This window comes from Bacillus yunxiaonensis (assembly GCF_037104695.1).
Lineage (GTDB): Bacteria > Bacillota > Bacilli > Bacillales > Bacillaceae_G > Bacillus_A > Bacillus_A yunxiaonensis.
In genome coordinates this window covers 57,672-173,014 of sequence record NZ_JBAWSV010000005.1, presented here as the reverse complement: position 1 = coordinate 173,014, position 115,343 = coordinate 57,672, and the positions used below count along the sequence as shown (strand labels likewise).

The window sequence follows — 115,343 nt, the reverse complement described above, 5'->3', positions numbered from 1 at the left end:
AGGTGCGATCTTTACAGCGGCCTTTTTAGAAAAGCTTGGTATGAATACATCGCCAACTTGGAATGCACCGCGAACAGATTTAATACAATCTGTTCAATTTGATGATAAAGAACGCATGATTGCATTTTGCCAAGCGATTCAATATGCATCACCAATTAATTCGCATTTTACGCCGTATCCGAATTATATGCCAGGATATGAGGATGATGTGATTATGGCTGCAGGTACATTTATTCAAGGTGCGAGTATTGAATTATCAGCAGATGGTCCGATTCGTCCGCCTTATGTTGCGTATGTGCAGGGTGGTTTAACATATTCGCATGTGAAGATTGCGATTTGTTCTGCTATTGATGCGCTTATTGAAAAAAATCTATTAGTAATTTCTTAAATGAAAGCTGCCAGTTTTGGTAGCTTTTTTTGTATATAAGTAGGTAATTGAGACATTTTAATTAAGAGTAAAAAAATTTTTAAAAAAATCATGTAAGAAAAGCTAACATGTGTTGACATGATACATAACATGATATAAAATGAGAATCAAGTTAAGGCGAAGGAGGAACTGAAATGACACAACATGATCGACGTTCTGCCCCGCTGTTTCCAATAAGTATAGTTATGGATTTAACTCAATTATCTGCGCGTCAAATTCGTTACTATGAAGAACATAAATTGATTTCCCCAACCCGTACAAAAGGAAATCGTAGATTATTTTCATTTAACGATGTAGATAAATTGTTAGAGATTAAAGATTTGTTAGATCAAGGTTTAAACATGGCTGGTATTAAGCAAGTACTACAAATGAAGGAAAATCAATCAGAAGTAATACAAGTAAGAGAAGAAGTGAAAGAAATTTCGAAATCTGAGCTTCGTAAAATTCTTCGAGATGAACTGCAACATACAGGCAGATTTAATCGAACGTCTTTACGACAAGGTGATATTTCAAGGTTTTTTCATTAATGATTGATAATTTTGAACATGTTTAGAGGGACTAAGGAGGAATTTAAAATGGCAAAGTACACAAAAGAAGATATTTTCCGCTTGGCGAAAGAAGAGAATGTAAAGTATATCCGTCTACAATTTACGGATCTTTTAGGAAGTATTAAAAACGTAGAAATTCCAGTTAGTCAGTTAACAAAAGCTCTAGATAACAAAATGATGTTTGACGGATCTTCTATTGAAGGATTTGTTCGTATTGAAGAATCTGACATGTACTTATTTCCAGACCTAGATACATGGGTAGTATTCCCATGGACTGCTGAAAAAGGAAAAGTAGCGCGACTAATTTGTGACATTTACAATGCAGATGGTACACCGTTTGATGGTGATCCACGTAATAATTTAAAACGTATGTTAAAAGAAATGGAAGCACTAGGCTTCACTGATTTCAATCTTGGACCAGAGCCAGAGTTCTTCTTATTTAAAGTTGATGAAAAAGGAAATCCAACATTAGAATTAAATGATAACGGTGGATACTTCGATCTTGCGCCAATGGACTTAGGTGAAAACTGCCGTCGTGATATCGTTCTTGAACTTGAAGAAATGGGATTTGAAATCGAAGCATCTCACCATGAAGTTGCACCAGGACAACACGAAATTGACTTCAAATATGCAAGTGCAATTAAAGCGTGTGACGATATCCAAACATTTAAACTTGTTGTAAAAACAATTGCGCGTAAACACGGTCTGCACGCAACATTCATGCCAAAACCGCTATTTGGTGTAAACGGCTCTGGTATGCACTGTAACTTATCACTATTCAAAGGTAATGAGAACGTATTCTATGATCAAAACGGTGATTTACAATTAAGTGACGATGCTCGTCACTTCATCGCAGGTATTTTGAAACATGCATCAAGCTTTACAGCGGTAACAAACCCAACTGTAAACTCTTATAAACGTTTAGTACCTGGATATGAAGCGCCTTGTTACGTAGCATGGTCTGCGCAAAACCGTAGCCCATTAATCCGTATCCCTGCATCTCGCGGCGTAAGTACACGTGTAGAAGTACGTAGCGTTGATCCAGCTGCAAACCCATACTTAGCAATGGCTGTATTATTAGCAGCAGGTCTTGATGGAATTAAAAATAAACTAGCGGTACCACCTGCAGTAGATCGCAATATTTATGTGATGACACCAGAAGAACGTGAACAAGCAGGTATCATTGACTTACCAGCTACATTAGCACAAGCATTAAATGAATTAAAATCAAATGAAATTATTTGCGGTGCATTAGGTGATCATTTACTTGAGCATTTCATCGAAGCAAAAGAAATTGAGTGGGATATGTTCCGCACACAAGTTCACCAATGGGAACGCGATCAATATATGACTCTTTATTAAGAGCTTCAAACCCTTGACACATAACGTGTTGAGGGTTTTTGTTTTATAATTGGCCTAGTCAAAAGTAAAAAGATTACTTGGGGCATCTTCATCGTAAATTGTCTATTATAAACCCTACGTCGTAGTACAATTTAAACCGTAATTAAAGACCTTGAATTTATATCTAAGTTAGAAAATATTTATTTAATAGAAAGAGTAAATTTTATTAGCTCCATAATGGATAAGTTTTGATGATTAATCATATTTATCCTGTAAGATCACGCCTCAAAATTCTGAGAAAACAAAACAGATAGGTAGTGGATAATTACCTGTAAGAGCCTGAATGATGAGAACTTTTCCTGAGTCGGGATGAAAACAATCTCCTACTGACGGAAGTTTTACTTTATATTTGCTAATTTAATGTTTTTAAAAACTTTACAAAAAATCCATATTTGTAGAAGATAAATACAGAGGATTATTAGAAGAATTAGGTAGAAAATAAAGTTTCTCAACTTTTTGTAAAAAACAGAGGGATAACGAAAGCGAAAATGATATATTATGAGGAGAAAAGAAAGAATTTGCAGAATAATTTATATTGACTTGTTCTGTATAAAGAACTAAAATCTATTTTAAATAGAACATATTGTGTTTCATTCGATGAAGTGATGTTCTTGTGTAAGAAAAGTTTTTCAACATTTTTCTAAAATATCTGAATAAAATCGATTTTACAGAGTATATTAGATTGGATATTCTAAAATCTATAAGTAGTGCTTAGTATATTTATAAAAAAATTTGTGGGGGGAAACTATGGAGAAGGAAATAAATCTTAAAAATTTATTTGCTGTTATAAGAAGACGACTATGGATCATGGTTGTACTTACACTCACCATTACATTGGTAGGAGCAGCTTATAGTATTTTCTTAAAAACCCCATTATACGCATCTTCTGCAAAAATACTCATTCCAGCAAATAATGACGCTATGAATACGCTTAAAGTAATGATAAATGAACAGGTTGTGATGGAGAAAGTAGCTGCGGAATTGAATGCGGAATTGAACATTAACAGATCAGCAAGCGCGTTGAGTGGACAAATAAGTACTGAAAGTGTCCAAAGTTCGCAAATAGTGAAAATTACTGTGGTGGATACGGACCCCAAACTTGCAGCTAAAATCGCGAATACTACAGCAGCTGTTTATAAGCAAGAGGTTGCAAGTATATTAAACTTTAATGATGTTAGAATTTTATCGAAAGCGACAGCAACGAAATACCCTGTACCAATAAACATTAATCATACTAAAACGATAATGATTGCCTTCTTTGTTGGTTTGGTATTAAGTATCGGATTCATCTTTTTACTAGATTCTTTGGATGATAGGATTAAATCGGAGCGAGCTATCGAAAAATTATTAGATAGCCCTACTTTAGGAAGTATTTCTAAAATGAATAAGAAAAACATAGTAGACAAATATAGCAAAAAAGGATCTGTATCCTTATTAAGGGGGGGCAAGAATTGGTTTACAAAAGCAGAAGAAAAAGAGACAAAATCAAGGAAGAAAGCCTAGTTACTTATGCTGCGCCCAATTCCAAAATTGCTGAAGATTATCGTACGATTCGTACGAATCTTCAGTTTTCATCTGTTACCAATAAGGATAAGACCATCGTTATTACCTCTCCAAGATTTGGCGAAGGAAAATCAACTATTACGGCTAACCTTGCTGTGTCCATAGCTCAACAAGGTGAAAAAGTATTGGTAATTGATGCTGATTTACGGAAGCCAACAATACATAAAATATTCCAGCTTGAAAACACGACTGGACTGACAAATGTTTTGAGTGGCAAAACAACAATAGAAGGGGCTGTAGTGCAAACGGGAATTGGAAGGCTCTGTGTGCTAACAAGCGGTCCAGTGCCTTTTAATCCAGCTGAGCTGCTTAGTTCAGCAGCAATGGAGACTTTAATTCAAAAAGCAATAGAGCAATATGACATCATATTATTTGACTCTCCGCCAATTTTAGAAGTAACAGATACCAGCATTTTAGCTGACCGGTGTGACGGGGTAGTATTAGTAATAGGATATAATCATACTGTGAATGAGGATGCAGTGGAATCTAAAAGAATATTAGGCTTCGCAAGAGGAAAATTAGTGGGGACTATTTTAAACAATAAGGTATAAGGATTATTTCGGACTATTGTGTTCTTTATAAAGAACATAGATGTTATTTATAAAAGGAATGTGGTAATGTCTCCTTACCAGTATCAATGGAGGCACTCGATCATGCTGTGGGTTGGATAAACCTTAGATGCTAGTCATCAAGAGTGTGATGTGAGGGCGGGTTAGATGCCCGAATTTTATCAGATTAAAGCTTTTAGCTATGAGTTTTTGAAAAGACCTCGTAGTTAAAAGCTTTAATTTTTTTAAAAGTAATGATTGAAAACGGGGGAAGGCTTATGACATATCGGCAGAGGCTATCGTTATTGCTTTTTGTGGATTCATTCATTGTATTAAGTGCAATTTTCTTTAGTTATTTTTTTGTAAATGCTAGTTTCCACGTTATTACATTATCGTCAGTAATTAGTTCTATAACTTTACTACTTAGCCATCATTTTTTTGCTTTCATTTACAAGTTGTATAAAAAGGCGTGGGAATATGCGAGTATAGGGGAATTATTAATTATTTTTAAAGCTATTACATTCTCTATTATCACCACAGCTTTTGTGCAACAAGTAATGATACATAAGATTTACTTTCGTTTGCTTGTTGTAACTTGGATGATTCATATTTTATTAATTGGCGGATCACGTTTTGTTTGGCGGATGTATAGAGATGCATATTTTAAAAAGGATGATACGAAAAAGAGAACTTTAATTATTGGCGCTGGTTCTGCAGGAACAATGGTGGCAAGACAATTGCTAAAGAACAACGATACAGAATTATTACCTGTTGGATTTATTGATGATAATGTAAAAAAACATAATCTTGATATTCTGGGTATTCCAGTAATTGGCGGGGTGGATCGAATTGAGCATGCTGTTCAAAATCTGAATATAGAAAGTATCATAATAGCAATTCCTTCACTGAGTAGAAAAAGCTTGAACTCCATTTTTAAAGAGTGTTCAAAGACAAAAGCGAAAACTCAAATTCTTCCTATGCTAGAAGATTTAGTAACAGGAAAAGTTTCAGTTAATGAATTTCGTGATGTTCAAGTAGAAGACTTGTTAGGCCGAGATCCGGTTGAATTAGATATGAATAGCATTTCAGAATACTTAACCGACAAAGTTATTTTAGTGACTGGTGCTGGAGGTTCAATTGGTTCAGAGATTTGTAGACAAGTTACAAAATTTAATCCGAAGCAATTAATTTTATTAGGCCATGGCGAAAACAGTATTTACTCTATTGAAATGGAATTGAAAGAGTTATATGGTGGCACGAAGATTACATTTATTTCAGAGATTGCAGATATACAAGATAATAAGAAGATGATGTCAGTGATGAACAAATATCATCCACATGTTGTCTATCATGCTGCTGCCCACAAACATGTACCGTTAATGGAACATAATCCAGAAGAAGCTGTAAAAAACAATTTAATCGGGACGATGAATATTGCAGAAGCAGCAAGCTGGCATAATGTAGAGACATTTGTCATGATTTCTTCTGATAAAGCAGTGAATCCAACAAGTGTTATGGGGGCAACGAAAAGGCTGGCTGAAATGATTATTCAACAGAAAGATAAAACGAGCCATACAAAGTTCGTTGCTGTTCGTTTTGGAAATGTATTAGGAAGCCGCGGGAGCGTGATTCCGCTATTCAAAAAACAAATTCAAAAAGGCGGACCAGTTACAGTTACTCATCCAGATATGGTTCGTTACTTTATGACCATTCCAGAAGCATCAAGACTCGTTATACAGGCGGGAGCTTTAGCTAAGGGTGGAGAAATTTTTGTGTTAGATATGGGTGAACCGGTAAAAATTGTCGATCTCGCTAAAAATTTAATCAAACTATCAGGAAACTCTATAGAAGAAATCGGAATAAAATTTACTGGAATGAGACCCGGCGAAAAGCTTTTTGAAGAGTTGTTAAAAGATGATGAAATCAATGAACAACAAATTTATCCGAGAATTTATGTGGGAAAAGAAACGAATATTTATATAGAAGAAATTGAAAAAGTCATTTCTACATACTCTGAATGGGATAAAGAGGAGTTACGAACAAAGCTACTATACTTAGCTAATAATCATGATATCTCAAAAATACCAATATCTATCTCTGGTTAAATGACTGCGAAAACTGTACCTTAATTGAAAATATAGTTGAATGGGTGTGTGATCTAAGTGTCTAAGAAAGTGTTGTTTTGTGCAACAGTAGACTATCATTTCAAAGCATTTCATTTGCCATATATGAAATGGTTTACAGAGCGGGGCTGGGAGGTACATGTTGCTGCAAATGGCAATATAGAGCTTCCATATGTAGATGAAAAGTATGACATTCCTATCCAAAGATCACCTTTTAAACTCCAAAACTTTTATGCATACAAGGAGCTTGCATCAATCATCAATAAAAATAAGTACAGCATCATTCATTGTCATACACCTATGGGAGGAGTACTTGCCCGCTTAGCTGCAAGAAAAGCGCGAAGACAAGGAACAAAAGTGATATATACAGCTCATGGATTTCATTTTTGTAAGGGTGCCCCACTCATAAACTGGCTTGTATATTATCCAATTGAAAAAGGACTAGCTCCTTATACAGATTGTCTCATAACAATCAATAAAGAAGATTACAATCTTGCCGTGGATCATCGCTTTAAAGCAGTGTGTATTGAGCACGTTCATGGGGTAGGGGTCGATATAGAGCAATTTAGACCGGTAAAAGAAGTGCATAAACGCAATATAAAGATGCAATTTGGTTATAAGCCAGACGATTTTTTAATGTTTTATGCTGCAGAATTTAACAAAAATAAAAATCAGCAATTGTTGATTCATTCGTTAGCTTTACTAAAAAATGAGGTTCCAAATGCAAAGCTTTTACTTGCAGGAAATGGTCTATTAATGGAAAGTTGTAAGACACTAGCTGGTCAGTTAGGAGTTGCCGAGATGGTGCATTTTCTCGGTTATCGAACTGATATTGCTTCATTATTACCAATGTGTGACCTTGCTGTTGCATCCAGTCTGCGTGAAGGTTTACCAGTTAATATTATGGAGGCTATGGCTTGTGGCCTTCCAGTTATAGCTACTGATAATAGAGGACATAGGGAACTTATTCTCAATAATGAAAATGGTTGGATCATAAGTCATAACAACCTAGACGAGATGTCCGATAAGATAAAATACCTTGCTCAAAATCCCAATTTGAGTATTCAGTTTGGGAATACCGGGCGTAATATGATTGAAAATAAATATGCCATTAATAAAGTATTAGAAGAAAAGAAAGACCTTTATGCTATGTTCACGGGTGAAACGGAGGAGTTAAAGTGGGCTATCCATTAAGGATATTACACGTAGTTGTAAATATGAATCGAGGCGGTGCTGAAACTCTAATTATGAATTTATATCGAAATTTAGATCGACCTAAAGTCCAATTCGACTTTCTTACCTGTAAGGAAGGTGTGTTCGATGAGGAAATAGTAGAGCTAGGCGGAAAAATTCATAGAGTTCCATATATTACAGATGTCGGGCATATGGAGTACATGAAAGCCTTAAATACTTTCTTTGCATCTCATGGAGAATATAGAATTGTGCACTCGCACATGGATAAAATGAGTGGGTTTGTACTCCGTTCAGCTAAAAAAGCAGGTATACCCATTCGAATTGCTCACAGTCATAATACGAGCAGTGAGGGCGGCGTTGCAGCCAAAATGTATAAATGGTACGCCGGGAAATTTATATCACCGAATGCCACGCATCTGTTAGCGTGTTCGGAGGTAGCTGCTAAGTGGTTATTTGCAAATAAAGCAAATGCAGCTAAAATTTTAAAAAATGGGATTGAATGTGATAGATTTGCATTTTCTTCTAATATTAGAAAACAAGTGAGAGAGGAATTACAACTTCACCAAGATACTTTCGTAGTTGGACATGTCGGAAGATTCACGCATCAAAAGAATCATTCTTTTCTTATAGACATATTTGCGCAATTAATCAATTTGAAACCGAACTCTATTCTTCTATTAGCGGGAGATGGTCCGCTTCGCTTAGAGATTGAAAAAAAAGTAGAAGAGTTGAATTTAAGGAACAATGTAAAGTTTCTTGGGATACGAAGCGATATAGAAAAGCTACTTCAGGCATTTGATGTGTTTGTATTTCCGTCTGTTCATGAGGGCTTACCGGTTACTCTTATAGAGGCACAAGGAGCTGGATTACCTTGTATGATATCGGATGCTATTACACAGGAAGTTGATATGGGAATGAATTTAATTGAACGTTTCCCTCTGACTGACAAAAAGATATGGATAGAAAAATTAAACAGTATATCAGTTAGAAATTTACCAAGGGATATATCCGATCAAGCATTATCTAAAAAAGGGTACGATATAAAAAATACTGCGGGATTAACGCAAGATTTTTATTTAGCAGTGTCGAGGTGAATTATTTGAAGAAGCTAACTATTTTTACTCCTACTTATAACAGGGCATACTGTCTTCACAATTGTTATGAGAGTTTGAAGCGTCAAACATGCAAGGATTTTGTATGGTTAATTATAGACGATGGTTCCAGTGATGATACAAAAGAGTTGGTGAGCAGCTGGATTGCTGAAAATTGTATAGAAATAAAATATCACTGGCAACAAAACCAAGGCATGCATGGTGCTCACAATACAGCCTATGAGATGATCAACACGGAACTAAATGTATGTATTGACTCTGATGATTACATGCCTGATGATGCTGTAGAAAACATTCTTTCTTTTTGGGAGAAACATGGAAGTGATGAAGTCAGTGGCATAATTGGACTTGACTCGTACACAGATGGACGAATTATTGGTTCGAAGTTACCCGAGAATCTTAAACGCTCGACTCTTTTTGATCTTTACAACGAGCATAATGTAACCGGTGATAAGAAGCTTGTATATCGTACGGAATTGACGAGGAAGTATCCGTACCCGGTTTTCAAAAATGAAAAGTATGTAGGATTAGCATATAAGTATTATATGCTTGATCAGCAGTATGAGATGTTACTGATGAATGAAATCCTTTGCTGTGTTGAATATTTGCCTGATGGATCATCCATGAACATGCTAAATCAATATCGTAGAAACCCAAAAGGCTTTGCTTTTTATCGGAAGGAGCTTATGAAATTGCCATTTGCAAGCTTATTATTTAAATATAGACAAGCAATACATTATGTTTCTAGCTGTTTAATATCAAAAAATCGAAAGTTTATAAGTGAAACGCCATACAAAATTCTTACGTTTCTAGCAACCCCACTAGGGATCGTATTATATTGTTACGTTATGACTAGAACAAAAGAAACTTAATTATTTGTAGTTAGATATAATCCTAAAAAATTAGTTTTTTTTGAGAATTATACAGGGAAGGTAAATTTGATAATCCTTCGAGAGGGAATAAAAAATGACAATATTTTGGATTAATCTTCTGGTAGTTTTTATTGTTTCATTTTTCGCTAGGTATTTTGCGACAATCACATGTACAACAAATGTACTGATCTCTATAAAGCCTAATAAGATTTTGGTGTTTGTTGCTTTGTTGCCTTTAGTATTGATATCAGGCCTTCGAAAAGATATTGGTGATACGGGCTTCTATAAATACGCTTATAAGATAAGTGATTTTACTTGGAATCATATTAAAAGTGAGAAAGATATAGGATTTGGAATTTTTCAGATGTTCTTAAAGAAGTTCTCAGATGATCCACAGATAATGGTTTTCACAACGGCTTTGATTACAAATGTTCTTGTTATTCTAGTTCTATATAAATATTCAAGATTATTTGAATTGAGTATGTATGTATATATTACAGGCGGTTGGTATCTAGTTTCAATGAATGGAATAAGACAATCTCTTGCAGCAGCAATTATTTTTACTGCGACAAAATTTTTAATTGAGGGTAACTGGAAGAAATATATTTTAATTGTTCTTATTGCATCCACATTTCACCAAAGTGCACTAATATTAATTCCTATTTATTTTTTAGTTAGATTTAAAGCGTGGTCAAAGACTACCTTTATACTTATATTTTGCTCAATATTATTAGTGATAGTATTTAATCAGTTTACTTCAGTATTGTTTGCAGCCATTGAGAATACGCAGTATGGTCAGTATAAAGATTTTGTTGCACAGGGAGCAAACGTATTTAGGGTTGCGGTATATGCTGTACCGTTAGTAATTGCTTATTTGGGTAGGGAAAAGCTTAGGGAAATATATCCCGATTGCGATTATATCGTTAATATGTCAATAATAAATGTCGTATTTATGATAGTTTCCACACAAAATTGGATCTTTGCAAGGTTTTCTATTTATTTTGGTCTTTATCAAATTATTTTAATTTCCTGGATTGTGAAAGTTTTCAATGAAAAGGATCAAAAGCTTGTTTATTATGCAATATTAGTTTTTTATTTTATTTATTACTATTATGAGAATGTAAGAAGTCTAAATATAATCTATAGAAGTGATTTTATTAAGTTTTTCTCTTGATTTTAATGCTATAAACAACTGAATAAAAAACATTCTTATCTTTATAAGAAGCAAAAAACGAGTTATTTAACAAGAGCTAAACCAGCTTATATTTGATTAAGGGTAAACAATTATGTTTTTAATTAAGATACATAATAACCAGTAACCTCTTTTAAGTCAGATTTATTCAGGAGGGAGAATCTAGATGAATACAAGTGCTAATGAAATCCCCAAAATTATTCATTACTGTTGGTTCGGAGGAAAAGAAAAACCTAGTATAGTAAAAAAATGTATTGATAGCTGGAAAAAGACTTTATCAGATTATGAAATAGTCGAATGGAACGAGGATAATTTTGATACAAATAGTAACTTATACGTGAAAGAGGCTTATGAATCTGGAAAGTTTGCATTTGTAAGTGATTATGTAAGAGTATATGTCTTATATAACTTTGGTGGGGTTTATATGGATACTGATGTTGAAGTATTCAAATCCTTTAATGATTTATTACATCATGATTCGTTTTGGGGATTTGAACAAGAGAACTATATAGCTACAAGTACTATAGGAGCTGCTAAAGGGAATAAGTTGATAAAAATATTTTTAGATTCATATAAGGAAAAGAGTTTCATTACAAAAGATGGGACTTATGATGATTTAACTAATGTAGCTATAATAACTAAAATTTTAAAGGAAATTGGATTAAAACAAAATGGAAGATATCAAGAAATAAAAGGTATGGGAACTTTCTATCCTCAAACATTTTTCTCTCCATACGACTATATAAATTGTAGAAAATTCATAACGGAAAATACGTATGCAATACATCATTTTTATAAAAGTTGGCTCCCGTTCAGCACTAGAATTAAAACAAATATAAAAGTGGTTTTATCTATGATAATAGGTGGAGATAACATTGCAAGAGTAAGAAAATTATTATCTAGATAACCTTGGAGGGGAATAAATATGAGTCTAAGTGTTGTGTATTCAAGTGATAACAATTATGCACAGCATGTAGGTGTATCTATGATATCACTTTTTCAAAATAATAAAGCATTTACTAATATTAATGTTTATATTATTGAAAATAATATTTCACCAGATAATAAAAATAATCTTGAATTTATCTGTAAAAAATATAATAGAACAATAAATTTCATAGATATTAATGGTTTTTCAGATAGATTGAAGCTGAATATGAAAAACCCTATTTCCATTAATGCTTATGCTAGATTATTCCTATCTAGCGTTCTTGAAAAGGGTATAGATAAAGTTATTTATTTAGACTGTGATTCAATAATAAATGATAGTTTAAGTGAGTTATGGAACAAAGACATAAGTAATTATTATGTTGCAGGTGTCTGTGATACAGTGGGAAATAACACGAAATTAAGAATAAATATTGATTTAAATAGCGCATATATAAATTCGGGTATGCTTCTAATAAACCTAGAAAAATGGAGAAAAGAAAATATTGAAGAAAGGTTTATAGAATTTATAGATGCATATAACGGTCAGGTATTTCACCATGATCAAGGAACAATAAATGGAGTGTTAAATGAAAAGATATTACTACTTCATCCAAAGTATAATTCTATGACTCCATTTTTCACTATGAATAGAGATGAAATTATGCAGTATTATATGCTAAAGGATTATTACAGTGAAGAGGAATTAAGAGAAGCTATAAATAATCCTGTATTTATTCATTTCACTCCCGCTTTTGTAAATAGACCATGGATAAAAGGGTGTAAGCATCCTTTGGCATCACTTTACAAGGAGTATTTAGATATGACCCCGTGGAACGGAACTGACTCGTACGAAGATGAGAGAAGTAGAGGGGAAAAAATAGTAGCGTTCTTGTATAATAATTTACCATTTAGGATAGCAAATAATATATGTAAGCTTGTATTTAAGTAGATGTAGATTTAGATAGGAGATACTCTATGAAGAAGAAAATACTTATAAGTATGTACTCTTTAAATATAGGCGGAGCTGAAAGAAGTTTAATTGGACTATTAGAAAGTTTTGATTATAAAAAATATGATGTGGACTTATTCTTATATAGACACGAAGGTGAGTTTTTTAGTCTGATTCCTAAAGAGGTTAATTTACTACCAACTATAAAACGGTACACGACATTTGAGAGACCTGTAAAAAATATTATAAGAGAGGGCCATATATATTTAGGTTGTATGAGAATTTTAGCAAAATTAAAAGCTAAGGTTAAAAATAAAGGATTGAAGAAAGAACAAGGAACGTACAAACAGATGCAGTATACTTGGAATTACTCAATGCCGATATTGCCTAAAATAGAAAAACAATATGATGTAGCTATAAGTTTCCTAGGTCCTCATAACTTTATACTTGATAAGGTAAATGCTAATTTAAAACTAGGATGGAATCACACAGACTACTTTACAATTGTAAATCCGGATAAAAAATTAGATGAGAAAATGTGGAGTAGATTAGATTATATAGTAAATGTATCTAAGGACTGTGAGGAATCGTTCCTAAGGGTATTTCCTAATCTTAGACATCAAAGCATTATCATAGAGAATATACTATCATCTACGTTTGTAACAGAACAAGCGAATGATGATATAAACGATGAAATTTCTGATGATAAAGCAATAAAAATTTGTTCAGTAGGTCGGATTTGTGATGCAAAAGGATTTGATATGGCAGTAATAGCCTGTAAAAATCTAGTGCAGCTAGGCTATAACATAAGGTGGTATATTGTGGGATACGGCGGAGATGAAGAGTATATTAGAAATTTAATTAAAGACAATAATATAGGGGATAGGTTTATATTGTTAGGTAAAAAAGTAAATCCATATCCATACATAAAAAAATGTGATATTTATTGTCAACCGTCAAGATATGAAGGTAAAGCTGTAACAGTTAGGGAAGCACAGATTCTTAAAAAACCGGTTGTTATAACAAACTTTCCTACCGCAAAAAGCCAGGTTCAAGATGGTATTGATGGTTTGATAACTTCTATGGGGATAGACGGTATAGTCAATGGCATAAAAAAACTTATTGAAGATAAAGAGTTAACAGATAAGTTTGTTACTAATATGTTAATAAAGGATTATGGTAACAGCAGTGAGATTGAAAAACTATATACGATAATCGATGAATAAAATTAATTTTGAACAAGGCAGCTTAAAAAATTCGTTGAAAAAAGTTATACAAATAAGGTTACTTTGAAAGGATGTAAGGATGGTGGTTCCGAAAGTCAGTGTTATAATACCCGTTTATAATTGCGAAAAATATATTTCTGAATGTTTAGAGAGTGTATTAAATCAAACTTACACAAATATTGACATTATAATTGTAAATGACGGATCAACTGATAGAAGTGAAGAGATAGTTAATGAATATAAAGAAAAAGATAACCGAATAGTATATTACAGCCAAGAAAACAGTGGTCCATCTGAAGCTCGTAATAAAGGTATTTTAAATTCAACAGGTGAATATTTAGTTTTTGTTGATTCTGATGATACGATTAACAAATATTATATTGAGCTTTTAATAAAACAGATGATAAGTACGGGTTCTGATCTAGTATGTTGTGGTTATAAGGATATTTCTGAATATGGAGTCTTAAATTATACAGATTTTAATTTTGATAATAATGTTTCGGTACATGCTTTTATGGATATGGTTTGTAGCGGAACAGGAGGAGTTCTGTGGAGTAAACTGTATAAAAAGGAGATTATTATTAATAATGGTTTAAGGATGGATAAAAATATATTTATGTGCGAGGATTTAATATTTATTTTACAATACGTATCTCATTGCACATCATTTTCTGCTATAAAAGAGTATTTGTATAATTACAATAGACTCAACCAAAGTAGTATAAGTTCTAATATTTCAATAAATTATATACAAAATTACATTAAAGTTTTCCGTGAAATGGAAAATGTATTTAATTCTGTTTATTTAAATGAATACAAAAAAAGGAAAATAATCACAAAGGAAATTCAAGATATTGTTGTGAAGTTAGTAGAACAACAAAGTATTAATATAAAAGTAACAGGTAGGAGAAATGCAATCTGTAATATAAAGAAAATCTTATCTATACCATATGTTAATGAACATAAAGATGCATTTTCATCTGATGATTATTTTTATAAGCCATATATATTTCTTATAAGGAATAATTTTGTAAGAACAAGTATTATGTATGGAGTTTGCTTAAACATATTAAGGAATTTAAAAAAGAAATTAAAAAAGAGAAAGTAAGTGAGTCTATGAAAAAGAAGCTATTATTTGTTATTGATTCATTAACTATTGGTGGGGCAGAAAAAAGCTTGATATCTTTATTAAGCATGATAGATTCATCGAAATATGAAATAGATTTATTACTATTTAAAAAAGGCGAGGATCTTGAAAAATATGTTCCCAAATATGTGAATATGTTATCAGTTCCAGAATATTTCAGGTTTATAAATAAAGAAAAATTACCTATAAGTAAAAAGATACCATATTTCTATTATAGATTTAAAACTTCCTTAAGTTTGAGATTAAATAATTATAAAGAAAATGCTTTACATAGTGAGCAAGTAGTATTTAGAAGTTTAAAAAAAATAATTTCCCCTCTGCCAAAAAAATATGATGTAGCTATAGCATACAGTCAGGGGATGCCTACATACTTTGTTGCTAATAAAGTCACTGCATTAAGAAAGCTAGCTTGGATTAATACAGACTACGTCAATACATTATATGACAAAGAAACGGATTATGAATCGTATAAGAAGATGCATAAAATCATTGCGGTTTCTCAACACGTTAAAGAGTCAGTATCACGGATTAGAAAAGAATATAATAGCAAGGTTGATATTATTTTAGATATGATAGATCCAAATATAATTTATAAAATGGCTGAAGAACATGTAGTCAATGAATTTCATAACTCGTCAATAAATATTTTAACGGTTGGAAGGTTAGTAAATGTAAAATCATATGATACAGCTATTGAGGTAACGAGACTATTAAAGAATTCAGGATATAAGTTTAAGTGGTTTGGAGTTGGAGACGGTCCGGAAAGAAAAAGACTTCAATTATTAATAGACAAGTATGAATTAAATGGTTATTTTATATTACTTGGAAAGAAGTTAAATCCGTATACATATATGAAAAATTGCGATATATATGTACAAACCTCTATCACAGAAGGGTTTGGTCTTACCGTAAGTGAAGCTAAAATACTAAAAAGACCTATTGTATGCACTAGCTTTCCTACAGCAAACGAGATAATTAATCATAATATTGATGGTTTAATAGTAAATCATGATATAAACAGTATATACAACGGTATAAAAAGGTATTTAGATGATATTAGTTTTAAAGAAAAAATTATGAAAGAGCTAGATTCTATAGAACCTTATAACTCAGTAAATCAATTGAAAAAATTTTACGAATTGGTGGAAAAATAGTATGTGGTGGTGATAATTATAATGAAAAAAATTTTTGTGGATATTTACTTGCAGTTCAATTTAGGGGATGATTTATTTTTAGATATTCTAGCAAAGAAATATCCTAATTGTGAGTTTACAATTAATTATCTAGGTAAAAATTACGATTCATTTATCTCTCGATATAGCAATATTAATAGAAGAAAATATACATTGTTTAATAAAATTGGACAGCGTCTTAAAATATCAGATTCTATAACTAACTATGATGAAGTAGCAGAAGAGCATGATGCCTTACTATTTATAGGAGGTTCTATTTTTAGGGAAGAGGAGTATCACCATTCATTATATCAAGATAGAACGAAAATTGTTAGGGAATTTAAGAAAAGAGACAAACCAATATTTATACTAGGTGCAAACTTTGGGCCTTTTGAGACAGAGCAATTTCTTAATGATTATAAAAAATTTTTTGAATTATGTGACGATGTTTGTTTTAGGGATTTATATTCATATGAATTGTTTAAAAACTTATCACAAGTTAGGTATGCCCCAGATATTGTTTTTCAAATGAATGTAGATAAATATAAGGAACTACGGAACAAAAACAGCGTTGGATTTTCAATTATAGACGTTAGGCATAAAAAGGGATTATCAAATTATTATGATGACTATATAGCTAGTACAGTGAAATCAATTGAATTACTAGTAAATAGAGGCCATGACTGTTGTCTAATGTCCTTTTGTGAACAAGAGGGGGATTTACAAATAATAAATACAATAAAATCATTTCTTTCTCCTGAAATACTTAAAAATGTTTCTGTCTATAACTATAAAGGGAATTTAAAAGAAGCTATAAATTTAATAGCTTCTTTTAAATTGCTCGTTGCAGCAAGATTTCACGCAAACATAATAGCATTACTGTTAGGCATCGGAGTTATGCCTATAATTTATAGCCCAAAAACCACAAATATGCTTAAAGATATTAATTTTGATGATACTTTAGTAAACATGGAAGAACTTTATCTGCAGTATGATGAAAATATTATAAATAGAGCATTCAATAATAAAATCAACTTAGAATCCATATCAAGTGATGCTAAGAAACAATTTAAAAAGCTAAGTGAGTTTTTGGAAAGTAGCATTATCTCGGAGGTAGTATGAAAAAGAAAATCGTTTTTATGATGATAAATATGAATGTAGGTGGAACTGAGAAAGCGTTGCTTAATATGATATCAGAGATCCCGAAAGATAAGTATGATATAACAATTTTAATGTTAGAGGAGTATGGTGGATTTTTAAATTTCATTCCCAAAGAAGTTCATATTGAATATTTAAAGGGCTATAAGAACGATAAAGATGTGTTAAATGAACCACCACAAATAGTTGCGTTGAATTTTCTTAAAAAAGGTAAAATAGTAAAGGCTTTTAACATAGCATTCTTACATTTAATATCAAAGATGATGAAAGACAGGAGTGTCTTTTTTAAATATGTTTTAAAAGATTACCCTATAATTGATAATGGATTTGATGTTGCTGTAGCTTATGCTGGACCTATGGACTTTATAAGCTATTTTGTAGTACATAAAATAAAAGCTAAAAAGAAAGTTCAATGGATTCATTTTGATGTTACGAAAATTGCCTTTAATAAGGTATTTTCATCTAAAATATATAATAAGTTTGATAAAATTTTTGTTGTATCACATGAGGCAAAAAAGAAGTTACTTAGTGTTGTACCTACTCTAAAGAAGAAAACAGAGGCGTTTTCAAACATAGTATCATCAAAATTAATTTATAGCCAAACAAAAGAGGGTAATGGATTTGATGATAAATTCGATGGATTAAGGATATTAACAGTTGGTAGGCTAACAAACGAAAAAGGTCAAGATTTAGCTATACGAGCATTAGCAAGATTAATTGATGATGGATATAAAGTTAAGTGGTATTGTGTAGGGGAAGGAGCTTCAAGAAATAGATATGAAAAGCTAATAGAAGAATATCATCTAAAAGATAAATTTGTTTTATTGGGTACGGATGCTAATCCATATCCTTATATGAAGCAATGTGATATATATGTCCAACCATCCAGACATGAGGGATACTGTATAACACTTGCTGAAGCTAGATGTTTACATAAAGCAGTTGTAACTACAAATTTTACTGGGGCAAAAGAACAGATAAAAGATGGGAAAACGGGACTGATTGTGAATGTTGACGGAAATGACATTTATATAGCGGTGAAAAAATTGATAAACAATCATGATTTATGCGAATATTTTTCTGGAAATTTAGCGAAAGAAAATTTTGATACGACATTTGAAATGAAAAAACTATATGAGCTGTTTTGAGTCAAGTTATCGGGAGGTAACATATGGGGTTTTCTGCGAAAAGAAAAAGGGTTGTATTTGTAACTAGGAGAATGGTAATGGGAGGTATAGAGAAGGCGTTAATTTCTATGCTAGAGTCTATGCAGAAAGATGAGTATGATATAACGGTTTTAGTGATGGGAAGGGGTGGCGAACTTATAGATGAGATACCAAATCATGTAAAGGTAAAATGTTTATATGGTAACGAGAAATCTATTATAGAAAAGATATGGAACTATACAAAGAGGGGTAATTTTATTAATGCATTTAGAATAGGCTGGTATACAGTTTTAGCTAAAAAAGCTAAAACTGTATATGAACAAGAAATGTATCAATCTAAAATGTTACCGATTGCGGAAACTGAATATGATTTGGCAATTGCATATCATACTCCGGCATCATTCCCGGTAGTGTATGTAATGAATAATATAAAAGCTAAAGTTAAAGCTGCATGGATTCATAGTGATATTTCTCAATATGAAAGAGAATTACAATCATATAAAAATTTTTACCGAAGATATGACAGAATATTTTGTGTATCTAAATTTGCAATGAATAAATTTGTTGAAGTGTATCCTGATTTAAAAGGAAAAGCATCTGTATTTTATAATATTCTTGATCAAAAGAGGCTGAACTTAATGTCAGTTAAAGATGAGGGTTTTAATGATAAATTTGATGGTATACGTATCCTTACTGTAGGAAGGCTAACATCACAAAAAGGACAAGATATAATACCTAGTATCCTAATGAAATTAAAGTCAAAAAATTATAATATTAAATGGTATTGTATAGGAGATGGTGAAAGTCGGTCAAAGCTAGAGAGTATGATAAAAAAATATGATTTAGAAGAATATTTAGTACTATTAGGAACTAAGAATAATCCTTACCCGTATATAAAACAGTGTGATATATATGTACAGCCATCAAGACACGAAGGGTATTGTATTACACTAGCTGAGGCAAGAGCATTTAATAAGCCTATTGTAACAACTGATTTTGTTGGTGCTAGAGAGCAAATTGAAAACGGGCAAGATGGGTTGATAACAAAATTTGATGAAAATGAAATTTATAGTGCAATGGAGAATTTGATTAGTAATAAAGCTTTATGTGACAAGTTTAGAAGTAACTTAAACAGAAAAAGTGTCAATACTACTGCAGAAATTAACAAAATATACGATTGTTTAAGCTAAATGAAAGGTAGTTATTAGAATGAAAAGTCAACTTAAAGCAGGTGCACTATTATCATATATAGCATTGTTTATTAATAGTGCTATATCAATCATATATACTCCTATTATGTTGAAATTACTTGGACAATCAGAGTATGGTCTATATAGCTTGGCTACTTCAGCAGCAGGATATGTCGGAGTACTAAATTTTGGATTAGGTAATGCAGTGATTAGATATACAGCAAAATATAAAGCGCTTAAAGATGAACAAAGGTGCTCCAATTTATATGGAATGTTTTGTATTATGTATGGTTTATTAGGAATTGTAGCACTACTATCAGGACTAATTTTAACAATAAATGCAGACAGAATATTTTCAAACTCATTAAGTATAGATGAGGTTAGTAAACTTAAAATATTGATGGGAATCATGGTAATAAATATATCTATAGGGATAGGATTAGGATTTTTCAGCGTCGTTGTATTAGCGTATGAAAAGTTTATTTTTCAAAAGGTGATAAGTATAGTGAGTTCCATTATAAATCCTCTCATAGTGTTACCTATTCTTATGATGGGATATGGATCTGTGTCTATGACAGTTGTAACTACTATAATTAACTTTATAGTAATTTTAATTAATATATACTATTGCTTTAGAGTTCTAAAAATAAAAATAGTATTTAAAAAGTTCGAAAAAAGTTTATTAAGCGAGATAATAGTATTCTCATCATTTATCTTCTTAAATTTAATAATAGATAAGATATATTGGTCTACAGATCAAATTATACTTGGTATATTTAGTGGTACAGCAGCAATCTCTGTATATACAATAGGGGCATCTTTTACTGGATATTTCTCAGGTTTCTCTGCAGCTATATCGAATGTATTTTTAAGCAGAGTTACAGGAATGGTTACTAAAGAGGTATCAGGTACAGAAGTATCAGATTTATTTATTAGGATAGGAAGAATTCAATATATTATATTATCATTTGCTTTAAGTGGATTTATTGTTTTTGGAAAGGAATTTATTATTTTATGGGTTGGAAAGGCCTATAGTGACGCTTTTGTTATAGCTATTGTAATTTTAGTTCCTATGATAGTATCTTTAGTACAAAGTATGGGAGGAATCATACTTCAAGCAAAAAATCTGCAAACATTTAAATCGGTAATTTATGCTGTTACAGCTATAGTTAATATATTTATAAGTATAATATTTGCTCAATGGTGGGGTACTATAGGGTGTGCTCTTGGAACGGCTATAGCATTTACTATAGGGAATATAATTATTATGAATCTTTATTACTGGAAGAAGATAAATATAGATATACCAAAATTTTGGATTAACATTTTTTATATGAGTTTGCCTTTTATTATAAGTTTAGTCTTTGGGGAAATCTTAAATAAGTTAGTATTTGCTAACAGTTGGTTTATATTTATTATTAAAACTATTGTCTTTTCTATAGCATATGCTCTTTTAATGTGGTTTACGGGAATGAACAAATACGAAAAAGATCTGTTTATAGTACCTTTTAAAAAGGTACTACAGCGATTTGGAAAATGGAAATTGTATAAAGTCAGTTAATCAATGATGGGGAGTTCAAAGAGAGGAGAACTTCGTTATTTCATATTAGTTATTAATATAGAAGTACAAAAAACTACTATATTATTATAAGGTTAGTAAAAATAGGTTTATTTCTTTGTTTATTTATTGCGACTAGTATTATGTAATTAAGAAATTAACTATGAAGTTAAGCAAAGGTTTAACTTCATAGATTAAGGATAACAAACAAAGTGTTAAAGGACGTAAAAATGTTGAAGTATGTCATTTAAAGTAAAGAAACTAATAGCTTACTGCTATTTGGTTCTTTATTGCGAACGTACTGAACCTCTAATAAAGGAATAAAAAGGTAAACTGATTTGTGGAGGGGATTTATGAGTAAGGTAAGTATAGTAGTACCCATTTATAATACAGGAGAAAAACTTCATAAATGTATAAAATCAATTCTTAGTCAAACTTTCAAGGACTTTGAATTAATTTTAGTGAATGATGGTTCAACAGATAAAAGTCTGACTATTTGCAAGAAATATCAACAACAAGATAAACGAATAACGGTGATAAATAAAAAAAATGAAGGAAGTATTCCTACAAGAAGAAAAGGTGTTGAAGCTGCAAAGTCTAAGTATGTAATGTTTGTTGATGCAGACGATTGGATTGATGCTAAAGCTATTGAAACACTATATGAGGAAGCTGTGAAAAATAACGTAGATATTACAGTGTGCAATATGTATAGAGTTTTAGGAAATGGTATATTGATTAAGAAAAAGGTTGAAAGTTGGTATTTTCATGAGAATAAAATTTATAATGAAGAAGAAATTAAAAGAGATTTAGTAACTGCATATTTTCATGGGCATCCGTTTCCATCATCATTATGTGCAAAGTTGTATAAAAGAGAGTTACTTGAAGAGTCAGGAAAATATTTAAAGAAAATACGTTTCTTAGGGGATGACCTTTTCTATAACATGGAAATATTGTTAAAAACAAGAGGGTTAAAAGTAATCGGTAAACCATTTTATTATTATCGGTATGGTGGATTTACAAGCAAATATCAGCCTTATTTGTTTGATGATATGGTTAATGGATATTTGATACAAGAGGAAATAATTGAAGAGTATTATCACAATACTACAGAAAAAAACTACAATGGAATTAGTATAATGCTATTAAATACATTTAAAGCATGTTTATTAAATGTATTTAATAGTAACTTTAATGAATTCGAGATAAAAAATTTAATTCAATTTTATATTTCAAATAATACTGTAATTAAATGTGTATCTAATGGGGGAGCAATAAAATTTTTCCCTAAAGAATATTTAAATGCAATAAGAAATAAGGATACGGAATATCTGTACCACTTAGGGGAAAGTATGTATAAAAGAGCAAGAATAAGAAAATCTTTAATAAATATTTTATCTAAAATCTGTTGAAGCAAATGAATCCTTTCAAATTTTTGTGTACTAATCAATATGTAATTTATTGAATCAATGATAATTTTTTATATGTGGTTTAAAAAGCAGGGAATCCTTTATGGAAACCTGCTTTTTTATTTGAACTGATTAAGTTTTAATATAAAGAAATGGTTAAAAAGATAGATGATGATTAGGAGGTAAGAATGCATGAGAGTTTTAGTTACAGGCGGAGCAGGATATATTGGAACTCATACGTGCGTGGAATTATTAAATGCTGACTATGAAATAGTTGTGGTTGACAATTTTTCTAATAGTAAATTAGAAGCTTTAGAACGTGTTCGTGAAATTACAGGGAAAGATTTTGCATTTTATCAAGTTGATTTGCTAGATAAGGATGCGTTAGATACCGTTTTTTATGAAAACAAGATTGATGCCGTTATCCATTTTGCAGGATTGAAGGCAGTAGGAGAGTCAGTAGCTTTACCGCTTTGGTATTATCATAATAATATTACAGGTACTCTTGTACTGTGTGAAGCCATGAAAAAGTATGGTGTACAGAAAATGGTCTTCAGTTCATCGGCTACAGTATATGGGATGTCGGAACGAGTACCAATTTCAGAAAATTTTTCACTTGGAGCAACGAATCCTTATGGACGTACAAAACAGATGATTGAAGAAATTTTACGTGATCTGTATGTGTCTGACCATAATTGGAGTGTTGCTCTTTTACGTTACTTCAATCCTGTTGGAGCACATAAGAGTGGACGAATAGGCGAGGACCCAAATGGCATTCCAAACAATCTTATGCCATATATTGCACAAGTAGCTGTCGGAAAGCTAAATAAGTTAAGCGTGTTTGGTAATGATTATCCAACACAGGATGGTACTGGTGTCAGAGATTATATTCATGTTATGGATCTTGCGATAGGACATTTAAAAGCTCTTGAACAGGTTATGGAAACTACTGGTGTGAACGTCTATAATCTTGGTACGGGCCGTGGTTACAGCGTGCTGGAGATGGTTGCTGCTTTTGAAAAGGCATCAGGAAGAAAGATTCCATACCATATTATGAAGCGTCGTCCTGGTGATGTAGGTATTTGCTTTGCGAATCCTTCAAAGGCAAAGGATAAACTCGGATGGACTGCAAATAGAGGAATCGAAGAGATGTGCGAAGACTCATGGAGATGGCAGATAAATAATCTAAATGGTTACGAGAAAGAAGTTAACATATCTTTATGAGTGTAAAAAAGTATGTTGTCAAATATCACTTTAAAAATATAGAAAAGGTGTTCTCTACGTTTTTGATAACAATATTCATTGAAATGAGCGTTACTGATTCTATTTGAGGTAGGGGAACTTAAGAATTTGATATGTCTATTTTTAGATTTTAAAATATGTTTGTTGGCACCATTCCTCTAAATATAGCATTTACTATATTATAAAAGCTAAAAGGAGTGGTAGATTTTGTCTCTAGGAGATTGTTATATTATTGAATTGGATCGATGGGGCATCAAAAATAATGGAACGCTTCCTATAGAAACAACTCAAGGGATAAATAATGCATTCATATGGGCAGGAGATAATGGTTTTCAAACAGTAGTTCTGCCAAAAGGGAATTATCTTGTAGATAAAAATTCAGCATTAACACTTCGGAGCAACATACATTATAAGTTTCATGACTGTATATTTATTAAAGAAGCTAATAACCTCACAGGATATATTGTAATAGTATGTGATAGCATTAAAAACGTAATAATAGAGGGTGCGATAATAAAAGGTGATAGAGAAACGCATGACTATTCAAGCGGTGGTACTCATGAATGGGGATATGGTATCGCTATTGAAAATTCATGCTATAACATCTTAATAAAAGATTGTGACGTTAGCGAATGTACAGGAGATGGATTTACAACAAGTATGAATTTTGATGCAATAGGTGGGGTGATGTATCCGAACCATTTTGCAAAAGGGGATATTGACAGTCAGGGTAAATTAGATGCCACAAAAACGAATTATACCACAGTAACAAAGTTCTTTGATGTTACAGGTGCTTTGGTTAAATCTACTGGATATTTTTATTACTCCGGTGATGGATATGGCGGATATGGTATTGGATGTAATCTAAATAAAACGATAATAAAGGTACACTTCTATAAAGCGGACGGTTCATATTTAGGTTATAGAAATACAAGATCTTATGAATTTATATACTTAAACACGTTACCACGTGAAACAACTCAGGTGAGATTTTCATTCCTTCAAAACTTTGATTTAATGAAGGATAATTTGCATTATATATCATGTGCTAAAATTCCCCAGTATGTACACTTTTTGAATTGTAAAAGCCATGAAAATAGACGACTGGGTATGTCAGTTGCTGGAGGAAGATTTGTAACATTTGATAGTTGTGAAATTTTTAATAACAGTAATCCTATGAGTAATTCAACAGGCGTAAATCCGGGTTACGGTATAGATATTGAAGACGGGTATATGGCTAATCAAAAAATAACTATTAGAGATTGTAATATATATAGTAATAGAGGTGGAGCTGTTGTTACTGTTAGTTCTAGGGGGGTGTATGTAGAAAATAATAAGTTTGGTGAGCTATTTTCTTTTTCGGGAAGTGGAGACGATTATTTATCTGTAAATAATATGTATTATGGTGGTTTTCAAGGTAAATCTATAACTGGCGGAGAAGAAGCAGATGGAACTTTTTGTACATTTAGAAATGACTCTGTTTTTGGTAGTACTTGTAATATTGATGCAGGGAACACAACTTTAGAAAACTGTGCTTTTTCAAAAAGCAGCATTTCCTTAAATGGTGAAACAGCAAAAATTATTAATTGTAAATTTACTTGGGATAGTCCTGAGTCAATTGATTCATTTGTATTTGGTAGCAAATATGTAGAGATACGTGATTCTTCATTTGATATAAGAAGAAGCGTTCGATGGGTACAAGCTTACAATATTTCTGATAATGTACTACTATCAAATGTAAAGTTTATTACAGGTGAATCTGGCGGTGGGACTTTTGTAAACGCTAGAAATCTGATTATGCAAAATTGTGAATTTATTCATAATGGTACTAACGTGAACTATGGTGCTGTAGTAGTGTATGAGTCTATGAGAGTTGAGAATTCACTTTTTAAAAATATATCGTTTAGGTTTGATGGTGGTGGTATGATGGTAAGTCCAGAAGCGTTGGCTAAGGATACAGGTTATATCACACATAGTTTTCGAAATAACAAAGTTATTTGGGACGTAAATTATGGAACAGCAATCCATGAAGGTAGAGGACCAGGAGTTTCGTTCCTATATATACCAAGATTAGGGATTATAGGAAATGATATTAATGTAATTGACAAAGGTGTTGCACTTGGTTCTATGTACACACTAAGGGTTTTTGCGGAAAATCATTTAACTCTTTCTAATAACACAATTGTTACTGTAAACAATTCCGGTAATAATACGAAAGGAACGATTACTGTAGATGGTGCATTTAGGCAAGGTGGCTCGACACTAGCTAAACCCAAAACTATTATAATCAGCCAAAATAATAACAAAGTTAACTCAGATATTACATTTACGAGTAACGTGAATTCACAATTAGAAAAAAATATACTAGGGGACATACCGCTAGTTTCACTAGTGTCTGAAGAACCAACCTTTGGTACCTATGCACTTAGCCAAATATTATATCATTCTGCTCCAACTCCAGGTGGATACGTGGGATGGGTGTGTACAACAGCAGGAACAGCGAGTAACACTCCTTGGAAAGCCGCTACTGTATATAATAGCGGGGCAAGAATTTATAATGGTACTTATGTGTACGAGGCGCAAAATGGAGGGCGTTCGACTACTACTCCTCCTGTTTTTCCTATAGGTGTGAATACTACGGTAGAAGATAAAGTTGGAACGATAACATGGACTTCTAAGGCTTATATGGTTGGAGATTTAGTTATTCCATCTACTCCTAATGGATACTATTATGAATGTACAAAATCAGGTGCTGCTGGAGTAACACAACCGATTTGGACTACAACAGAGAATTCTACAATTGCTGATGGAACAGTGATTTGGACAGTTCGTAGAATTATTACTTGGAAATGGATTGACACAAAAGCTGTATTCAAAAAATTTGGGCTGATTTCCGGGTAGTGTAAATGACAGGCAGATTTTCTGTCTGTCTATAAAAAGATAATTTTAATCTGTGGTGCTATATAAGTTGAATCTAATTTTTGCACTTTCGAATTTAGTAACTAAATCAGTACTCAAATTGCCTTGATAGAACAGTGTATTTTATGTAACTTGGTACTATGAGGGAGAGCGCAGAAATTATTTAGTTCAACTTGTATAGCTCTACATGAATTTTTTCAACGTGTACATTTCTTCCATCTATTTAATACTTCAGGTTATTAGGAGAGTATGTCAACTAAGCTGTTATTAAAGGATGTCATAGGAAGGGGATACTTTTATGATCAGAAACGAACTAGTGCCGTGGATTATACTTGAAAATTAACCACTAAGTGTTGGGGGAATATGATATGTTAAATACAAGAGAAAAGCATCGTTTAAAAATAGGTATAATGTTAGATTCACTTGTTGTCAGCAGTTGGATTGAGAAAATGATTTATGATATCGTTCATACTGAATTTTTAGAGCTCTCTATGGTGATTATCAACGGTGATGAAAAGATTGAGAAGCAAAATGTCTTTAAGCAGAGCGTAAAGACATCGTTGTATTCTAAATATGTAAAATGGGATTATAATCATTATAGTAAATACGTTAAACATGATGCATTGAAGCCGGTTCAGATAGAATCTTTGCTATCTGAATATGGTTGCAGAATTTTAACCATATTTCCTAAAACACAAGGATTAAATAATGAGTTTTCTGATTCTGATTTAGATATAATTAGAGATGAGCAATTAGACGTTATTATAAAGGTAGGATTTTGTACGCTTTATGGTGAGATTATAAATATTGCAAAATATGGAATATGGTCGTACTGCTTTAATGGAAAAGGGATAGAATCCTTTTGGGAGATGGCTAGCAGGAATATACCTTTAGAAACTACCCTGCAAATTTTAGCAAGCAAGCCTGAAAATCACAAGGTTATTTATAGAACAGTGTCTTCACTGAACGTTGAATCTTTATTTTTTAACCGCAATCTTCTGTATTGGAAAGTTAAAGATATTGTTTTGAGAAGGCTTTCCGATTTATACAAAAAGGGATGGTCGTATATTACAAACTTAGATACAAATAACCAACCTTCATTGGTCAATGAGCGTCAAGATAGATACCCAACAAATTTTCAGATGATTCTTTTTATTTTCCAGCTTGCTATGAACAAGTTAAAATCTAGATTATTTATGGAACATTGGTTTATAGCATTTAAAAATAGAAAAGAGGACCGTAGTAAATTTCATATCATTAAAGCTCCGTTAAGTAGATTTTATGCCGATCCTTTTGTTATCGAAAGAAATGAAAGAAATTTCATTTTTTTCGAAGATTATATATACAGCGAGGGTAAGGGAAATATTGCGTTTGTCGAAGTAGATATTGAATCAAATAGTGTTTCACAACCTACTACTGTGTTGGATAAACCGTATCATTTATCATATCCTTTCTTGATAGAAGATGGCGGAGAGATTTATATGATACCTGAGACGGCAGGTAATCAAACAATAGAACTTTATAGAGCAACTAATTTTCCGTATGAGTGGGAAATTGAAAAAGTATTAATGGAGAATATTAATGCTGTTGATACTACAATTATTGAGCATGACGGTAAGTATTGGTTATTTACTAACATTTTTACTGATGGAGCTAGTTCACTTGATGAGTTATATTTATTTTATTCTGATTCTTTATTCGGCCAATGGGTGCCGCATCCAATGAATCCTATAGTTTCTGATGCAAAATCGGCTAGACCTGCTGGTAATATATTTGTCCAGGATGGTAAATTAATTAGGCCATCACAAAATTGTTTGTTTTCTTATGGATATTCAGTTAATTTGAATGAAATCGAAATACTAAATGAAGAGTCATATAGAGAAAAAATTTTAAAAGAGATTACTCCAAGTATTTTTAAGAGGAACAAAGGTACTCATACTTACGTTTTTAATGAAGATTTGGAAGTGCTTGATGGTAGGAGGCAGGTACTTAAATTTAAGTAATCTCTATATTATATATGTTGTTTGTTTTTTATAAGAAGCGGAAAAAAGTAGCATTAAGAACCAATTGGTGCAAAGAAGATACAGCTACCTATAATCTAGATTGTATCTGTTAGTGTGAAGCTTTTATATTATTGTCTACTAGTTCAATAAAAAATGAGTTATCTTTATAGAGTCAAGAGTAAAAGGAAGGGAAACAATAGCCCTTCCTTTTATTTATTGTATTCATATGGTTTAGGAAGACGCTCTAAAAAATTTGAATGAGGAGTATAATTATATATGAAGAGACTTTTGGATTTGTTAGTTTCTTTGTCATTCTTATTAACTTTGTTATTACCTATTCTTATAGTAGCTATTTTAGTTAGAATTAAGTTAGGCTCTCCGATCATATTTAAACAGCAACGCCCCGGGCTGCATGGTAAGCCTTTTTATCTTTATAAGTTTCGATCCATGATTAATGAGAGAGATAGCAATGGTAATTTATTACCTGATGATAGAAGGATTACGCCGTTTGGGAGTTTTATGAGAAAATATAGCATAGATGAATTGCCACAGCTTATAAATGTTGTAAAGGGTAATCTAAGTTTAGTAGGACCGCGGCCATTATTAATGGAATACTTACCTTTATATTCTAATGAACAAGCTAAAAGACATCATGTAAAACCGGGAATTACTGGGTGGGCCCAAGTGAATGGGAGAAATGCAATTACTTGGGAAGAAAAATTTGAATTAGATGTATCGTATGTAAATAATCAATCCTTTTTATTCGATATGAAAATATTATTTCTTACAGTAATAAAAGTGTTTAAGTCAGAAGGAATAAACCAAGTTGGTCACGTAACAATGGAACGTTTTACAGGTACAAAATCAGCTGTAAGAGAGGGTAGCAAATGAAAATTGTAATTATTGGACAAGGTGGTCATAGCAAGGTCATACAGGATATTATTTTATCAAACAATGAATATGAAATCGTTGGATATTTAGATGATCGATATGAAGATATAGTTATTGTAGATAATATTTATTTTGGGCCGATTTCAACTGCATACGATATGATTAATTATTTTAATCAAATAAACTTTGTTATCGCAATAGGGGATAATAAAGTTAGAAGAAAAATTGTCGAAAAATTGCATCTATCTGACGATTTTTACATCACGTTAATACATAAAACAGCCGTTGTCAGTCCGAGTACTAAGATAGGAAACGGCACAGTTGTCATGCCCAATGTAGTGATAAATGCTGATACTCAAATTGGCAATCATGCCATTATAAATACAGGTTCTGTCGTTGAACACGACAATATAATAGGTGATTTTGTGCATATTTCTCCTCACGCTACACTTACAGGTTCTGTCATCATAGAAGAAGGGGCACATATAGGGGCCGCGGCTACTATGATTCCAAGTGTCAAAGTCAGAGAATGGTCTATTATTGGAGCAGGAGCTGTAGTAATAAATGATATGCCGCCTAATTGTACTGCTGTTGGTATTCCTGCCAAAGTTATCAATGAAGTAAGTTACTAGGGGTGATAAAAATGGTAATGACACAACAAAAAAAACGAATCTATCTCTCTTCACCGCACATGAGCGGTAATGAACAAAAATATATTCAGGATGCATTTGATACAAATTGGATTGCTCCTCTTGGTCCGAATGTAGATGCCTTTGAAAAGGAACTTGCAACTTTTGTTGGCGTAAAGGATGCTGCAGCGGTTAGTTCAGGCACTGCCGCTATTCATTTGGCACTGCGGTTATTAGAAGTTCAAAAAGGGGATAAAGTGTTTTGTTCAAGTCTTACTTTTGTAGCAAGTGCAAATCCAATTGTTTATTTAGGAGCTGAACCAATATTTATTGATTCAGAGCCAGAAACATGGAACATGTCACCTCAAGCATTGGAACGTGCGTTATGTGATGCGAATAAAGAAGGGAAATTGCCAAAAGCTGTGATCGTTGTTAACTTATATGGACAGAGTGCGAAAATGGATGAAATTCTTTCATTATGTAATGAATATGATGTTCCTGTCATTGAGGATGCAGCAGAATCTCTCGGTTCTACATATAAAGGAAAATTAAGTGGAATATTCGGAAAATTCGGTATTTATTCATTTAATGGAAATAAAATTATTACAACCTCTGGTGGAGGAATGCTTGTTTCTGATGATGTTGAGGCATTACAGAAAGCACGGTTTTTAGCAACTCAAGCAAGAGATTTAGCATCTCATTACGAGCATAGTGAGTTGGGTTACAATTATCGAATGAGTAATATATTGGCCGGTGTTGGAAGAGCTCAATTAGAGGTGTTAGAAGAGAGGGTTAGGGTTAGAAGATTCATATTTGAGCGGTATTACCGAGAATTATCCAGTATACCTGGGTTTCACTTTATGCCCGAACTAGAAAACACTTGCTCAAATCGGTGGCTTACAACTTTAACGATTGATGAAAAAGAATCAGGTATATCTATAGAATCACTATTGGGATACTTGGCCGAGGAAAATATTGAAGCTCGACCTGTTTGGAAACCGCTTCATATGCAGCCGCTTTTTGAAGGAATGAAATATTATCCTCATAGCGAAAGTAATCATGTGAGTGAACAATTATTTAAAATGGGGATTTGTCTTCCTTCTAGTTCTAACATGACAGATGGGGAACAACAAAGGGTCATTCAATGTATCAAAAATGCTTTATAAAATAAAGCACCTTCTGAATGGTATGTATAAATTCAGGAGGTGTTTTTAAATGAATTATTATGTTTGAAATTGGATTAAACACGAATAAAAGTAGCTGGATGTATCTTCTTCTCGTGATGTTTTCTTCTTTTATAGAACTTTTCCTTTAATTGAATATCAAGGCAATCTCTATAAAGAATGTAATTATAAGTATACATAATCTTATGGTAATTGTTCTTTGCCTTTTTATATGAAAGTGTTAAAAGTGAAAACATAGTGCTGAACCTCCTTGATAGACTTTATGAGCGCAAAGAAGTATGTATTCAATGATGTGTAACTCATTAACTGTTTTGCGTTGCTATTTCTTAATAATTTTATTTATGATGATTGTACATTTCTTTTTAAAGAATAATATTTTTATATTGAGTTTCTTATTACGAAAATACTTTATGAACATCAACCTTATATATATTAACAGTTTTTAAAAGAAGGGTAAATCTTAGTTTCCCTTATAGAGAAGTGTATGATATAAAAAATGGGGCTAAGGAGGGGTTTAAACGAATGATTGGGAAAAATATTTATCAATTTCGAAAAAATAGGGGGCTTACTTTATCTGAACTAGCAGAAAGGGCTGGAATTTCCAAGTCCTATTTAAGCAATATTGAAAGAAATATAAACCAAAATCCGTCTATCCAAGTGATGGAAAAGATAGCATTGGTATTGGAGGTAGATCTAAATACATTACTCGAAACGAAAACAAATGTGGAAAAAAAGCAGCAGATTGAAAGAGAGTGGATTGAATTTGTTTATGAATTAAAAAAAGCAGGGGTTGATAAAGAGGAACTTCGGGAATATAAAATATTAATTGATTTTATTAAATGGCAGAATTCAGGAATAAACAAGTAAGGGAATTGTACATTCTTGTTTATGGTAGTTTCGTTATTATGATAGATTTTATGTTATGTAGTGTACTGTAAAACTTATCTCCATGCAGAATTTACGCATAAAAAGACAACCTCTCCTTATGATAACTCCTCATAAACATGTCTTGCAAAAGTTGTTTTATTATGTTGACAGTAGCACTCTGCTTATTTTTTTACTTCTATCTTTTCAGGTTGAATATGGTAAATTTTATTTCGTGAAAAATTGTAAGCGCTTTTTCTATCTTTAATCTTACCAGTAATACCCCACCTTAAAGTTTGGAGGAAAATAAGGAAGTTAGGTGGGGAATAAACTGCTGGCATGTACCTAATTGGGCTGACTTTAATTTCAAAAGGATGAACCTCCGCTGATGAAAGTATTATTTTTTATAAAATAGAGTTCTTATTACTTTTCGCTTTTCTGGCGATGTAATATTGTGCTAGAAAAGTTATATCCCCTCTTTTTATATAATCTTACATATTCAAAGAAAAGGCGTTTCTCCTTATTATGTGATCCCAATTCGAAAGAGAGCTCTATTTTGGAAGGTAGTATCCAATTGTATAACGCTATCAAACGATGTTTAATTGTATCAAAATCTAAAAAATTGAAGTAAGCAAAATTTATGTATTGCTTAAATGATTTAAAATCCCTGTCTCTGATTGCCTTGTATTCCCACCATAAATTGTCACTTCTTTTAGAAGGGAGTTGTTTTACATTTTCTAATTGTGGAAACAAATTATAGACAATCGCTAAAGTTCTAAGGACTCTTTTTAAAGTTTTGTGAGAAGCTGCTTCTTTCAATAAAACAGCATAATCAAGTTTGTCATTTAGCACATATATCATTTGAATTATATCTATAAAATACTTTAAAGAATTCAAATTATGCTTCCAACCATGAAGGCAAATCATATAAAAGGTATGATAATCAGATAGTTCTTTTATATGGTTATATGGTTTTAGAGATTGTGCTTGATCCCAAAATTCCTCTATTTGAAGATTGGATGTGTTTTCTTTTAATAGATCCCAATGTATCTCAACTGTTAGCGGAATTGGTGAACCAGGCAATACCTTACTAAGGCTACAATGGAAATGAGAAGGGATATATTGTTCTTCAACTGTAAATCCTAGTGATTTTATGCAATCAATTGCTTTTTTTAGATCGGGTGCTTTGATTAACAAATCAATATCTGATGTCGATCTAGCGCCTATGTGACCAAAATATTTTTCAGCAAAGACAACACCTTTAAGTGGGATAACATCAACTTGAATTTCCTCAAATTTGTTTAGAATTTGTTCTGTTTGGTTTTTAATGAATAAATTTAGGTATAATGTTTCGTTGTATTTTTGAGTCAACTGTTCCTGAAAAAAAAGGGGTGTTTGATTAAGTATCCCTTTTTGTTTTAATAAATAATAAATTTGGGAATGAATTTCAAAAAACTCAATATCCTCCATGGCTTGCTTATAAAATGCTTCGTCAGTTGGTACAGGAATTTGTGAATTATATAATGCTTGTATCAAATGAACAATCAAGGATTTCAGCACCTTTCTGCATTAGATCAATTTCAATTTAAGCATTTAAAGTTATTGTATTGTTTTCTTTTGATTGTTGAGAAACTTGCATATGGTATAAGTCACGATACAAACCGTCTTTGGATACGAGCTCCTCATGGCATCCAGCTTGTACAATTTTCCCCTCATCCATTACGATAATATAATCTGCATTCTGAATCGTTGATAATCGGTGTGCGATGACAAGTGTCGTTCGATGCATCATTAATCGATCTAAAGCATTTTGTACTTGTTGTTCAGTTTGGCTGTCTAGTGCAGATGTCGCCTCATCTAACAAGAGAATAGGTGCATTTTTTAATATAGCTCTGGCTATGGCAATTCGCTGTTTTTGTCCTCCAGACAGTTTTATACCTCTTTCGCCGATTTCTGTGTCATATCCATTCGGTAGAGACATAATAAATTCATTGATATTAGCAGCCTTTGCAGAATCGATCATTTCCTCCTCAGAAATAGTAATACCTGGACGTGCTAATAGGAGATTTTCCCTTATTGTACCTCCAAAAAGGAAGGTTTCCTGAGGAACATGAGCAATCGAACTTCTTAGTTCAGAAGGAGAGAGGTTTTCAATTGCGATATCATCAATCAAAATGCAGCCAGATTGCGGTTTATAAAAACCTTGAAGTAAATTAAATAGAGTTGTCTTCCCTGCACCGCTTAAACCAACAATCGCAGTTACTTTCCCTGCTTGAATCTGTAAATTGAAATGATTCAATGTTTGTTGTTGTTCATCGTAGCTAAACGTGATGTTTTGGAACTGGAGTGACTTTACCACTGGTTTAGCTGGGGAATAGGTTGCTATATCTGTAGATTCAGTTGGTAATTCCAAAATCTTTAGGAGTCTTTCTACAGCTGTAATCGATCTTTGAAACCCTGCCCATTGACCTGCTAGTCCTGTTAACGGATATACTAAATGATTAACTAGATTGATAAAGGTTAATAAGGAACCTACTGACATTACTCCATCTGAAACAAAATATGCCCCTAAACAGAGACTGATAAGAAATGTGAAGGAGCTTACAGCTTGACCGCCTGCATAAAACCATCCTCCTAGTTTTGTGTTCTCCAATTCTAGAGAATATAGCTGTTGATTTTGCTTGGTGAATTTTTTATATAGTAATTTTTCCATTGTAAACGAACGAATTACAGAGAAGCCAAGAAAAGTTTCGTTAAGCAGGTTATTCATCGTACCTAGTAGGTTATGTATGAGTCGACTGTTTCGCCGAAGTAGTAGACCGAAAACGATACCTGATAGTGCTGCGAGAGGGGCAACTAATACACTTAATAAAGCTAATTTCCAATTGATATAAACTAAATAAATAAAAACAGTAATATAAATAAGAGGAAGTTTAATTAAGTTAATAAGGCTCCTTCCAATAACTCCATTAATATTATGAATATCATTAGTAAAGTGAGATAACAATTCTCCTGAACGGAGGTTAGAAACATCTTTGGTAGAGAGTAATAATATATGTTTAAATAACTGTTTTTTTAAATCTCTTTTTACACCGTTTGTTGCGACAGATTCGAAGTAAGTATCAAAAAACCCTGACGTAATGCTCATGAATGTTAGGATGCATGCTAGTGGAACTAGCAATTTTATACGATGAAAGTCGCTTCGTACAGCTGCGTCTAAAATATTCCCAAAGAGCCAAGCGAACGTTAATGTAAGGAAGATATCAATAAATAGCAAGAAAAGGAGAACCATATACGCTTTGCGATGTCTCATAATATAAGGCTTTAATAAGGAAAGGGTTTTTTGCATGTCTCCCATTGTAAAGTATTGTTTCATTGTATCTAGTATCGCCTGTTTTTTTTGTCCGATCATATGAGCCTCTAATTTTATATTTTTTTATAAAATGTATTATCTGTCATAGATATGAAAATTGATAATGTTTATGCCAGAGAATTCAATTGTAAGATTACAATGAACGCTCTGGCTGACATGTATTTACTATTTACTTGCCTTTTCCACCGCCATGGCCGCCGCCATTCCCAGGACGCGGACCTGTGTATGGAGGATTTGGATAGTGTATTCCTCCATTTCCGTGTCCTGGGTGATCTACATTACCATGCCCTTTGTTCCAGCTTTGAGCGGTTTCAAAGCGGATAGGTTGACTGCTTAATACCATAGGACGGGTGTAGGACTTTTGTCTATTTTGATTCTCTGTTTTCATCGAGTTACCCCCTAAAATAAAATGTAGCACTTTTTGTTCATTATAAAGAACAGGCAACATAAAGTAAAGATACATAAAAAGATATTTTCTGAATTTTTTATTATATTAATAAGTAATTATTTCCTATATCAAGATTGTCAGGAATCAAAGGAAATATATGTGGAATAGATACTACTGGAATGTACCACTTTGTCATACTTTCCATCAATGAGGATGAAAAACCACCCATTGATGGAAGTTTCACTTTATACTTGTATTTCATTACTACAAAATAGAGAATTTATTCGTGATGCTAGATTAAAAAAAGAAATGAAGGGACTAAAGAAAGGGTACAAACCATATGGGAACTTTGTAAGTTTCTAAGTTGAAAAGAGTAAGGGAAAGCAAAGAATGTTTCAGTAGCTATATCTATTTTGAATTATATAAAAATATATTTACAAACAGAAAATCAGTGTTTAAAATGAAAATAAATTCATTATATAGAACAAAGTCAGGTGAAATGTTCGTCTTAACGAATTGGATGTAAGGCTTAATTAAAGGAATTAAAATTTTGTCACACGCAGAAACCAATATGAAATATAGGAGCTTATGCTATGGAAAATATATTAGTTCAAATAGCAGAACATATAGTTTCAATCTATTCTACATCTGAAAAGTTAATGGATTGGATAAAAACACATTTTCAAATTGCTGAAGGAAATCATGTTGCAAAAATTAACTCACCAAATTTATCTATTCGTATTGAAGACAATTATGGAGTTCCTTTTGTGGATTATAATGTAGAAATTTGTTCCGATTCAGACGAGATTACGTACCGACGTGCTGATTATCTCATAGATGTTAACAGTACATATAATGAAGCAACGATTTCAGTTTATGATGAGCTAGCTTTAAAACACGCTTTACATAATCTATATAGCGCCTTTATCATTCATAATCGTTGGGGACTATTAATTCATTCATCTTGTGTGGATCATCAAGGAAAAGCTTATCTATTTAGTGGTCAATCAGGAGCAGGTAAATCGACAGTTGCTAAGTTATCAGCTCCTAGATCGCTTTTATCTGATGAAGCTACTATTGTGAAAATAGATGAGAATGAAATTAGAGTATTTGATTCTCCATTTCGAAGTGAATTAACGACATCTTATGACCATCAATCTTGCCATCTTTCGTCAATTTATTTTCTGATTCAGTCGTTGGATGTGAAGGCTCTACCAGTGAAAAAATCAGATGCTATGTTAGGGATAATGGATAAAATTTTTTATTGGCACCATGACTCCTTAGAAACTACAAAACTATTGGATATGTGTAAACAATTAGTAGATAAAGTTCCGGTTTACAATATGTATTTTCAAAAAAATAATAGCTTTTGGGAGTTGATATCATGAGTCTAAAATGTGAATGTTCAAAAAACGTAAATATTGTAGAAATTGATAATGAGTGGATTATTATGGATACAGAAAATTTTACGGTAACAAAAGTAAACGCTATTGGCGCTTATGTTTTAGAGGAAGTAAGAGGACAAAAAGAGATTGAAGACATCATTCGAAACATTTCATTTAGTTACGATGTCGATCTAAATACAGCCCGGTCAGATGTATTGGTTTTTCTAGAAGAATTAAAAGGAATAGGTTTAATCCAAAATGGAAGAGCGTAGCCTTCCACTTTCAGGTATCAAATATTTACTTCAAAAACAAGGGTGGGTTGATATTCCTTCCTCTGGAGTCAGCATGTATCCTCTGATTAAGGAGGGGGATATTTGCAGGTTCATCCCTTTAGGGAGTGAGGAATTAAAAAAAGGTGAAGTTGTATTATTCGTATCGAATCAAGGGCAGTTAATAGGGCACAGATATTACGAAAATTTTGTTGAAAATGGTGTGCTTTATTATGTATGTAAGGGAGATACGAATATTTCTGTCGACTCCCCTGTGCAAATTTCCCAATTAATAGGAAAGTTAGTTTGCATTAAAAAAAAGAAATTTCAACTAAATTCCAAAGGTTTCATCGCTCAATTATGGGGAGGTATTGTTCTAACCTTCCCTAGTTTGCCAAGGGGTTGTAAAAAATATCTTAACTTGCGGAAAAGATTGAGGATATGGAGCAAATAGAAAGTTCACTATAACGAATATAATGCTTGAGAAAATTCTGTCTAAAAATTCTGTTTATTAATTGACTTAGAAAAGGTAAAGTGATAATTTTATCTTATATAAGTTCTTTTTATAGAACGAAAAATAGCTATATAATAAAAAACAGATAGTAATATTAATTTGTAGTATTAAATTAGTAATTTACTGAAGAAAAAACTTTTGTTCTTTAAAAAGAACAAAAGCGACGTAACACAATACGGGAATTCAAACATATATTAACGGTTATTTATCTAAATAGGCTTTTACTTACTTGTTGCATAGCGGGAGGGGAAAATGAGTGCTATAACAGGAATTTTACATTTTAATGATGAGCCTATATCGATTGAGCACGGTACAAGATTAATGAAGGATTTGCAAAAGTATCCTGCTGATGATGTTCAAATATGGCACAAAGATAACGTCTTCTTTGGTTGTCACGCACAATGGATCACACCAGAATCCATTGGTGAACAATTGCCTTTTTATGATTACGAAAGACAATTAGCGATTACAGCAGATGCCATTATTGATAATCGTGAGGAGTTATTTGAAAGACTACAAGTGGAGTATGCTGATAGAAAAAGAATGACAGACAGCGAATTAATCTTGCTTTCCTATCAAAAGTGGGGAGAAGAAACTCCTAAGTATTTAATAGGCGATTTTGCTTTTATGATTTGGGATGAGAGAAACCAAAAACTATTTGGAGCAAGGGACTTTTCTGGGAGTCGGACTCTTTATTTTTATCGTGACCAGCAACGGTTTTCTTTTTGTACGCTTATAAAGCCGTTATTTACTTTACCATATATCGAGAAGACTCTGAACGAGCAATGGCTTGCTGAATTTTTAGCTATAACTAATATGATTGATACAATAAATGCTTCATCAACAGTCTATAAAAATATTGAACAAGTGCCTCCTTCCCATACTATTACAGTAGTCAGTGAGAAGATAACGATTTCCAAATATGACGCATTGGCTACAGGGGAGCAGCTACAATTAAAATCAAATCAAGAATATGAAGATGCATTTCGCGAGGTATTTCAAAATGCAGTGACAGCAGGGTTACGTACCCATCGCAATGTTGGTGCTCATTTAAGCGGGGGATTGGATTCGGGTTCTGTTGTTAGTTTTGCGGCAAAAGCTTTACGTAAAGAAAATAAGAGATTACATACATTCAGCTCTGTTCCCGTAGCTGATTTTATAGACTGGACACGTAACCACATGCTAGCGGACGAAAGACCATTTATCCAGTCAACTGTACAACATGTAGGAAATATTACAGATCATTATTTAGATTTTGCAGGAAAAAGTCCACTTTCAGAAGTTAACGATTGGCTTGATATAATGGAGATGCCATACAAGTTTTTCGAGAATTCTATTTGGGTGAAAGGGATTTATGAGAAGGCACAGCAGCAAGGGGTAGGAAAACTTTTAAACGGTGCAAGGGGAAACTTTACGATATCTTGGGGACCTGCTTTGGACTATTATGCTGTTCTTTTAAAGAAGCTAAGTTGGATTCGTCTTTATCATGAAGTTAATTTATACAGTAAAAACATTGAGGCAAAAAGATCGAGAATTATGAAGGTTGTCGGAAAGAAGGCATTTCCGTTTATAAATCGAATTCTTTCATCGAAATATCAATATGATTTTCCAATGTTAATAAATCCAGATTTTGCAGAAAGGATTAATGTGTTTGATAAGCTCAGAGAACATGGGATTAGTATAGCGGAATCTTCTAGGCCAAATATATATGAAATAAGAAAGAAACATTTTGAACAGTTAAATTTGTGGAATGTAACTGGGACCAGTGGAACGAAACTATCTTTACGTTACGGGTTACAAGGGCATGATCCAACAAATGATATACGAGTTATTCGATTTTGCTTATCTGTTCCAATTGAACAATTTGTTCAAAATGGTTTAGATCGAGCACTTATCCGGAGGACAACAAAAGATATCCTACCTGATAAAATCAGATTAAATCAACGCGTTCGGGGTATTCAAGGTGTTGATGTGGTTCATCGTATGATTCCTTCTTGGAATACATTTATTGATGAACTTCAACAAATGAGCACAGATTCTATAGTTTCTGAGTTTTTAAATGTAGAAGTGATTAAAGCTGCCATTTTAAAGATTCGAGAAGCACCACGTTCGGAATACGCATTGGATCCAGACTTTAGAATTTTAATGCGCGGTCTTATTGTCTATCGGTTTATAAAAAAAATTACTTGAAAGGAGGTGATAATATGAAAAAAGATTGGCAAAAACCTGAATTGGAAGTACTTGATATCAACATGACAATGGCTGGACCGGGTAAAAAAATTGTTGATCAAGTTTTTGAGGATGAGGATGAAAGAGGAGAGCTTCACCACAGCTAATGTAACTGATATTTAAATGAGACTTGTATGTTTTATTGCCCTTATATGGTACAAAAGAGTATAAGGGCTTTTCAAATTTACTATGTCAACTATTTGGAGTGAGAAAGATGGTACATACTGTGAAAAAGTTTGTTTACAAGGCCTTCGGATTAAGCTTGTTAAGTGAGATTCCTCTACCAGAATTGCCTCAGATAAGCAGCTATGAAGATACGATAGATATAGTAATTGAAAGGGCTAGTTTATCCGAATTATGGAATGAATTATCTTATCCAAAAGCTATATTCATAGTTAAAGAGAATTTGGTCATGTTTCAAATTCCAAATACCGCAACGTTTTGTATTCAAGATGGAGAGAAAATCATCGTCTCACCTATAAAGGGATCTGATGAAGATAAGATTCGACTTTATATTCTTGGAACTTGTATAGGTGCATTATTAATGCAGAGAAGGATACTTCCGTTACATGGTAGTGTAGTAGCTATCAATGAAAAGGCATATGCTTTTATAGGTGATTCAGGAGCTGGGAAATCGACTCTTGCATCAGCCTTCTTAAGTAGAGGATATCAACTTCTAAGTGACGATGTAATTGCTGTAACTCTTTCTCAAGACAATATCCCTTTTGTTACGCCCTCTTATCCACAGCAAAAGCTATGGCAAGAAAGTCTTGATAAATTTGGAATGGAAACCGCTCATTATCGACCTTTATTTGAAAGGGAAACCAAATTCGCTGTACCGGTCCCTTTTAATTTTCTTAATGAGCAATTACCCCTCGCAGGTGTATTTGAATTAGTAAAAGCAGATAAAGAAAACGTTGGACTTCGTCGGATTGAAGGATTAGATCGATTACGTACCCTGTTCCATCATACATATCGCAATTCTTTAATTCCGCGATTAGACCTCATGGAATGGCATTTTACAAACTCTACAAGTATCGTAAATAAAATTGATATGTTCCAATTGTGGCGTCCAACTTCAGGGTTTACGGCTCATAACTTAGTATCCCTAGTGTTAAGTTCTTTAAATGAGGAGGAAAATAAATGATTAATACTCAGAAAATCTCAATAGATTGCTTAATTATACAAAGTGAAGGAAATATAGTAAGCAATATGGATGGAGAAAAGGTTATGATGAGCATTCATAACGGAAAATACTATAACTTAGGCACGCCTGGCAGTACAATTTGGGATTTAATTAAGACGCCAATCTCAATTAATCAATTAATTACTACACTAATGTCTAAATATGATGTAGAAAAAAATGAGTGTGAGAAGCAAGTTATTTCCTTTTTGGAACGTTTATATGAGGAAGGCTTAATTCGAATTGTAGATAGAAGTTAATTCGCCTTTTGCTACTTTATACTCGGTAGGTTAAGGAGAGGAAATAATGAATATTGTAAAAAAGATAAGGATTTTTTTATCAATGAATATATTAAAGAAGTTCTTGTTTTTTGAGGCTTTTTTTTATTTGGGATGGGCTCGTATTCTCAAATCTATACCATTTTCTAGGATTGCTCCTACATTAGGTGTCCATATGGATGAAACGTCTTTAAGCTCTAACGAATCTAATAAGTTGGTATTAAGGAGTATTTCTGAAGCAATCCATATTATGAGTCGTTATACTTTTTGGGAAAGTCAGTGTCTTGTAAGAGCGATAGCTGGAATGAAGATGCTAGAGAGACGTCAAATTGAGAGTACTCTGTATTTAGGAACTGCGAAGGATGAGAACGGAAAGATGGTTGCTCATGCCTGGTTGCGTAGCGGCCCCTTTTATATTACCGGAGCAGAAGAAATGGAGAGGTTCACTGTAGTTAGTAAATTTGCAAAGGGGCTAAGCAAGAAAACGACTAAGGGAGAATACAATGAGTAATGATTTTAGTCTTAATGTGGGATTCATGTCTAATGAATTAAAATTGCTACTTGAAATTTTGAAGTTACAAGAGGGTAAAAGTATACGAGCAAACAGAAATGAATGGTTTATAGATATAGATTGGAATCAATTTCTTGAATTAGCGATGCATCATCGAGTGTATTCATTTATTTATCCAAAGGTGAAAAAGATAGATGGAGAGCTAATTCCTTCCTATGTCATTCAAACTCTGTCTCGAACATTTAAAAAAAATACGTTTCAAATGCTTCATTTAAGTGCTGAAATGGAACGAGTAAGTAAACTGTTTACTGAAAATGAAATCTGTACTCTTTTTTTAAAAGGGCCAATACTTGCGCATAATCTTTATGGAGATATTTCCTTGCGAACATCCTGCGACCTAGATATCCTTATTCCCATTTATGAGTTAGAAAAAGCGGAAAAACTTCTTTTAGAGCAGGGCTACGTGAAAGATGATTATATTCAAACGATATTAAATGACTGGAAATGGAGACATCATCATATAACATTTTTTCATCCTCAAAAGCAAATTAAGCTTGAAATTCATTGGAGGCTAAACCCTGGTCCTGGGAAGGAACCAAGCTTTGAGGAACTATGGGAACGAAAAAGAACAAGTGCACTTACGAGTTATCCTGTGTACTTATTAGGAAGTGAGGACTTGTTTTTATTTCTTGTTTCTCATGGTGCGCGTCATGGATGGTCTAGACTGCGTTGGTTAGTAGATATAAACCAAATGGTAAAACAGGAACTTAATTGGAAAGAAGTTAATAAGTTATTCAAAAAATATCAATGCGGCCATGTAGGAGGACAAGCACTAATTCTAGCTACTGAGCTCTTAGATACGAAAATTATAGAAGAAATGAAAGTGTTGACAGGTCAGAGACAGTCAAGACAATTGGCAGAAGATGCGTTATTTTATATTAAACAAATGATAAATCTACATACAGATCCTGTTCCAGATGAAGTAGCTACGTATCACAGTCGACATTTATTTTCATTAATGTCAAATCGACAAAAGTTTTTATTTATTATGAGTTATCTTTATCCTTATCCGATTGATGCAAAGACATTACCATTACCTAAGTATCTTCATTTTTTGTACTTTCCTTTACGTCCTATTCTATGTACCTGGAGGAAAGCGAGAAAGCATGTATTACCATAGGAGGACATAAAAGTGGAACATCTCTTATACTTTACAAAGAAGTTACATTCTTTTTCTGGGAAAATATTATATATAAATCTATTAGGGATGGCCTTAGTTAGTCTTTTAGAGGGGATTGGTATTCTTTTATTAATCCCCATGATAAGTATCAGTGGAATTGTAAAGGTAAATAGCAGTTCAACCCCGGTTTCGGAGATGTTTGCATTTCTGCATAATATCCCTGAAACATTGAGCTTGCTGCTTATCCTAGGTGTTTATATTTTTTTGGTAGTAGCTCAATCCCTCTTACAGCAAAATCTTACCCTTCGAAATATGAAAATTCTTATAAGCTTTACAAACCATATAAGATTGGAAATCTATCGTGCTTTATTACAAGCTAATTGGGCTTTTTTTGTAAAAAAGAGAAAATCCGATTTGATCAATGCTTTGACTGAAGAATTAGGACGTGTTGTGAATGGAACAAACTTATTTTTTCAAATGTTAACTGCTCTTATTTTTACGTTAATTCAGATTGGAATTGCTTTATGGCTATCTGTAACGATAACGCTTTTTGTATTATTCGCCGGTTTAGTACTTGCTTTTTTTTCTAGACATTTTATAAAAAAGTCAAGAACACTTGGAAATCAAACATCTGAGATAGCTAGAAGTTATCTTGGCGGCATAACAGACCATTTTAACGGAATTAAAGATATTAAAAGTAATACGTTGGAAGACTCTAGATACACATGGTTACATACTTGGTGCCAAAGGATAGAACAAGAACAACTGGCATTTATGAAATTAAAAAATAGTTCACAACTTTTTTATAAAATTGCATCGTCTATTTTAATTGCATTTCTTATTTTTACATCTGTAAAACTATTTCAAGCCCAGCCAGGACAACTATTATTAATCATTCTCATTTTCTCTAGACTATGGCCAAGATTTACAAGCATTCAATCCAACCTGGAACAACTTGCTGCAAGTATTCCAGCTTTTAAGTCTTTAATAGAATTGCAGGAAGAATGCAATAAAGCCGCTGAATTGCAGAATATAGAACAACAATATAAATATATAAAACCAATGTCTATAGAAAAAGGGGTTGAATGTCGGAACGTTTATTTCCGCTACAATCAAAAAGAATCCTTATATGCTCTTCAAAATGTTAACTTACAAATTCCATCTAATTGTATGACAGCTATTGTCGGACGTTCGGGTGCTGGAAAAAGTACATTGATTGATATTTTAATGGGACTCATGCAGCCGGAAAAGGGACAAGTATTAATAGATAGTACTCCTCTCACAAGTGATAATTTATTGTCATTAAGAAGGTCGATTAGTTATGTACCGCAGGATCCATTTTTATTTAATGCAAGTATAAGAGAAAATTTGCTAATGATTGAACCGGATGCAAGTGAAGAACAAATTTGGGAGGCGCTGGAGTTTTCAGCAGCAGCTGAATTTGTAAGGGGGCTTCCGCAAGGGCTTGATACATTCATTGGAGACCGCGGAGTTAGGCTTTCTGGAGGAGAACGTCAGCGACTTGTGTTGGCGCGAGCAATTTTAAGAAAACCTTCGATTCTCGTTTTAGATGAAGCTACTAGTGCTCTAGATACGGAAAATGAAGCAAAAATTCAAGCCGCTTTAGAAAGGTTAAAGGGAACGATGACTATTGTCGTTATTGCCCACCGTTTATCAACGATACGTAATGCTGACCAGGTGATTGTATTAGACAAGGGAGAAATCGTTCAAAAAGGAGCATTTCACCAATTAGCAAAAGAAAAAAGAGGTATGTTTAGTAAACTGTTAGGAACTCAGGTAGAAGTTAGTGTCTAAATAGAATATGTTCCGTACGCAAGTTTATCAATCGGAATGAGAATATTAAGCATGGGAAGCCTTGATATTGTACGGTATCAGGGTTTTTTGTTGCAAATAATAAGAATCAATTGGTTAACTAGCCATAAGTGAGGGAGGAAACAAGCCCCACTTATGGAAGTTCCACTTTATTTCCTCTGTTTTGAAGTATTAAACATTTTTGGGAGAGTCACGAACCGTGCTCCTTGAGATATAAGGTCAGGAATGAACTTGTCAAGAGCGTCTACAGAACCTTGCAGTTTCCCACCTGGTGCAGCGTGTTGCAAGAGAATACTTCCAGGGAAGGTATTCCCTAATACTGTGTTAGTAATTACCTGAGCGCTTAACCCTTTCCAATCTAACGTATCTACACTCCATTGAATAATCATAAAGTTTTGTTCGGAAGCCCATTTAACCTGATTTTCCTTAATAATACCATAAGGCGGACGGATGAATTTAGGGGAGTAGCCGGTTAGATTTTGTAGTATTTTTTCTGTTTTTAAAATCTGTTCATGATATTGCTCATCACTTATTTTTACTAAATTAGGATGATTATAAGTATGATTCCCCACAATGTGTCCCTCGTTAACGATTCGTTTTACAACTTCAGGATATCTTTCGGCATTTTCACCTAGCAAAAAAAACGTAGCTTTTACACCATGTTTTTTTAACTTATCTAATACTTGTGGCGTATATAAGAGATCGGGGCCGTCATCAAATGTGAGAGCGACTTCGGCTTTATTATAAGGTCCTGCAAAAGCGTATGCATATTTTTCAACCCAAGGAAAAGGAGTCCATGATCCTCTCGTTGCTTCTTCCTTGGGTTGAATCTGAAAAGGAAAGGGGGCTTGTGATGAAGCAGGAACTGATTTCATATAATCTAAAGGATAAAATGGATTCTGAATGGATGAATATGAAACCTTTGAAGGAAGAGCGCAAGGTGAAATACGATTGTAGGGAGTGCCTTGAAAGGGAAATACCACTTTTGGTGGATAAAAAGAATACATGATTGAAACACCTCCTTAGAAAAGATAGAAATCTCTCTAAATTTTTTATATGCCAATGATTACAGTTTGGTTAGGGAAGAAAAAAGTGTGAGTAGTTTGTTTTTCAGCCGTAGTAACGGGTGGCAAGATCTATGTGTTAATGGTGTGGGAGAGATAAAGAAAAAAACAAGTCGCCCATTTTTTAACTTATTTTATAAAAATAGGAATAGTACCTTGCAATATTTAGTACTGAATGGTATATTATGGTTAATATAGTACCTTGTATTGAACAGTACTGAATAGGAAGGAGGATTGCCTTTGAATGTTCAATTTAAAAAAGGTGTATTGGAGCTTTGCGTTCTTGCGCTTGTAAGGAAACGAGATTGCTATGGCTATGAATTAGTTCAGCAAATTTCAAATAAGTTTTTAATATCAGAAGGATCAGTGTACCCATTGTTACGTCGGCTAACGAATGAAGGGTACTTTCAGACATATTTAAAGGAATCATCGGAAGGACCTCCACGGAAATATTATCAGTTAACAAATCAAGGTGCAGAGCAACTCTATGCGCTTGTGACAGAATGGCGTGATTTTGCAAGGGGAGTACAAGAAATTATTGAAGAGGTGTAGCAAATGACTAAAGAACAATTTCTTCATGAATTATCAGAACACCTTAGAAGGCTGCCAGAAGAAGAACGAAACGATATTTTATATGATTACGAGGAACATTTTCAATTTGGAATAGAAGAAGGGAAAACAGAAGCGGAAATTATAAAAGCCCTTGGTTCACCTAAAACAATTGCTAAGGAGACGTTAGCGTCCCATCGTTTAGAGCAGGTGAAACATAATCCAACTTTTTCTAATGTAACAAGAGCGATTGTAGCAATTATTGGACTTAGCTTTCTAAACTTGGTTATTGTGTTAGCTCCGTTATTAACGATCGGAAGTCTTATTTTCGCACTTTGGATGGTTAGTACTGTATTTGTTTTATCACCTTTACTTTTGCTAACAAAAATTATTTTTGCTCAAATTTTTATTTTATCTGATGTATTTGCTTCTATTATACTCTTCGGTATTGGTTTACTTTTAGGGATTGGTGCGTATTATTTTACAATTTGGTTTAAAACGCTTTTTGTCAAATATGCCAATTGGAATTTGAAAGTAATTAAAGGGGAGTAGATAAAATGAGGAAAGTTGTATTCATAGCACTTGTTTGTATTGTGATTGGAGGAATCGGTTTATTTTTTACAGGATCAGCTTTTTTTGTGAAATCTGTGACTGGGTCAGCAGAAACAAAGAAATTGGAACAGAAACAATTTAAAAATGAGCAAATTAAAAACATCAACGTTGACACAGATGTAGGAGATGTTGTAATTGAAAAAGGAAAAACTGATTCATTTGAAGTTCGGTATAGCGGTGATCAGGAAAAACGAAAGTTATACGTAAATGAGAATGGCGAAACGCTGCAAGTGAAAGTGAAAACAAAAAAGAATCATATATTTGACTTTTCTTTTTCACCGTTTGGTTTTAAAGATGAAAGCTTAACAGTTATTGTACCTGAACGCGTGTACAATAAAATTGAATCAGAGACAGGAGCAGGAAAGATCCAAGTACAAGATATTCAAAGTGAAGATATATCTGCACATACAGCAGCAGGGAATGTAGAAATGAAGCAAATGAAAGCGCAGAAGATAAAAGCTTCATCTAGTGCGGGAAAGATTGTTCTTCATAAAGTAGAAGGGAAAGTACGTGCAGAGACAGCAGCAGGAAGAATAGAAGTAACGCAGCACAACCCGCAATATAGTATTGATGCGGAGTCAGCAGCAGGAGATGTCGATATTCAACTTCTGGAAGTACCGAAAGATGCCGTTGTAAAGGGTTCTTCTCATGCAGGAAATGTAAAGATTTTCGGGAAAGAAAATAAAGAAGTTACTTTAGGGAACGGAAATGTACAGATTAGCGGGGAAACAGCAGCAGGATCTGTAAAAATCGAGGCGGATTAAAAACAGACCAGCTTAGCTGGTCTGTTTTTAATGTAAATGACGATAGACACCGATGACTTTTCCAATAACAGAAACGTTATCTAAAATAATAGGCTCTAAAGAAGAGTTTTCTGGCTGCAAACGGAAGTGATCTTTTTCTTTGTAAAAACGTTTTACCGTAGCTTCGTTATCTTCTGTTAAAGCGACAACGATCTCACCATTGTAAGCAGATTGCTGTTGGCGAACAACAACTAAGTCTCCGTCAAAAATACCAGCTTCAATCATACTGTCTCCAGAAATGCGTAACATAAATACTTGATCTGAGCCCGAAACGAGGTTTGCCGGAAGTGGGAAATGTTCTTCTACACTTTCAACTGCTGTAATTGGTGAACCAGCTGTAACTTTTCCGACAATCGGTACGTGAACGACTGGTTGTGTATCCGTTTCGATGCTATCGTTTCCTAAAATTTCAATAGCTCTCGGTTTTGTTGGGTCGCGGCGAATGTATCCTTTTTCCTCTAATCGAGATAAATGTCCGTGCACAGTAGAGCTAGAAGCAAGACCGACCGCTTGACCGATTTCACGTACGGAAGGCGGATAACCTTTTTCTTGTACTTTTTGTTTAATGAAGTCGAGAATGTCTTGCTGTCGTTTCGTTAACTTTTCCATGTTTTTCACACCTCGTTTTCTTTAAATTTTCTTACTTGTATTATAACATGCGAAAAAATATTCTACAAACATAAGTTCGAACAAATGCTTAGTTTGTGATACACTATGATGTGAAAAGTGAGATAGAGAAGAGGGTATGAAATGAATGCGATTATTTATGCACGTGTGAGCACGACGAAAGAAGCGCAGGAAACATCATTAGCACGCCAAAAAGATGAATTATTGCATTTAGCTAAGCAGTATCAAATGAATATTGTAAGGGTAGTAGAAGAGAAAGCGAGTGGGTATAGTATAGAACGAGATGGTATTTTAGAAGTGTTAGATACTATTCGTGATGAACATGTTGATGTGCTTCTCATTCAAGATGAAACACGTCTTGGGAGAGGGAATGCGAAAATTGCCTTAATGCATTGTTTACATAAAGAAGGAGTAAAAGTATATACCCATGCGCATAATGGTGAATTACAGCTTTCTGACTCAGATTCAATGGTACTTGATATTATTGGTATCGTAGAAGAATACCAGAGAAAGATTCATAATTTAAAGATTAAACGTGGAATGAAGCGAGCCGTAGAGAATGGATTTCGTCCAGAGAAAAATTTAAAGAACCGTCATTTAAGTACCGGTCGGGAGAAAAAAGAAGTGCCTATTGAAGAGATTGTTCGTCTGCGCCGCAATGAATTAACATTTGAAGAAATTGCGGCAACGCTCCGTGGTTTTGGTCATGAAGTATCAAAAGCGACTGTACATCGCCGATATGTAGAGTATACGAAGCAATTGCTTGATAAACAAGAGTAACTATTGTATGATAATAATCAGTTTTTAGTAGAAAGGGGATTCGAGATGCTAAGTCACGAACTCATTGAACGCATTAATTTCTTAGCGAAAAAAGCAAAAACAGAAGGTTTAACTGAAGAAGAGCAACGTGAGCGTCAATCGCTCCGCGAACAATATTTAAAAGGATTTCGCCAAAATATGTTAAACGAATTGAAAGCAATCAAAGTCGTTAACGAAGATGGCAAAGATGTTACACCGAAGAAATTAAAAGAATTAAAAAAGCAAGATCGTGCAAAGTTAAATTAAAAAGATGGGCGTAGCCCATCTTTTTTGAGTTTGATAAAAAATTGTTATTTGATCACTTTCCAATTATAATTAGTCGTCGCTTCGATCATTTTTCGTTCTAATATGTAATTCGCAATGAGCTCAGACATATCAATTGGTATATCTTTTATAATGGGCTTATTTTGATACATGAAATAATTTCCGCCGCCACTTGCACGATAGTTATTCATGACCACATCGTATTCTTGATGAAATTGAATCGGAGATCCCTCATATTGTAAGGAAACAACCCTTTCCCCAACTGGTTTTGAAATGTTTAATATGTATGAAATTCCTTCCCACATATCGTAATTATAATGCTGTGGTTTTGGTTCGATATATGCAGGGTTTACAATGATATTTCCATCTGTATCTAATGAGAAATATTCAGAAGATAGTTCAAGAGCCTCTTTTATATCTTTTCCTGTAACACGAACGACCTTTAACGTATTGGGATAAATATAATTCGAAACGATATCCCTCATTGTAATGCGGTTTGGAAAGCCGGAAGATTCATTATGAAACAGGCTTGTACAAGAAATATTCACTCCAGCTACATCCATCTGTACTTTATTTATAAACTCGATGAAGGGGTGATCTTGTAAACGGGTTTGCATCGCATCTCGAATCAGCATATCACCAATAATAGTACCAATTGGCTGATCTAACCAACGCTGAGTTTGTTTTTCGTATGTAGATGCCAGCGAAAGTACCATTTTATCTGTTGGAACATTTTCTGCAGATAACAATTCAGAATAACACTCCTCAACAATCCACCCAGTAGTATCCTTTTTTAAGGAGACGTGTACTTTTCCTAATGATTTTCCATTGCTGCCCGCCTGTAAGACGGTTACACCATTTATCTTTGTATCAACAATATAGCGATGTTGGTGTCCTGTTAACAATACATCGATTCCTTCTACTTCTTGACATATTGCATATCCTTGATTTTCTCCAGTTAAAACTTCTGTTGGCTCTCCTGTATGTAAATCTCGTTCAAACCCTCCGTGATATGACACAATAAGTAAATGCGGTTGTTCCTGTTTCCGAATATAAGAAACCCACTTTTTTGTTGATTGTAATGCATCTTCAAAAGTTAGATTTTCAATATGCTGCGGCTGTTCCCAGTTTGGTATGTAGTGAGTTGTAACCCCTAGTATCGCAATTTTTATATTAGGATGTATATGTTTAATGATATAGGGTTTTCCAAAGTAGGGCTCCATTGTTTTTTTATCTAAAATATTAGCAGCCAAATAGGGCATCTTTGCATTTGTAATTGCTTTGTTTAATACGTCCATTCCATAGTTGAATTCATGATTTCCAATAATTGCTGCATCATAGCCGATATGATTGGCGATGATGGACATTGGGTGCTTTTCATGTTGCATATATTTGGCGTAGTAATAAGTAAACGGAGTTCCTTGTATGAAATCACCGTTATCGATCAAGATTACATGTTCATTTTGAATACGTTCTTGCCCAATACGTGTTGTGAGTTTTGCTAATCCTAATTCTGCTTTTTCGTTATTTTGATAGTGAATAGGATAAACCGTACCATGTACATCACTTGTTAGCAAAATATTTATATTTACGACATTATTTGGATTCAATAGTATCAACCTTCTTTATTGTTATCTTATGATAAATCATAACAAATAATCTTAATAAAATATTTTCCGAATGTTTTAAAAGTGTAAAGTTTCTGTAAATTAAAGTCAATGTAAGAAATAATGTGCTATATTTCTAAATGTTTACAAAAAATGTTTATAATTTAGAAAATTGGAGGATTTGACATGTTTAAGAAATTTTTCGCAATGGGTGCAACAGTTGTATTAGCAGTCGGTCTATTAAGTGGTTGTGGGACAAAGGAATCGAGTGCAAGTAAAAGTGAAGATACGAAAAAAGGGTATGTTCCTAAAACATTAAATGTTCAATTTGTTCCTTCACAAAATGCTGATACGTTAGAAGCAAAAGCAAAACCGTTAGAAAAATTATTAAGCGATAAACTCAATATTCCTGTGAAAGTTAGCGTTTCAACGAATTACAACACAATTGTAGAAGCGATGGCATCTAAGCAAGTGGATGTAGGCTTTTTACCTCCAACTGCATATGTGCTAGCTCATGAAAAGAAAGCAGCAAATGTGATATTGCAAGCACAACGATTTGGGGTCGATGATGCAACAGGGCAACCAACAAAGGACTTGGTAGATTATTATAAGTCTGAGTTTGTTGTAAAGAAAGATTCGAACATTAATAGTATTAAAGATTTAAAAGATAAAAAGATTGGTTATCAAGATGTGACATCTTCTGCTGGATATGTATGGCCTGCGGCGCTTTTAATGAAAGAGGGAATTGATCCATTAAAAGATGTGAAACCTGTAACATTAAAGGGTCATGACCAATCTATTATCGCTCTTCTTAATGGTGATGTGGATGCGGCAGTTGTGTTCCAAGATGCTCGTAACATTGTAAAAAAAGATTATCCAAATGTATTTGATCAAACGAAAGTTGTAAAGTTCACAGAGAAAATTCCGAACGATACAATTTCTGTACGATCTGATATGGATGCTGATTGGGTGAAAAAGCTACAAGATGCGTTTATTGAAATTGGAAAGAGTGAAGAAGGTCATAAAATCATCAAAGAAGTATACTCACATGAAGGGTATGTAAAGTCTGATGATAGCAAATTTGATATTGTTCGTGATTACGGAAAGAAAGTAAAAACGCAGTAATCGACTGGTCGTTTTGAAATGATGGCTGAAGATGGCGAGCTAGCTGAAATGATTTTCACTTTCTGCTAGTTAGCCGTTTTTCAGTTTTTTCTTCTATAACATTGAGAAAGTAGGTAAGGTTTGTGATAGAGTTTCACAATGTTTCTAAAGTATATTCCAATGGTACAAAAGGATTAAAAAATATCAATATTAAGATATATAGAGGGGAATTTGTTGTTACTGTTGGGTTATCTGGTGCAGGGAAGTCGACGTTACTTCGCTCTATTAATCGTCTTCACGAAATTACAGATGGAGAAATTTTAATTGATGGACAGTCAATTACAGCAGCGAAAGGAAAAGAGTTGCGCCATCTTCGCCGGGACATCGGAATGATCTTCCAAAGTTTTAATCTTGTGAAGCGGTCTACTGTGTTAAAAAATGTATTAGCTGGACGTGTTGGATATCACTCGACACTTCGGACAATATTTGGACGTTTTCCAAAAGAAGATGTGGAGCTAGCATTCCGTGCATTAGACCGTGTCAATATTTTAGAAAAAGCATATTCACGAGCTGATGAGCTATCTGGTGGACAACAGCAGCGTGTTTCTATTGCTAGGGCATTAGCACAAGAAGCCAAAATTATTTTAGCTGATGAACCGGTTGCTTCTTTGGATCCACTCACGACGAAACAGGTGATGGATGACTTGAAGAACATTAATCAAGAGTTCGGGATTACAACGATTGTAAACTTACATTCTATCGATTTAGCAAGAGATTATGCAACTCGTATTATTGGGTTACATGCAGGTGAGATCGTTTTCGATGGCCCGGTAGAAGAAGCAACGGATGAGAAATTTGCAGAGATTTATGGTCGTTCTTTACAAGAAGAAGAGTTTTTAGGAGTGGCAGCAAAATGAATGATGTGACAATAAAAGCCCAAACAATCCCAAAGCCCCCAAGTAAATTGAAACATATGTTGACCTTTGTTCTTTTGATGCTATTGTTCTGGGGAAGTAGTGTGCAAGTTGAGGCGTCTTTTTCGAAGCTTGTAAGCGGTTTTCCGAATATGATGGATTTACTGAAAGAAATGGTACCACCAGACTGGAGTTATTTCAGCACGATTACATCTGCCATGTTAGATACGATTCGAATGGCAATTATCGGAACAACTTTAGGTGCAATCCTTGCTGTTCCGCTTGCTTTACTGGCAGCGAGTAACGTATTTTCATCTGTTTTTTTATATGGACCAGTTCGGTTTCTTTTAAATTTGATTCGGACGATACCCGATTTGCTACTCGCGGCAATTTTTGTTGCGATTTTTGGTATTGGACCGCTTCCAGGTATTTTGGCTCTTACTTTTTTTTCTGTTGGAATTGTCGCGAAATTGTTGTACGAATCGATTGAATCGATTGATCAAGGCCCACTAGAAGCAATGACGGCAGTGGGGGCGAATAAAGTACAATGGATTGTTTATGCGGTTATTCCGCAAGTAGCAGCTCATTTCGTTTCTTACGTGTTGTATACATTTGAAGTTAACGTAAGAGCAGCAGCCGTTTTAGGTTTAGTTGGTGCTGGAGGAATTGGTTTATATTACGACCGAACACTCGGTTTTTTACAATATCAACAAACTGCTTCTATTATTATTTATACACTGATTGTTGTATTAATCATTGACTATATAAGTACAGTGTTACGGGAGAAATTATTATGAGTAGGGCGATACAAGTAATGCCAAAGCCAAAGAAACTAAGTTTATATCGCTGGATCATCATAGGTGCGTTAGCGATGATATACATATGGGCATTTTCAGGTGTTCCAATGGAGGGGATAAAAGAAACTGCTGGTCAAATTACAAAAGCAATCATGACGGGGATAATCAATCCTGATTGGGATTATGTCTCTTTGCCAGACGGAGAGGATTTGCTGCACGGGCTTGTTGATACGCTAGCGATCGCTGTGTTAGGAACATTTATATCTGCTTTCCTTTGTGTGCCGTTTGCTTTTTGGGCAGCAACGAATATGAGTACAGGAAAAGTGACTTCCGGCTCAGGGAAATTTGTATTAAGTTTTATTCGAACATTCCCTGAATTGGTCATGGCGCTTCTTTTTATAAAAGCGGTCGGCCCAGGTTCTTTTGCGGGGGTGCTAGCGTTAGGATTACATTCAATAGGAATGCTTGGGAAATTATATTCCGAAGGTATTGAGAATATCGATAAAGGGCCTACAGAAGCATTAGTAGCTACTGGAGCAAATCGTTTTCAGGTGCTTTGGTATGCTGTATTACCACAAGTATTACCCGACTTTTTATCGTATACGCTATATCGCTTTGAAATTAACGTCCGCTCTGCCTCTATTTTAGGTATGGTTGGTGCAGGCGGAATTGGGACACCATTAATTTTTGCATTGAGCTCTAGAAATTGGCCTCGTGTAGGAATTATTTTGCTAGGGATTATTATAATGGTAATTGTCATTGATTTCATTTCTAGCTCAATTCGAAAACGGATTGTATAAAGTTCAGCTTCCATTAGTAGGATTGCAAATGTGGGAGATTGGTAGTCCATTGAAAAACACCTTCTATTTCATGTGAATGAATAGAAGGTGTTTTTTATATATTTTTCTATTGACCCTAACGCTACGTTATACTTTATTGTAGGGAATGAGGGAGGGCAAAGTGATGACAATGAAAGTGAAAGAAGTAGCAGATTTAGTTGGTATTAGTGTGCGCACACTGCATCATTATGATGAAATTGGGTTATTAACCCCGGAGGAGACTACCGAATCTGGTTATCGCCTTTATTCCAACGATAATTTGGAGACATTGCAACAAATCTTGTTTTTCAAAGAACTGGGCTTCCCTTTAAAGAAAATTAAAGAAATTATCAATAATCCTTCATTTAATCGAGAAGAGGCACTTGTTTTGCACCGTAAAATGCTGCTTGAGAAGCGCTCTAGACTAGATAAAGTGATTGCGACGATTGATAAGACGATTCAACATTCGAGAGGAGAAATTCAAATGACAAACAAAGAAAAATTTGAAGGGTTTGATTTTAGTCAAAACCCATATGAGCAAGAAGCACGTGAAAAATGGGGAAATGAAGCTGTTGACAAAGCAAATAAAACAGCAGCAAACATGACGAGAGAAAAACAAGAAGAATATAATGCAATCTATAGGAAGCTTGCGGTACTTCGTAATGACTCACCTGAATCAGAGCAGGCTCAAAAAGCAATTAAAGAATGGTATGATTATTTGCAGAACTTTGGTCATTATTCATTGGATGCATTTAAAGGTCTAGGGCAAATGTATGTCGATGATGAACGTTTTACAAGAAATATTGATCAATTCGGTGAAGGCTTGGCGGAGTTTATGCGTGATGCGATGGCAGTGTATGCAGATCGTAATAAGAAGTAAAATGTATATTTACAATTTTAAAGGTCCTATTCTCCATTTTGGGGGATAGGATCCTTTGTTTGTGAAATAAGAAAAAAGTGGCTTTTATATTAGAAAGTGTTTGAAAGTATGGTTATCAGTTGTAAACAAAATACGATATTTTAAATTATAAATAAAAAATGCGGAAAAATACGTGTATCATTTCGAATGCAATGTTTAAAGATAATGAGGGGTAGTATGTAATTATTGATTAATGACAAGAAAGAATCCAAGGGTATAAGAAAGGTTTGGACATAAGAGTATAGCTGATATATATATCATGAATTTTAGTACGTTTTTTGAACAAATCCGAAAAAACATCAACATATTTGTCCGTACATGTTGTATAATCTTGCAAGGAAAGATATCATATAGATGTGTAAAACGAAAACGTTTACTACTATAAACGAAGGGAAGAATAGCATGTCACATTCAATCGAACAACTTTCTATCAACACGATTCGCACACTATCCATTGATGCGATTGAAAAAGCAAACTCTGGTCACCCAGGAATGCCAATGGGTGCAGCACCAATGGCGTATACAGTATGGACGCAATTTATGAAACATAATCCAAATAACCCAACGTGGTTTAACCGTGATCGTTTCGTATTATCTGCAGGTCATGGTTCAATGTTACTATACAGCTTACTTCATCTATCTGGTTATGATGTAACAATGGATGATTTAAAGAATTTCCGCCAATGGGGAAGTAAAACACCAGGTCATCCTGAGTTCGGTCACACAGCAGGTGTAGATGCAACAACAGGTCCACTTGGACAAGGTATCGCAACAGCTGTTGGTATGGCAATGGCTGAAAGACATTTAGCAGGGAAGTACAATCGTGATGAGTATAACGTTGTTGACCATTATACATACGCAATTTGCGGTGATGGAGACTTAATGGAAGGCGTTTCTGCTGAAGCATCTTCATTAGCGGCTCATTTAGGATTAGGTCGTCTTGTTGTGTTATATGATTCTAACGATATTTCATTAGATGGCGATTTAAATCGTTCTTTCTCTGAAAGCGTAGAGGATCGCTATAAAGCATACGGCTGGCAAGTAATTCGTGTTGAAGATGGGAACGATATCGGAGCGATTACGAAAGCGCTTGAAGAAGCAAAAGCTGACGAAAAACGTCCAACATTAATCGAAGTAAGAACAACAATTGGATTCGGTTCACCAAACAAATCTGGAAAATCAGCTTCACACGGTTCTCCACTAGGCGTAGAAGAAACGAAATTAACAAAAGAAGCATATACTTGGGCATTTGAACAAGATTTCTATGTACCAGAAGAAGTATATGAAAACTTCCGTAAAACAGTACAAGATGCTGGACAGACGGCAGAAGCTGAGTGGAATGCAATGCTTGATGGATACGCAAAAGCATATCCAGAATTAGCAGCTGAATTACAAACAGCAATGAAAGGTCTTCTTCCAGAAGGTTGGGATAAGAACTTACCAACATACGAAATGGGTTCAAAAACAGCAACTCGTTCATCTTCAGGACAAATTATTAATGCAATTGCTGAATCTGTACCATCATTCTTTGGTGGATCTGCAGACCTTGCTGGTTCTAACAAAACATACATGAACAAAGAAAAAGACTTCACAAGAGAAGACTACAGCGGTAAAAATATTTGGTACGGTGTACGTGAGTTCGCAATGGGTGCAGCAATGAATGGTATCGCACTTCATGGCGGTTTAAAAACTTACGGTGGTACGTTCTTCGTATTCTCTGACTACTTACGTCCGGCAATTCGTCTTGCTGCGTTAATGCAACTGCCAGTAACATATGTGTTCACACATGATAGTATCGCAGTTGGGGAAGATGGACCAACGCATGAGCCAGTCGAACAGCTTGCAGCTCTTCGTGCAATGCCAAACGTATCTGTTCTACGTCCTGCTGATGGTAATGAATCTGTTGCAGCTTGGAAGCTAGCGTTAGAATCTACAAAAACACCAACAGCATTAATCTTAACTCGTCAAGATCTTCCAACATTAGAAGGTGCTAAAGACGATACGTATGAAAAAGTTGCAAAAGGTGCATACGTAATTTCTGCAAGCAAAAAAGAAACTGCTGATGTAATCTTACTTGCAACTGGATCTGAAGTAAGCTTAGCAATTGAAGCACAAACAGCATTAGCACAAGACGGTGTTGACGCAGCTGTTGTCAGCATGCCGTCTATGGACCGCTTTGAAGCACAATCTGCTGAATATAAAGAATCTGTATTACCAAAAGCAGTAACAAAACGTTTCGCAATTGAAATGGGTGCTACTTTCGGATGGCATCGTTACGTTGGTCTTGAAGGAGATGTACTAGGTATCGATACATTCGGTGCTTCTGCTCCTGGTGAAAAGATTATGGAAGAATACGGATTCACTGTAGAAAACGTTGTTCGCAAAGTAAAAGAAATGCTTTAATGATTTTAGAAAAATCTCTCCGGCATGGAGAGATTTTTCTATATAAAAGAGTTTATTCCGTTGCTTAGGAGCAATAAGACTCTAATTGATGAGAATTTTTTATCAGTGGAGGGGGAAATCTCCATTGATGGAAGTGTCACTTTATTCGACAGAAAAAGTTTTTTCTTTCTCCGCAGTCAGACAATCATTGCATATTTGTTTCTATATAATGAAAAGAAATGAAGTTGTCCAATGCGGGAGGGAAAATATGAGAACGTATGAACTGTACTTAATTCAAGAAGATGTTACGAAGTCATATTTCGGTCGTGAGTTTTTATTGTTTGATTTGTTTGCTAGTTTTGCACAGTCTCGTTCCCTTTCAGAAAAGAAAGTGTTGTATAAACAAATAAAGTATATTACGTTGCCCTTACAAGTAATGAAATTACATCATAAAATGGAACAGGTACTGCGAACATACGGGAAATATGAAAGAAATGAGCATATGCATATTATATCCAATGAAAATGTGTATGGAGAAGTGAGTATTAAACCGCAATATATTCGAATGCATACTTCTAAAAATGTTGAAATGGAAACAGCCATTTTTGAAGTACTTAGAAAGTGTGAATTAACATTTCTTGCGATGGATTATGAGAGTCAACAATACGGATGGTTAAATCCTCTCAAACAAGTGCGTACTTATATATAAAAAATGTCGAATACAATCTTGTCTTATTGAAAAGGTTTTAGTACACTGTAAGGTAGACAACATGAAGGAGGAAAATATATGTCAATTTGGGTAGTTGTTCTAGTGGGCGTATTAGCACTAGTAGCAGGCGTTGCGTTAGGGTTTTTCATCGCACGCAAATATATGATGAACTATTTACAAAAAAATCCACCAATTAATGAACAAATGTTAAAAATGATGATGATGCAAATGGGACAAAAACCATCCCAAAAGAAAATCAATCAAATGATGAGCGCAATGAATAAACAACAACTAAAATAAGCGCTACAAAGGGCACTCCTATTCGAGTGCCTTTTTATTTTGTTTCCTATAAATGTTTTAAACTTTAAAAAATTCAGTAATTTTGATAAACTGAAAACATCGCTCATTTGGGATAGGAGGTATATAATGAAAGTTTTTTTAGACTTGGCGTGGTTTTTTAAACAAGAGAAACGAGCGTACATATCTGGTGTTTTTTTATTGTTTGGCGTTGCTCTTCTTGAACTTGTGCCACCAAAAGTGATCGGCATTGTTGTTGATGAAATTAGCAATCATTCATTAACAGCTAAGAAGCTATTACAATGGGCAGGGATTTTAGTTGGTGCCGGGGTGACGATGTATATTTTGCGTTATGTGTGGCGCATAATGATTTTCGGCTCTTCTTTAAAGTTGGCTCGTCAATTACGTCAAAAACTGTATAAGCACTTTACTAATATGAGCCCATCATTCTACCAACAGCATCGTACTGGTGATTTAATGGCACACGCAACAAATGATATTCAAGCAGTTCAGCAAACAGCTGGCTCTGGGGTGTTAACGCTTGTAGACTCATTAGCGGTGGGCGGATGTGTTCTTGTTGCGATGGGGTTTACGATTAGTTGGAAGTTAACATTAATCAGTTTAATTCCAATGCCAATCGTAGCGGTTGCGACAAACTATTATGGAACGTTGTTACATCGTCGTTTTCATAAAGCGCAGCAGGCTTTTTCAGAAATCAATGATAAAGTTCAGGAAAGTATGAGTGGAATGAAGGTAATTCGTTCACTTGGTCAAGAAAAAGAAGATTTACAAGCATTTCGTGATAAATCGGAAGATGTAGTACAGAAAAATATTCTTGTTGCTCGCATTGATTCATTATTTGACCCAACAATTTCTTTAATTGTAGGTTTTTCTTTCTTAATTGCAGTGTGTTATGGTTCTGTATTGGTTGTTCGTGGTGAGCTTACGATAGGAGAACTTATTACGTTTACTTCTTATTTAGGGACGCTCGTATGGCCGATGTTAGCGTTTGGTTGGCTATTTAATATTATGGAGCGTGGACGTGCTTCTTATGATCGTATTCAAAAATTATTCATGCAAGTATCGGATGTTGTGGATAGAGAAGGGGCAAGTAAAGAAGTAGCAAGTGGTAATATCAAGTTTGATATTGATACATTCTCGTATAAGAAAAATGAAGTGATAAATCTACAAGATATTCATTTTTCTTTACAAAAAGGGGAAACTTTAGGGATTGTAGGGCGTACCGGTGCAGGAAAAACAACATTATTAAAGTGTTTAATTCGAGAATATGATCATTTTGATGGAGGGGTACGAGTTGGCGAAACTGATATTCGAGATATGACGTTACATGCCATTCGTTCCGCTATTTCGTATGTACCACAAGACCATTTCTTATTCTCTGCAAATGTAGGAGAAAATATCGCATTTGGAAAACCGGATGCCACATATAAAGATATTGCACACGCAGCTACTATTGCATGTATTCATGAGGACATTACGAAATTCCCAGAAGGATATGAAACAGTGGTTGGTGAACGCGGCGTTTCTTTATCAGGTGGCCAAAAACAGCGTATTTCGATTGCGCGTGCATTATTAACAAATGCTGAAATTTTAATTTTAGATGACTGTTTATCAGCAGTAGATGCAAAAACAGAAGAAACGATTTTAGCGGCATTAAAGCGTGAACGTGAAAATAAAACGACTATTATTACAGCGCACCGCCTAAGTGCTATTCAACATGCAAATTTAATTCTCGTTATTGACGATGGGAAGATTGTACAGCGTGGAACGCACGAAAGTTTGATGCAACAAGACGGCTGGTATAAAGACATGTATGAAAGTCAACAATTAGAAGCACTAGTTGAGAAAGGAGGGGTATAATGAACGAGAAAAAGCGAAGTGACCTATGGCGTCTATTATCCTATATGAAGCCATATAAGAAACTGCTGACGCTAGCGTTTTTATTTTTAGTTGGTGCAACTATAGCGGAAATGATGGGCCCTTTTTTAATTAAGAAATTTATTGATGAGCATTTAGTTCCGAAGAATTTTGAGCAAAATGTATTAGTGACGTTATTTGTTGTGTATATAGTCTTTCATTTATTAAAAGTGTTCTTTACGTATTTGAATTTATTATATTTCCAAAACATTGCCTTCAAAATTGTGCAAGATATGCGTGTAGAAGTATATGAACATGTACAAAGTTTATCGCTTAGCTTCTTTGATCGTACACCAATTGGAACGCTCGTTTCTCGGATAACGAACGATACGGAGGCGATTAAAGATTTTTTTGTAAGTGTATTATCTACTTTTGTAAAAAATATTGTGTTTTTAATCGGTATTTTAATATCTATGTTTCTACTTAATGTGAAACTTGCCTTATTTTCATTACTTCTTATTCCAACTATGATTACGATTATGGCTTTTTATCGTCGCAAGAGTTCGGTCTTTTATTTAGAACTGCGCAATCAATTAAGTATATTAAACGCAAAATTGAATGAATCTATTCAAGGTATGAACATTATTCAAGTACTCCGCCAAGAAAAACGGATGCGTAAAGAATTTGAAGAAGTAAATGAAAAACACTACGGAGCAGGACGCCGCAATTTGAAATTAGATGCACTGCTTTTACGTCCAGCGACTGATCTTGTTCATACTTTGGCAATTGTATTGGTGTTGACGTTGTTTGGAATTGATGCAATGCATAGTCCTGTTGAAGTTGGTGTATTATATGCCTTTGTTAACTACATTCATCGTTTCTTTGATCCAGTAAACGAAATGATGATGAAATTGTCTTTTTTCCAGCAAGCAGTTGTGTCATCATCGCGTGTGTTTCTTTTAATGGATGAAAAAGATTTAGCACCAGTGCAACAAGGGAATGAAACTCCTTTCATGACAGAAGGGGAAATTGAGTTTAAAAATGTTACGTTCTCTTATGATGGAAAACGTGACGTACTGAAAAATGTATCTTTTCATGTAAAACCGGGGCAAACTGTTGCTTTTGTTGGGCATACAGGTAGTGGGAAAAGTACAATTATGAACTTATTGATGCGTTTTTATCATGTTAATCAAGGGGAAATTGTAATTGATGGGGTTGGGTTAGAAAACTTTCAAGAGATGGAAATACGAAAACGTATCGGTCTTGTATTACAAGATGCTTTCTTATTTGCTGGAACAGTTAAACAAAACATTCGCATGTATGATGAAAGTATTACGGATGAAGAAGTGGAAGAATCTGCAAAATTTGTGCAAGCAAATACATTTATCGAACAGCTATCAGATCAATATGATACAGAGGTAGTTGAAAGAGGAGCGGCGTTTTCGAGCGGTCAAAGACAGCTTGTAGCATTTGCGAGAACTGTTGCTACAAATCCGAAAGTATTAGTGCTGGATGAGGCAACAGCGAACATCGATACAGAAACAGAAGAAGCAATTCAAACGGCATTGCAACGTATGCGAAAAGGGAGAACAACCATTGCGATTGCACATCGTTTATCGACAATTCAAGATGCTGACCAAATCTTCGTGATGCATGATGGTCAAATTGTTGAGAGAGGAACACATCAAGAATTGTTGACGCAACAGGGGTTATATTACAATATGTATTTGTTGCAGAATAAAGGAAGCCTTCAGAAAGCCTTGTAAGAACAAGGTTTTGAAGGCTTTATTTTTTTAAAATGAGCATACAGAATTTAATACTGGATCTCTAGAAAGTTTTTATATTATGTTTAATAGGACTTAAATATTTGTTTTTTGTTCATTCATTACTTAACAATAAGGATTGTATGAAATGTTGTAATTTGTATTTTAATCGAACGCATATTCTTTGGATGGGTTGAAATATGGTATAAACAACTTAATTATAGGAGGAGGAGAATTTGACGATATATCGTTCACATATGTTATTATTTATTAGTTTTTGGATCGCTTTATTTATCTCAGGAATACAGCCGAAAGATTTGTTTACATGGTGGCTAGAAGTATTACCGGCTATTATTCTTGTATTGATTTTAGCGGCGACATATCATCGTTTTCGATTTACGACGTTTACGTATGTTTGGATTTGGCTCCATATGCTTATATTACTTATTGGTGGACATTATACATATGCGGAAGTACCTCTCTTTAATTGGTTGCGTGATACGTTTCATTTAGAAAGAAATTATTATGACCGCGTAGGTCATTTTGCGCAAGGCTTCGTTCCTGCTCTTATCACACGTGAGGTTCTCATCAGAGTGGTAGAAATTCAAAAAAGGGGATGGTTATCAATCCTTGTAATTGCTGTGTGTCTAGCATTTAGTGCGCTATATGAATTGCTTGAATTTTTAGTTGCCAAATTGACAGGAACGGCAGCAAATGCTTTTTTGGGTACGCAAGGAGATCTGTGGGATACACAGTGGGATATGACTTTAGCACTAATAGGTGCAATTTTAGCTCTATTATTGTTTAGAAATGTACAAGATAGAAAGATGAAATAAGAGATTAATATGTATTACATATTAATTATATATGTAATACATATTTCACATATAAAGAAGATTACTATACTATAATAAATGTAACATTTGAATGTTTGATGTATTACCGGTAATATCCCTATCCCTTTTTTAAAAATGCGAACTCGATTGATTTCTTTTCCTGTACGGAAAATATTGTTCGATATCCATTATGGAACGTACATAATGGAAAAAATCCCGATTTCCTAGAGGATGCCCCTAATCTTCATGTGATAATGTGTACGGAGAAAACATAAATGTTTCTTCCGTTTACAATCGGAAAAAAGAAAGCTGGCCATTTTGGTCAGCTTTCTTTTTTTTCTGCAATGATGTCCTCTTTTATAATCTCTGTTTTCAATAATAATGCTTTTCCAAAACGGCGCTGACATTCCTCAGTTATTTTTTGAACTGCCAATGTGTTAGAAGAAGCAGCAACAGTTACTAATGTTTGTCGTGTTCCTCGATTTTCCTCACAAAACACACAATCCACAACATACTTAGAAACTTTCACAGAATCCTTCCTTTCTGTTTTTTAGGAATGCGCTGTCTTTGAAGTTGCTAAAAGTATTCGATAAATTATAAGCTTCTTCCTCTTTTTTCGAGGGAAAATTAGGTGAAAGACAGAATAATATGTATGGGAGGGATAGAGGATGAAGCGTTGGATTGGAGCAGCAGCCATTTGTATGAATGATAATAATGAAGTATTAATGGTATTACAAGGAAAGCCAGAAGAAGAAAAACGTTGGTCTGTACCTTCAGGTGGCCTAGAAAAAGGAGAAACATTAGAAGAGTGTTGCATACGTGAAGTATGGGAAGAAACAGGGTATCGTGTTGAAGTTATTGAGAAAGTACATGAAAAGATAGGTGTTACATTCGATATTCCTGTACAAGTACATTATTATGTTGTGAAAATAGTAGGGGGCGAAAGAAAAATTCAAGATCCAGATGGATTGATTTATAAGATCGAGTGGAAGCCACTTCAAGAACTTGAAAATATTCCTCTTTCATTTCCGGAAGATTATGAGTTGTTGTGTCAGTTGTGTATATGCTAGGAAATGATTGAGGCGAGAAATACGAAAATGTATATGGAGAGATAATTGAATATTGAAGGGAATAAAAGAAAACGTATATTAGGACTCCCTTGTATACGTTTTTTTTATCTCGTAAAAGCCCGATTGGTGAGAGCTTTCCATCAGTGAGGGCTTTTTAAAAATATTTGTCTAATATATAATTCTTATGGTATTAATTTATTATATATATTAGTAAAAAAGGGTGTTTTATATGGAATTACGGCATTTACAATACTTTATTGTTGTAGCAGAAGAGCTTCATTTTGGAAGAGCAGCAGCTCGCTTACAGATGACGCAGCCACCGCTTAGTCAACAAATTCAACAATTAGAACAAGAAATGGGAGTTACACTATTTTCAAGAACGAAACGAAGAGTAGAGTTAACAGAAGCAGGAGAGCTGTTTTTAAAAGAAGTGAAAAAAGCATTTATACAAATTGATAAGGCAGTCGAAGTTGCCCAGCGAGCACAAAGAGGAGAAATCGGATCACTGTCTATTGGCTTTGTTGGTTCAGCAATGTATGATATTTTGCCGCCGATTGTTCGAGAATATCGAAAGAAATTTCCGAATGTATCTGTTGTACTTCATGAATTATCGACACCAGAACAAGTAGATGCACTTCACGATAATCGAATTGATGTCGGATTGTTGCGGCCACCTATTACAAGTCAGTTATTACAATTGGAAACAGTTCATCATCTTTCTTGTACACTTTGTTTACCGAAGGCGCATCCGCTTGCGAATAAACAAGAAATATATATTGAAGATTTGCAAAAGGAGCCTTTTGTTTTCATTTCACGAAATGTTTGGCCAACATTATATGATAATATTCTCTCTTTATGCCGTGATGCAGGGTTTAGTCCGCAAATTGTACAAGAGGCGACAGAATATCAAACCGTTGTAGGACTTGTTGCTGCTGGAATTGGGATAACGGTAATACCAGTGTCTGCAAATAAATTATACCAATCAGAGGTTGTATATAAAGAAATACGTGATTCTAATTTTGTGGCGGAACTAGCGGTTGCGTATCGAAAAGCAAGTACAAGCCCAGAATTACAAGAGTTTTTGAAAATAGCGAAAGCAAGGAGAATGAATTTATCCCGCACTAACGAGCAGTAAGGCTAGGGAAGAACGGGAAGGAAAACTGCCCGTAAGAGCCCGATTGGTGAGAGCTTTCCCTCGGAGAAAAGGCACTCCGATGGAAGTTTCACTTTATAAAATGACGAGAAAAATGACAAAACTGTAAGAATGTACTGAGGTATGTAAGGAAGTTCGATGTTTTCCTCATTCTTTTTTTATTATAGTGAAAGAGAAGAAAGAATAAGGAGATGTCATGCTCATGATGATACATATGTTTATAAAAATAAAAAACGTGGGAGGGAAGGTAGATGACGTTTTCTCAACTCGCGTTTAAAAATGTTAGTCGAAATATACGTGCATATGCCGCGTATTTTTTAAGTAGTGCATTTTCAGTTATGATTTTCTTTTTATATGCTTTATTTATTTATCATCCTGATATTTATGGAAGTAAGGAATTTCCAGGAGCTGTTCGGCAAGGAATGCTTGTTGCAGAATACATTATTTATTTCTTTTCTTTTTTCTTTATTTTTTACTCTGTTAGTTCATTTTTAAAGGTTAGGAATAAAGAGTTTGGTATTTTTGTTATTCATGGTATTACAAAGCGGCAATTGATTCAGATGATTTTCTTTGAAAATATGATTGTCGGTATAAGTGCTCTTATAAGCGGTATTGCTTTCGGTTGTTTATTTGGAAAGTTATTTTTTATGCTAGCAAGTACAGTAATGAACTTAAAGAGTTTGCCGTTTTATATGCCATGGCAAGCTATGAAATTAACAGCGATTGTGTTTTTGACATTGTTTTTCATTGTTGCTTTTATGACAAGTTTATTTGTGCAAAGTAAAAAAGTGATCGCGTTATTAAAAGGGAATAAGAAACCCAAGCCTGAACCGAAAGCTTCTATTCTATTATCTATAGTAGCAGCAAGTTTGATCGCAATTGGATATATTTTATCTATGGCAGCAACTCCTGGTACTATCATGTTTTTATTGTTACCTGTTTCAACTATTGTAATTATTGGTACTTACTTTTTATATTCACAACTTAGTGTATTTATCATAAGGTTTTTAAAACAATGGAAACATATATATTGGAAGAAAACAAATTTATTATCCTTTTCTATGCTAGCCTACCGCATGAAAGATAATGCACGTATGTTCTTTATGGTAACGATTGTATCGACTGTTGCTTTTTGTGCCATTGGAACGTTTGCTGCTTTTTTAGAAGCGCAAAAGGATGAAACGATGAATAACATACCATTTGCTTTTAGTTTGATGACTTATAATGAACATCAAGCACAGAAAGAACAATACGAAAAAGAAATTGAAGCTACTTTTCAAAAGGAAAAAATTATCTATAAAAAGGTCAGTGCAAAGTTGAGTTTTCAAGCAATTTCTAATCAGACGCAACCAGCGGTTATTATGAGTCAGGCTGATTATAATACATTTGCAAAGCAGCTTGATTATGAAATGGTGGCATTAACAGGTAAAGAAATAGCCCGTGTCCCTTCTTTTGGACAAAGTAATTTTATTGATACTTCTAAAGAATCAGATGTAACGTTACAAGGAAGCGGAACACAACTTCATGTTTCTCATGTGTTGCAACATAATATTTTTTCAGGCGCTGTATTTCCAGGTCAAATCTTAGTTGTTTCTAATGAAATGAAACAATTGATTACAGAGGGACAGAAAACAGTAAGTTATACAGCGTATGAAGTGAAGAACTGGGAAGAAACGACGCAAGTAGCAGAGCAATTAGAGAAACAAATAAACCAAAAAGGGCAATATGAATTTTCATCACGCATTACAACTTATAATGAGATTAAACAAATGACAAGCATTATTTTATTTATCGGTTTGTTTGTCGGAGTGATATTTTATCTATCTGCTGTCAGTTTTTTATATTTTCGTTTATTTACTGATTTAGAAACGGATAAACAATATTATCAATCGCTTATGAAACTAGGTATGGGCGGAGATGAACTGAAAATAATTATGACCGTACAAATGGGAGTATTATTCTTTATTCCGATTCTCATAGCTGTTTTGCATACGAGTGTTGCTTTGATGACATTGCAAAAATTATTTTTATCAGAGATTCTTCGTTCTTCACTTATTGTTATGGGGGTATTTTTATTCGTTCACACATGTTACTTTTTACTATTAAGAAAACGATACTTTTTACAACTGAAAAAGCAAATTATGCGATAAAAACAGCGGTGTTACTTTGTAACATCGCTGTTTTTAATTTCAATACAATATGTATTTTTCAATCTAGGTCTAAAGACTTAGATATAATTCCTATTGGAGTTGGATGCGAAGGCACATATCATTTTATATACTAATTTGTGGTATAGGAAGTTGTACGGAGGAGTTGTTATGTCGTTATTTCAATTAGCACGAAAAAATATACAAGAGCATGCAATAGAACATTTACAACATTTTGTTTTTATTTCTTGTAGTGTGATTGTATATTTTCTTTTAGTATCCATTCAATATAATGAAGCTGTTGTGGGGGCAATAAAGCATAAATGGTTACTAATGAATTTTTTATATTATGAATCCACAATAACCTTCAGTTTTTCATGTCTTTTCATACTGTATGTACACGCTCGTTTTATGAAAAAGCGTCAAAAAGAATTACAATCGTATCGATTAACTGGCATGAAACGAAAGCAAATAGGGCTTATATTATGCTATGAGCAAGTTATGATAGGGGGAGGAGCGCTTGTTTTTGGGCTTCTTCACGGTATGTTATTTTTAAAGTTATTTACTGTTATTATTCTGAAAGTAACGGGTTGTCAAGGGATAAGTAGTGCACCAATTACGATACATGCCTTTTTGTATACAGTTATTTTAATTCTTATTGTTATTTTATTGACGACAGGGCAATGTTATCGATGTGTGTATCAATTGAGTAGTGTAGATTCAAATGAAGTGAAAGGCAAAGTATGAATGCTTTGTGTATATGTAAAACATTAATATAAAATGAAAACCGGGCTTCTTAGAAAAGTCCGGTTTTCATTTTATGCTGCCACTTTTTTATGTGTATGCTGTCTTGTGTAACGTCCGCGCATTTTATATGCAATTTGTGGAATTATAATGCCAACAAGAATAAGAGCAACACCAAGCCATTGTGAGGCCATTACAGCTTCTTTTAAAAGAAGTACGGACATAATTGTTGTAACTGGTAGTTCAGCAGCGCCTAAAATCGTCGCTACACCAGAGCCAATTTTGGGAATTCCAATTGTAAATGTAATGGTGGGAATCACAATACTAAATGTCCCTAATGCTAATCCGTATTTCCATAATCCATTTGTAAGTGCACCATTGTATATAAACGTTGGTGGGAAAGCAATCATTACTAATGTTAATGCGCCTGCCATAAGCAACACGCCGCGAGGTAATGATGGGACTTCTACTGCCACTCTTCCGCTCACGAAAATATAAAAAGCAAATGCAATTGCTGATAATAATCCGAAGAAGATACCTTTCATATCAAAGCTTCCTGCTGATTGTTCGAGTAATCCGCTTGAAAGAAACGTTCCAGCTAGTAAGAAAAGTACAGAAATCATTTTCTCTCTAGAAGGGAATGTTTTTGTTGCAACTGCTTCAATGATAATCCCGATCCAAACGAATTGGAATAGTAAAACAATAGCGATAGAAGCTGGTACAGTTTGTAATGAACCGTAATAAAAAATACCTGTTAAGCTGGCTGATGTGCCTGCGATAAATAAAATAATCATTTGCTTTAATGGTACACGATGCCTAGAGATTAATAATGTAATCGCAAGTAAAATGAGCCATCCGAACAAATATTGACTTCCGATTACTTCTCCTAGTGTAAATCCTTCACTGTACGCAAATTTAACAAAGATTGCTAAAATACCGTAACTGCATGCTCCTAATAAAACGAGTAATGAATAACGAAGCACCCTATATTCCTCCAATCTATTTTATTAGTAACTATGTTCCAAAACGAACAAATATAGCTAGATGGAAGTATACAAAATTAAAAATGTAGGGTCAACTGAAAGAAAAGTGTGACATTTTATAGAATAATAATAAAAGTATGATATTTATGCATAATGATGAAAAAAGAGGGATATATTGCTTGAGAATATAAGAGGAATATGAATATAACTTTCATTACAAAAAAATATTTTATAATAATAAATGAAGTGAAATATATAAATCTAAATTAAAAAACGACAGAAAAACCTCTTTCTTTTTAGATGGGCAAGAGCATTTAATGCATAGCAGCGACTTATATGTTGAAAAATCAAAATGGATTTATCTCGCTATTCGCGGGCAGTAGGACCCCCGACTGATGGAAGTTTCACTTTATATAAACAAAGCAAATATCAATACTACGAATAGAATTTCATGATATTCATAGTGATAATAGTAAGTTCATGAATTTTTCATGGTATTCGCTGTGGATTTTGCTACAATAAATAAGAAGAGAGGAGGCGTAACATGCAAGACATTAATATCTTTTTAGCATTTGGAGCAGGTTTTTTATCATTTATTTCTCCATGTTGTTTACCGCTCTATCCAGCATTTTTATCGTACATAACAGGGATGTCTATTTCTGATTTAAAAGAGGAGAATGCCATGCTTCGTAAACGGAGTATGTTGCATACAGCATTTTTCTTAATTGGGTTTTCGATTATTTTTATTGCAATCGGTTTTGGAACAAGCTTTGTAGGGACATTTTTTGTAGATTATCAAAATCTAATTCGTCAATTAGGAGCTATTTTTATTGTTGCTTTTGGTCTTGTTATAATAGGAGTGTTTAAACCAACATTCTTAATGCAAGATAAAAAAATTACATTTAAAAGTAGACCGAGTGGTTACTTTGGTTCTACTTTAATTGGAATCGCATTTGCTGCGGGATGGACACCTTGTACAGGCCCGATTTTAGTATCAGTTATTGCACTTGCTGCAACAAACCCACAATCAGCGATGTTATATATGGTTGCTTACATACTTGGTTTTGCAATTCCATTCTTTATTTTGTCGTTCTTTATTACAAAAATGACTTGGATTAAAAAGCATAGTGCATCGTTCGTTAAAATTGGCGGTTATATTATGATTGCAATGGGTGTATTACTTTATTTTAATGGTCTTACAAAAATCACTATATTCTTTTCGAATTTATTTGGTGGATTTAAAGGATTTTAGTTTTTTTTATAGAAATGTTGGAAATACTAAAAGTAGAGCATATAATGAGACTATATTTTCGATATTTTCAAAATAAAGGGTGAGTACGAATGAATTTAGCTCTTTTATCAAGTATTATGGCGGTTTGTATGGCTGTCGGAGTCATGTTTATTCGTTTGAAAGCAGCAAAGAAACCAGCTACTTTGAAAAAAATTGTACTTCCACCAATCTTTATGAGTACGGGTGCAATTATGTATCTTCTCCCTGAATTTCGTCTAACAGGACAAGAAATATTAGAAGCAATTATTGTAGGGTTAATTTTTTCTGTTTTTCTTATTAAAACATCAAAATTTGAAATACGTGGGCAAGAGATTTATTTAAAACGTTCTAAAGCGTTTGTCTTTATTTTAATCGGTCTACTTGTGGTTCGCATTGCGTTTAAATCGTATTTAAGTCAGACGGTTGATGTAGGACAATTAAGTGGAATGTTTTTCTTACTTGCATTTGCTATGATTATATCTTGGCGCATTGCAATGTATCGTTCGTTTACGAAGTTGCAAAAAGAAATGAAAAAACAATCTGATTTTTATAATGAAAAAGATATAAAATTAACGTAAAAACCTCAAGAATTCTTGAGGTTTTTCATTTGGCTAGTAACGATTGATAACGTGAATAGTCAATTTGCTTTTCTTTTAATTTTTTTATTAAAAATTTATGATCCCGTTTTGGAGTTGCTAAAATATATCCTTTGATGATTAAATCTTCTGTTATTTGTGATGCTTGTTCTTCTAAAGCGAGTGCACCAATTTTACCAGCTATTTTAGAGCGAGCGACGTCGCGAAATAGTTCTGGAACAGGGCTGACAAGCTCTTCTAATAAAGCTTTTTGCTCAGCTTTCCATAAATGTCTCGTTTCATCGATATAATGCTCTTCCCAATCTAAAATAGACATACCATCTTCTTTCGGTAATCGCTTTAAGAATTTTCGGAACATAAAATATCCACCAATGGACATGAGTCCTAATAAAATAACTGTCCATATGACAATAAACCAACTGAACCATCCTTCAAGCAACATAATTCCCCCCTTTATGTTATTAGAAACCGATTCTTTTCTTTTTATTATAAGCAGTGAGATTCATAGAAAGCAAGAAAGCTTGGCCTATTGGCCAAGCTTTCTTATACAAAGTATAATTGTTCAATTCGGAATGTTTCTGTATCATCTTCGAAATATTCGATGATTAGCGTGCCAACTTTGCGATTTTTATCCTCGGTAGTGAAAATAGAATAAGAAGTAAAGCGTGCTGTTGATAAGCCGCTAATATGTGTAGGAAGGGCAATGTATTCGTTGTTTTGAAAGAAAGTCATAAGTTCAATGTCTTCAAACTGCTTGCGATTTTCAACTGCTTCTCCAGTATAACGCTTTTGTAATTGTTTCAATGTTTCGTTCCATGATCGTACCTTTGTGTCGTATACCATTGTTCAAGCTCCTTACTGTATGTAGTAAAAAGAACATATGTTCCTATATAGTATACTCCTTTTAAAAGAAAAGGAAAAGCAAAAAATAATGTAAGCTTGGTTTTTCAAGCTTACATAGCGGAAAAATACGTTCAATTTAATCTCTGTTTTTTATTATAAGACAGATAGAAAAAGGAAACAAGGAGAGAAGTATCTTGCTTATAATTTTGAAAATTCCATATAATTAATGGAGAAGATTTTTTGTAGGGAGGAAAATTATGAAAACGATTGGGCTTATTGGTGGAATGAGCTGGGAATCAACTGTAGAGTATTATCGGGTTATTAACGAAGAAATAAAAAATAAATTAGGAGGATTACATTCAGCAAAGTGCCTTTTATATAGCGTTGATTTTGAAGAAATTGAACGTTATCAATCAGAGGATAACTGGAAACAAGCAGGTGAAGTATTGGGGGAAGCTGCATTTTCATTAGAAAAAGGTGGGGCTGATTTTATTATTATATGCACAAATACGATGCACAAAGTTATAGAGGACATAAAAGAAAAAATCAATATTCCTATTTTACATATTGCCGATGCTACAGCTAATCAAGTAAAAAAACAAGGAATTAACAAGGTAGGTTTACTTGGGACAAAATATACAATGGAGCAAGAATTTTATAAATCTAGATTAGAGTCAAATGGTATAAAGGTGATAGTCCCAAATGAAAATGATCGGGAAATTGTAAATAAAGTGATTTATGAAGAATTATGCTTAGGAAAAGTGTGTCAAAAATCAAGAGATTACTACAAAGAAGTAATTAAACGTTTAGTTTGTAACGGAGCCGAAGGGATTATATTAGGCTGTACAGAAATTGGGTTATTAGTAAAACCAGAGGATTCTAGCGTTCCATTATTTGATACGGCTTTCATACATGCTGTTGAAGCTGTTAATAAATCTTTAGAAGATTGAGGGAATCCAAAGAGAACTACGGAAATGTCGTTCACAGGCTATTTTCTATTTAGTTGCTTCAAAAGAAGTACTACAAAAAAGAAAAGAATTTGATGATGTAAGACAACGAAGTACATTTGAAGAACAAATAAAATTAATAGAAATAGAGAAAAGTTGGTATGAACGATTTCCAGTTACGTATTTGAATGTGGATACAAAGTTAGTAGAGGAAATAGGGCACTATTTTATAAAATGGTTAGAAGTGCATGGAGGGGTATAAAAGAAAGCTGTCTTTTTCTAGAAGAGACAGCTTTGCTAGTATAGTACTATTTTAATTATTTTCTACAGCGATAAATCGCAACAGCCTTAGGATCGCGCCATATGCCGTTGTGGTGAGATAAAACCTGTTCTATTTCAACTTGTAACCATTTTTTCATCTCTGTATGTAAGCTAAAATCATCTGGTATGTTTAGCGATGGAAACATACTTGCTATATAATTTACTATAGGTATAGATTCATGGAAAAGAAGAGAGTTATGAATAACAGTCTCTTCAACAATAGGAAAAATTGAACTTAATAGTTCTTTACCGTTTTCTAAACAAAATGGACTAGCCGTAGGTGACTTTTCAGGTAACCCAAATGCGAGTAACATTCGATTACACATTTCTTCTATGCGTGGTAATGATACATAGGAATTTGTTGTAGCTAGAAAACCACCATCTGGACGGATAATATTTTTAAACCCCCGAATAGTCTTTTCGACATCGGTTACATGATACAACATGTGACGTGCAATAACCCAATCGTAAAAATTATAGGGAAAAGGGAGTTTCGTCGCATTTCCAATTACCCATTCAATAGTTCTTTTATTGCTACTGTTATTTTTTGCTTCTTGAATCATAGTGGGGGATTGATCTAACCCTGTAAGCTGACCTTGGTGACCAAGTTTTTGTAATGTTATAAGAAATTTTCCAGATGCACAGCCAATATCTAATATTTTTTCTTGTGCTGTTACTTGCAATTGAGAGATTACTATTTTATCTAAGTCTACTGGTTTTTCTTCATATTTTAGATGTGTATCGATTCGTACTTGCAGATGGTCATTCACTGTATATTGCCGTTTTACATCATTCATCTTTTGAGATTCCACTTGCGCACAAAAATTTCGAATGGCATGCGTTAACACTTCTGTTTTGTTAAGTCCCTCATATACCAAAGCTGAATCAAATCTTTCTAACAAGTCGTTACATATTCTAAAATGAATATCTTTACTTTTGACCATTTTTTTCCTCCTCTAAGCCGTTAGAGAGAATATAGCATGCGTCAAATTTCGCTGTAAATAAATTGTGTACACAATTGTAGGTTGTTTTTGTAAAAAATTGTGTGATAAATATTTTTTATTAAAATTCTTATAGTAAACCATTGACGATTTAAACGTTTTCATATATTCTTAACTTAAGAAATATTTAAACAATTCAAAAGAAAAGAGAGAGTCACATGCTTCTTCATGGAACACAGCGAATTGGTCGCATGGCGATGTTACTTGCACTTGCGGAGGAACACGAGAGTCCGATTTTATCTCTTCCGAAAGGTTGGAAATATTGTACGGGCAAAGTTGGTTCAATGAATTCGCAAAAAGTTGTTGCTGCAATGGAAACAGCTGCACGTAGTAACCATGTTATTCAAACAGACGTTTACAGAGAAACACACGCGCTTTACCATGCAATTATGGAAGCGTTGTACGGAGTAACGAGAGGACAGATTCAGTTAGCAGACGTTCTTCGTACAGTAGGGCTTCGATTTGCGATTGTGCGCGGCACACCATACGACGGTGAAAAAGAAGGCGAATGGGTTGCTGTTGCGCTATATGGTACGATAGGTGCGCCTGTGAAAGGATCTGAGCATGAGGCGATTGGATTAGGTATTAATCACATATAAAAAACTGCCCATAGTTAATTAGTTAAGAGGGGGCCTTACTTTTTAGGACATTAGTCTGTCTTAAAAAGATAAGGTCCCCTTTTGCTTTTTTTAAAAGGAGGAAAATTATGATTACGTTAACTGGACATTCATTAACATTACAAGAAATGAAACGAATACTGTTTGAAGGAGAGCAGGTAACTGCTTGTCCAAATAGCATGCAAAAAGTTACAGAATGTAGGCAAGCTGTAGAGCAAATTGTTGAAGAGGGTAAAGTTGTTTACGGCATTACAACAGGATTTGGAAAATTTAGTGATGTACTAATTCAAAAAGAAGATGTGAAAGCGCTTCAACATAATTTAATCCAATCTCATGCATGTGGTGTTGGGGAACCTTTCTCTGAAGAAGTATCACGCGCTATGCTTGTGTTACGTGCAAATACAATGTTGAAGGGTATCTCTGGTGTTAGACCACTTGTTGTAAATATGCTTCTTGAACTTGTGAATCGTCAAATTCATCCCGTTGTTCCACAGCAAGGTTCACTTGGAGCGAGCGGAGATTTAGCACCGCTTTCTCATCTTGCTCTTGCTTTATTAGGAGAAGGGGAAGTCTTCTATAAAGGTGAGCGTGTTCATACGATGATCGCTTTAACAAAAGAAGGATTAGAACCAATCACATTAGAAGCAAAAGAAGGTTTAGCGCTTATTAATGGAACACAAGCAATGACTGCACAAGGAATTGTAGCTTATATAGAAGCTGAAGCAATTGCTTATCAAGCAGAATTAATTGCTTCGATGACAATTGAAGGATTACAAGGCATTATTGATGCATTTGATGAAGATGTTCATCTTGCACGTGGATATAAAGAGCAAGTAGAAGTTGCAAGTCGTATTCGTAATGTGCTTCATGATAGCAAACTTGTTACGAAACAAGGGGAACTTCGTGTACAAGACGCGTACTCACTTCGCTGCATTCCGCAAGTGCACGGAGCATCTTGGCAAGTGTTGAATTATGTGAAAGAAAAGTTAGAAATTGAAATGAACGCTGCAACAGACAATCCGCTTATTTTTGACGGCGGTCAAAAAGTAATTTCTGGTGGTAACTTCCACGGACAGCCAATTGCGTTTGCAATGGATTTCCTAAAGGTAGGAATGGCAGAGCTTGCAAATATTTCTGAACGTCGTATTGAGAGACTTGTCAATCCGCAGTTAAACGATTTACCACCGTTTTTAAGTCCAGAACCAGGACTTCAATCTGGTGCGATGATTATGCAATATGCTGCAGCAGCACTTGTTTCAGAAAATAAAACGTTAGCTCATCCAGCGAGTGTAGATTCTATTCCATCATCAGCAAATCAAGAAGATCACGTAAGTATGGGAACAATTGCGTCGCGTCATGCACATCAAATTATTCAAAATGTACGCCGCGTACTAGCAATTGAAACAATTTGTGCGATGCAAGCAGCTGAGTACCGCGGTATTGAACAAATGAGCACACAAACGAAAGCGTTTTATCACCAAGTTCGCCAAATCGTACCATCTATTAAAAATGATCGTATTTTTTCAACAGATATTGAAAACACGGCTCATTGGTTAAGAACAACAAATTGGACGATGGACCGTATTAATGCAAATACAACACTATAATAAGGGAGAGATTACAATGGAAAATGTAAAACAAACAATTCGCGCGCCAAGAGGTACTGAGTTAAATGCAAAAGGTTGGGTACAAGAAGCAGCACTTCGCATGCTTATGAATAATCTTGATCCTGAAGTAGCAGAAAAGCCGGAAGAGCTTGTTGTATACGGTGGTATCGGCCGTGCTGCTCGTAACTGGGATAGCTATCATGCAATTGTAGAATCTCTTAAAAATTTAGAGAGTGATGAAACATTATTAGTTCAATCTGGGAAACCGGTTGCAATTTTCAAATCTCATGAAGATGCACCACGTGTTCTTCTAGCAAACTCAAACTTAGTACCAAAATGGGCAACATGGGAGCATTTCCGTGATCTTGAGAAAAAAGGCTTAATGATGTATGGCCAAATGACAGCTGGTAGCTGGATTTACATTGGTACACAAGGGATTTTACAAGGAACGTATGAAACATTTGGTGAAGCAGCACGTCAACATTTTGGCGGTTCATTAAAAGGGACATTAACAATTACTGCTGGTCTTGGCGGTATGGGTGGTGCACAGCCGCTTGCTGTTACGATGAACGGCGGTGTTGTGATTGCAATTGACGTTGATAAACGCAGCATCGATCGCCGTATTGAAAAGAGATACTGTGATATGTATACAGAATCCCTTGAAGAAGCATTAGCTGTTGCGAAGGAATATAAAGAAAAGAAAGAGCCTATTTCCATTGGATTATTAGGTAATGCAGCTGAAATTTTACCAGACCTTGTAAAACGCGGCATTACACCAGACTTAGTAACAGACCAAACATCTGCACATGATCCGTTAAATGGTTATGTTCCAGTTGGTTATTCATTAGAAGAAGCTGCTGTGCTTCGTCAAGAAGATCCAGAGCGCTACGTACAATTATCAAAAGAAAGCATGACAAAGCATGTGGAAGCAATTCTTGATATGCAAAAGAACGGTGCAATTGCGTTTGATTATGGTAACAACATTCGTCAGGTTGCATTTGATGAAGGCTTAAAAAATGCATTCGATTTCCCAGGATTCGTTCCAGCATTTATTCGTCCGCTATTCTGTGAAGGAAAAGGACCATTCCGCTGGGTAGCACTTTCTGGTGATCCAGAAGATATTTATAAAACAGATGAAGTCATTTTACGTGAATTTGCTGATAATGAGCATTTATGTAATTGGATTCGTATGGCTCGTGACCAAGTTGAATTCCAAGGACTTCCATCTCGTATTTGTTGGTTAGGATACGGAGAGCGTGCGAAATTTGGCCGTATTATTAATGAAATGGTAGCGAACGGTGAATTATCTGCACCAATCGTTATCGGTCGTGATCATTTAGACTGCGGATCTGTTGCTTCGCCAAACCGTGAAACAGAAGCAATGAAAGATGGCAGTGATGCTGTAGCTGACTGGCCAATTTTAAATGCGTTAATTAACAGTGTAAACGGCGCAAGCTGGGTATCTGTTCACCACGGCGGCGGTGTTGGTATGGGATATTCTCTTCATGCGGGAATGGTTATTGTTGCGGATGGAACGGAAGCAGCGGCAAAACGAATTGAGCGCGTCTTAACTTCTGACCCTGGAATGGGTGTTGTTCGTCACGTTGATGCTGGTTATGATCTTGCGGTGCAAACAGCAAAAGAAAAAGGCGTTAATATTCCGATGATGAAGTAAGGGGGAGAAACTATGCTAGACATTTTACTAACGAATATCGGTCAATTATTAACAATGGATCAAGAAGATGGATTACTAAGACAGGAAGCGATGAATACGCTTCCTGTCATTGAAAACGGTGCGGTAGGTATTGAAAATGGTGTTATCACATTCGTAGGAACAATGGAAGAAGCGAAGGGATTACATGCAAAAGAAGTTGTGGATTGCGAAGGGAAAATGGTTTCACCGGGTCTTGTCGATCCACATACACACCTTGTATTTGGCGGCTCTCGTGAAAATGAAATTGCTCTTAAATTACAAGGTGTACCATATTTAGAGATTTTAGAAAAAGGCGGCGGAATTCTTTCTACTGTAAATGCTACAAAACAAGCAACAAAAGAAGAACTTGTTGAAAAGGCAAAATTCCACCTAGACCGCATGTTGTCTTTTGGTGTAACAACAATGGAAGCGAAGAGCGGTTATGGATTAGATGATGTAACAGAGTGGAAACAATTAGAGGCGGCAGCACAAGTTCAGAAGGAGCATCCAATTGATGTTGTGTCAACGTTCTTAGGGGCTCATGCAGTGCCGAAAGAATATAAGGGGAAATCGAAAGAATTTTTACAGTGGATGTTTGACTTGTTACCAGAAATTAAGGAAAAGCAATTAGCAGAGTTTGTTGATATTTTCTGTGAAACAGGAGTATTCTCTGTTGAAGAATCAAAAGAATTTTTACTCAAGGCGAAAGAACTTGGTTTTGATGTGAAAATGCATGCAGACGAAATCGATCCGCTTGGCGGTGCGGAAGCGGCTGCTGAGATTGGTGCAGCATCAGCTGACCATTTAGTCGGAGCATCTGATAAAGGGATTGAGATGTTAGCAAATTCAAATACGGTTGCTGTGCTACTGCCAGGTACAACATTCTACTTGAATAAAGAAAGCTTTGCTAGAGGCCGTAAAATGATTGATGATGGTGTAGCAGTAGCTTTAGCGACTGATTTCAACCCTGGTAGCTCTCCGACAGAAAACATTCAACTCATCATGAGTATTGCGATGTTAAAGTTAAAAATGACACCAGAAGAAGTATGGAATGCTGTAACAGTAAACTCAGCGTATGCAATTAATCGCGGTGATGTAGCTGGAAAAATCCGTGTTGGGCGTAAGGCGGACATCGTATTATGGGATGCATACAATTATGCGTATGTACCGTACCATTACGGCGTTAGTCATGTAAATACAGTATGGAAGCAAGGGAATATTGCATATACAAGAGGTGACAAGGCGTGGAGCAAGGCCACTATTTAAAGAAGAATGCAAAGTTTATTGATCGTGAAGTAACGAAATGGAGCGATATGATTAAGGGCTGGGATGAAAGTGAAGAAATTTTCGGAGCAGCATTAATTGGTGCTCCGCTTTCAAAACCATCCATTAGTCATTCAGGAGCATGCTTTGCACCGAATACGATTCGAGCGATGTTAGATGCTTATAGTACGTATGCAATTACAGAAGAGCATGATATGAAAGATAGTGTTCTGTATGACTGCGGTGATATTACGATGCATGTCACGGATATAAAAGAAAGTCATGCTCGCATTGCGAAGACGTTAGAGAGTCTTACAAAGTTGAATCCACAGATGGTACCAGTTGTTCTTGGGGGAGACCATTCTATTAGCTTTCCAAGTATAAGTGGTTTTGCAAAAAGCAAAGGCAAAGTTGGGATTATTCAATTTGATGCCCATCATGATTTACGAAATTTAGAAGATGGCGGACCGTCAAACGGTACACCATTTCGTAGTTTACTAGAGAATGATGTGATTACAGGGAAGCAACTGGTGCAAATAGGGATTCGAAACTTTTCTAATGCCCGTACCTACCATGAATATGCAAAAGAACATGGAGTAACGGTATATACGATGCAACATGTTAGAGAGCGTCATATAAAGGACATTATTACAGAAAGTATTGAATTACTACGCCATCAAGGTGTTACATCTATTTATATTTCTGTTGATATGGACGTATTAGATCAAGCTTTTGCACCAGGGTGTCCAGCAATTGGGCCGGGTGGTATGGATAGTACTACGCTACTTGATGCAATGACAGTACTTGGGCAAGAACCTCTTGTGGCAGGTATGGATATTGTGGAAATCGATCCAACACTTGATTTTCGCGATATGACAAGCCGCGTGGCAGCGCAGGTCATTATGAGTTTTTTATTAGCGCGCCAAACGGCATTTGCTGCTTGCGAAAAGTGAAATTGCCCCATGGATGAGACATCATACTAATGTATAAATAAAACAGAAAAGCTAACAATCAGTTGGCTTTTCTGTTTTTTATTTGTGAAGGGTTATGTTTTATGTTGAAAAATGATATTTTTTTATTTAAATTGTCGAAATATATTTACAATTGTTAGAAAATAACGTATATTCTAAATAATTGGTTTTTCAGTTAGGGATATAAAATTTATATTGTGGAAACCATTTATTTCGTTTTGTGGGGGTAAAGACGTTATGGGACAAAAAAAGAAAAATAAAGCGGTTGTAGCTGTGCTTACTACAGTACCTTTGTTGTTTTCAACAACGGCATTCGCGGAAACAAATCAAACGGGACAAGCAGCACAAATAGCGAATGTAGCAAAAGAGATAAAACAACAGCTAGCTAATACTTCGTCACCTGATGTACAGTTTAACAAGAAAGAAGAAGTGCGAGTTATTGTGAAATTAAAAGAGAAGTCTGTTCTTGAATATGCACAAGAAAAAGGGATGGACTATGCAAAAACTTCTAAAAGTAAAAAAGAACAAATTCAAAATCAGGTACAAAGTCAGCAAAGCAGTGTAAAGAAAAAGATTAAAAAAGAGGGCATTCAAATGTCCTATAAGGAAAGTTTTGATACTGTATATAATGGTTTCAGCGGAAGTATAAAAGCGGAGGAGATTCAAAAAATACAAGCTCTTCCAGAAGTAGAAAGTGTACATATTGTAAATGAATATAAACGTCCAGAAGTGAAACCAGATATGATCACAAGTAATGAGATGGTACAATCACAGCAAACATGGGGAGATTATGGTTATAAAGGACAAGGTATGGTTGTAGCTGTAATTGACACAGGAATTGATTATACGCATAAAGATATGAAAATATCAGATCCTTCCAAAGAACGCTTGACGAAAGAAAAGGTAGCAAAAACAGTTGATCAAAACGATATGAAAGGAAAGTATTATACAGATAAAGTTCCTTACGGATATAATTATTTTGATAACAATGAAGAAGTGCGTGATATAGGGCCTGGCGCAAGCATGCATGGTCAACACGTAACAGGAACCGTTGCGGCAAATGGTGATGAAAAGGCGGGCGGTATTAAAGGTGTTGCACCAGAAGCACAGGTTTTAGCTTTAAAAGTATTTAGTAACGATCCAAACTATGAGTCTACATTTGGAGATATTTACATTAAAGCTATTGATGATGCGATTAAGTTAGGTGCAGATGTTGTGAATATGAGTTTAGGTTCATCTGCTGGATTTGTTAATGATAGTAATCCTGAATCAAAAGCTATTCAAAATGCGGTTGATAATGGAATTGTTATGTCCATTTCAGCTGGAAACTCTGCGTTTGCAGGTTCAGGAAAGGATACACCGTTTGCTTCTAATCCTGATTACGGCACAGTTGGTTCTCCAGGCATTGCCCATGATTCTCTGCAAGTAGCTTCTGTAGAAAATTCTCATATTCAATTAGATGCTATGCAAGTGAAAGTAGACGGAGACAAAACTATTAAACTAGGTTGGAAAGCGCAGTCAGGTCCTAATTTCTTAGACACATTGAAAGATAAAGAAGTAGAGCTTGTATATGTTGGTGATGGAGCTGAGAAAGATTACGAAGGAAAAGATGTAAAAGGAAAAATTGTTGTAGCGATTCGTGATGCTGCGAATCCAAATTATACGGAAATCCAAAAGAAAGCAGAAGAAAAAGGAGCTGCTGGTATTATCGTGCGCCCGCGTGTTGCTCACGGTGACTACGTGTCTATGGCACTAGATGCACCGAAAATTCCGCTTGCTTCTGTAAGTATTAAAGATGGAAATACATTAAAAGAATTGTTAACAGCAGGTAAAAAGGCATCAGTTACATTTGATGGATCTCGTCTAGAGATTGTAAATAAAGATGCTGGCACAATGTCTGACTTCACATCATGGGGGGTAACACCAAATTTAGATTTTAAACCAGAAATTACAGCACCAGGAGGAAAGATTTATTCTACACTAAATAACAACCAATACGGTTTAATGAACGGTACATCTATGGCAGCACCGCACGTAGCTGGGGGATCGGCACTTGTACTTGAGCGTGTAGAGAAGGAATTTAAATTATCAGGCGCGGAGAAAGTATTACGTACGAAAAATTTATTAATGAATACTTCAAAGCCAGTTTTGGAGAAAGGTGACTATAATACACAATTAGGTTTGGAGAATTATGTATCTCCGCGTCGTGAAGGTGCTGGACTTATGCAACTCCATGCAGCTGTGGCAACGCCAGCTATGGTATATAACAAAAAGACTGGTGAGGCAAAAGTTGCATTAAAAGAGATTAAAGGTAATACAGCAACATTCACGTTAGCTGTTCAAAACTTTAGTGATAAACCGTTAACGTATAAAGTGAGCGGGAATGTACAAACAGATTTAGTTGTAAAAGAAAAAGACGGCACCGATCATATGGCGCTTGAGTCACAAGAATTAAAAGGTGCGAAAGTAAATGCTCCAGCCGCAATTGAAGTAGAGGCTGGGAAAACGAAATCTTTTGATGTAACAATTGATTTATCGAAAGTGACAGTTCTTGATTCTTCATTATCGTCACAAGTATCACCAGAAACTGTATTCCCAAACGGATACTTTGTTGATGGATTCATTAAATTAGAAGCAGCCAACAAAGATGAGCAGCCAACGTTACACGTTCCATTTGTTGGGTTTAAGGGAGATTGGAGTAAAGCACCAATTTTTGATAACGGTGTATACGATGAGAAGTCATACTATGGACGCACAGGGTTAGTAAATGAAAAGGGCGAGTACTTAGGGAAAGATGAAATTACAAAGCAGTTTCATAAAGATAAAATTGCAATTTCTCCAAATGGAGATGAACTAAATGATCGTGTAACGCCAGCGTTTTCTTTACTACGCAACGCAGAGAAATTAGAAGTTGCTGTTGTAGATGAAAAAGGAAAAGTGCTTAGAAAAATTCGTACAGATGAGTTGTTAACAAAGAATTATGATGGCAGTCGCCCTGAAAGACAATTTTATATCTCAGATAATTATACATGGGATGGCAAGATAAACAACAAAGTAGCCCCAGATGGCACGTACTACATTCAGTTAAAAGGAACATTAAATGGAAAAGAACAAACGGTAAAATATCCAGTAATTGTTGATACGAAAGCACCGGTGGTAACATCGTTTATTGACAACGGAGATGTAATAATTGGAGCGCAAGACAGTGGGGCGGGTGTGAACTATTTACGCGTTGCTTACGTTGATAAAGATGGAAACATTGCGAAAGTATTCCCAGAAATGTTAGCTCCAGATACAACGAAGTTTACTTTGCCAGAAGATGTGCCAGCAGGATTGCATGTAGCAGTTATTGCGTTTGATTATGCAAATAATGTGACTGTATCATTTGTAAATGACAAAAAAGAAGCAAATCTGCCGGTGATTGATTTGAAATCTCCAGAAACATTGAAGGCGTGGAATACAAAGGACGTTGTCTTTGAAGGAAACGTATCTGATGAATCCGGTATTGTTGAATTTAAAATTGACGGAAAATCTGTTCAATTAAAACCAGACGAAAAAGGAAACTTATATTCATTTAAAACAACTTTACCATTTGAAGATGGTATACATGCTGCAGATGTGTCTGCAAGAGATGGTTCTGGAAATAAATTCTCTATTCAACGTCAATTTATCGTCGATACGAAAGCGCCAAAACTTTCTGTTACACGTGCGCCTAAGTATGTCGGTAAAAATGAAGAATCAGCGAAAATTAGTGTCGCAATCGAAGACAATTTTGATGAAGCGCGTTTATATGTAAATGGCAGCGAAGAGTACGCACATGCATTTGTTGAGCCGTATGAAATGAGGGCATTTAAGCATACTGTCGAAAATATTGAAGTACCACTAAAAGATAACGTAAATACATTTAAGATTGAACTTGTTGATGTTGGTGGTAATAAAACAGTAGAAGAAATTCAAATCGTAAAAGGAGCATCTGGTTGGGTTTATGACCAAAATGCATGGAATTACTACGATAATAACGGAGTAAAGAAAACAGGTTGGGTATCAACAGGAAACAAATGGTATTACCTAAATGACAGCGGAGTAATGCAAACAGGCTGGGTATCAGTAGGAGGCAAGTGGTACTACTTAAATAACAGCGGAGCGATGGAAACAGGCTGGGTATCAGTAGGAGGCAAGTGGTACTACTTAAATAACAGCGGAGCGATGGAAACAGGCTGGGTGTCAGTAGGAGGCAAGTGGTACTACTTAAATAGCAGGGGAACGATGGAAACAGGCTGGGTATCAGTAGGAGGTAAGTGGTACTACTTAAATAGCAGCGGAGCGATGGAAACAGGCTGGGTGTCAGTAGGAGGCAAGTGGTATTATCTTTACAAAGATGGTTCAATGGCAGTGAATACCGTTATTAATGGTTATAAACTTGGGTATGACGGTGCATTAATATAAGGAAGAAAGGAGAGGGTGACGCACCTTCTCCTTTTTATAAACGTTTGTATCAATAATATTGTATTCCTAACCTTTAAGTTTTTATCTATCTATGAATTATTGGCAGAGCTAATGCAAAGTTTCGTTTTAACGGAATTTTGACTGTTAGCTCTTTTTTCTCTTGGATAACATTTAATATAGTATGTTTCTGATGTGGGACATAATACATAGTTCCTTTTTAGATAGAGATACTAAGAATAATATTTGAAATGACATGGAAGGAGATACTCTTATGGACTATAAAATATTTAGAGCTATTAATCGGTTGGTTGGTCGTTATCCATCTGTCGATACTATTATGGTAATGATTTCTCAAAAAGCGCGCTATGTGTATACTCTTTTATTAATCCTAATGTGGTTTCGTAACAAGTTTTATAAAAAAATTACGATACAGGCAACATTCTCTGCAGGTATAACGTTACTTATTAATTTTTTTATAAAACAATTCTATTTTAGAGCTCGTCCTTTTTTGAATCATAATGCGCATATATTGCCTCCAATTCCATCAAGAATGAATTCTTCATTTCCGAGCAAACATACGATGCTCTCATTTGCTGTTGCAACCTCTATCCTTTTTTATAAACGTTTTCTTGGGTGCTTTATGTGGTTGTTAGCATTTTTAACAGGATTCTCACGTATTTGGAGCGGACAGCATTATCCATCTGATATTATAGGAAGTGCCGTAATCGGGAGTCTAACTAGTATTGTTATTAACGTTATTGTATGGTTGTGGAATTCTTTTGTTTTATGCATTGTGCAAAGCTACAATCGTGCTTGTGCTTTCGTAAAATTACGTTAATCATGAATGGAATATGAAATGCGTGTAGCATCTAAGGTAGATTCGAATTATATTGTTGGGAAATAAGTAGGATATGAGGCAAGGAGTCTTGTATATCAATGTTTCTGAGTTCGTCCTAATAGTTAAAATAACAAATTTATATTGAAATTTTGAAGTGAACTGTTCAGTGCTAAGAGGGTTGCATAGTAAGTATGTCAACTCCGTATTCTCCCGCTCCCTTTCGGGTTCGGTCCGGTACCGTTGACATACCCAAGCAGCTACCTCTTTTACTGGACATTTTCTTCCCATTCTGTAAGAGCGGCAAAATCATCAAGTTCTCCCGTTATCCTTGAATATTCTAACCCGCCATCGATGGCTATTGCCTGACACGAGCAATAGTTGAAATCGTGAGTAAACTTTGACTCTAGTACTAAGCAAATAAGTCTCGATTAGTACTCTATTAATTTTTGTAATATAGTATGTGGGTTTATTTTCATAAAGTAAAAAACACCAATTCGCAAATGAATTGGTATTTTTGTTCATCAAATTGAATTTAAATAATTATAAAACTAATCTTTTTCAACTGTATATCTAACTTGTTTAAAGGTTACTATGTCTCCATTTTCGGTATCATCTTTAGTTTGCAAAAGTTGAACTTTTGGTTTGTAGTCCGTCCTATGAGCATCTTTGATACCTTTAATGTTAAGTTTGTAGGATTCATCATTTTTTATTTTTTGTTCAAATACTTTTTTATTGGCAACAAAAATAAAGGTCACTTTATTTTCATCAATTCCCTCAGTCATAAATTCTAATTGATTATCTTTTGTTGTAATTGTTGGTGTTAATAATTCAATACTTCCGTTTCCAGTTTCTTGTTTAGTAGAAACTTCATAAGCACCTCTATCACTTGAATCTAAAGAATTTTCTATTATACCTGAACATCCGGATAATGTGATACCAGCAAATAGAATAAAACTTAATCCAATTATCTTTTTCATAAGATCACCCCAACCCAAAAAAACTTTTCGACTTCGTCAGTCGTCAGCAGGGGAATAAATTGTCATTCCCAACCCGTTAGCGTGGAACATAGATGAATAGCTGTCAACTTATTGAAATTATACCACGATATGTAAATGACGAGCAAGGTGTATATGGGGTGATCCCCCTATAAGCTCATCCTTTTTTAAAATTTTTTTACGTTTCCTAGCATAGATGTTCCTTCTACTTCAATGAGGGATTATGTTAACTTTTACATGAATATGATATATACTTAAATCTGAACATTCGGAAGAAAAAGAAGTGCAAAAATGCTAACTTGAAATTATAGAGAGATAGGGGGAGGATTTATGGAAAGACAATATACAATCTCAAATTTTGCACCAACATTAGAAGAATATAAATATTTATGTTCAGTTGTGGGTTGGGAAGATTATATGAACTTTGATGTTGCCGAAATATCATTAAAAAATTCTGTTTTTGCCGTTACAGTTAAGGATGAGAGTAAGGCCATAGGAATGGGAAGAATTGTTGGGGATGGAGCTATTTACTTTTACATTCAAGATGTGGTAGTTCATCCAGATTATCAAGGAATGGGTATTGGCAAAAAAATTATGAATGCGTTAGTAGAGTATCTAAAAGAAAACGCACCAAATAAAGCGTTTGTAGGATTATTTGCATCAGAGGGAAAAGAAAAATTTTATGAAAAATATGATTTTAAGGATTACTCACCTAGTATGACAGGAATGTTTACTGTAATAACGAAATGTGATTAAAAAATTATATCGTGGTCCCGCCCCATCGCTATCAAGTTAACAAAACAAAATTCCCCCTAAAATGAAAAAAACACCATCCTTTCTGTATAATTCTACAAAAAGAATAACGCTTTCTATGAATTATGGATATAAATTCCTCTTAGGTTGATAGTAATGGGGATACTTCAAAATATTAGTTTGATGGACATGGGGTGGTATCCCAAGAATTAATATACGCCTCTCTAAATATTGAATATTCAGACGATTTTTTATAAAATTAGATTACCATCTTATTACATTGTTTCTCTGGTAATATGAATATACAAAAGAAGAAGTGGGGGGATATTATGAATATCAAGCTTATTGGAAACGAGAAGCTTACAAACTTATTAAATACCTGGTATCAAGAAATTCGTGCTCAACATACCCAAAAAGCACAACAATTAAAAATAGAAATTGACGAAATGATGAGGGATCTTAAAGAAGATACAAATTTATTATTTTATTACTCTCTTCTTGATTTCCGCTTCAAAGTATTAGTTGATAGTATGAGTATTACTCCAGCAAGCTTTGAACGAATTGACTCATTATATAACCAAACAGATGACTTCCTATCCTATTATTATCATTTCTTTAAAGCTATTCACGCAACAATTCTAACAAATAATAATGAAGCTAGAGATTATTATGAAAAAGCTGAAGCTTTACTAAAACATGTACTAGATGAGCTTGAGAAGGCTGAATTTAATTATCGTATCGCTAATTTTTATCTTCATACTTATCAACCATTAGAAGCAATTAAACATGTAATGAAAGCTAGAGAAATCTTTTCTAAACAGGCTGGTTATGAAAATAATACAGCAGCTTGTGATAACATTTTTGGTGCAGCGTGTGTTGATATAAAACAGTTCCCACAAGCAGAAGAAAACTTTAATTCAGCAATAAATATCTTACGCAAACAAAATGAAGATATATTGGTTTTAAGAGTACGTAGTAATTTAGGATTTTTATATGCCAGTCAAAATTTATCTACATTGGCTATCCGCCATTTATCCGAAGTTACTCATAAGATTCCTAATCACTTTAAAGCTATTTTTCTCGAAGCAAGAGAACACTTTAAGCTAGGAGAATTAAACATTGCTGAAGAACTAATTGAAAGAGGAATAACTATTTGTAGACAAATAGAAAACCAAGAGTATCAATATCATTTTTCAATTTTAGAACGAATGAATAAAGGTGTAACAGCTGAAATTCTTGAGGAAACCATTCTTAAAGTGATTCCGTATTTTGATAAAGAAAAGTTATTCAACTATACCCAAGAATACACTGAAAAATTAGCAATTAAGTTTTATGAGGAAGATAATCATTATAAAGCAAGTGAATACTTTTATCTTAGTCACCAAGCTAAAGAAAAAACTTTTGAAAAAGGAGCATTAAAATAATGAAAAGACTTACAGGAATTATAATGGGGCTATCTCTTTTTGCAATTTTATCTTTCGGATTAACATTTCCTTCACAATCAGAACAAGCAACTCAAATTACTCAATATAGCCATGCTGATACTTGGTAAATTATAAATCCCCAAAAACAGCAACACTTAATGTTGCTGTTTTTATATGCGCTGAATTTTCGATTTTCAAAGACCTTTATACATAAAATTAAAATTACATGCCCCAAAATGCGCTTGAGGGTATCGTGTTTTTTGAATATAAATAGAAAATACAGTTTTATTAGGGGTCACTATATGACGTACCACCAACATTTTAACGAAAATATACGCTAAAGATATGCAGGATTTCATGCAGGCTGCGAGAACGGTTTGAACTGCCAAATGCTGTTGTGACAGGGCTGTATGAAATCCTGCATACAGTGGAGGGAACAGAAGGCTGGTAAACTCTTGGTATGAATGGATTTCTGGGATTTGATTACTGCTGATAATGAGACGTTATGTTAACCGATCATGTATAGGATATTCATAGTTTTCTACATGCTACATTCTGATAAAATGAAATAAAAGAAAATTAGAATAATTTAAAGGGAGAAGAGTGATGATTGATATTTTTAAAATTTTTTCGGCCTTAGCTTTGGGCTACTTTTTAGGCAGCCTTAATACAGCGGTGATTGTAGGGAAAATATACGGAAAGGACATAAGAAACCATGGAAGCAAAAGCGCCGGGCTTACCAATACCCTGAGGGTACTTGGTAAATCTGCTGCAGTATTTGTTCTTGCTGGAGATATATTAAAAGGAATAATTGCTTGTTTTATAGGATTGTTCCTTAGCGTTTACTTTTATTCAGGAGAGGCTAAAGATTGCGTAAGCCTTTTAGCGGCAGGCGCAGGAGTGATTATAGGGCATAACTGGCCGATATATTTTGGTTTTAAAGGGGGCAAAGGAGCACTTACGGGAGTAGCTGTGATGTTTATGATCAACTGGGTTATGGCCATTTTATGCATTTGTTTTTTTGTGATGATAGTAGTTTTTACCCGTTATGTTTCTTTAGGCACAATATGCGCTACAATGCTTTTTGCAGCCATCTCATTTGTTCCAGTTTTCGAGAATACCATATATTTTTATATATTTGCTTTCCTAATGACGTTTATAGTTATTTTCAAGCATAGAGAAAATATAAAAAGGTTACTTTCAGGAACAGAAAATAAACTTATTTTTTCGCGGCGTTGAGCATGTCGTCAAAATGGAAAAAATTTAAAGTTAGTTAACCGTTTAAAACAAGAGACCACATTACAACTTCCAATAATGAGAATTATGTGAACACGAAAGTCCCCCAGTTAAACAATCTGGAGGACTTTTAATAGGCTTCTAAATACATTGAATCCCGATAATGATACGTTATGTTAACCGAGCATGTATAGGGTATTCATCTTATGTTGTTCCATTAAAGAACCAGTTTAATTCAGTAAGAAGGAAAATTTATTAGATAAAGAGAAATACAAGTTCGTTGGCAATCGAGTAAGTTAAGGAGATCATATTTATAATGAATACTACGAAAACCACAGGGTGCTTTACTATTGTTGATAATAATGAAGGCAAAATATTGCTAGTTAAACGAAATGATTATCCTATCTGGGATTTGCCTGGGGGAAGATTAGAAGAGAATGAACAGTTAGATAAGTGTGCTATAAGAGAAACTAAAGAAGAAACTGGCTATATAATTGCTATTGAACGTAAAATAGGAGAATATCATCAACCTCAATACGATGATATGCAACATATATTTTCAGGAAAATTACTAGGGGGAGAACCAATAAATAATGGACCTGAAACTGCAAAAATTGGGTGGTTTAATCCTAGTAGATTACCTTTGTTAATGGTTCCAAATAGAAGAAAACAGATCAATAATTTTATGAAACACAAAAATTCACTAATAAAAGAGACATTAAAGACACCATTTATGATAAGGTTATTGAAAAAAATTATATGAGATGGTTATTGAATTAACTAGTGCTTTTCTTAAGTAAGGATCAGTTCTTAATTTCTTGTATCTATCAAAAAAGATAATTTTCGCTTCCGATTTCGAGCTTTATGTGAACACAAAAGTCCCCCAGTTAAACAATCTGGAGGACTTTTAATAGTCTTCTAAATACATTGAATCCCGATAATGATACGTTATGTCAACCGAGTATGTATAGAATATACATCAAAAAAATGTACGACTTATTCTAATTCCTTCATGATAGAATGTAATGAATCCATATTTTTACAAACTATAGGGAGGGGAAAATTTTTGTATAAAAGACTTAGAAAACATCTTATATTAGGTTCCCTAATTTTTATCATTAGTGGCTGTTCGATTTCAAAAGGGTACGGCACACAGCAAGAAGCCTTAAAACAAGAATTAAAACCAACAAGTAATACAGAAACAAATAAATATCATGCTTTAGAGCGTATTATAAAGATAGATGGAAAAATAGCTTTTTTTGTTACACCTGATAATTACATTTCAATAGCGGATTTAGAAATGAAAAATGGAAAATGGACTGTTAGTGGGACAACAGGAGGAGAAAATGTAAGTGAGTTAGAAATACAAGATTCTGGTATATCACCTACTTTTGGAGTTTCAAATGGGAAAGTTATTTCTGGTTATCTTAAAAATCCATCTATTAGCGAGGTATCTTATGAATCTACTTCGGGACATATAATAAATTTAGATAAATACTTACCTAACGAATCAAAGTATAAAGGATGGAGTTTATGGTACATAATCCTTCCTAATAAATTAGACGATGTCCCAGAATCATTAGATTTTATTAGGACTGCTTTAGAGTTTAAAGATATAAACGGAACTATTATAAAATATAAAAACTGATCATCTAAAAACAACTTCTGATAACGAGAATTATGTAAATGAGCTGTCCAAATGGATAGCTTATTTTATTTTTTGCTTAGCGTGCTTTTTTCCAAAATGCTGGCGGTACCCCATGCCCATCAAGCTAAAATTTTATAGTACCCCCAGAACGAAATTTTGTACTAACTTGTAACAAAAAAGCTCATTTTTTCGTTTTGGGGTATTTGCTTTTCTTAACTTGATGGCGATGTGATGCTACCCCATTATGCAAAAGATAAAAATTGGAAGCCAATAGATGAAAAATAATAATTCCTTATTCAACTAACGCATGCATTAGTTGAACAACTTAAGGCTGCTTCGGTAGCCATTTTTTGTACCAACTGGCAGTTTAGTTTTCAATATGTGAAAAGGGGTTTCTAAGTGATTAATTGAATATATATTTATTGTTTACTAATTTTTGGGAGGTCCCTTTATGGGAGATAAGCTTTACTGTATTGCTGTATATCAAGTTCTTAATGAAGAAAGACTAGGAGATTCGAACGGTTCTATAATAACTTATAGTGATGCTGTGACGGGATCTCCTGTTAGTGAGATAGGGTATTTTTTAATTTATTTATTATAGTAACGTACCCGAAGAGGTTGATATGGGACATATCAACAAACTAGGTGGTACCACGAAATTGCAACTCTCGTCCTCAAGAATTATTTCTTTGGGGTGAAAGTTTTTTTATTATATAAGTTTCATTATGTCATAATTTAAAGTTTTCGAGAGGAGAAATTATATGAATCCTATTTTATTAGATGTTCCGCTACAAATAGAAACAGACAGACTAATTCTTCGAGCACCACTTCAAGCTGGTGACGGGAATGTCGTAAACCAAGCTATTAAGGATTCAATTAGTGAGTTAAAGCCATGGTTGCTTTTATACCAGTCAATGCCTACTGTTGAAGAAACGGAAATTATCCTGAGAAATGCCCATATAGATTTTTTGAAAAGAGAAAGCTTTCGCTATCTTATTTATCATAAGGGTACTAATGATTTTATTGGAACTGCTAGCCTTCACGGAATTAATTGGAAGATTTCTAAATGTGAAATTGGATACTGGATTAACACGCAATTTAGTGGCAATGGATATATGACAGAAGCAGTAAGTGAGTTAACAAACCTTGGATTTCAGTTATTCAAATTTAGAAGGATTGAAATACGATGTGAATCTAATAACACTAAAAGTCGTACGATCCCTGAAAAACTAGGTTTTGAGCTTGAAGGGATATTACGTAATGAAGATCTTTCAGCTGACGGTAAAAAACTAACTGATACCTGCATCTATGCAAAGGTAAATTAGATTAAAATTTTAAAATTCCTTGTACAACTAAAGCATGCGATAGTTGTACAACATATCTTAAGGTCGGTTTCCAAATTTGGAAGGCGGCTTTTTTGATTTTTTATAACGAACGGTTTCATAACTTTTAAGGGGTCAAACGGCATACCCATCAAGCTAAGGTTTTAAAGTACCCCCTAAATGGAAATTTTGTATTTTATAGCACCGAAGTTTGATTTTATCGTTTTGGGGGTAACTTGTTTTCTTAAGTTGATGGGCATGTGAAGCTACCCCTAATAACCCTGATAACCGAACAAAAAGAAAGAGCGTGTTTTGAAAAAAGTTTAATCAAAACACGCTCTTAAAGTATTCTAACATAGCACTCTTTTATAAAAAAATTTAATCATTTTTTATTCAGCTGAGGCACCCGTTAATTGAACACGGTTTTTCCATTCAATTGATCAACATTGTACTGATACCGTAACTAAGAGCCATCACTATAAAATGATGACTCTTAGTTATTTTTTTTAAGGAACTTATTTCGGACAAATCTCCAAAAGTATAATTCATCTGTTTCTTTATACATTTCCGCCCCTGATTTTTCTAATACCCTGTGCGATGGAATATTATCTTTAGCAGTATCAGCAATAACGTACATAACATCAGACTGATTTAACAACCAGTTTTTCATATTATTAATCGTTTCCGTCATATATCCGTTTCCTTGATATTCAGGAAGAGTATAGTAACCAATTACTACTTCACCATTTTCATTTGGAAGACCTTTTAACATTATCCCCCCAACATTACGGTTTTTATCTTTCGACACAATTAACCAATTGGTATGCCATATATAATTCCCCTCATCAGCTAACAGCTTTGAAAGCCTTATTTCCATAGCTTGTTTAAGTTCTAGGCTAAGAAATCTATCTGATTTACTTAAAGATAACCTTAGTTCCATTTTCTTTGGGTTATCAATTAGTAATTTCAGATTTTCTGCACTCAGAGGAATTAGTCTTAATCTTTCGGTGTTTAATTCAATCATTATTACACTCCTATCATAATTTGTACGCCACTTTAAATAGGCAAAAACAAATTTTAAAATAGGTATATGTTATTGGCAGCTACCCCCATTATATGTAATCGAAAATAAAGGAAGCATCACACTTTGCAATCCATTATTACAGGTTATTTAAGTTTATCATTCCAAAAATATCCTGTAAATTCTTTCGAAAAACGTAAAATGACTTTTCTACTGACTGTTGTCCGTCTTCAAGTAACTTACACCGTTAGTTCAATAAGAAAAAAACCGAAATCACAGATAGATTTCGGTTTATCATTTTTATAAACGCTTGAACTTTGTTTTAAATCCACAAATTATTCTGCTTGTATCTATCTTCTTCTTTTATTCTTATATAATGTGTAACATTATATATTTGTTCTTGTTGAAACAAATATTGATTCAAATTTCTTGAATCTAAATAAAAGTATCGTTTCTGTTTTCTTTTCTTATTTTATCCCGCTATTCGCGGGCAGTAAGACTCCCACCTCAAGATTGAGAGAGAAGCGAGGAAGATAGATAGGGGATAGCTGCTGGCATGTGCCTGATTGGTTAGTTTCATTTTATTTCGTTTTTGCTTCGGAAATGATAGGTAACCGAATATCTACAGTTGTTCCCTTGTTTAATTCACTTGTAATTTGTAATTTTCCATTATGCTCTTCAATTATCTTATAACACATCATTAAACCTAATCCAGTTCCTTTTTCTTTTAAACTATAGAAAGGTTCACCTAAACGTGAAATGCGATCTTGTGGAATGCCGCAGCCTTCATCCGTAATGCTGATTAATATAGAATGATTTTCTATCTGTATTGTTCGAATGAAAATATTACCCCCGTGAGGCATTGCTTCTATCGCGTTTTTTAAGATATTGATGAATACTTGTTTGAGTTGATTTCCATCACAAGGAATTGCTGGCAAAACAGAGCCGTGATCCATATTGATATGTGTATTATGCATGATTGCTGTTGGTAAAATAAATGTTACTACTTCTTCAATTAACGTTTGAATTTGACAAGATTTTATAGATATAGCTTGTGGCTTAGACATTGCCATAAACTGATTTGTAATCGATTCCATTTGAGTAATTTCACTTAACATGACATCAACATACCATTTGTTCTTTTCAATAATATCGGGTTCTAACAATTTCAAAAATCCTTTTAAAGAAGTTAATGGATTTCGTATTTCATGAGCAATTCCAGCCGTTAGTTGCCCAACAACTGCTAGTTTCTCAGATTTTCTCAATAGTTCTTCTGTTTTCTTCAAATCTGTAACATCCTGCCCCATAATGACGATTCCTTTTGGGGACCCATCAGGATGAAAAAGAGGTACTTTTATAATATCGAGAATAAGGGGAGTGGAACTAGAATGCATAATAATTTCTTCACCACGTATGCTTTCTTTTTTCTCCCATGCAAATTCATCAGATTTTTCACAGTATAAAAAGGAGTTACGATATAGTTCATTATATTGGATTAACTCACTATCTTTTTTGCCGCGATATGGCACATTTTTAAAATTTAAACTAGAAATAGCATAATCATTTGCTTCAAGCCATCTTCCTTCTGCATCTTTCAAAAGGATAAACGCTGGCATTGCATTTATAAGAGTCCGTAAACGTTTTTCACTCTCTTTTAATGCGTGTTCCATTTTTTTACGCTCTGTAATATCTCTTAAACTACTTACGAACGCTACTACTTCTCCGTAAGTATTTACAATAGGAGAGATAAAATTACTTACATTAATTAAATTCCCGCTTTTGTGCTTTCTAAGTGTTTCTTGTGATGTGAAAAGTTTGTTATTAGCAAGTTCTTGATAGATTTTGTTGTATTTCTCTTTTGAAAAGTCTGGAATAGTGGGTATTGTTTCTCCGAGCATTTCTTGTTCAGTCCAGCCAAATAGAGTTTCAAAAGCTTTATTTGCTTTAATTACTCGAAGTTTTAAATCAAGAACAACAATGGCATCTACTGTATTTTTTAGAAGTGAGTCTAGTTGTTGTTTTGTTAATGTAGCATCTTTTTTTATTTGTTTTATTTTCATGATGTCTTTCATTATTACATATGTGCCGACTATCTTATGACCTGCAAAAATTGGTGAACCTTTCAAAATTATTTCTACGGGGTGACCGTTTTTATGTATCATAGATAATTTATATTCTTGCTGTTTTCTATTCATTATATTTTTTAAGGATTGTAAATTTTGTTCTGTATGTTGTGGAGTAATGAAAGAATAGATTGTCATCTTTTCAAATTCTTTAGCTGTATATCCTAGCATTCTTTCTGCTGCAGGATTGGCACATAATATATTACCTTGTAAATCGACAGATAAGATACCATCGGGATTATATTTGAAAAGAGATGTGCAATGCTCTGTTGCATTTATACATTCTGTCATTTTATTTTTTGTAATAATAGAGCGTCTTTTTGGATGTATACTTTTTTTAAAAGACGTAAACCGTTTCCCTCGCATTCATTATTCCCCCGGATAAATATTCTGTATATATATGATGATTTTAGATAGCTGATTTACTGTTTTATATGTTTTGTTTTAAATATTTAATATTTCTAATGTTATATCCTTTAAGAGTATAGACATGCTAAGTATGAATAGTCAATTTCAATTGTATATTTCTAAATTATAAGTTTTATTTTCTGAAAACGGTTAGTAAGTCTTTCTCTTTAAGATTCTGAGAAAACAAAGAAGATAGGCAAGGAATAATTACCTGTAATCGCTCTATTGATAGGTTCACTTCATAACTGAAAATATCAGATGTTCTTTCGTTTTTCTTATACATCTTCATAATAAGTATGTAAGTTATTTATAAAATCTCCTTTGATATAATAAGGATAGGAAAGGGGAGGGAATATTATGACGTTTAAGATTCAAGGGATTGATCATGTACAATTAGCGGCACCAGCAGGATGCGAAGAAAAAGCAAGAGCATTTTATGGAGAAATACTCGGATTAGAAGAGCTTCCAAAACCAGAAGAATTAAAAAAGCGAGGAGGCTGTTGGTTTCTTTGTGGAAATCAAGAGATTCACATTGGAGTAGAACAAAATTTTTCTCCTGCCAAAAAAGCTCATCCTGCTTTTTTTGTTCAGCACATTGAACATTTTCAAGATGATTTAACGCAAAAAGGGGTTTCTGTTATAGTCGATACGGCACGCCCTGATGTTACAAGATTTTATGTATCAGATCCATTTGGAAACCGTATTGAATTTATGGAACGAAAAGTGTTGTAAAAAAGCGAGATGGATAATATTCCATCTCGCTTTTAACCTCTTCTAAATAACCCTAATACTTCGACTGTTTCTGTAATGTTTACAAACGCTTGCGGATCAACTTCAGAAATTATAGATTTCATTCCAGCTAGTTCTTCTCGAGAAATTACGGTCATTAATACGTGTTTTTTCTCATTTGAGTATGCACCTTCTCCGTCGAGTAAGGTAATCCCGCGCACAAGACTGGAAAGGAGCTTTTCTTTCATTTTTTCTGCGTGACTTGTTACAATCATTAGAGTAATTTTTCGATGTTTTGTGTGAACCGCATCAATTACTTTTCCTGTAACAAAAATAGATAATAAACTGTTTAAGGCAGTATCCCAATCGAAGAAAAATCCAGAAATAATGATTACAATCGTATTAAGTGCGATTAAGAATCCGCCAAGCTGAATATCTTTTTTACGTGAAAGTAACATACCGATAACATCAAATCCGCCTGTTGAACCATAGCAGTTGAAAACAAGTCCAATACCTGCCCCGGCAATTACACCGCCAAATAACGAAGAAAGTAGTGCATCGGTTGCCACTGCATGCACAGGAATAGCATATAAAGCTGCCGAAAGTGTGATAACTGATACGATTGTGTAACCGATAAATCGTTTTCCAAGTCCAATATACCCTAAAATAAGAATAGGTAAGTTCAATAAAAAGTTTACTATTCCAGTATTAAATGGGGTTAAGATTCCAATGATAATTGCAATTCCACTAATCCCACTGCTTAAAATCTTGTGGGGGATAAGGAAAAGATTAAAAGAAAGTCCTACAACTAAAGAACCTAAAATCACTCCAAGTAATCGATACATATCTTTCCCGTCCTTCACTAAAAATGCTTTACATACAAACTCATATTAATTCAAAATTATATATGAGTTTGTAAGATTTGAGGAAAAACAGTTTATTTAGGGAAATTAGATTAGTTAGAAAAATGGAAGCGATTTCTTTTCTTGAAAAAGGGGGAGGAAGATAAATATGGAAATTCAAGTGTTTCAGCAAAAGAGTCCGTTGAAAAGAGAATGTGAAGATGCACTGATTTGTAATGAAGGTTTAAAGTTATACGGTGTGTGTGATGGAGCGACGCCACTTATTGAGTTTCAAGATGAGAATGGGCATAACGGAGCATACTTAGCTTCGCATTTGTTTCAGCAATACTTTGAATCTATTTCAGGTGTGGATTCATTGCGAAATGAAGTTGTTAAAGCAAATCAGTTGTTGCAAAAAAAAATGCAATCTTATCATATTGATACAACAAAAAAAGATCAACTTTGGTGTACGTGTATTGCCGCTATTCATATGACAGATAAAACAATGGAATATGCACAACTTGGAGATTGTATGATTGTTGCTAAATTTATTGATGGAACAGTTCAAGTACTTACGAAAGACACTGTGAAAGGAATTAGTAAAAGGGCAAAGCAAAAGCGTGAAGAAGATCGCCAAAAAGGACTTTCTGTTCCAAGTGAAGCGATATTTGATGATAGAAAGGAGCGATTAAGCTACAATCGTTATATGGCAAATATTCCAAATGGATATTCTGTTGCAAATGGAATGAGTGAAGTAGCCTCGTATATTCAGCAAGGAAAACTTTTGCGACAAGAAATTTCAGATTTATTTATTTGTTCAGATGGTTTGTTTCATCCAAAGTGGCAGCTAGAAAAAAGTGCACAATTTGTGTGGGAACATGGTATTACACAATACGTACAAATAATAGAGGAATTAGAAGCGAAACAATTTGTTCGTCCAGATGATAAAACAGCAATTATCATAAGTCTGTAAAGGGTGAGACTATGCGTATTCAGAAAGCGAATCTCTCTTTTCGCGATCCGCTGCAACCATTGCAAGCTGTTACAAAAATTATTATTCATCATACAGCGGAAAATGGATGGGATATATATAAAACACATGATTTTCATCAAAATAATCGAGGTTGGAGTGGAATTGGCTACAATTATTTTCTTGAAGAAGATGGTACTATTTATGAAGGACGAGGACTATATATAGGGGCTCACGCGAAAGGATATAATACTGAGAGTATAGGGATTTGCATGTCAGGGAATTTCGACGACTATGATCCAACACCAGTACAAATGGTTTCTTTGCATTGGCTATGTAAACAGTTAATGGGTCAGTTTTCTTTGTATAGTGATCAGGTTCTTGGACATCGTGAATTAGATGGGGTAACGAAAACGTGCCCTGGAACACGTTTTTCAATGACAGAATTGCGCAGCATTCTATTCCGCATTAACAGGCAGTAAGACCTCCACTGATGGAAGTTTCACTTTATCCAATAATGAAAAAGGAGATTTATAGAATGACTTTTATGAAATTACCAAATGAGAAAAAAGAAACACTTGTAGAACATATTCAACAGTTTTTTGAAGAGGAAGGGCTAGAAGAGATTGGTCGTTTTCAAGCGGAGCGTTTAATTGAAGAAATGATAAAAGAACTAGGACCGCATATATATAATCAAGCAATAGGGGACGCTAGAAAGCTTGTCGCAGATAAACTTACGAATTTAGAAGAAGATTTATATGTATTAGAAAAAATGATTAAGTAACAAGTTTATACAAAGGAAAGAGGCTAACTCACAGTCTAGTGAGTTAGCCTCTTTTCATCCAAATTGCTTTCGTATAAGCAATTTTCATTCCAGTTCGTTCCATATTATTTTGGCTAATGCTTCCGAAGCGTGCTTGTCCAACGACTAATTCGCAGCCTAATTGTTTGGCTACATTCATTCGTTGCTTAAGTAAAGCGGTTTGACAGCCTTTTCCTTGTAAATGAGGTAAAGTAGCTGAAGCTGCTAGAGAAGCAATGCCTTTGTTAGCATATAAAACACCAATTGCAGCTGGAGTGTTTTCAAGAAGCGCTAAATAGAAATTCCAGCCTTCTTTCCCATGTAACACTTTGTTATTTTGACTAACGCCATCTATGGTGAAAGTAGGCATACCAAAGCTTTTTACATAAATATCTCCGAAGTGGTGAAACTCATATTCTTCTAAATCTCGAACAATGATTTCATTTGAAATAGTATTTTTTGTTACATCTCCATAAAGAGTGGTATGAAAGTCTGTTTGATAAAACCCTTTTTGGGACAAATACTCAAATAGTTCAGGTGTTGAATGAGCGGGAGTTATTTCAAAGCGACAAGGAATTTCTTGTTTTTTGTAGTAATCGATTACCTCATCTATTTCCTTTTTATCAGTAAATGTTACACCTTTTACGGTATTGAAAGAAGGTCCTGGGATTCCTTTTGCTGAAAAGGCCATTGCACTTCCAAAAGTTTGGATATCGATTCCCATTGGGTTATTTTCTTGTTCTTGAAGGATTTTCAATCTTGAATACATCGTATCTATTTCAGATTGTTCTAATCGTTTTGCTAACTCTACATTCATAACATGTTTCATATTTTTATTTATTCACCTTTCCTGGTCATTTGGAAGTTTTTTATTATTACTTAATACGACATATTTTTCCTGCTTCCTTTTTAATTGTTAGACTTTGTTATTAGCGTTTGAATATATAAGTGATTGATTATATTCAAAATGTGAATGTTATATTGTTCCGAATTAAGCTTATGAATAGGTTATTCACGAGTAAGAAACATTTATTTGACACGGTTTCGATTGCTTGAAATGAAGGATTTTAATGGTAGTCCAACGAATGTGAATCTAGATATATAGAAAAGGATGGGGAAATACATATGATAAAATATCCGTTTTTACCAAAAGGGGCAACGATTGGTGTAACAGCACCTTCGTCTGGGGTAGATGTAGCACTACATAATATGTTTAAACAGTCTTGTGAAAGTGTAGAAAGAAAAGGTTATACAGTCGTTTGCGGAGAAACAGTTTGGACACAGGAGAAGGCTAAGTCCTCTAGTGCGAAAAAGAGAGCAAATGAATTTATTGAAATGATGCAAGACGAGAACATTGATATGATCATTCCTCCTTGGGGCGGTGAACTATTAATTGAAATACTAGAAGAGATTGATTTTGAAAAAATAAACAAGAAATGGGTACTAGGGTACTCAGACACAAGTACTTTATTATTAGCGATAACTTTAAATACAGGAATAGCGACTGCTCACGGAACAAATTTAGTAGATTTAAGAGGCGAATACTCCGATGATACAACAGCGATGTGGCAAACTGTCTTATCAACGGAAACAGGCGCTTCAATTATCCAATACTCCTCAGAGAAATATCAAAAGAAATGGCAGCATAATAATCCATCTCCGTGTGTTTTTCATTTAACAGAAGATACAAATTGGAAAACAATTTCGAATGAAAATGTGAAAATTACAGGTCGATTGCTAGGTGGGTGTATCGATGTTGTTAGACATCTCATTGGCACTCCATTTGGTAGAGTGCAAGAGTTTAGAAAGAAACATTGTAATGATGATCCTTTCATTTGGTATTTTGAAAACTGCGAGTTAACTACTACTGATTTACGACGTTCATTAGTTCAAATGAAACTAGCAGGTTGGTTTGATAATTGTTCAGGTATCTTATTTGGTCGCAGTGCTGCAAACCATCCAGTCAATGATTATACTGCCGAAGATGTATATAAAGAACTTACTGATGAACTTCAAATTCCAATTATTTATGATGTAGACTGTGGTCATATGCCTCCGCAAATTACATTTATAAACGGAGCATTTGCAGAAATTGAAGTTGCAGATAGTAAAGGAGTAATTATACAGTACTTTAGGTAGCGATGTGGGGAGGAAATGAAGTGAATGGAATATAAAAATATTGCGGAAAAGTATCCAACACTCATTACAGAACGATTACGTTTAAGACCGTTAAGAATAGAAGATGCTGCTGATGTATTTGAATATGCTTCAGATCCAGAAATCACAACCTATACGGTATGGTATCCACATGAAAAACTACAGGATTCACAAATGTTCATTCAATCAATCCTACATCAATATGAAAAAGAAGAGGTTGCAGCTTACGGAATAGAGTTGAAAAAGGAAAAGAAAATTATTGGAACGTGCGGTTTTATCGAATATGACAAGAATCATCACAAGGCAGAATTGGCATATGCATTATCGAAAAACTATTGGCGACAAGGATTCGCGACGGAAGCAGCAAAAGCATTTATATGCTATGGATTTGAAACATTACAGTTAAACCGTATTGAAGCAAGGTGTCATGCTAGTAATGTTCAATCAGAACGAGTGATGAAACGTTTAGGAATGCAATATGAGAGAACGTTTCGAAAAGATATGTTTGTGAAAGGGGCATATCGAGATACGAAAATGTATGCTATTTTGCGAGATGAATACAATACCAAAACGGAGGAGTAAGCTCTATATTACTCTTCCTTTTGTTTTTAAAGGTGAAGACAAGAAAAAAATGTATAAATATTTATCTAAATTTTCTAAAAATATTGACAAATAAACCATTCTATTTTTATACTTATCTAAATTTGTACTAATTAGTAGGAATGGAGGGGCTATATGGAGAAGGAAGAAGCGCATTTTCAAGAAATTATAGAAAGAGAGAAAGGCTTGCAGCGTGGACTATCTACGAGGCAGCTGTCTATGATTGCAATCGGCGGAGCAATTGGAACAGGTTTATTTTTAGGAAGTGGGATGGCTATTGGCTTGGCTGGTCCTAGCGTAATACTTAGTTATGGGATTGGAGCCATTATTGCTTTTTTATTAATGGGGTGTCTAGCAGAAATGACAGTAGCGCACCCTACTTCTGGGTCATTTGGAGCATATGCTGAACATTATATAGGTCCCTGGGCAGGTTTTACTGTGCGCTATGCATATTGGGCAAGTATTGTAGTGGCGGTCGGAACTGAAGTAACAGCGGTTTCAGTGTATATGAAATATTGGTTTCCTACTGCCCCTGGTTGGATGTGGGTTATTCTCTTTTCAGCGTTACTTATTTTTGTGAATGCCACTAGTGTAAGTTTATTTGGAACGATTGAATATTGGTTTTCAATGATTAAGATAGTAGCTATTGTTGGTTTTATTCTTTTAAGTGCTTACGTTGTATTTGGTACTAATACGAATCCGGAAATAGGAATTCAAAATTATACAAATGCCGGTGGATTTTTACCAAATGGTTGGTGGGGCATGTGGGTTGCGGTTTGTGTAGCTTTATTTAGTTATTTAAGCATTGAAATGATTGCTGTAACCGCTGGCGAAGCAAAGAATCCAGAGAAAGCAGTTCCTAAAGCACTTCGTTCAACCATTTATCGATTAATTATTTTTTATATTTTAACATTAGCTTTCATGTTAATGATTGTTCCTTGGAAAGCTGCTGGTGTTGATAAGAGTCCTTTTGTTAAAGTAATGGAGTTATTAAATATTCCAGGTGCATCTGGCATTATGAATTTTGTTGTTTTAATCGCAGCTTTGTCTTCAATGAATAGTCAATTATATATTACAACTCGAATGATGTTTTCGCTATCTAGAGCTGGTTATGCACCGGCAAGGTTTGGTCAACTAAGCAAGAGGGGAGTTCCTGTTTCAGCTTTGTTCTTCTCAACAATTGGTATTGCGCTGGCAACAATTTTAACAATTGTCTCACCGAATCAAGCATTCATGCTCATGATGGGGATTTCAATGTTCGGAGCTATGTTTACATGGATGATGATCTTTATTATTCATTTATATTTTCGAAAGAAGTGGGTTGCATCCGGAGGAAGGGATTTACCAGTTCGTATGTGGGGATACCCATATTTAACTACATTAGGAGCCGTATTAATGTTTGCAATTTTAATAACCACTTGGTTTACTGACATGTTTAAATCAACACTTACAACGGGTATTCCGTTTTTACTTGTAGTAACAATAGGGTATTTTGTTTGGAAAAAAGCAAATGAAAGAAAAGTATTAGTGAAAAAAGATGGAGTGTCTGATCATGTAAAGTAACAAGTAAATAATAATAAGTTGCGGCTGTTATTTTTTATAATTGTTTCGTTATGAAGTTGTTCAAAAAAATGAAAGCGTTTTTATAAAGGGGGACAAAAAACATGATGATGGATGTACCGTTAACAATTAGCTCAATGATAGAAAGGGCAGAGAAGTTATTTGCAAAGAAAGAAATTATTTCTCGTACACATAGTACAATTACACGCCTAACGTATAAGGAACTAGGGGGGCGAACGAGACGTTTGTCTAGTGCATTGCAAAAGCTAGGTGTAAAGCAAGGAGAACGAGTGGGCACACTGGCGTGGAATCATCATCGTCATGTAGAAGCATATTTTGCGATTCCTAGTATTGGAGCTGTACTGCACACAATTAACATTCGCTTATCTTCTCAACATATTTCTTATATTATCCAACATGCAGAAGACCGCGTTTTACTGATTGATGAAGATATTGTACCGCTTGTTGAGAGTATTCAAGAGGAATTATCAACTGTACAAGCTTATATCATCATGACCGATAAAAAAGAGCTTCCAGAAACTTCACTTCAACCTGCATACCACTATGAACAACTTCTTGAAGAAGGAAATCCTAATTTTCCGTTTTTAAAAGATATCGATGAAAATATGCCAGCTGGTATGTGCTATACATCAGCTACAACAGGTAATCCGAAAGGTGTCGTTTATACACATCGCAGTACTGTTTTGCATAGTATGTCGCTTGGACTTGCAGATACAACGGCACTTTCTGAAAGTGATGTTGCTATGCCGGTTGTTCCTATGTTTCATGTAAACGCTTGGGGATTACCATTTGCAGCAACATGGTTTGGATCAAAGCAAGTTCTTCCTGGACCGATGTTTACACCGAAGATTTTATTAGAAATGATGCAGGAAGAAAAAGTAACAATAGCAGCTGGTGTCCCAACAATTTGGCTTGGTGTTCTGCAAGAATTAGAAAAGAATCGTTATGATCTATCAAATATAAAACGAATTTTATGCGGCGGTGCAGCTGCACCGAAAAGTGTCATTGCCGCATTCGAACAAAAATATAATGTCCCATTTGTGCATGCATATGGGATGACAGAAACAAGCCCACTGGTCACACTTGCACGTTTAAAAAGTTATGAACGTGAATTACCATATGAAGAACAGCTTACGATTCGTGCGAAGCAAGGTTATTTAGTACCTGGTGTTGAAATGAAAGTTATTGGGGAAAACGGAGATGTAGCATGGGACGGACAAGAAATGGGTGAGCTATGTCTGCGTGCTCCGTGGATTGCGGCAAGTTATTATAGAGATGAACGAACAGCAGAGGGGTTTCGAGATGGGTGGTTATATACAGGAGATGTCGTTACGGTTGATGAAGAAGGATGTATTAAAATTGTGGATCGAACGAAAGATGTGATTAAAAGCGGGGGAGAATGGATTTCATCTGTTGACTTAGAAAATGCCTTGATGGCGCATGAAGCAATATTTGAAGCAGCTGTTGTTGCAGTACCGCATAAACAGTGGCAAGAACGTCCTGTTGCATGCATTGTCGTAAAACAAGGTAAGTCTGTTACAAAAGAAGAATTATATGACTTTTTAAAACCACAATTTGCAAAATGGTGGCTACCAGATGAGATTGTCTTTCTGAAGGAAATTCCGAAAACTTCAGTCGGAAAGTTTTTAAAGCAAGCACTTCGAAAAGAATTGGAGCAATATTATATAGAAGGTTGAAAGTAAATGTTAACTATATTTATATTATAGTTGACAATTTGAGAGGGGAAAGGTAACATATCACATGTGATATGTTACCTTATTTTAATTTATAGTTTACAAACAGGAGAAAACATAATATGAATACAAGAAATTTAGTTTTTGTAGCTTTATTTAGTGCTATTATGGCAGTGCTAGGATTTATACCGCCAATTGCGTTATCATTTACACCTGTACCGATTACATTACAATCACTTGGTGTCATGCTTTCGGGCGGTTTGTTAGGATCTCGTCTAGGGGCTCTGAGTCAACTCGTATTTTTACTTGTTGTAGCAGCGGGTGCACCGTTGTTAGCTGGAGGACGCGGTGGATTTTCGGTTTTTGTAGGACCAAGTGCCGGTTATTTAATGGGATATGTAATCGGAGCATTTGTTATTGGATATTTCGCAGAACGCCTTCGCAACGTAACATTTTTGAAATCATTTTTAATTAATATTATTGGTGGGATTTTCGCTGTATATTTCTTCGGTGTTATCGTACAAGCTTTTGTGATGGATATAAGTGTAGTGAAGGCAGCGAAATTAAGTGTTGTGTTTTTACCAGGAGATATATTGAAGGCTGTATTTGCAGCAATTCTTGTTACGAGACTACAACGTTCATTGAAACGAACAATTTATAGTACACATTATGAAACACGTTAAAACGTGTTTCTTTTTGTTATAGAAAAGGAAGTGGAATAGGTGGGAATTACAAGAACGTATGCAGCGCATGCTCAATATCAACCGAATAAAATTGCAATAAAAATAATAGATAGAGCAGTTACATACAAAGAGTGGCATCTATCTGTATGTCAAGTTGCCAATTGGCTTCACAAGGAAGAGTCAAGTAATAAAAAGATTGCGATTTTGCTTGATAATAGTGTGGAATTTTTACAAATCTTTGCTGGATCTGCTATGGCAGGCTGGATTTGTGTACCACTTGATCCAAAGTGGAATATTCATGAACTTGAGGAACGACTACAAATCGTACAACCTTCTATTATAGTTGTAGTACAGCATAAACGTAATCAGTTGCCTCAAACAAATAGTAAAGTATTTTCTATCAGTACGTGGTCTGAAAGATTAGCGAATATTTCTAGTACAGTAAATTATGTAGAAAAGGTAGAAGAGTTACCTTTTTATATGGGATTTACATCAGGTTCAACCGGAAAAGCAAAAGCATTCCTTCGTTCACAACAATCATGGGTAGAAAGCTTTGCTTGTAATGTTCATGATTTTCATATGAACAAAGATGATGCAGTATTGCTCGCAGGGACATTTGTTCATTCTCTTTTTTTATATGGTGCGATGAGTGCTTTATTTTTAGGACAAACGATACACATAACTGAAAAATTTATTCCAAGCCGTGTTTTTTCAATATTAGAAAACGAAGCTATTTCTGTTATGTACACAGTTCCGACAATGCTAGAATCCTTATACAAAGAAAAAAGAGTTATAGAACGAGAGATAAAGATTATTTCCTCAGGTGCAAAATGGGAAGCTGAAGCAAAGCAAAAAATAAAACAGGTCTTTCCAAAGGCAAAGCGATATGAATTTTATGGGGCGTCTGAATTAAGCTTTGTTACAGCACTATCACATCATGATAATGAAAATAAACCATCTTCAGTTGGAAGACCATGTCATAATGTAAAGATTAGTATTCGTAATGGGGACGGACAAGAAGTAAAGCAAGGAAAAGTCGGCACAATTTATGTGAAGAGTGAACAGTTTTTTATGGGGTATATAATAGATGATGCACCAATTTGTCACGTAACGAGTGATGGATGGATGACAGTTCATGATGTGGGATATGTTGATGAAGATGGATTTTTATATATTGTAGGACGAGAAAAAAATATGATTATTTATGGTGGGATCAATATTTTTCCTGAAGAAATTGAACGTGTATTGCAGATGCATCCAAATGTTGATGAAGCAGTAGTTGTTGGTAAGAAAGATATGTATTGGGGAGAAAAACCGGTAGTGCTGGTTAAAGGAGTGGTATCAAAACAAGAGCTGAAGGCATTTTGTTTTGGAAAGTTATCTTCCTATAAAGTTCCGAAAGAATGGTATTTGGTAGATGTAATTCCTCATACAAGCAGTGGGAAAGTTGCACGGGCAGAAGCGAAAGAAATTATTGAAAAACAGGAGTTTATGTATGAATAGAGCAGTAATTGTTGAAGCAAAACGCACCCCGATTGGAAAGATAAATGGGATATTTAAAGATTATTCTGTTGAAAAATTAGCGGCCCCTTTACTTACTTATATAAGTAAAGGTATCGAAAAAGAAATCGATGATGTTATATTCGGAAATGTTGTCGGGCCTGGCGGAAATGTGGCTCGGTTGTCGGCACTAGAGGCGGGTCTCCCGTATGCTGTACCAGGTGTGACGATTGATCGTCAGTGTGGAGCTGGACTGGAAGCGATTCGATTGGCATGCCATCTGATTCAGGGCGGGGCGGGAACTTGTTACATTGCAGGTGGAGCCGAAAGTGTAAGCACTTCACTATTTGAGAAACGAGCGCGCTTCTCACCTGAACATATTGGTGATCCTGATATGGGTGTTGCTGCAGAGTATGTAGCTGAGCGTTACGAAATTACAAAAGAGATGCAAGATGCGTATGCATGTTTGAGCTATAAACGAACATTAGCAGCATTAGAAAAAGGATATTTACAAGAAGAAATTGTACCAGTTTCTCATATTATAGGAGATGAAACGATTAAGTCTCGTATGAATTATGAAAGAATTATAAAACGAACACGCCCTGCCTTTTTACAAGAGGGAACAGTGACGGCAGGTAATTCATGTGGAGTGAATGATGGAGCGTGTGCACTTCTTATTATGAATGAAACGCAAGCGGAAAAGCTTGGTTATAAACCGGTGCTACGATTTGTGCATAGTGCCGTTGCTGGTGTAGATCCTCATTTTCCTGGTAGTGGACCGATATTTGCGGTACAAAAATTGCTACAACAGATGAATCTTACGATGGAAGATATTGATTGTATTGAAATGAATGAAGCATTTGCCTCTAAAATAGTTGCATGCGCGCGAGAGTTAAACATTCCGTATGAAAAATTAAATGTAAACGGTGGAGCGATTGCTCTTGGACATCCGTATGGTGCATCGGGAGCGATGCTTATGACAAGATTATTTTATCAAGCACAAAGAGAACAGATGAAATACGTGATTGCAACGTTAGGTATTGGCGGAGGAATTGGACTTGCACTTTTGTTTGAAGCGTAATATAAATGTTATCTAATGTTTTATAAATTAAGTATGTAAATCTTATTTGTCATTCAAAAAGGAGAATATACATGAATGCAAACATATTATGGGATTTTGATGGTACTTTAGTAGATAGTTATCGTGTATTTGTACGTATGTTTAAGAGAGTTATAGAAGAACACATACATGAGGATGAAATTATGAAACATTTAAAGATTTCATTTACACATGCAGTAAAATACTATGGATTATCACAACAACAAATTGATCAAATATTAGAAATGGAAAGGTCTTTACACCCATCGAAATATCAACCGTTCCCAGGAGTCGAAGAAGTATTGCAAAGAGCGAACTGTAATTGCATTGTGACGCATAATTCGAAACAAGAAGTGATACGAATATTAGAGCATTATGGATGGTTAAACTATTTTTCCGAAATTATTGGTTGGGAAGATGGATTTCCGAAAAAGCCTAATTCGGAAGCGTATATACATATGCATAAGAAACATTCTATTAATCTTGTTGTGGGGGACCGCGAGTTAGACCTTTTGCCTGCTAAAAAATTAGGAATCACAACATGTGCCTTTCAAAATTTAGCGATTCAAGGTGCAGATTATTATATTCATTCGTATCGTCAATTCCTTCATATTATGAAAGAGAAGAGTCTCCAAATGTAGTAGAAACGCAAGAAGCTATTTATGCTTCTTGCGTTTCTTTTTGTATATGAATGAGATGAGCTAAAAATGCTTCACCTGAAATGGTTGCTTTTCCGCCACCGCGCGCGCTTTTTTGATTCCCTCCACCTTTTCCTTCTATAAGGGGAAGAGCTGCTTTTAAAAGAGTATTCATGTTTTGTTCAACGGCTTTACCGCATGCGCAAATGCATTGTAAATTTTCACCGTTTTGTGTAACAAAATATGTAATGATATGTTCATCTTGCTCTGTAATGAGAGCTGCTAATTTAGCCAGTTTCTGCATAGAACGATCTGTAAAGTTAACTGCAATTTGTTTTCCAAATGAAGTTTTCTCTGCTTGTTGTAATAATTCATTTGCTTCTACAAGAATGAGTTTTTCGTTCGCTGCTTGCAGTGCTTTTTCATTTTCCTTTTGAGAAGAAAGGAGCTGATTTATTTTGTTTGGAATATCGTCTTCTTTACTATGTAATTGCTGGGCTGCACCTTTTACGAGAGCATGATTACGCTTCATAAGTTCAATTGTACGCCAGCCGCAAACAAATGTAAGACGAATGTTTCCTTTATGACGCTCCCAATTGATAATTTGAATTGGGCCGACTTCACCGGTTTGTTTTGGATGTGTACCGCCACAGCCGTTATAATCAAGATTTTCAATAATCACAACACGAATGTTTTCTGTTACAGTTGGTTCCTTACGAAGGGGAAGCTGTTTTGCTTCTTCTTGGTTTACCCATTGAACTGTAATGGGACGACTTTCAAAAACAATTTGATTAGCAAGGTAAGAAGCTTCTTCGGCTGTTTCTGAAGAAAGATCAGAAGTTTCCAAATCAATTGTTACGATTTCCCTTCCTAAATGAAAACCGATTGTTGGAATATTAAAATGGTCCCAAAATATAGCAGATAAAATATGTTGTCCAGCATGTTGTTGCATATGATCAAAACGACGTTTCCAAGAAACATATCCTGTTACATCATTTGTATGTATCTCTTCCGTAATGTAATGACGAATTTCTCCATCTATTTCTTCTACATTTATCACGGGAATTTGATTTAATTGCCCTGTATCATGTGGCTGACCACCACCGGCTGGATAAAAAGCTGTTTCTGTTAATACGACATATATATTACCATCGTTGTCACGTGCTTGTTTTGTAATTTGAGCTGTGAATGTTTGTAAGTATGCATCTTTGTAATATAATTTTTGGTTCACGTCTATACTCCTCTCAAATGTAACTATTTTCATTGTAAAACAATACGTATCACTTTCCTAATATTTCATAAGAAAAATTCTCTTTTTTAGAATTTTCTTGCTATAATAAGAAAAAGGGGAACATAACGGGGGTGGATGAAATGTTATATGAAAATGGTGTACGTAAACTGATTCATCTGAATACGAATATTTCTGAGATATACCGAGAATTGCATGAAATGACCCGTCATTTAACAGAATGTAACCGAGAAAGTGTCACATTTGATCGGTTGTATGTGAAAGAATTGCTATGGAAGAAAGAAGATGTAGTCGCTATGTATGATCAGTTGCTTATTCAAGTTTGTATTAATGAATGTTTTGATATGAAAAGTTGGATAGCAGGAGAATATAGCTACACACATGAAGAAGTAGAGAGTTGGGTAGCTGAGTTTAATAGTAAACATAATATAAATATTGAAGCAGAGGCAGTATTAAAAGAATTACAGTTTACATATGGTATTGATATGGAGCTAAAACGAACGGCTCGCGTTTAAGAAAACAAAAATCATGTTTTCAAAGGAAGCTGCTTTTCAGCTTTCTTTTTCTTTGTATTGTATTTGTAGATAGAGAAGGTGAAAGAGATGAAGGGGAAGTTACAACACATTCATCCTATCGGGATGACTATTATTATTGGAACATTATTTGCAAGGTTTGCAACATCAATGAGCATTCCGTTTTTAGCAATTTACTTGACGAATGCAAAAGGAATATCAGCAGGAGTTACAGGAGCAATTATTGGAACGAGCGCATTAGTAGGTGTATTTGCAAGTTTCATTGGCGGGAATTTATCAGATCGTTATGGGCGAAAAAAGATTATGCTAGCATCTATTATTGTTTGGATTTGTGTATTTATTGGATTTGGATTTGCAGAGCATGTTTTAGCATTTTTCTTACTAAATGCACTAAATGGGATGTGTCGTTCATTTTTTGAGCCAACGTCTCGCGCTTTATTATCCGATTTAACAAAGCCGGAGCATCGTTTAATGATGTTTAACTTGCGTTATGGTGCTATTAATGTTGGTGTTGCGATTGGGCCGCTTGTTGGTCTTCAGGTAGGAACTGCTGAATCAACAACACCGTTTTTTATAGCAGCTATTATGTATGCTCTTTATACAATTGTACTCGCATTACAATTTAGCAAGTATCACATTGGAGAAGAAAAAACAGAAAAGACAGAACGAGTTACTTTAATGGATTCCTTGCGCATTATAAGAAAAGACATTGTCTTTTTAGTTGCGTTAATTGGAATTATCATTAGTACAGCAGGATACGCACAGTTTTCATCAACGCTTTCTCAATATTTTGCGAACTCCCATCTGTTTGAAAATGGAGTGAAATTGTTTTCTTATGCATTAACATTAAACGCAATTACTGTAGTAGTCGTTCAGTACCCGCTCATTCAAGTTTGTAAAAAGTATACACCGCTCGTATCCATTATGATTGGTACATTACTTGTTAGTGTAGGATTATGTGGATTTGGATTTGCGGGATCAATGTGGGCTGTTTTCGTTTGTACGATCATATTTACAATTGGAGAAGTATTAATGTTTTCCATGACAGATGTGTTTATTGATCAAATTGCTGTTGCAAATTTAAAGGGAACATATTTCGGGGCAATGGGATTCTCAGGAATTGGAGCTGTTATTGGGCCATGGTTTGGCGGGCTTCTGTTAGATCATTACGGTTACCATAATGGTTTTACGATTTTTACAATTTTGGCGGTGCTTTCAATGCTTGCATTTCCGATTCTGTTGTTGACCAGAAGTTTGCTGCGTAAAAGAACGATAGAAGAAAAATGGGAAGCGCAAATGTAATACGCGTATGTACGAAATAAAGTTTTATAAATAAAGGAGGCTGATTATTTTAAGAATCAGTCTCCTTTTATTATTGCCAGTGCAATAGTAGTTTTAAGGTGTTAATCGCTTTCAAATCTTCCGGTACTTTCTGCTTTATCATGCTATTTGCGGGCAGTAATACCCCCATTGATGGCAATTTCACTTTATTTGCAGAAAGGATAATTCTTATCTCGTATGTTAGATTTGCATGTGACTATTCTGTAAAGAGGACAGTTTGTTCTGTTAATTGCGCTGTTTCTGTTTTCGAAATGTGAATGGTAAGAAGACCATTATCAAGATAGGCTAACATTTTTTTATATATAATATTGGCTGGTAAGAAAATCATATGCTGTAAGGCAGAGTTGTTACAAAATATGTTAATTTGTAGGCCTGTCTCCATCTTTTTAATCAGAATATTTGGCTCAACTATGTTCGGAATATCGGCTTCTAAAATATATTCTTGTTCTGTTTCAAAAAGGTCAATGTGAATACCGTTTGGAGAGGGAGAATTTGCGTATAAATCGGAGCAAAATTGATTCATCCATTCTTCAAAGCCATCAACATGAAAAAGGCAGTCTTTTTTCTTTTTCTTGCCCATCGTAAGAAAACCTCCATAAAATTTCATTCATATTACGATATTCACTTTGAAAATAGAGGTGAAAAAGAAAGGGGAAATGTGCTTAAAAATAAGAGAAGATATTAGAAATATATGATAAAAAGACAGTGCGCATGCACTGTCTACTTTGTTACATATCGTGGTGAGCATGATTTTTTTGGCGCGAATGTTTTTGGTTCTTTACTTTGTGTGATCCGCTTAACGGTTCTGGTTGACCACCAGAAACTTGTCCTTGCGGAGAATTTTTACGAATGGATTTGCTGTTGTTTTTCTCCATTATAATACCCCTCTTTTTCTTGAGCTCTAGCGGTTATTTACATGAACGATAGAGCTCGATTAGCGAAATGAATTAGCTGAAGGAAAGTACC

At 34.5% G+C, this 115,343-nt stretch carries 108 protein-coding genes and 2 pseudogenes (1 of these 110 only partly in view); 89 read left to right on the top strand and 21 right to left on the bottom strand.

Translation table 11 applies throughout. The features are described from left to right. The 27 genes from WAX78_RS15670 to WAX78_RS15540 all read left to right on the top strand — a co-directional run. Positions 1-388, top strand: the end of a protein-coding gene (locus WAX78_RS15670; protein WP_336481260.1) for a methionine gamma-lyase family protein. Its footprint begins 884 nt before the window's first position; 388 of the gene's 1,272 nt are visible here — the last part of the coding sequence; the start codon falls outside the window, past its left edge; it ends in the stop codon at positions 386-388. 173 nt (positions 389-561) lie between these two features. Next, positions 562-954, top strand: a complete 393-nt coding sequence (locus WAX78_RS15665; protein WP_336481259.1) for a MerR family transcriptional regulator — start codon at positions 562-564, stop codon at positions 952-954. 48 nt (positions 955-1,002) lie between these two features. Next, entirely contained in the window at positions 1,003-2,337 is a 1,335-nt protein-coding gene (gene glnA / locus WAX78_RS15660) for a type I glutamate--ammonia ligase (RefSeq protein ID WP_336481258.1), read from the top strand. 786 nt (positions 2,338-3,123) lie between these two features. After that, positions 3,124-3,879 (top strand): YveK family protein, encoded by a 756-nt coding sequence (locus WAX78_RS15655; protein ID WP_336481257.1) that lies wholly within the window; start codon positions 3,124-3,126, stop codon positions 3,877-3,879. After that, positions 3,828-4,490, top strand: coding sequence for a CpsD/CapB family tyrosine-protein kinase (locus WAX78_RS15650; RefSeq protein WP_336481256.1), 663 nt, complete (start codon positions 3,828-3,830; stop codon positions 4,488-4,490). The genes WAX78_RS15655 and WAX78_RS15650 overlap by 52 nt, the downstream gene beginning before the upstream one ends. Positions 4,491-4,765: 275 nt before the next feature. Beyond that, positions 4,766-6,592 (top strand): nucleoside-diphosphate sugar epimerase/dehydratase, encoded by a 1,827-nt coding sequence (locus WAX78_RS15645; protein WP_336481255.1) that lies wholly within the window; start codon positions 4,766-4,768, stop codon positions 6,590-6,592. Between the two features lie 57 nt (positions 6,593-6,649). Next, positions 6,650-7,804: a glycosyltransferase family 4 protein gene (locus WAX78_RS15640; protein ID WP_336481254.1), complete on the top strand. Its 1,155-nt coding sequence runs from the start codon at positions 6,650-6,652 to the stop codon at positions 7,802-7,804. Further along, a complete protein-coding gene (locus WAX78_RS15635; protein WP_336481253.1) occupies positions 7,789-8,898 on the top strand; it encodes a glycosyltransferase family 1 protein in 1,110 nt (369 codons plus the stop codon). Before WAX78_RS15640 ends, WAX78_RS15635 begins: the two co-directional genes overlap by 16 nt. Before the next feature lie 5 nt (positions 8,899-8,903). Continuing rightward, positions 8,904-9,788 (top strand): glycosyltransferase family 2 protein, encoded by an 885-nt coding sequence (locus tag WAX78_RS15630; protein ID WP_336481376.1) that lies wholly within the window; start codon positions 8,904-8,906, stop codon positions 9,786-9,788. A 94-nt stretch (positions 9,789-9,882) separates the two neighbouring features. After that, on the top strand, positions 9,883-10,962 hold the full coding sequence (locus tag WAX78_RS15625; RefSeq protein ID WP_336481252.1) for an EpsG family protein: 1,080 nt from the start codon (positions 9,883-9,885) through the stop codon (positions 10,960-10,962). A 184-nt stretch (positions 10,963-11,146) separates the two neighbouring features. Continuing rightward, entirely contained in the window at positions 11,147-11,887 is a 741-nt protein-coding gene (locus WAX78_RS15620; protein WP_336481251.1) for a glycosyltransferase family 32 protein, read from the top strand. 18 nt (positions 11,888-11,905) lie between these two features. Then, positions 11,906-12,859: a glycosyltransferase family 8 protein gene (locus WAX78_RS15615; protein WP_336481250.1), complete on the top strand. Its 954-nt coding sequence runs from the start codon at positions 11,906-11,908 to the stop codon at positions 12,857-12,859. 26 nt (positions 12,860-12,885) lie between these two features. Beyond that, positions 12,886-14,085 (top strand): glycosyltransferase, encoded by a 1,200-nt coding sequence (locus WAX78_RS15610; RefSeq protein ID WP_336481249.1) that lies wholly within the window; start codon positions 12,886-12,888, stop codon positions 14,083-14,085. An 82-nt stretch (positions 14,086-14,167) separates the two neighbouring features. Further along, the gene (locus WAX78_RS15605; RefSeq protein WP_336481248.1) at positions 14,168-15,193 is read left to right on the top strand and encodes a glycosyltransferase family 2 protein; all 1,026 of its coding nucleotides are present in this window, start codon (positions 14,168-14,170) and stop codon (positions 15,191-15,193) included. Continuing rightward, a complete protein-coding gene (locus WAX78_RS15600) occupies positions 15,142-16,386 on the top strand; it encodes a glycosyltransferase (RefSeq protein WP_336481247.1) in 1,245 nt (414 codons plus the stop codon). Before WAX78_RS15605 ends, WAX78_RS15600 begins: the two co-directional genes overlap by 52 nt. A 21-nt stretch (positions 16,387-16,407) precedes the next feature. Beyond that, complete coding sequence (locus WAX78_RS15595; RefSeq protein ID WP_336481246.1) at positions 16,408-17,526, top strand: polysaccharide pyruvyl transferase family protein; 1,119 nt, start codon at positions 16,408-16,410, stop codon at positions 17,524-17,526. After that, complete coding sequence (locus WAX78_RS15590) at positions 17,523-18,710, top strand: glycosyltransferase (RefSeq protein WP_336481245.1); 1,188 nt, start codon at positions 17,523-17,525, stop codon at positions 18,708-18,710. Before WAX78_RS15595 ends, WAX78_RS15590 begins: the two co-directional genes overlap by 4 nt. Positions 18,711-18,787: 77 nt before the next feature. Further along, positions 18,788-19,918: a glycosyltransferase gene (locus tag WAX78_RS15585; RefSeq protein WP_336481244.1), complete on the top strand. Its 1,131-nt coding sequence runs from the start codon at positions 18,788-18,790 to the stop codon at positions 19,916-19,918. Between the two features lie 19 nt (positions 19,919-19,937). Then, positions 19,938-21,479, top strand: coding sequence for an oligosaccharide flippase family protein (locus tag WAX78_RS15580; protein ID WP_336481243.1), 1,542 nt, complete (start codon positions 19,938-19,940; stop codon positions 21,477-21,479). A gap of 350 nt (positions 21,480-21,829) precedes the next feature. Further along, positions 21,830-22,885, top strand: a complete 1,056-nt coding sequence (locus WAX78_RS15575; protein WP_336481242.1) for a glycosyltransferase family 2 protein — start codon at positions 21,830-21,832, stop codon at positions 22,883-22,885. Positions 22,886-23,074: 189 nt separating this feature from the next. Then, on the top strand, positions 23,075-24,106 hold the full coding sequence (gene galE, locus WAX78_RS15570; protein ID WP_336481241.1) for a UDP-glucose 4-epimerase GalE: 1,032 nt from the start codon (positions 23,075-23,077) through the stop codon (positions 24,104-24,106). Positions 24,107-24,331: 225 nt separating this feature from the next. Then, entirely contained in the window at positions 24,332-27,025 is a 2,694-nt protein-coding gene (locus WAX78_RS15565) for a right-handed parallel beta-helix repeat-containing protein (RefSeq protein ID WP_336481240.1), read from the top strand. 386 nt (positions 27,026-27,411) lie between these two features. Further along, positions 27,412-29,046: a glucosamine inositolphosphorylceramide transferase family protein gene (locus WAX78_RS15560; RefSeq protein ID WP_336481239.1), complete on the top strand. Its 1,635-nt coding sequence runs from the start codon at positions 27,412-27,414 to the stop codon at positions 29,044-29,046. A 276-nt stretch (positions 29,047-29,322) separates the two neighbouring features. Next, on the top strand, positions 29,323-29,937 hold the full coding sequence (locus tag WAX78_RS15555) for a sugar transferase (protein WP_336481238.1): 615 nt from the start codon (positions 29,323-29,325) through the stop codon (positions 29,935-29,937). Then, positions 29,934-30,569 carry an acetyltransferase gene (locus tag WAX78_RS15550; protein ID WP_336481237.1) on the top strand — a complete coding sequence of 212 codons (636 nt, stop codon included), beginning with the start codon at positions 29,934-29,936 and terminating at the stop codon, positions 30,567-30,569. Before WAX78_RS15555 ends, WAX78_RS15550 begins: the two co-directional genes overlap by 4 nt. An 11-nt stretch (positions 30,570-30,580) precedes the next feature. Beyond that, a complete protein-coding gene (locus WAX78_RS15545; protein ID WP_336481236.1) occupies positions 30,581-31,732 on the top strand; it encodes an aminotransferase class I/II-fold pyridoxal phosphate-dependent enzyme in 1,152 nt (383 codons plus the stop codon). Positions 31,733-32,272: 540 nt separating this feature from the next. Continuing rightward, the gene (locus WAX78_RS15540; RefSeq protein ID WP_336481235.1) at positions 32,273-32,617 is read left to right on the top strand and encodes a helix-turn-helix domain-containing protein; all 345 of its coding nucleotides are present in this window, start codon (positions 32,273-32,275) and stop codon (positions 32,615-32,617) included. A 420-nt stretch (positions 32,618-33,037) separates the two neighbouring features. Here WAX78_RS15540 and WAX78_RS15535 read toward each other — a convergent pair whose 3' ends face one another. The 3 genes from WAX78_RS15535 to WAX78_RS15525 form a co-directional block, all read right to left on the bottom strand. Next, positions 33,038-34,162 carry a nucleotidyltransferase domain-containing protein gene (locus WAX78_RS15535; protein ID WP_336481234.1) on the bottom strand — a complete coding sequence of 375 codons (1,125 nt, stop codon included), beginning with the start codon at positions 34,160-34,162 and terminating at the stop codon, positions 33,038-33,040. A 37-nt stretch (positions 34,163-34,199) separates the two neighbouring features. After that, on the bottom strand, positions 34,200-36,026 hold the full coding sequence (locus tag WAX78_RS15530) for an ABC transporter ATP-binding protein (protein ID WP_336481233.1): 1,827 nt from the start codon (positions 36,024-36,026) through the stop codon (positions 34,200-34,202). A 130-nt stretch (positions 36,027-36,156) separates the two neighbouring features. Next, entirely contained in the window at positions 36,157-36,375 is a 219-nt protein-coding gene (locus WAX78_RS15525; RefSeq protein ID WP_336481232.1) for a hypothetical protein, read from the bottom strand. A gap of 593 nt (positions 36,376-36,968) precedes the next feature. Between WAX78_RS15525 and WAX78_RS15520 the strand changes: the two genes are divergently transcribed. The 10 genes from WAX78_RS15520 to WAX78_RS15475 all read left to right on the top strand — a co-directional run bounded on the left by WAX78_RS15520 (position 36,969) and on the right by WAX78_RS15475 (position 45,739). Continuing rightward, entirely contained in the window at positions 36,969-37,763 is a 795-nt protein-coding gene (locus WAX78_RS15520) for a hypothetical protein (protein ID WP_336481231.1), read from the top strand. Then, complete coding sequence (locus WAX78_RS15515) at positions 37,760-38,032, top strand: PqqD family protein (protein WP_336481230.1); 273 nt, start codon at positions 37,760-37,762, stop codon at positions 38,030-38,032. The genes WAX78_RS15520 and WAX78_RS15515 overlap by 4 nt, the downstream gene beginning before the upstream one ends. Next, entirely contained in the window at positions 38,019-38,483 is a 465-nt protein-coding gene (locus tag WAX78_RS15510) for a S24/S26 family peptidase (protein WP_336481229.1), read from the top strand. The genes WAX78_RS15515 and WAX78_RS15510 overlap by 14 nt, the downstream gene beginning before the upstream one ends. Positions 38,484-38,795: 312 nt before the next feature. Continuing rightward, entirely contained in the window at positions 38,796-40,733 is a 1,938-nt protein-coding gene (locus WAX78_RS15505) for a lasso peptide isopeptide bond-forming cyclase (protein WP_336481228.1), read from the top strand. Positions 40,734-40,747: 14 nt separating this feature from the next. After that, complete coding sequence (locus WAX78_RS15500) at positions 40,748-40,879, top strand: paeninodin family lasso peptide (RefSeq protein WP_336481227.1); 132 nt, start codon at positions 40,748-40,750, stop codon at positions 40,877-40,879. 107 nt (positions 40,880-40,986) lie between these two features. Further along, positions 40,987-41,919, top strand: a complete 933-nt coding sequence (locus tag WAX78_RS15495; RefSeq protein WP_336481226.1) for an aldolase — start codon at positions 40,987-40,989, stop codon at positions 41,917-41,919. Further along, positions 41,916-42,215: a lasso peptide biosynthesis PqqD family chaperone gene (locus WAX78_RS15490; RefSeq protein WP_336481225.1), complete on the top strand. Its 300-nt coding sequence runs from the start codon at positions 41,916-41,918 to the stop codon at positions 42,213-42,215. Before WAX78_RS15495 ends, WAX78_RS15490 begins: the two co-directional genes overlap by 4 nt. A gap of 46 nt (positions 42,216-42,261) precedes the next feature. Beyond that, on the top strand, positions 42,262-42,744 hold the full coding sequence (locus WAX78_RS15485) for a lasso peptide biosynthesis B2 protein (protein ID WP_336481224.1): 483 nt from the start codon (positions 42,262-42,264) through the stop codon (positions 42,742-42,744). After that, positions 42,737-43,924, top strand: coding sequence for a nucleotidyltransferase domain-containing protein (locus WAX78_RS15480; RefSeq protein ID WP_336481223.1), 1,188 nt, complete (start codon positions 42,737-42,739; stop codon positions 43,922-43,924). The genes WAX78_RS15485 and WAX78_RS15480 overlap by 8 nt, the downstream gene beginning before the upstream one ends. Before the next feature lie 12 nt (positions 43,925-43,936). Next, the gene (locus tag WAX78_RS15475) at positions 43,937-45,739 is read left to right on the top strand and encodes an ABC transporter ATP-binding protein (RefSeq protein WP_336481222.1); all 1,803 of its coding nucleotides are present in this window, start codon (positions 43,937-43,939) and stop codon (positions 45,737-45,739) included. Positions 45,740-45,906: 167 nt separating this feature from the next. On the opposite strand, the gene WAX78_RS15470 is transcribed toward WAX78_RS15475, so the two are convergent. Then, entirely contained in the window at positions 45,907-46,764 is an 858-nt protein-coding gene (locus WAX78_RS15470) for a peptidoglycan-N-acetylglucosamine deacetylase (protein WP_336481221.1), read from the bottom strand. Between the two features lie 297 nt (positions 46,765-47,061). On the opposite strand from WAX78_RS15470, the gene WAX78_RS15465 reads away from it, so the two are divergent. From WAX78_RS15465 to WAX78_RS15455, 3 genes are read left to right on the top strand one after another with little or no spacing between them, the layout of a single operon-like run. Beyond that, positions 47,062-47,373 carry a PadR family transcriptional regulator gene (locus WAX78_RS15465; RefSeq protein WP_230575534.1) on the top strand — a complete coding sequence of 104 codons (312 nt, stop codon included), beginning with the start codon at positions 47,062-47,064 and terminating at the stop codon, positions 47,371-47,373. 3 nt (positions 47,374-47,376) lie between these two features. Continuing rightward, entirely contained in the window at positions 47,377-47,922 is a 546-nt protein-coding gene (locus tag WAX78_RS15460; protein ID WP_336481220.1) for an HAAS signaling domain-containing protein, read from the top strand. Between the two features lie 5 nt (positions 47,923-47,927). Continuing rightward, on the top strand, positions 47,928-48,746 hold the full coding sequence (locus WAX78_RS15455) for a DUF4097 family beta strand repeat-containing protein (RefSeq protein WP_336481219.1): 819 nt from the start codon (positions 47,928-47,930) through the stop codon (positions 48,744-48,746). Positions 48,747-48,773: 27 nt separating this feature from the next. On the opposite strand, the gene lexA is transcribed toward WAX78_RS15455, so the two are convergent. Then, positions 48,774-49,394: a transcriptional repressor LexA gene (gene lexA, locus WAX78_RS15450; protein ID WP_336481218.1), complete on the bottom strand. Its 621-nt coding sequence runs from the start codon at positions 49,392-49,394 to the stop codon at positions 48,774-48,776. A 141-nt stretch (positions 49,395-49,535) separates the two neighbouring features. Here lexA and WAX78_RS15445 point away from each other — a divergent pair, with 141 nt between their 5' ends. Next, entirely contained in the window at positions 49,536-50,192 is a 657-nt protein-coding gene (locus WAX78_RS15445) for a YneB family resolvase-like protein (protein WP_336481217.1), read from the top strand. A 45-nt stretch (positions 50,193-50,237) separates the two neighbouring features. Then, on the top strand, positions 50,238-50,477 hold the full coding sequence (locus WAX78_RS15440) for a DUF896 domain-containing protein (RefSeq protein WP_336481216.1): 240 nt from the start codon (positions 50,238-50,240) through the stop codon (positions 50,475-50,477). Positions 50,478-50,521: 44 nt separating this feature from the next. Here WAX78_RS15440 and WAX78_RS15435 read toward each other — a convergent pair whose 3' ends face one another. Continuing rightward, the gene (locus tag WAX78_RS15435; RefSeq protein WP_336481215.1) at positions 50,522-52,105 is read right to left on the bottom strand and encodes a bifunctional metallophosphatase/5'-nucleotidase; all 1,584 of its coding nucleotides are present in this window, start codon (positions 52,103-52,105) and stop codon (positions 50,522-50,524) included. Positions 52,106-52,288: 183 nt separating this feature from the next. On the opposite strand from WAX78_RS15435, the gene WAX78_RS15430 reads away from it, so the two are divergent. The 11 genes from WAX78_RS15430 to WAX78_RS15380 all read left to right on the top strand — a co-directional run bounded on the left by WAX78_RS15430 (position 52,289) and on the right by WAX78_RS15380 (position 64,519). Then, positions 52,289-53,227 carry a phosphate/phosphite/phosphonate ABC transporter substrate-binding protein gene (locus WAX78_RS15430; RefSeq protein WP_336481214.1) on the top strand — a complete coding sequence of 313 codons (939 nt, stop codon included), beginning with the start codon at positions 52,289-52,291 and terminating at the stop codon, positions 53,225-53,227. Positions 53,228-53,349: 122 nt separating this feature from the next. After that, positions 53,350-54,123, top strand: coding sequence for a phosphonate ABC transporter ATP-binding protein (gene phnC, locus WAX78_RS15425; protein WP_336481213.1), 774 nt, complete (start codon positions 53,350-53,352; stop codon positions 54,121-54,123). Further along, a complete protein-coding gene (phnE, locus tag WAX78_RS15420; protein ID WP_336481212.1) occupies positions 54,120-54,917 on the top strand; it encodes a phosphonate ABC transporter, permease protein PhnE in 798 nt (265 codons plus the stop codon). The genes phnC and phnE (WAX78_RS15420) overlap by 4 nt, the downstream gene beginning before the upstream one ends. Continuing rightward, positions 54,914-55,717 carry a phosphonate ABC transporter, permease protein PhnE gene (gene phnE, locus WAX78_RS15415; RefSeq protein ID WP_336481211.1) on the top strand — a complete coding sequence of 268 codons (804 nt, stop codon included), beginning with the start codon at positions 54,914-54,916 and terminating at the stop codon, positions 55,715-55,717. The genes phnE (WAX78_RS15420) and phnE (WAX78_RS15415) overlap by 4 nt, the downstream gene beginning before the upstream one ends. A 163-nt stretch (positions 55,718-55,880) precedes the next feature. After that, positions 55,881-56,615, top strand: a complete 735-nt coding sequence (locus WAX78_RS15410) for a MerR family transcriptional regulator (RefSeq protein ID WP_336481210.1) — start codon at positions 55,881-55,883, stop codon at positions 56,613-56,615. A 441-nt stretch (positions 56,616-57,056) separates the two neighbouring features. Then, positions 57,057-59,057: a transketolase gene (tkt, locus tag WAX78_RS15405; RefSeq protein WP_336481209.1), complete on the top strand. Its 2,001-nt coding sequence runs from the start codon at positions 57,057-57,059 to the stop codon at positions 59,055-59,057. A 247-nt stretch (positions 59,058-59,304) separates the two neighbouring features. Beyond that, positions 59,305-59,745 carry a sporulation inhibitor of replication protein SirA gene (gene sirA, locus WAX78_RS15400; RefSeq protein ID WP_336481208.1) on the top strand — a complete coding sequence of 147 codons (441 nt, stop codon included), beginning with the start codon at positions 59,305-59,307 and terminating at the stop codon, positions 59,743-59,745. A 78-nt stretch (positions 59,746-59,823) separates the two neighbouring features. Further along, the gene (locus tag WAX78_RS15395) at positions 59,824-60,045 is read left to right on the top strand and encodes a YneF family protein (RefSeq protein WP_098309636.1); all 222 of its coding nucleotides are present in this window, start codon (positions 59,824-59,826) and stop codon (positions 60,043-60,045) included. Positions 60,046-60,171: 126 nt separating this feature from the next. Next, on the top strand, positions 60,172-61,923 hold the full coding sequence (locus tag WAX78_RS15390) for an ABC transporter transmembrane domain-containing protein (protein WP_336481207.1): 1,752 nt from the start codon (positions 60,172-60,174) through the stop codon (positions 61,921-61,923). Beyond that, complete coding sequence (locus WAX78_RS15385) at positions 61,923-63,686, top strand: ABC transporter ATP-binding protein (RefSeq protein WP_336481206.1); 1,764 nt, start codon at positions 61,923-61,925, stop codon at positions 63,684-63,686. The genes WAX78_RS15390 and WAX78_RS15385 overlap by 1 nt, the downstream gene beginning before the upstream one ends. A 254-nt stretch (positions 63,687-63,940) precedes the next feature. Beyond that, positions 63,941-64,519 carry a DUF2238 domain-containing protein gene (locus WAX78_RS15380; protein ID WP_336481375.1) on the top strand — a complete coding sequence of 193 codons (579 nt, stop codon included), beginning with the start codon at positions 63,941-63,943 and terminating at the stop codon, positions 64,517-64,519. 322 nt (positions 64,520-64,841) lie between these two features. Here WAX78_RS15380 and WAX78_RS15375 read toward each other — a convergent pair whose 3' ends face one another. Then, on the bottom strand, positions 64,842-65,048 hold the full coding sequence (locus tag WAX78_RS15375; protein ID WP_336481205.1) for a DUF3903 domain-containing protein: 207 nt from the start codon (positions 65,046-65,048) through the stop codon (positions 64,842-64,844). A gap of 139 nt (positions 65,049-65,187) precedes the next feature. Here WAX78_RS15375 and WAX78_RS15370 point away from each other — a divergent pair, with 139 nt between their 5' ends. From WAX78_RS15370 to WAX78_RS15355, 4 genes are all read left to right on the top strand, one after another. Continuing rightward, positions 65,188-65,589 (top strand): NUDIX hydrolase, encoded by a 402-nt coding sequence (locus WAX78_RS15370; protein WP_336481204.1) that lies wholly within the window; start codon positions 65,188-65,190, stop codon positions 65,587-65,589. 229 nt (positions 65,590-65,818) lie between these two features. After that, complete coding sequence (gene alsR, locus WAX78_RS15365) at positions 65,819-66,724, top strand: acetoin biosynthesis transcriptional regulator AlsR (RefSeq protein ID WP_336481203.1); 906 nt, start codon at positions 65,819-65,821, stop codon at positions 66,722-66,724. Between the two features lie 269 nt (positions 66,725-66,993). Next, on the top strand, positions 66,994-68,892 hold the full coding sequence (locus tag WAX78_RS15360; RefSeq protein ID WP_336481202.1) for an ABC transporter permease: 1,899 nt from the start codon (positions 66,994-66,996) through the stop codon (positions 68,890-68,892). A gap of 168 nt (positions 68,893-69,060) precedes the next feature. Next, positions 69,061-69,636 carry an FtsX-like permease family protein gene (locus tag WAX78_RS15355; protein WP_336481201.1) on the top strand — a complete coding sequence of 192 codons (576 nt, stop codon included), beginning with the start codon at positions 69,061-69,063 and terminating at the stop codon, positions 69,634-69,636. 71 nt (positions 69,637-69,707) lie between these two features. Here WAX78_RS15355 and WAX78_RS15350 read toward each other — a convergent pair whose 3' ends face one another. Further along, a complete protein-coding gene (locus WAX78_RS15350) occupies positions 69,708-70,616 on the bottom strand; it encodes an EamA family transporter (protein WP_336481200.1) in 909 nt (302 codons plus the stop codon). 544 nt (positions 70,617-71,160) lie between these two features. Between WAX78_RS15350 and WAX78_RS15345 the strand changes: the two genes are divergently transcribed. Both WAX78_RS15345 and WAX78_RS15340 read left to right on the top strand, forming a co-directional pair. After that, positions 71,161-71,868 (top strand): cytochrome c biogenesis CcdA family protein, encoded by a 708-nt coding sequence (locus WAX78_RS15345; RefSeq protein ID WP_336481199.1) that lies wholly within the window; start codon positions 71,161-71,163, stop codon positions 71,866-71,868. Positions 71,869-71,957: 89 nt separating this feature from the next. Then, positions 71,958-72,464, top strand: a complete 507-nt coding sequence (locus WAX78_RS15340) for a CcdC family protein (protein ID WP_336481198.1) — start codon at positions 71,958-71,960, stop codon at positions 72,462-72,464. A gap of 25 nt (positions 72,465-72,489) precedes the next feature. On the opposite strand, the gene WAX78_RS15335 is transcribed toward WAX78_RS15340, so the two are convergent. Both WAX78_RS15335 and WAX78_RS15330 read right to left on the bottom strand, forming a co-directional pair. Then, the gene (locus WAX78_RS15335; protein WP_336481374.1) at positions 72,490-72,921 is read right to left on the bottom strand and encodes a DUF2621 domain-containing protein; all 432 of its coding nucleotides are present in this window, start codon (positions 72,919-72,921) and stop codon (positions 72,490-72,492) included. A 104-nt stretch (positions 72,922-73,025) separates the two neighbouring features. Continuing rightward, a complete protein-coding gene (locus tag WAX78_RS15330) occupies positions 73,026-73,325 on the bottom strand; it encodes a hypothetical protein (protein WP_336481197.1) in 300 nt (99 codons plus the stop codon). 257 nt (positions 73,326-73,582) lie between these two features. Here WAX78_RS15330 and WAX78_RS15325 point away from each other — a divergent pair, with 257 nt between their 5' ends. Further along, positions 73,583-74,275 (top strand): aspartate/glutamate racemase family protein, encoded by a 693-nt coding sequence (locus WAX78_RS15325; protein WP_336481196.1) that lies wholly within the window; start codon positions 73,583-73,585, stop codon positions 74,273-74,275. Between the two features lie 314 nt (positions 74,276-74,589). On the opposite strand, the gene WAX78_RS15320 is transcribed toward WAX78_RS15325, so the two are convergent. Then, positions 74,590-75,537 (bottom strand): class I SAM-dependent methyltransferase, encoded by a 948-nt coding sequence (locus tag WAX78_RS15320; RefSeq protein ID WP_336481195.1) that lies wholly within the window; start codon positions 75,535-75,537, stop codon positions 74,590-74,592. A gap of 215 nt (positions 75,538-75,752) precedes the next feature. Here WAX78_RS15320 and hutP point away from each other — a divergent pair, with 215 nt between their 5' ends. From hutP to WAX78_RS15285, 7 genes are all read left to right on the top strand, one after another. Beyond that, positions 75,753-76,193 (top strand): hut operon transcriptional regulator HutP, encoded by a 441-nt coding sequence (gene hutP, locus WAX78_RS15315; protein WP_336481194.1) that lies wholly within the window; start codon positions 75,753-75,755, stop codon positions 76,191-76,193. Between the two features lie 107 nt (positions 76,194-76,300). Continuing rightward, positions 76,301-77,818: a histidine ammonia-lyase gene (hutH, locus tag WAX78_RS15310; protein WP_336481193.1), complete on the top strand. Its 1,518-nt coding sequence runs from the start codon at positions 76,301-76,303 to the stop codon at positions 77,816-77,818. A gap of 16 nt (positions 77,819-77,834) precedes the next feature. Further along, a complete protein-coding gene (gene hutU, locus WAX78_RS15305) occupies positions 77,835-79,493 on the top strand; it encodes a urocanate hydratase (protein WP_336481192.1) in 1,659 nt (552 codons plus the stop codon). A 12-nt stretch (positions 79,494-79,505) separates the two neighbouring features. Further along, on the top strand, positions 79,506-80,777 hold the full coding sequence (gene hutI / locus WAX78_RS15300) for an imidazolonepropionase (protein ID WP_336481191.1): 1,272 nt from the start codon (positions 79,506-79,508) through the stop codon (positions 80,775-80,777). Beyond that, entirely contained in the window at positions 80,756-81,727 is a 972-nt protein-coding gene (gene hutG / locus WAX78_RS15295; RefSeq protein ID WP_336481190.1) for a formimidoylglutamase, read from the top strand. The genes hutI and hutG overlap by 22 nt, the downstream gene beginning before the upstream one ends. 255 nt (positions 81,728-81,982) lie before the next feature. Continuing rightward, entirely contained in the window at positions 81,983-86,191 is a 4,209-nt protein-coding gene (locus WAX78_RS15290) for a S8 family serine peptidase (RefSeq protein WP_336481189.1), read from the top strand. Between the two features lie 271 nt (positions 86,192-86,462). Next, positions 86,463-87,029 carry an undecaprenyl-diphosphatase gene (locus tag WAX78_RS15285; protein WP_336481188.1) on the top strand — a complete coding sequence of 189 codons (567 nt, stop codon included), beginning with the start codon at positions 86,463-86,465 and terminating at the stop codon, positions 87,027-87,029. A 266-nt stretch (positions 87,030-87,295) separates the two neighbouring features. Here the strand turns inward: WAX78_RS15285 and WAX78_RS25310 are convergent, their stop codons facing one another. Beyond that, the gene (locus WAX78_RS25310) at positions 87,296-87,448 is read right to left on the bottom strand and encodes a DUF7695 domain-containing protein (protein ID WP_461781922.1); all 153 of its coding nucleotides are present in this window, start codon (positions 87,446-87,448) and stop codon (positions 87,296-87,298) included. Between the two features lie 129 nt (positions 87,449-87,577). Then, positions 87,578-88,006 (bottom strand): hypothetical protein, encoded by a 429-nt coding sequence (locus tag WAX78_RS15280; RefSeq protein WP_336481187.1) that lies wholly within the window; start codon positions 88,004-88,006, stop codon positions 87,578-87,580. A 348-nt stretch (positions 88,007-88,354) separates the two neighbouring features. Here WAX78_RS15280 and WAX78_RS15275 point away from each other — a divergent pair, with 348 nt between their 5' ends. The 8 genes from WAX78_RS15275 (at position 88,355) to WAX78_RS15240 (ending at position 94,410) form a co-directional block, all read left to right on the top strand. Further along, positions 88,355-88,780 (top strand): GNAT family N-acetyltransferase, encoded by a 426-nt coding sequence (locus WAX78_RS15275; protein WP_336481186.1) that lies wholly within the window; start codon positions 88,355-88,357, stop codon positions 88,778-88,780. Positions 88,781-89,106: 326 nt separating this feature from the next. Next, positions 89,107-90,201 (top strand): response regulator aspartate phosphatase, encoded by a 1,095-nt coding sequence (locus WAX78_RS15270; protein WP_336481185.1) that lies wholly within the window; start codon positions 89,107-89,109, stop codon positions 90,199-90,201. Then, the gene (locus WAX78_RS15265; protein ID WP_336481184.1) at positions 90,201-90,329 is read left to right on the top strand and encodes a Phr family secreted Rap phosphatase inhibitor; all 129 of its coding nucleotides are present in this window, start codon (positions 90,201-90,203) and stop codon (positions 90,327-90,329) included. Before WAX78_RS15270 ends, WAX78_RS15265 begins: the two co-directional genes overlap by 1 nt. Positions 90,330-90,807: 478 nt before the next feature. Then, on the top strand, positions 90,808-91,440 hold the full coding sequence (gene plsY / locus WAX78_RS15260) for a glycerol-3-phosphate 1-O-acyltransferase PlsY (RefSeq protein ID WP_336481183.1): 633 nt from the start codon (positions 90,808-90,810) through the stop codon (positions 91,438-91,440). Positions 91,441-91,753: 313 nt separating this feature from the next. Continuing rightward, positions 91,754-92,200: an NUDIX hydrolase gene (locus WAX78_RS15255; protein WP_336481182.1), complete on the top strand. Its 447-nt coding sequence runs from the start codon at positions 91,754-91,756 to the stop codon at positions 92,198-92,200. A gap of 303 nt (positions 92,201-92,503) precedes the next feature. Then, positions 92,504-93,085, top strand: coding sequence for a hypothetical protein (locus tag WAX78_RS15250; protein WP_336481181.1), 582 nt, complete (start codon positions 92,504-92,506; stop codon positions 93,083-93,085). 451 nt (positions 93,086-93,536) lie between these two features. Continuing rightward, on the top strand, positions 93,537-93,686 hold the full coding sequence (locus WAX78_RS15245; RefSeq protein ID WP_336481180.1) for a hypothetical protein: 150 nt from the start codon (positions 93,537-93,539) through the stop codon (positions 93,684-93,686). Between the two features lie 160 nt (positions 93,687-93,846). Beyond that, entirely contained in the window at positions 93,847-94,410 is a 564-nt protein-coding gene (locus WAX78_RS15240; RefSeq protein ID WP_336481179.1) for a GNAT family N-acetyltransferase, read from the top strand. 490 nt (positions 94,411-94,900) lie between these two features. Here WAX78_RS15240 and WAX78_RS15235 read toward each other — a convergent pair whose 3' ends face one another. The 3 genes and pseudogenes from WAX78_RS15235 to WAX78_RS15225 form a co-directional block, all read right to left on the bottom strand. After that, positions 94,901-95,431 (bottom strand): GNAT family N-acetyltransferase, encoded by a 531-nt coding sequence (locus WAX78_RS15235; protein ID WP_336481178.1) that lies wholly within the window; start codon positions 95,429-95,431, stop codon positions 94,901-94,903. 578 nt (positions 95,432-96,009) lie between these two features. Then, positions 96,010-97,434 (bottom strand): annotated as a pseudogene (locus WAX78_RS15230) (PAS domain-containing sensor histidine kinase); the annotation flags it as partial. 45 nt (positions 97,435-97,479) lie between these two features. Beyond that, a pseudogene (locus WAX78_RS15225) lies at positions 97,480-97,842 on the bottom strand (PAS domain S-box protein); the annotation flags it as partial. 474 nt (positions 97,843-98,316) lie between these two features. On the opposite strand from WAX78_RS15225, the gene WAX78_RS15220 reads away from it, so the two are divergent. Continuing rightward, a complete protein-coding gene (locus WAX78_RS15220; RefSeq protein WP_336481177.1) occupies positions 98,317-98,691 on the top strand; it encodes a VOC family protein in 375 nt (124 codons plus the stop codon). A 32-nt stretch (positions 98,692-98,723) separates the two neighbouring features. On the opposite strand, the gene WAX78_RS15215 is transcribed toward WAX78_RS15220, so the two are convergent. Next, positions 98,724-99,533 (bottom strand): YitT family protein, encoded by an 810-nt coding sequence (locus WAX78_RS15215; RefSeq protein ID WP_336481176.1) that lies wholly within the window; start codon positions 99,531-99,533, stop codon positions 98,724-98,726. A 166-nt stretch (positions 99,534-99,699) separates the two neighbouring features. Here WAX78_RS15215 and WAX78_RS15210 point away from each other — a divergent pair, with 166 nt between their 5' ends. Genes WAX78_RS15210 through WAX78_RS15200 form a run of 3 tightly spaced genes read left to right on the top strand, consistent with a single transcriptional unit; the run spans position 99,700 to position 101,284 of the window. After that, positions 99,700-100,503: a protein phosphatase 2C domain-containing protein gene (locus WAX78_RS15210; RefSeq protein WP_336481175.1), complete on the top strand. Its 804-nt coding sequence runs from the start codon at positions 99,700-99,702 to the stop codon at positions 100,501-100,503. A gap of 11 nt (positions 100,504-100,514) precedes the next feature. After that, positions 100,515-100,982, top strand: a complete 468-nt coding sequence (locus tag WAX78_RS15205) for a peptidoglycan recognition protein family protein (protein WP_336481174.1) — start codon at positions 100,515-100,517, stop codon at positions 100,980-100,982. 56 nt (positions 100,983-101,038) lie between these two features. After that, on the top strand, positions 101,039-101,284 hold the full coding sequence (locus WAX78_RS15200) for a DUF2164 domain-containing protein (protein WP_336481173.1): 246 nt from the start codon (positions 101,039-101,041) through the stop codon (positions 101,282-101,284). Between the two features lie 43 nt (positions 101,285-101,327). Here WAX78_RS15200 and WAX78_RS15195 read toward each other — a convergent pair whose 3' ends face one another. Then, positions 101,328-102,131, bottom strand: a complete 804-nt coding sequence (locus tag WAX78_RS15195) for a GNAT family N-acetyltransferase (protein ID WP_336481171.1) — start codon at positions 102,129-102,131, stop codon at positions 101,328-101,330. Between the two features lie 296 nt (positions 102,132-102,427). Here WAX78_RS15195 and WAX78_RS15190 point away from each other — a divergent pair, with 296 nt between their 5' ends. The 8 genes from WAX78_RS15190 (at position 102,428) to WAX78_RS15155 (ending at position 111,257) form a co-directional block, all read left to right on the top strand. Beyond that, positions 102,428-103,441 (top strand): S66 family peptidase, encoded by a 1,014-nt coding sequence (locus tag WAX78_RS15190; RefSeq protein ID WP_336481170.1) that lies wholly within the window; start codon positions 102,428-102,430, stop codon positions 103,439-103,441. A gap of 24 nt (positions 103,442-103,465) precedes the next feature. Then, positions 103,466-104,041, top strand: a complete 576-nt coding sequence (locus WAX78_RS15185; protein WP_336481169.1) for a GNAT family N-acetyltransferase — start codon at positions 103,466-103,468, stop codon at positions 104,039-104,041. Between the two features lie 153 nt (positions 104,042-104,194). Continuing rightward, positions 104,195-105,622 carry an amino acid permease gene (locus WAX78_RS15180; RefSeq protein ID WP_336481168.1) on the top strand — a complete coding sequence of 476 codons (1,428 nt, stop codon included), beginning with the start codon at positions 104,195-104,197 and terminating at the stop codon, positions 105,620-105,622. A gap of 101 nt (positions 105,623-105,723) precedes the next feature. After that, complete coding sequence (locus WAX78_RS15175) at positions 105,724-107,337, top strand: long-chain fatty acid--CoA ligase (protein WP_336481167.1); 1,614 nt, start codon at positions 105,724-105,726, stop codon at positions 107,335-107,337. Between the two features lie 119 nt (positions 107,338-107,456). Continuing rightward, a complete protein-coding gene (locus WAX78_RS15170) occupies positions 107,457-108,017 on the top strand; it encodes a biotin transporter BioY (RefSeq protein ID WP_336481166.1) in 561 nt (186 codons plus the stop codon). Between the two features lie 39 nt (positions 108,018-108,056). Continuing rightward, positions 108,057-109,520: an acyl-CoA synthetase gene (locus tag WAX78_RS15165; RefSeq protein ID WP_336481165.1), complete on the top strand. Its 1,464-nt coding sequence runs from the start codon at positions 108,057-108,059 to the stop codon at positions 109,518-109,520. After that, positions 109,513-110,598 carry an acetyl-CoA C-acyltransferase gene (locus WAX78_RS15160; RefSeq protein WP_336481164.1) on the top strand — a complete coding sequence of 362 codons (1,086 nt, stop codon included), beginning with the start codon at positions 109,513-109,515 and terminating at the stop codon, positions 110,596-110,598. Before WAX78_RS15165 ends, WAX78_RS15160 begins: the two co-directional genes overlap by 8 nt. 71 nt (positions 110,599-110,669) lie before the next feature. Next, on the top strand, positions 110,670-111,257 hold the full coding sequence (locus WAX78_RS15155; RefSeq protein WP_336481163.1) for an HAD-IA family hydrolase: 588 nt from the start codon (positions 110,670-110,672) through the stop codon (positions 111,255-111,257). Positions 111,258-111,276: 19 nt separating this feature from the next. On the opposite strand, the gene WAX78_RS15150 is transcribed toward WAX78_RS15155, so the two are convergent. Further along, positions 111,277-112,485 carry an alanyl-tRNA editing protein gene (locus WAX78_RS15150; RefSeq protein WP_336481161.1) on the bottom strand — a complete coding sequence of 403 codons (1,209 nt, stop codon included), beginning with the start codon at positions 112,483-112,485 and terminating at the stop codon, positions 111,277-111,279. Between the two features lie 140 nt (positions 112,486-112,625). Between WAX78_RS15150 and WAX78_RS15145 the strand changes: the two genes are divergently transcribed. Together WAX78_RS15145 and WAX78_RS15140 are read left to right on the top strand one after the other, a co-directional pair. Next, positions 112,626-113,018, top strand: a complete 393-nt coding sequence (locus WAX78_RS15145) for a hypothetical protein (RefSeq protein WP_336481373.1) — start codon at positions 112,626-112,628, stop codon at positions 113,016-113,018. Positions 113,019-113,105: 87 nt separating this feature from the next. Continuing rightward, positions 113,106-114,338, top strand: coding sequence for an MDR family MFS transporter (locus WAX78_RS15140; protein ID WP_336481160.1), 1,233 nt, complete (start codon positions 113,106-113,108; stop codon positions 114,336-114,338). Positions 114,339-114,573: 235 nt separating this feature from the next. On the opposite strand, the gene WAX78_RS15135 is transcribed toward WAX78_RS15140, so the two are convergent. Next, positions 114,574-114,957, bottom strand: a complete 384-nt coding sequence (locus tag WAX78_RS15135) for an Hsp20/alpha crystallin family protein (RefSeq protein ID WP_336481159.1) — start codon at positions 114,955-114,957, stop codon at positions 114,574-114,576. Between the two features lie 148 nt (positions 114,958-115,105). Beyond that, positions 115,106-115,252 carry a small acid-soluble spore protein P gene (locus WAX78_RS15130; RefSeq protein ID WP_336481158.1) on the bottom strand — a complete coding sequence of 49 codons (147 nt, stop codon included), beginning with the start codon at positions 115,250-115,252 and terminating at the stop codon, positions 115,106-115,108. Positions 115,253-115,343 lie beyond the last annotated feature (91 nt).

Bases quoted from the DNA above. Each gene is read 5' to 3' on its own strand.
- WAX78_RS15665 (WP_336481259.1), top strand. From the start codon at position 562: ATGACACAACATGATCGACGTTCTGCCCCGCTGTTTCCAATAAGTATA.
- glnA (WP_336481258.1), top strand. From the start codon at position 1,003: ATGGCAAAGTACACAAAAGAAGATATTTTCCGCTTGGCGAAAGAAGAG.
- WAX78_RS15655 (WP_336481257.1), top strand. From the start codon at position 3,124: ATGGAGAAGGAAATAAATCTTAAAAATTTATTTGCTGTTATAAGAAGA.
- WAX78_RS15645 (WP_336481255.1), top strand. From the start codon at position 4,766: ATGACATATCGGCAGAGGCTATCGTTATTGCTTTTTGTGGATTCATTC.
- WAX78_RS15625 (WP_336481252.1), top strand. From the start codon at position 9,883: ATGACAATATTTTGGATTAATCTTCTGGTAGTTTTTATTGTTTCATTT.
- WAX78_RS15620 (WP_336481251.1), top strand. From the start codon at position 11,147: ATGAATACAAGTGCTAATGAAATCCCCAAAATTATTCATTACTGTTGG.
- WAX78_RS15615 (WP_336481250.1), top strand. From the start codon at position 11,906: ATGAGTCTAAGTGTTGTGTATTCAAGTGATAACAATTATGCACAGCAT.
- WAX78_RS15610 (WP_336481249.1), top strand. From the start codon at position 12,886: ATGAAGAAGAAAATACTTATAAGTATGTACTCTTTAAATATAGGCGGA.
- WAX78_RS15595 (WP_336481246.1), top strand. From the start codon at position 16,408: ATGAAAAAAATTTTTGTGGATATTTACTTGCAGTTCAATTTAGGGGAT.
- WAX78_RS15590 (WP_336481245.1), top strand. From the start codon at position 17,523: ATGAAAAAGAAAATCGTTTTTATGATGATAAATATGAATGTAGGTGGA.
- WAX78_RS15585 (WP_336481244.1), top strand. From the start codon at position 18,788: ATGGGAGGTATAGAGAAGGCGTTAATTTCTATGCTAGAGTCTATGCAG.
- WAX78_RS15580 (WP_336481243.1), top strand. From the start codon at position 19,938: ATGAAAAGTCAACTTAAAGCAGGTGCACTATTATCATATATAGCATTG.
- WAX78_RS15575 (WP_336481242.1), top strand. From the start codon at position 21,830: ATGAGTAAGGTAAGTATAGTAGTACCCATTTATAATACAGGAGAAAAA.
- galE (WP_336481241.1), top strand. From the start codon at position 23,075: ATGAGAGTTTTAGTTACAGGCGGAGCAGGATATATTGGAACTCATACG.
- WAX78_RS15560 (WP_336481239.1), top strand. From the start codon at position 27,412: ATGTTAAATACAAGAGAAAAGCATCGTTTAAAAATAGGTATAATGTTA.
- WAX78_RS15555 (WP_336481238.1), top strand. From the start codon at position 29,323: ATGAAGAGACTTTTGGATTTGTTAGTTTCTTTGTCATTCTTATTAACT.
- WAX78_RS15550 (WP_336481237.1), top strand. From the start codon at position 29,934: ATGAAAATTGTAATTATTGGACAAGGTGGTCATAGCAAGGTCATACAG.
- WAX78_RS15545 (WP_336481236.1), top strand. From the start codon at position 30,581: ATGGTAATGACACAACAAAAAAAACGAATCTATCTCTCTTCACCGCAC.
- WAX78_RS15540 (WP_336481235.1), top strand. From the start codon at position 32,273: ATGATTGGGAAAAATATTTATCAATTTCGAAAAAATAGGGGGCTTACT.
- WAX78_RS15530 (WP_336481233.1), bottom strand. From the start codon at position 36,026: ATGATCGGACAAAAAAAACAGGCGATACTAGATACAATGAAACAATAC.
- WAX78_RS15525 (WP_336481232.1), bottom strand. From the start codon at position 36,375: ATGAAAACAGAGAATCAAAATAGACAAAAGTCCTACACCCGTCCTATG.
- WAX78_RS15520 (WP_336481231.1), top strand. From the start codon at position 36,969: ATGGAAAATATATTAGTTCAAATAGCAGAACATATAGTTTCAATCTAT.
- WAX78_RS15515 (WP_336481230.1), top strand. From the start codon at position 37,760: ATGAGTCTAAAATGTGAATGTTCAAAAAACGTAAATATTGTAGAAATT.
- WAX78_RS15510 (WP_336481229.1), top strand. From the start codon at position 38,019: ATGGAAGAGCGTAGCCTTCCACTTTCAGGTATCAAATATTTACTTCAA.
- WAX78_RS15505 (WP_336481228.1), top strand. From the start codon at position 38,796: ATGAGTGCTATAACAGGAATTTTACATTTTAATGATGAGCCTATATCG.
- WAX78_RS15500 (WP_336481227.1), top strand. From the start codon at position 40,748: ATGAAAAAAGATTGGCAAAAACCTGAATTGGAAGTACTTGATATCAAC.
- WAX78_RS15495 (WP_336481226.1), top strand. From the start codon at position 40,987: ATGGTACATACTGTGAAAAAGTTTGTTTACAAGGCCTTCGGATTAAGC.
- WAX78_RS15490 (WP_336481225.1), top strand. From the start codon at position 41,916: ATGATTAATACTCAGAAAATCTCAATAGATTGCTTAATTATACAAAGT.
- WAX78_RS15485 (WP_336481224.1), top strand. From the start codon at position 42,262: ATGAATATTGTAAAAAAGATAAGGATTTTTTTATCAATGAATATATTA.
- WAX78_RS15480 (WP_336481223.1), top strand. From the start codon at position 42,737: ATGAGTAATGATTTTAGTCTTAATGTGGGATTCATGTCTAATGAATTA.
- WAX78_RS15470 (WP_336481221.1), bottom strand. From the start codon at position 46,764: ATGTATTCTTTTTATCCACCAAAAGTGGTATTTCCCTTTCAAGGCACT.
- WAX78_RS15460 (WP_336481220.1), top strand. From the start codon at position 47,377: ATGACTAAAGAACAATTTCTTCATGAATTATCAGAACACCTTAGAAGG.
- WAX78_RS15455 (WP_336481219.1), top strand. From the start codon at position 47,928: ATGAGGAAAGTTGTATTCATAGCACTTGTTTGTATTGTGATTGGAGGA.
- lexA (WP_336481218.1), bottom strand. From the start codon at position 49,394: ATGGAAAAGTTAACGAAACGACAGCAAGACATTCTCGACTTCATTAAA.
- WAX78_RS15445 (WP_336481217.1), top strand. From the start codon at position 49,536: ATGAATGCGATTATTTATGCACGTGTGAGCACGACGAAAGAAGCGCAG.
- WAX78_RS15440 (WP_336481216.1), top strand. From the start codon at position 50,238: ATGCTAAGTCACGAACTCATTGAACGCATTAATTTCTTAGCGAAAAAA.
- WAX78_RS15430 (WP_336481214.1), top strand. From the start codon at position 52,289: ATGTTTAAGAAATTTTTCGCAATGGGTGCAACAGTTGTATTAGCAGTC.
- phnE (WP_336481212.1), top strand. From the start codon at position 54,120: ATGAATGATGTGACAATAAAAGCCCAAACAATCCCAAAGCCCCCAAGT.
- phnE (WP_336481211.1), top strand. From the start codon at position 54,914: ATGAGTAGGGCGATACAAGTAATGCCAAAGCCAAAGAAACTAAGTTTA.
- WAX78_RS15410 (WP_336481210.1), top strand. From the start codon at position 55,881: ATGACAATGAAAGTGAAAGAAGTAGCAGATTTAGTTGGTATTAGTGTG.
- tkt (WP_336481209.1), top strand. From the start codon at position 57,057: ATGTCACATTCAATCGAACAACTTTCTATCAACACGATTCGCACACTA.
- sirA (WP_336481208.1), top strand. From the start codon at position 59,305: ATGAGAACGTATGAACTGTACTTAATTCAAGAAGATGTTACGAAGTCA.
- WAX78_RS15395 (WP_098309636.1), top strand. From the start codon at position 59,824: ATGTCAATTTGGGTAGTTGTTCTAGTGGGCGTATTAGCACTAGTAGCA.
- WAX78_RS15390 (WP_336481207.1), top strand. From the start codon at position 60,172: ATGAAAGTTTTTTTAGACTTGGCGTGGTTTTTTAAACAAGAGAAACGA.
- WAX78_RS15385 (WP_336481206.1), top strand. From the start codon at position 61,923: ATGAACGAGAAAAAGCGAAGTGACCTATGGCGTCTATTATCCTATATG.
- WAX78_RS15380 (WP_336481375.1), top strand. From the start codon at position 63,941: ATGTTATTATTTATTAGTTTTTGGATCGCTTTATTTATCTCAGGAATA.
- WAX78_RS15370 (WP_336481204.1), top strand. From the start codon at position 65,188: ATGAAGCGTTGGATTGGAGCAGCAGCCATTTGTATGAATGATAATAAT.
- alsR (WP_336481203.1), top strand. From the start codon at position 65,819: ATGGAATTACGGCATTTACAATACTTTATTGTTGTAGCAGAAGAGCTT.
- WAX78_RS15360 (WP_336481202.1), top strand. From the start codon at position 66,994: ATGACGTTTTCTCAACTCGCGTTTAAAAATGTTAGTCGAAATATACGT.
- WAX78_RS15355 (WP_336481201.1), top strand. From the start codon at position 69,061: ATGTCGTTATTTCAATTAGCACGAAAAAATATACAAGAGCATGCAATA.
- WAX78_RS15345 (WP_336481199.1), top strand. From the start codon at position 71,161: ATGCAAGACATTAATATCTTTTTAGCATTTGGAGCAGGTTTTTTATCA.
- WAX78_RS15340 (WP_336481198.1), top strand. From the start codon at position 71,958: ATGAATTTAGCTCTTTTATCAAGTATTATGGCGGTTTGTATGGCTGTC.
- WAX78_RS15330 (WP_336481197.1), bottom strand. From the start codon at position 73,325: ATGGTATACGACACAAAGGTACGATCATGGAACGAAACATTGAAACAA.
- WAX78_RS15325 (WP_336481196.1), top strand. From the start codon at position 73,583: ATGAAAACGATTGGGCTTATTGGTGGAATGAGCTGGGAATCAACTGTA.
- WAX78_RS15320 (WP_336481195.1), bottom strand. From the start codon at position 75,537: ATGGTCAAAAGTAAAGATATTCATTTTAGAATATGTAACGACTTGTTA.
- hutP (WP_336481194.1), top strand. From the start codon at position 75,753: ATGCTTCTTCATGGAACACAGCGAATTGGTCGCATGGCGATGTTACTT.
- hutH (WP_336481193.1), top strand. From the start codon at position 76,301: ATGATTACGTTAACTGGACATTCATTAACATTACAAGAAATGAAACGA.
- hutU (WP_336481192.1), top strand. From the start codon at position 77,835: ATGGAAAATGTAAAACAAACAATTCGCGCGCCAAGAGGTACTGAGTTA.
- hutI (WP_336481191.1), top strand. From the start codon at position 79,506: ATGCTAGACATTTTACTAACGAATATCGGTCAATTATTAACAATGGAT.
- WAX78_RS15290 (WP_336481189.1), top strand. From the start codon at position 81,983: ATGGGACAAAAAAAGAAAAATAAAGCGGTTGTAGCTGTGCTTACTACA.
- WAX78_RS15285 (WP_336481188.1), top strand. From the start codon at position 86,463: ATGGACTATAAAATATTTAGAGCTATTAATCGGTTGGTTGGTCGTTAT.
- WAX78_RS15280 (WP_336481187.1), bottom strand. From the start codon at position 88,006: ATGAAAAAGATAATTGGATTAAGTTTTATTCTATTTGCTGGTATCACA.
- WAX78_RS15275 (WP_336481186.1), top strand. From the start codon at position 88,355: ATGGAAAGACAATATACAATCTCAAATTTTGCACCAACATTAGAAGAA.
- WAX78_RS15270 (WP_336481185.1), top strand. From the start codon at position 89,107: ATGAATATCAAGCTTATTGGAAACGAGAAGCTTACAAACTTATTAAAT.
- WAX78_RS15265 (WP_336481184.1), top strand. From the start codon at position 90,201: ATGAAAAGACTTACAGGAATTATAATGGGGCTATCTCTTTTTGCAATT.
- plsY (WP_336481183.1), top strand. From the start codon at position 90,808: ATGATTGATATTTTTAAAATTTTTTCGGCCTTAGCTTTGGGCTACTTT.
- WAX78_RS15255 (WP_336481182.1), top strand. From the start codon at position 91,754: ATGAATACTACGAAAACCACAGGGTGCTTTACTATTGTTGATAATAAT.
- WAX78_RS15245 (WP_336481180.1), top strand. From the start codon at position 93,537: ATGGGAGATAAGCTTTACTGTATTGCTGTATATCAAGTTCTTAATGAA.
- WAX78_RS15240 (WP_336481179.1), top strand. From the start codon at position 93,847: ATGAATCCTATTTTATTAGATGTTCCGCTACAAATAGAAACAGACAGA.
- WAX78_RS15235 (WP_336481178.1), bottom strand. From the start codon at position 95,431: ATGATTGAATTAAACACCGAAAGATTAAGACTAATTCCTCTGAGTGCA.
- WAX78_RS15220 (WP_336481177.1), top strand. From the start codon at position 98,317: ATGACGTTTAAGATTCAAGGGATTGATCATGTACAATTAGCGGCACCA.
- WAX78_RS15215 (WP_336481176.1), bottom strand. From the start codon at position 99,533: ATGTATCGATTACTTGGAGTGATTTTAGGTTCTTTAGTTGTAGGACTT.
- WAX78_RS15210 (WP_336481175.1), top strand. From the start codon at position 99,700: ATGGAAATTCAAGTGTTTCAGCAAAAGAGTCCGTTGAAAAGAGAATGT.
- WAX78_RS15205 (WP_336481174.1), top strand. From the start codon at position 100,515: ATGCGTATTCAGAAAGCGAATCTCTCTTTTCGCGATCCGCTGCAACCA.
- WAX78_RS15200 (WP_336481173.1), top strand. From the start codon at position 101,039: ATGACTTTTATGAAATTACCAAATGAGAAAAAAGAAACACTTGTAGAA.
- WAX78_RS15195 (WP_336481171.1), bottom strand. From the start codon at position 102,131: ATGAAACATGTTATGAATGTAGAGTTAGCAAAACGATTAGAACAATCT.
- WAX78_RS15190 (WP_336481170.1), top strand. From the start codon at position 102,428: ATGATAAAATATCCGTTTTTACCAAAAGGGGCAACGATTGGTGTAACA.
- WAX78_RS15185 (WP_336481169.1), top strand. From the start codon at position 103,466: ATGGAATATAAAAATATTGCGGAAAAGTATCCAACACTCATTACAGAA.
- WAX78_RS15180 (WP_336481168.1), top strand. From the start codon at position 104,195: ATGGAGAAGGAAGAAGCGCATTTTCAAGAAATTATAGAAAGAGAGAAA.
- WAX78_RS15175 (WP_336481167.1), top strand. From the start codon at position 105,724: ATGATGATGGATGTACCGTTAACAATTAGCTCAATGATAGAAAGGGCA.
- WAX78_RS15170 (WP_336481166.1), top strand. From the start codon at position 107,457: ATGAATACAAGAAATTTAGTTTTTGTAGCTTTATTTAGTGCTATTATG.
- WAX78_RS15160 (WP_336481164.1), top strand. From the start codon at position 109,513: ATGAATAGAGCAGTAATTGTTGAAGCAAAACGCACCCCGATTGGAAAG.
- WAX78_RS15155 (WP_336481163.1), top strand. From the start codon at position 110,670: ATGAATGCAAACATATTATGGGATTTTGATGGTACTTTAGTAGATAGT.
- WAX78_RS15145 (WP_336481373.1), top strand. From the start codon at position 112,626: ATGTTATATGAAAATGGTGTACGTAAACTGATTCATCTGAATACGAAT.
- WAX78_RS15140 (WP_336481160.1), top strand. From the start codon at position 113,106: ATGAAGGGGAAGTTACAACACATTCATCCTATCGGGATGACTATTATT.
- WAX78_RS15135 (WP_336481159.1), bottom strand. From the start codon at position 114,957: ATGGGCAAGAAAAAGAAAAAAGACTGCCTTTTTCATGTTGATGGCTTT.
- WAX78_RS15130 (WP_336481158.1), bottom strand. From the start codon at position 115,252: ATGGAGAAAAACAACAGCAAATCCATTCGTAAAAATTCTCCGCAAGGA.